The following is a 113,408-nucleotide window of genomic DNA, read 5'->3' on the forward strand; positions in this document are numbered from 1 at the left end:
TCGGCCACGGCCACCCGCGCGGGGCGGATGGTGCGCTCGCCGATGCGGTAACCGGGCTGCAGGATCGCCACGCAGGTCGTCTCGGTGACGTCCGGCGCGTAGCTGTGCATCAGGGCCTCGTGGATGGTCGGGTCGAAGGGCTCGCCCTCCTTGCCGAACTGCTGGAGGCCCAGCTTGGCCGCGACGGTCTCGGTCGACTCGGCCACCGACTTGAAGCCGCCGACCAGTTCGCCGTGTTCCCGCGCGCGGCCGATGTCGTCGAGCACGGGCAGCAGCTCGGTCAGCAGGTTCGCGATGGCGACCTCCTTGACCGTGGCCCGGTCCCGCTCGACCCGGCGGCGGTAGTTCTGGTACTCGGCCTGGAGGCGCTGGAGGTCCGCGGTGCGCTCGTTCAGCGCGGTGCGTACCTGGTCCAGCTGGGCGACCAGACCGGCGTCTGCGTTCGCGTCCCCGGCCGGGGCCGCCCCCTCCTTGGGGGCGGCCTTCGGCTCGGCGTCGTCAGGGGTGGCGCCGGAGGGGACGTCGGGCTTCTCCTCGAAGCCCGGAGTCTCCTCCGTCACGCGGCACCGTCCTTGCGCTCGTCGTCCACGATCTCGGCGTCCACGACGTCGTCGTCGGCCTTGGCCTGGCCGGCACCGGCGTCACCGGCACCCGCGGCCTGCGCGCCCTGGGCGTCGGCGTACATCGCCTGGCCGAGCTTCTGCGAGACGGCCGCGACCTTCTCGGTGGCGGTGCGGATCTCGGCGGTGTCCTCGCCCTTGAGCTTCTCCTTCAGCTCGGCGATGGCGGACTCCACCTCGGTCTTGACCTCGCCGGGGACCTTGTCCTCGTTGTCCTTGAGGAACTTCTCGGTCTGGTAGACGAGCTGCTCGCCCTGGTTGCGGGTCTCGGCGGCCTCGCGGCGCTTGTGGTCCTCCTCCGCGTAGCGCTCGGCCTCCTCGCGCATGCGGTCGACCTCGTCCTTCGGCAGCGAGGAGCCGCCGGTGACGGTCATCTTCTGCTCCTTGCCGGTGCCGAGGTCCTTCGCCGTGACGTGCATGATGCCGTTGGCGTCGATGTCGAAGGAGACCTCGATCTGCGGGACGCCGCGGGGCGCCGGCGGCAGACCGGTCAGCTCGAACATGCCGAGCTTCTTGTTGTAGGCCGCGATCTCGCGCTCGCCCTGGTAGACCTGGATCTGCACGGACGGCTGGTTGTCCTCGGCCGTCGTGAAGATCTCGGAGCGCTTCGTCGGGATCGTCGTGTTGCGCTCGATCAGCTTGGTCATGATGCCGCCCTTGGTCTCGATACCGAGGGACAGCGGGGTGACGTCGAGCAGCAGGACGTCCTTGACCTCGCCCTTGAGGACACCGGCCTGGAGCGAGGCGCCGATGGCGACGACCTCGTCCGGGTTGACGCCCTTGTTGGCCTCCTTGCCGCCGGTCAGCTCCTTGACGAGCTCGGCCACGGCGGGCATACGGGTGGAGCCACCGACGAGGACGACGTGGTCGATCTCGTTGATGGAGATGCCGGCGTCCTTGATGACGTTGTGGAACGGCGTCTTGCAGCGCTCCAGCAGGTCGGCCGTCAGCTGCTGGAACTGGGCGCGGGTGAGCTTCTCGTCCAGGTGCAGCGGGCCCTCGGCGGAGGCCGTGATGTAGGGCAGGTTGATCGAGGTCTCGGTGGACGAGGACAGCTCGATCTTGGCCTTCTCGGCGGCCTCACGCAGGCGCTGGAGGGCCATCTTGTCCTTGGACAGGTCCACGCCGTGGCCGGACTGGAACTGCTTGACCAGGTAGTCGACGACGCGCTGGTCCCAGTCGTCACCACCGAGGTGGTTGTCGCCGTTGGTGGCCTTCACCTCGACGACGCCGTCGCCGATCTCCAGCAGGGACACGTCGAAGGTGCCGCCGCCGAGGTCGAAGACGAGGATCGTCTGGTCGTCCTTGTCGAGGCCGTAGGCCAGCGCGGCGGCCGTCGGCTCGTTGACGATGCGCAGGACGTTCAGGCCCGCGATCTCGCCGGCCTCCTTCGTCGCCTGGCGCTCGGAGTCGTTGAAGTACGCCGGGACGGTGATGACCGCGTCGGTCACCTTCTCGCCCAGGTAGGCCTCGGCGTCCCGCTTCAGCTTCTGCAGGATGAAGGCGGAGATCTGCTGGGGGTTGAAGTCCTTCCCGTCCAGCTGGATCTTCCAGTCGGTGCCCATGTGGCGCTTCACGGACCGGATGGTCCGGTCCACGTTGGTGACGGCCTGCCGCTTGGCGACCTCACCGACGAGCACCTCGCCGTTCTTCGCGAAGGCGACGACGGACGGCGTGGTCCTGGCACCCTCGGCGTTGGTGATGACGGTGGGCTCGCCGCCCTCCAGAACGCTGACGACGGAGTTAGTCGTGCCCAGGTCGATGCCGACCGCACGTGCCATGGTTGATTCCTCCAGCTGACTTGAGTGCAACAGACTCAAGTGTGCACGAGCCGGCCGCCGGGGTCAACAGACCTGAGTCATCTGGACTCAAGTCTTATCCGTTCCTTACACGCAACCGCCCGTTGACCTGCGAAGACGCCATACGACGGGGTCGCTGGACCGGAATCCGCACGGGCGCCCGCAGCAGGACGAGCACCAGGACGGCCGCCCCTCCCGCCACCCACAGCCCGGTGTCCCTCCCCGCCCACCCGGCATGCACCAGCACCCCGGCGAGCACCGCGCCGAACCCGCACACCCCGAGCACTACCACCGCCCCCGGCTGGGTGAGCCCGAACCGTCGCAGCCGGTGCACCAGGTGGTCGGGTCCGCGCCGCAGCAGCGGGCGGCGCCCGAGCAGCCGTACGACGACCACCAGGGCGGCGTCCGCGAGGGCGACGGCGCCGAAGCAGAACAGCACGGCCGTGCTCGGTCCGATCGCGTACCCCGCGCGCGTGAAGACGACCGCGGAGGACAGCAGGAATCCGGTGAACAGCGAGCCGCAGGCGCCGAGTCCGACCCGCGCGGGATGCCAGTTGTGCATCAGGAAGCCGGTGAGGGCGGCGGCGAACACGCTGAGCAGCACGGCGAGCGCGTCCATCACCTCGATGGCGGCGCAGACGCCGGCCCCGAAGGCGGTGATCACCCCGACGGTCCCGGCCAGCCCGTCGGCGTGGTCGAGCCCCCGGAAGGCGAGCGAGACGACGACGATCCCGGCCACGGCGAGCGCGCCCCCGGCCGCCCCCGTCTCGTCGTACGGCACCACGCAGGCCGCGGCCACCGCCGTACCGGCGGCGATCACCCGGCCGCGCAACCGCCAGACGTCGGCGACCAGGCCGAGCAGACCGACCCCCACGGCGGCGAGCAGCAGCCCGCCGACCTCGTCCCCCAGGGGGGCGACATGGGTCCATTCACCCGTCCAGGCGACCAGCGAGGTGACGGTGACGACGGCGAGGCCGCCGAGCAGCGGAAGAGGGCGTGCCCGGCGCCGGTCGACGACCCCGGCCCGCAGGGCGGGCAGCCGGAGCAGCGCCGCGAGGACGGCGGTGAGCAGCAGGGCGGCGGAGGCCGCGGCGATCCCGTAGAGCACGGCTCTAAGGTAGGGGTGAAAGTAGCAAATCGGGATGAATAACACGATCAGATTGCCCTGAGGGTGATCAGCACGCCACCATGGGCGACCCCTCAGCGACCCATATCACCCCGCGCTCCCCTGCATCGCGACGGAAGATAGGGGTAGTCTCAGAGAACCGCATAAGTTACCGCTTAGTAATGTCCGCTCGGTCAATTCGAGGCCGCCCTCAGGAGCCCCAATGCAACTCGCCGCGATCATCGTGTCGCTGGTCCTGATCGTGGTCGGCGTGGCACTGTTCGGCCGCGCCCTCCTCCAGATCTTCCACTTCATGCGCCTCGGCCAGCCGGTGCCGGCCGGGACCAGGACCAACGACCCCGCACAGCGCACCGCCACCGTGGTCAAGGAGTTCCTCGGCCACACCCGGATGAACCGCTGGGGCATCGTCGGCGTGGCGCACTGGTTCGTGGCGGTGGGCTTCTTCTCCCTGCTGCTGACGATCGTCAACGCGATCGGCCAGTTGTTCAAGGCGGACTGGATCCTGCCGGTCATCGGCGACTGGGCGCCGTACAACATGTTCGTCGAGTTCGTCGGCACCATGACCACGCTCGGCATCCTGGTGCTGATCGCGATCCGCCAGCTGAGCAGGCCGGACAAGCCGGGCCGCAAGTCCCGCTTCGCCGGCTCGAACTTCGGCCAGGCGTACTTCGTGGAAGCCGTCATCCTGATCGTCGGCATCTGCATCTTCACGCTGCACGCCCTGGAGGGCGCCCAGCACCACGTCGACGGCTACGAGGCGTCGTTCTTCATCTCGTACCCGGTCGTCGCCTGGTTCAAGGGCATGAGCGTCGACACGCTCCAGAACCTCACCTACTTCTTCGCCGGCCTGAAGATCGCGACCTCTTTCATCTGGATGATCACGGTCGCCCTGAAGACCGACATGGGTGTGGCGTGGCACCGTTTCCTCGCCTTCCCGAACATCTGGTTCAAGCGCAACGCGGACGGCGGGACCTCGCTCGGCGCGCTGCTGCCGATGACCTCGGGCGGCAAGCCGATCGACTTCACCGACCCCGGCGAGGACGACGTCTTCGGCGTCTCCCAGGTCGAGCAGTTCTCCTGGAAGGGCCTGCTGGACTTCTCCACCTGCACCGAGTGCGGCCGCTGCCAGTCGCAGTGCCCCGCCTGGAACACCGGCAAGCCGCTGTCCCCGAAGCTGCTGATCATGTCGCTGCGGGACAACGCGCACGCCAAGGCGCCGTACCTGCTGGCCGGTGGCGGCAAGACGATGGAGGGCGAGGAGAAGGCGTCCGCCGAGGCCCTCAAGGACGTCCCGGCCGCCGCCCTGGCCGAGGCCGAGCGCCCGCTGATCGGCACCGCCGAGGAGAACGGCGTCATCGACCCGGACGTGCTGTGGTCCTGCACCACCTGCGGCGCCTGTGTCGAGCAGTGCCCGGTGGACATCGAGCACGTCGACCACATCGTGGACATGCGCCGCTACCAGGTCATGATCGAGTCGGCCTTCCCCTCCGAGGCGGGCACGATGCTCAAGAACCTGGAGAAGAAGGGCAACCCCTGGGGCCTGGCCAAGAAGCAGCGCCTGGAGTGGACCAAGGAGGTCGACTTCGAGGTCCCGGTCGTCGGCAAGGACATCGAGGACCTCAGCGAGGTCGAGTACCTGTACTGGGTCGGCTGCGCGGGCGCGCTGGAGGACCGCGCCAAGAAGACGACGAAGGCGTTCGCCGAACTCCTGCACATCGCGGGCGTCAAGTTCGCGATCATGGGCGGGGACGAGAAGTGCACCGGTGACTCCGCCCGCCGCCTGGGCAACGAGCCCCTGTTCCAGGAGCTCGGCATGGAGAACGTGATGGCCCTGAACACGGCGTTCGGCGAGGAGCTGGACGACGACGGCAAGGTCACCGCGGAGTCCAGGAAGCCGAAGTCGGCGAAGAAGATCGTCGCCACCTGCCCGCACTGCCTGAACACGCTCGGCAACGAGTACCCGCAGCTCGGCGGCGACTACGAGGTCATCCACCACACCCAGCTGCTCCAGCACCTGGTGGACGAGGGCAAGCTGATCCCGGTCACGCCGGTCGAGGGCATCATCACCTACCACGACCCGTGCTACCTGGGCCGCCACAACAAGATCTACACGCCCCCGCGCGAGATCATCGGCAAGGTCCCCGGCCTGCGCAACGAGGAGATGCACCGCCACAAGGAGCGCGGCTTCTGCTGCGGCGCCGGCGGCGCGCGGATGTGGATGGAGGAGCGGATCGGCAAGCGCATCAACAACGAGCGCGTGGACGAGGCCCTCTCCCTCAACCCGGACATCGTCTCCACGGCATGCCCCTTCTGCCTCGTCATGCTGACCGACTCGGTCAACGGCAAGAAGAACGACGGCAAGGCGAAGGAGTCCATCCAGGTCGTCGACGTCGCCCAGCTCCTGCTGGACTCGGTGCGCACCCCGGTGGACCCGGCGGGCGACGCGGAATCCGCCACCGCCCCGGAACCGGAGCCGGTCAAGTAACGGCCCCTACGGCCCCCCTGAAACCCGCCGACGCCCCCTGCTTCGCACAGGCAGGGGGCGTCGGCGTGCGCGGGGGCCGGGGGAGGTCGGGGGTGGGGGTTGGGGTTGGGGGCGGGGGTTGGGGACAGGGCAGGGGGCAAGGGGTTGCGTCGCGTCGCCGCCGGGAGCCGGGAGGGCCAGAAGGGCGGGCGCAGCGGCCGGGTACGACGACCGCATGCGGGCTGGGGCGGGCAGGTGGGCGGGGCGGGCCGGGACGGCCAGAAGGCCGGGCGGGGCGGCCGGTGCAGGCCGGGGCCGGCACGTGGGCGGGGCGGGCATGTGGCCGGGCGCGGCGGCCGGCGCGGGGCCGCACGTGGACGGGCGTGGCGGCCGGTGCGGGCCGGGGCGGGCACGTGGGGCGGGGCGGGCACGTGGACGGGCGTGCCGGCCGGTGCGGCGGCCGCATGCGGGCTGGGGCGGGCATTGGCCCGGGCGTCCCGGGACGGCCAGAAGGCCGGGCGGGGCGGCCGGTGCGGGCCGGGGCCGGCGTGTGGGCGGGTAATCCGGAGATCAGAGGCCGGAACTGAGGGGCGGCCGGGAGCGGGCCGCGGGCCGATGGCCGGGCGCGAGCCGATAGCCGGGCACAGGCCAATGGTCAGGCCGATAGCAGGGCCGCGTGGGGTCCGAGGTGGGGCCCCGGCCCGCGCGCGTGGCCTCGCCGGCCGATGCCCGGAGCATCCCGGCGCGCGAGTCGATCAGGCCGGTGCCCCGCCACGCGCCGCAACCGCCGTCGCCGTACGAGATCACACCGCAGCCACGGTCGTCGTACGAGGTCAGCTCTGTGGCGCCGTGGGCGACGCGTGCGCCCGCCCCCGCGTGGGGCGCCGTCGTCCCGCCGAGAACGCGGCGCTGGACCTCGTGGCACCGCCGAGGCCCAGCGCCGAGCGGTCACGCGGTCTTCGGGGCCGCCTGCTGCACCACCTCGAAGGACCACAGGGTGGAGCCGGAGGCGGCCGGCTTGGGGCGCTCGCCCCCGGCGCCGCCCTGGTGGGCGGCCTTCATCGGGCCCTCCATCCACGCCTGGAACGAGGCCTCGTCGCGCCAGCGGGTGTAGACGAGGTACTGGTCGGTGCCCTCGACCGGGCGCAGCAGCTCGAACCACTCGAAGCCGTCGGAACTCTCCACCGTGTGCGCCCGCGAGGCGAACCGCTTCTCCAGGACCTCCCGCTGCTCGGCGGGCACGGTCAGCACATTGATCTTCACTACGCTCATGAGTCCATCCTGCGCCACCCGCTCCGCTCCCGCCGCAGGGGCACCCGGTAACTCGCCACGGACCACACACACTTAACGGCCGTCACCGGACTCCCGTACAACTCCCGTACAACCCCTGCCCACCACCGCGCGTCTCCTGATCGCCGACCGCCCGGTGAACCCGGCCTCGACACACGACGAACCCGGATGGACACGGACGGTCCGCACCCAATCGACCGAGGACGCCCGCCCGGCATCCTCCGCACGCAGGAGAACGCATGCACCTGCACCGAAGACTCGCCCTCGCGACGGCCACCGCGGCCGCGCTGACGGGCGGTCTGCTCACCTTCGCCGCCGCCCCGGCCACGGCCGCCGACTCCACCCGTGTCGCCAAGGCCGACTTCAACGGCGACGGCATCGGCGACCTCGCCACCTCCGCCGCCACCGCCTACGTCGGCGGCCACAAGGGCGCCGGCGCGGTCGTCGTCATGTACGGCTCCAAGACCGGCGTCTCGGCCGCCAAGCGCACCCTGCTCACCCAGGACACCGCAGGCGTCCCCGGCAGCGCCGAGGCGGGCGACGAGTTCGGTGGCGACCTGGCGTACGCCGACTTCAACGGCGACGGCTACGACGACCTCGCCGTCAGCTCGCCGCACGAGAAGGTGGGCAACGACACCGACGGCGGCTCCGTCGCCATCCTCTGGGGCTCCAAGAGCGGTCTGACCGGCAAGGGCGTCAATGTCGCCGACCCGGCCCCCACCGCCCACGACTACTGGGGCGAGAGCCTGGCCGCCGGCGACTTCGACGGCGACGGCAAGGCCGACCTGGTCGTCGGCAGCAGCAGCAACACCCTCGACCTCTACCGGGGCGGCTTCACCACCGCCGGCACCCCCCACAGCCGTACGACCGTCAGGACGCCGGTGCGGGCGGGCACGGCCCGCAGCTCCTACGGGCCGCTGGACCTGACCGCGGGCGACGTCAACGGCGACGGCCGTACCGACCTCGTGGTGGACGGCTTCGAGACGAAGACCAAGTACCAGTGGAACACCAACTACTGGCTGCCCGGCTCCTCGACCGGCCTGAACGCCTCCGCCGCCAAGGCCCTCAAGCCCGGCATCGTCACCGCCATCGGCGACGTCAACGGCGACGGCTTCGGCGACATCGTGACCGGCGCCGACTGGGACGCGAAGACCACCGACGGCACCACCGTCCCGGACGCGGCCGACGGCGGCAAGGTCAGCGTCACCTACGGGTCCGCCTCCGGGCCCGCCACCACCACCGCCATCACCCAGAACACCGGCAACGTCCCCGGCTCCTCCGAGAAGGGCGACGCCTTCGGCTGGGACCTGGACCTCGGCGACATCAACGGCGACGGCTACCAGGACCTCGTGATCAGCGCCCCGGAGGAGGACCTGAACGGGGTCACCGACACCGGCATGGTCACCGTCCTGTACGGCTCCAAGGCCGGTGTGAACACCACCTCCGGCGCCCAGTCCTTCGCCCAGAGCACCACGAACGTCCCCGGTCAGGACGAGAAGGACGACCTGTTCGGCACCGACGTCAAGCTCGACGACGTCACCGGCGACGGCAAGGCCGACCTGATGGTGGGCTCGTTCGAGAACGGCGGCGACGGCGCGGTCACCTACCTGCCCTCCGACGGCAAGAGGATCACCGCGATCGGCTCCCGCTCGGTGTCGCCCGCCGCGGTCGGGGTGTCCACGACCGGGGTGCCGCAGTTCGGCTCCGTCTTCGCGGACTGAGACGGTTCAAACCCGGAACCATCCCTGGTGAAAGGGCTGACGGACCCTTAGGGGATGTCACAGGTCGGCCGCAATGCCGGGCCCGGACCGCCGGGCCCGGCACACCACTCTCCGGGACCAGGTACGTTCGATGACGTGGCTGGATTCAGGATCGGACGCGGGGGCGGGGACGACCGCACCCCCCAGGGACAGCAGGCGCCGCAGGGACCGTCGTACGGCCGCCCCGGCCCCTCGGGCAGGCGGCGCGGCCCGTCGCCGTACGGACAGCAGGCCCCGCACGCGCCGGGACAGGGCGCGGGACGGCCGTCGTACGGCTACCCGTCGCCGCAGCCGCCGCAGCCGTCGTACGGGCAGCAGTCGTACGGGCAGCAGTCGTACGGGCAGCCGCCCCACACACCGCAGTCGTACGGGCCGCAGCAGGGCCGGCCGTACGGCCACCAGGGCCCGGCGGACGACGGCCCGGAGTACTTCGACGACGGCTACGGGGGCGGCGCGCCGGACCCGTACGCGGCCAACAATCCGGGCCACACCCAGGCCTTCTCGATCGACGAGGCCGCCGGCTACACCCAGGGCGCGACCTACCAGGCCGGCTCCGCCGCCGCGCCCGCCGCGCCGGTGGGCCCGCCGCTGCCCTGGAAGGAGCTGCTGCGGGGGATCGTCCTCTCCCCCGACCCGACGTTCCTGCGCATGCGGGACTACGCGATGTGGGGCCCGGCCCTGATCGTGTCGTTCCTCTACGGGCTGCTCGCCGTCTTCGGTTTCGACGACGCCCGCAAGGAGGCCATCGGCGCCACGCTGTCCAACGCGGTGCCGATCGTGCTGATCACCGCGGTCGTGATGGTGCTCGGCCTGTTCGTGCTCGGCGTGGTCACCCACACCCTGGCCCGCCAGCTCGGTGGCGACGGTGCCTGGCAGCCCACGGTGGGCCTGTCCATGCTGATCACGGCCCTCACGGACACGCCCCGCCTGATCTTCGCCATGTTCGCCGGCGGTGACGCGGGCTTCGTCCAGATACTCGGCTGGGCCACCTGGCTCGGCGCGGGCGCCCTGCTCACCCTGATGGTGTCCCGCTCCCACGACCTGCCGTGGCCGAGGGCGCTGGGCGCGTCGGCGATCCAGCTGATCGCGCTGCTGTCGATCGTGAAGCTGGGCACGTTCTAGCCCCGGTCATGGGCACGTCCTAGCCCCGGTCATACGGACGGCTGGTCCCGGTCATACGGAAGGGCCCCCGGCGCGGTTTCCACCGCCGGGGCCCTTTTCCGTGTCCGCTGCCGCTCAGGCGTCGAGCACCTGGTCCTCCCGCTGGACGACGGGCGGCTCCACGCTCCACGGGAAGTTGATCCAGTCGTCGGTGCGCTTCCAGACGTACTCGCACTTCACGAGGGAGTGGGACTTCTCGTAGATCACCGCGGAGCGCACCTCGGCGACGGTGTCGAGGCAGAAGTCGCGGACCAGCTTCAGCGTCTTGCCGGTGTCGGCGACGTCGTCGGTGATCAGGACCTTCTTGTCGGAGAAGTCGATCACGTTCGGCACGGGCGCGAGCATGACCGGCATTTCCAGGGTGGTCCCCACGCCGGTGTAGAACTCGACGTTCACCAGGTGGATGTTCTTGCAGTCGAGGGCGTAGGCGAGCCCGCCGGCCACGAACACGCCGCCTCGGGCGATGCTGAGCACGATGTCCGGCTCGTACCCGTCGTCCGCGATGGTCTGCGCCAGCTCGCGGATGGCGCCGCCGAACGCCTCGTAGGTCAGATTCTCCCGCACGTCACTCATGTTCTGGATGCCCTCACACCTGGGTCCGATGGAAATTGACATAGGACCGCGAGGCGGTCGGCCCGCGCTGGCCCTGGTACCGCGAGCCGTAGCGCTCACTGCCGTACGGGAACTCCGCGGGCGAGGACAGCCGGAACAGGCACAGCTGGCCGATCTTCATCCCCGGCCACAGCTTGATGGGCAGGGTGGCGAGGTTCGACAGCTCCAGGGTGACGTGACCGCTGAAGCCGGGGTCGATGAACCCGGCGGTGGAGTGGGTGACCAGACCGAGCCGGCCCAGCGAACTCTTGCCCTCAAGGCGCGAGGCGAGGTCGTCGGGCAGCGAGATGACCTCGTACGTCGACGCGAGCACGAACTCACCGGGGTGCAGGATGAACGGCTCGTCCCCGTCCGGCTCCACGAGCCGCGTCAGGTCGGGCTGCTCGACGGAGGGGTCGATGTGCGGGTACCGGTGGTTCTCGAACACCCGGAAGTAGCGGTCCAGCCGGACATCGACGCTCGAAGGCTGCACCATGGATTCGTCGAAGGGATCGATCCGTACCCGCCCGGCGTCGATCTCGGCCCGGATGTCCTTGTCTGAGAGAAGCACGTAGCGAGGATACGCAAGGCGCGCGGAGCCATGACAATCGTGACGACTCCGCGCGCCGATGGTGACGACGCGGCTACGCCGCGTGCGTCTCTGTGTGTTGCTGTGTGCCGCCGCTACCCCTGCTTCTGCAGGGCGACCGGTACGACGCTGCGGAGCCGCGCGCATCGAGGGCACCGCATGAGCCGACCGGGACCGAGCCGCTCGGCCTGCTGCATCGGGAACGAAGCGGTGCTGAAGACGTGCCCATCGGCACAGCGGACGACGGTGCGTTCCATCAAGTCCCTTAAGTCCCTTCCCCAAGAGCCTCGTCGGGCCGACCAACCCGACGACAAAAGCCACATTACGGGATCAAAGAGACGACTCTCCAGGCGGCACTCCGACCCCGCCCGGGCCCTCCGCCAGACACCCACCGTACGCCCCAACTCCCGCCACCCGCAGCCGGATCCCCGCCCTGAAACCCACTCATCCCTCCGGGCCGCGAGCACCGCGAGTCCGCGATGAGGTACAGTGATCGAGCGTCGGACGGGGCCCTCTCGGGGGCTATGTCCGTACATACGCGGGTGTAGTTTAATGGTAGAACATCAGCTTCCCAAGCTGAGAGCGCGAGTTCGATTCTCGTCACCCGCTCCAGAGAAAAACCCCAGGTCAGCGACCTGGGGTTTGTTTGTTGTCTAGTCCAATTCAAGGCTTGGCATGGACGACGGTGCACACCGGCTCGTTCTCCAGCAGCAACCGCCCCCGGCCGTGGCTGCCGCTTCCAGGGCCTTCGCCAGCAGCGGGTCACCGAGCAACTGCTCGGTCAACCCCGGCTCGACGCGGAGGTGGGAGAAGATCCGCACGACCGGGGCACCGAGGATGCGCGCGGCCTCGATGGCCCGCTCGATCCAGCCCAGGCGGTCCTCGGGCGGGACCTGGGTGGGGAAGCCGAAGGTGTCGACTTTCCCTGGCGTGGCTTCGGGACGGCACCACTTCCACAGCGGTGAGGCAAGCGCCGCCACCTTCAGGCCGCGCTCGTCGGCCAGGGCTCGGATGTGCCGCAGCCGGTCGGCGGGCAGCGTCACGGCGTTGGCGCCCTCGGCCGAGCGGATCTCCAGATGCCCGATGCCCAGCTTCACCGCCAGGTCCATGCCCGGCACCGGGTCGGGGCCGAGTTCGTCGGGGTTGAGCACGAGGGTGTTGGTCGGCGTTCGGTTCACGGCCGTCATCTCCTTTGGTGGCATGGGTGGGGGAGGCCCGGTGCTGGCGTTCTTCCGTCCGGCACCGGGCGCTCAGGGGCTGTCAGTCAGCGGCGACCTCAGTTGCCACCGCCCGGAGGCGGTGGGGCCGGCGGAGACGGAGGAGGGGGTGGTGGAGGGGGCGGGGGCTGCGGCCCCCGAGCGGGAGCTGTCACGACGGCGGCGGGCATCTTCACCTCCAGCGGTGAGAAGGAGGGCCCCTACCATCCCCACGCACCCCTTTGGCGGGACATCCCGCCAACTGCCCCAAAGGGGAGCGCGGCCGTCGCAACACCGCGTACCTCGACGCCGCCGCCTCCCGTAGTGACCTCGTCGCCGTCACCGCCACCCGCAAAGTCGGCGGCATCACCGACACCCCCGACCTGGCCGCCGCCGAGCCCCTGCTCCTGCTCACCCGAGACCCGGCGGGCAACTTCACCACCCGCCTGGACAACACCGCCCGCTACACGATCGGACAGCCGGCCCAGAACCGGTTCCACGCCGGGCAGTGCACTCCGGGTGCCAGGAGGAGAGCGTGACGATCCCGGCGCCTGAAGCCTTGCCCAGGGCACTCAAGAGGACTTGTCGGCCCAGTAGTCTTTCAGCATCTCCCCAGGCCAGGCCGGCTCCCGCACGGGTCCCCGCGGCCCCATCTCCTCGAAGTACGGCGACAGGTCGTAGATCTTCGTGCCGACGACGGCGTCCAGGTCGGTCACATGTAGCTTGAGCCCGTCGACCCTGAGGAGCCGGGGGAAGCTCTGTGCGAGCTGGTTGGGGCGTCGGTGATTGCGGTGCGCGAACGTTCCCGTGGCCGGCCAGTCCGGGTTCCCCCTCGGACTGCGCGCGTGGTACTCGACGTCACTGGGCGATGCCTTGTCGAAGTGCCACACGACCACCAGGTGCGAGAACTCGTCCAGTCCCTGCACTGAGTCGAGAGGGAACTCCGACTCATCGAGCTGGATCACGGACTCGACGCCACCCCAGTAGTCATCCGCCACCTCGGTGCGCCCTTCGACCACCGTTCCGATCGGCCTGATCTCCAGCACCGCCGCACCAACCCTCCGACTCGCCTGTAAACGACGCGCCTGATCAATCTACTTGGGCGAGATACGTGGCCGCGCGGGCGTCGAGAGCACTGACCGCCCGGATCCCGCGCTTGCGGTAGGGCGACAGCAGGTGCCGCATGTCGACCACCGTCTGCCGGGCCCGGCCGGAGTAGATGCCGTCTTCCATCGCGTCCAGGACGCTGGTCCAGGTCGCGCACGCCTCCTCGACGGCACCTTGGGCGATCTGGGTCGCGCCCATGTACCCGAGGGTGACGGCATGGGTACGCCGGAACGCCGCTCCGCGCGTCCGCACAGACCGCCGGAACTCTTTGACCGCACGCTGATGGTCGCCAAGGTCGCGCAGGGTGCAGGCGGTTTCATGGGCCAGAGAAGCCGCGCCGAAGAAGAACGTCCGGTCCGGCTCCCGGATACCGTTGTGCGCGTTCGAGAGATCGTCCTCAGCCCGCAGCAGCGCCTGGGCGGCTTCCTGGCGGCGGTCGTTGGCGGCCAACGTACGGGCGTGCACCACACCGAGGAGGGCTCGCTCGCGCGGGGTGACCGCCGCGTACCGCTGACCGTGCACCGACGCCTGGGCGATCTGAAGGGCTTCGCGCCGGAAACCGAGGTCGAGCGCTTGGTGCGCCATCGCCCGCAGGATGTGCCCGCTCAAGGGAGCGTCGCCGGCCCGCGCCGCCGGTTTCACCGCGGTGTTGAAGCGCTGCAGTGCAACGGCGTGTTCGCTGTTGTCGAAGGCCATCCAGCCCGACACGTAGGTCAGTTCCGCTGCGGCGGAGAACATGGCTCGCCGGCTCTGCTCGTCGGTGAACCGCCCGCGCAGGAAGTCCAGGGCCTCATGACGCAGGTACTCGTCGACCGCCCGTCGCCCGTGGCCGCCACCGCGCCGCTGGTCCATGCGCGAGAATGCGAGAGTCAGCTCCCGAACGGTCTCGACGTCTCCCTGACCGACGCGTCTACCCCCGGCTCTCGCGTCCGCCGGCGGTCGGGACATCGCCTCCCACCACGTCTCGTCCGGGAGGACCAATGCCGCGGCGGAGTAGACCCCGTTCCTCAGCAGCCGACGCCGGTCCGTGTCCAATCCGCTCCCCAAATCCTTCAGCGCGGTCAAAGGGTCGACGTGCCAGTCCAGTGCTCCGTGCGCCGGTGAGGTGGAGGCCGCCAACCCGGCCTCCTGGGGCGTGATCACGCTTCAGGCGACGGGACAGCGCCTCGCACAAGATAGCGGGCGCAATGCCCGACGGGCGCACTCCTCCCACCCACATGCTCACGTGCGAGCGCCCGATCCTGGAGTTCTCCCGTACCTCGCCGTTCAGCGTCTCGGCGGCGACACGGTTGTACGCGGTGGCCGTCTGCGCCCGTGTCCAGCCGGCTTCCAGCAAGAGCGCGGCTAACCGCTCGTTCCTCTCGCGCGCCATCCTCCGCCCCCAGCGTTGACGACTAGGCTGTCCGGCCCGCTCCAGCAGCGGCGAGGCGGGACTAGATACGCGTCCACGGTAGACGTGGGCCTGCCGTTGGGTATGCGTAAGACCGCGGAACGTCACTCAGTGGTGGCTTCGGATGGGCGGGGTCAGCACGAGACGGTCCTCGGTCGCCGTACCGGGATACGGACACCTCCGCGCGTCGTGTCCCGGCCGACATCGGCACTTTCTGCCTGATCCCGTGCCGGTTTCGGGTGGGGGCCGTCTGCAGGGCCCCCGTGGACGATCTTTGACCACGTTGACCATCCCCGACCTCTTGGCCCCATGCCGGGCTCCCGGGTTAAGCGGTTCGCTCTTGTAGAGCCAGCTACTCGAACGAGCGGAGCACCCGCATGCACCTCTCTACTGGCGAACACGGCGCCCAGTCTCCAGCCGAGTTCCAGGTCGCCATGCCCCCGTCTCCGACATGCGCCGGCCAGGCAAGGCGTATCGCCGATGCGCTGATGCGGAAGTGGGCTGTCCCTTCGCTCTTGACCGGCGACGTCCGGCTCGTCGTGTCCGAACTGGTCACCAACGCCTTCCTGCACAGCGGCACCGACGTGATCACCCTGTCCATGGCGGTCCAGGACGGCGTCCTCCGGATCGACGTACATCACCACTCGACCAGGCAACGGCCCGTTCTCCGCAGGCCCCGCGATGACGACGAGCACGGCCGTGGCCTGCTGCTCGTGAAGGCGATCGCGGACAACCGACAGGGGACCTGGGGAGTCAGCTGCGACGGCACCACCACCTGGTGTGAGCTGAATGTGGCGGTAACCCGATGACACACGCCGCTCTACGGGACCAGGCCGGATACCGCTCACCCCGGTTCGCACAGCGCTTCCGCGCGGCAATCACCCAGCTCGTGCACCGGGGCCGACGAGACGAGGCCGGACGAAAGCATCCGGACGTCACCGGGTTGAACGGGCTCGCGCACTGCAATCGGAACGGTTGCCCGCTGACCCGCGGCAGGCACTGGGGTTTCTCCGGCGGCTGGGCGAGGTCACCCTCGAAATGGCCGATCGCCTGGAGAAGGCCGGCAGCGTCACCGGGCTGGTCGAGACGACAGGGCTGATCGAATGATGACCACGACCACGCCGGTGCCTCGCCAGCACGCTGGCAGTCTTCGCTCTTCCGACGCCGTATGACTACGAGCACCACTGGGACCTCGAACCCTGGGATCTGGACGGCGTCGTGGCCGTCACCGCGGAAAACAGGGACTTGGTTACGCCCGGCGGAGACCTTCAGCCATCACCGCCAGCCGGAAGACGCGGTGACAGCGCGGCTATGGGTCCCGGAGCAGGAAGCGGGACCCCCACTCCAACCACCTCAGCAGATCGGAAACTGGACATGACGCAAGAGATCGTGCATACCGTCACTGTCACCGGTGACCACGTCCGCCGTGGTGACGTGATCAGTGTGGGCGGCATCCCTCACGCTGTGGCCGACGTGCGCGAGGTCGGCGGACAGCGCAAGCTGCTTCAGTTCGAGGACGGCAACGTTTACGTCCTGTCCGGGCGGTGATCATCGAGGTCACCCGCGTTTACGTGCCCCGCCGCGCCACCACGGCGGCACAGCGCAAGAGCGCTACTCCCGGCATGGCTGGGACTTCGGTGCAACCTGCCCAGAGGCGTACTTCCTGGAGAAACTTGCGGGGGGACTGAACGCCCTGGCTGGCCTTCACGAGTTGGGGCCAGCCGGTCGTACAACGTTCGAGCGCAACGCTGTTCAACAACCAGTCCGCTGTTGGACGGAGTCACCGCAGCAGAGTGTGGAGCAGACCTACCACAGCCAAACCCACGAGAAGCGCGACTCCGACGGCAGGGTGCAGGAAGGCGATGTACGTACTGGTGGCGCCGGCCAGCAGCAGCACAGCGGTACGGGTGTGCAGACCGTTCATGACGAACTCCAAGGGCGGGCGAGACACGGTCCATCCGTGTCAGGCCGCACCTTGCGACACGCGAGGCTTAGCTCCGCAACTCTCCCGAAAACCCGCATCCATGCGCAGCACACTGCCAGTTCGGGGGGCGTGCCGTCCGGACAGGTCCGAGTTGGGCCCCGGATAATTTGGCCTATGGCGCCGATCAGCTGTCGGTCCCACGCCGGCAGCCCTCAGCGGGCACAGCGCGTACACGGCCGCCCCGCCGCCACAGCACTGGCAAAGTTCGCGTAGGTCACAGCCCTTTTTGTCGCTGACTGCGGGCGGGTTCAGCCTGTTCCGATGAGGACCATCCCGCTGTTCAGCGTCGACGCCGGCGTGAGCAACGCATGAGCGACGGCGCGGCACAGTGCGCCACAAAGCGGCCCCTGTAGCCCGACCCGGCCTCGCCAGGGTCCTTACGTCTGAGCGCTGCGTCTCATACTCAAGGCGGTTCAGTGCGCTTCGCGAATGGTCTCGAACGCCTCGCGCAGCAGCGTCACGAAGTGGTCGGCGGAGCGGCGGTCCGAGGCGTCCGTGTGCTGGGCGGCGTGGGCGATGAGGGCGCTGCGGATGGCGGCCACGCAGACGCGGGCGAGTACCTGGGTGCGCAGGTCGCCGTGATCCGGCAGCCGCTCGGCGAGCGCGTCGGCGATGGCGGCCTCGATGTCCCAGAGCACGCGAGTGCGGCCGGGGCCCGTGGACAGGTCGCGGGGCGGGGCACCGACGAAGAGGATGGCGAGGCCGCCGTCGAGTTCCCCGGCGGCGGCAAGGAGTCCGTTGAGGGCCGCGGTGAGCGGGGTCTCGTCGGCGGGGCGCCGCGGGATCTCCCTGCGCAGCAGCGGGAGGAGGTCCTGGATCTCCGCGAAGACGAGGTCTTCCTTGGAAGGGAAGTAGCGGAAGAACGTGCGTTCCGTCACGCCGGCCGCCGCGGCGATGTCCTTGACCGTCGTGCTCTGGTAGCCGTGCTCGGCGAACATGCGGGCGGCCGCGTGCAGCAGCGCTCCCCGTGTGGCGGCCTTTTTCCGGTCCCGCCGCCCCATCTCGCGTCCACCCTCCTCGTTCATCCGTTCATCCTGACATGCCCTGAACGCGGCCCGGTCGCCAGACCCTCTACAAACTGTCATGACTGACATGTTATGTATCGTGTCAGTCATGACAGTTTTTGGTCGGCTGATATCCCGCGCCGGTGCACGGCGTCGCGTCACCCTCGCCGTGGTGGCCGCGCTCGCCCCGACCGGCACCGTGGGCGTGGCCGAGCTCGTCTGCCGAGGCAAGATCGGCGAGCGGTTCGCTAAGGAGGCAGGGAAACGGCTCGGCAGGACCCCGAGCGTCGACCTGGGTGCCACGCCCGCGCTGTGGCAGCTGGCCCGGGGCTCGTTCCCGGACGTCGAGCTGACGGCGGACGGTGTGACGACCCGCCGGATATCGGGGCTCGGCATCGCTGCCCACTTGCGCAAGGTACGGCAAGGCAGCCGCACCGTGACGGTGCGGTCCAGCACCGTCGACGTCGACGTCCCCGCCGTGTCCCTGGCGGGCGGCACCCTCCAGAGCCTGGGCGGCGTGGTGGCTCTGAGCGCAAAGTCCGGCCAGCTGATCGTCCGTCTCGGCCGCGTGGGCGCGTTCACCGTCCCGATCGCACCCGCCCTGCACGGCGACACGATCCGGACGGCGCCCGGCCGACCGACCTTCAACGGCGCTCTCCCGCCGGGCGCCCTGGCGCACAAGGTCACGGACATGGCCGAGCGCGCCGTCGAACTGACCGGTCTTCCTCTGGCGTTGGAGCCGCGGCGGCTGGCCGTCACCGATGACGGCCTGTGTCTCACCCCGCACGGCGGCCCAGCCGCGTTCCACGCCTGACCATCAGGCCCGTCCCCCTCGCGGGCCCCTCCCCGACCGTGCCGCTCGCCCCTGCACATCCCCCCTCAAGGAGCACCTTTTCCATGGCTACCCTGCTCTACCGGATCGGCCGCGGTGCCTTCAGGCACCGACGGGCGGTGCTGGCCGCCTGGCTGCTGGCACTGACCGCGGTGGTCACCTGTGTGATCACCTTCGGCGGCACGACCAACGACGAGTTCACCGTCCCGGGCTCACCGGCCCAGACCGCGATGGACACCCTCAAGAGCGAGCTGCCCTCGGCGGCCGGCACCAGCGCCCAGATCGTCTTCGTGGCTCCCAAGGGCCACAAGATCACCGAACCGCAGTACGCCAAGGCGGTCAGCGCCACCATGGCGGATGCCGGCAGGGCCCCGCAGGTCGTCGGCGTCACCGACCCGGTGCAGAGCAAGGTCATATCGCCCGACCGCACGGCCGCTCTCGGCCAGGTCCGCTACCAGGTCAGCAGGGCCGACCTGCACGACGACAGCCTCACCTCGCTGGAGAAGACCACCCGGCCGGCGAAGGACGCCGGACTCACCGTCGAGGTCGGCGGGTCCGCCTACGGCGGCAGCAAGAGCACCGGCCACACCAAGGAACTGATGAGCCTGGCCGTCGCCCTCGTCGTGCTGACCATCACGTTCGGCTCACTGTTCGCCGCCGGCATGCCCCTGCTGACGGCGATCACCAGTGTCGGCATCACCCTGCTCGGACTGTCGGCGCTCACCGGCGTTCTGACCATCTCCAGCACCGCGCCCTCCCTGGCCTCGATGCTGGGTCTCGCGGTCGGCATCGACTACGCCCTGTTCATCCTCTCCCGCCACCGCTCCCAGCTCGCCACCGGCATGGACACCGAGGAGTCCGCGGCCCGCGCCACCGCCACCGCCGGAAGCGCGGTCGTCTTCGCCGGCCTCACCGTGATCATCGCGCTGTGCGGCCTGGCCGTCGTCCGCATTCCGTTCCTCACCGTGATGGGTGTGGCCGGGGCCGCCGCCGTATTGATCGCCGTCGGCGTGTCCACGACGCTCCTGCCCGCCCTGATGGGCTTCGCCGGTGAACGGCTGCGGTCGAAGCCGGGCTCACGCACCGCCCGTCGCGAGCAGGCGGCCCACGGCGAAGGACACAGCCGACGCAGGCCGATGGGCGAACGCTGGGGCAGGATCGCCATCTGCCGTCCGCTGCTCACCCTGCTGGCAGTCCTCCTGGGCCTGCTCGCCGTCGCGGTCCCCGCCCGCGACCTCCGACTCGCCCTGCCCGACAACGGATCGGCCCCTGTGGGCAGCAGCCAGCGGCAGGCGTACGACACCGTCGCCGAGAAGTTCGGCCCCGGCTTCAACGGCCCCCTGCTGGTCCTCGCCGACACCTCCCACACCGGCAGCCCGCAGCAGGCCACGGCCACGCTCGCCAAGGACCTGAAGGCAGACGACGGCGTCGCCGCAGTCGGGAAGCCGCAGGTCATCGAACACGGGGACGCGGCGGTCATCCAGGTCGTGCCGAAGACCGGCCCGTCGGACCAGCAGACCAAGGACCTCGTCGAGCACATCCGGAGCGAGGCGGCCGACTGGCACAAGCAGACCGGTGCCGACGTGTCGGTGACCGGTACGACGGCCGTGAACATCGACGTCTCCGACCGGCTCGCGAACTCGCTCGTTCCATTCGCACTGGTGGTCGTCGGCCTGTCCCTGCTGCTGTTGCTCCTCGTCTTCCGGTCGGTGATCGTGCCGGTGAAGGCCAGCCTGGGCTTCCTGCTGTCCGTGGCCGCCACCTTCGGCGCGGTCGTGGCCGTCTTCCAGTGGGGCTGGCTCTCCGGGCCTCTTGGGATCGCCGAGACCGGGCCGATCGTCAGCATCCTGCCCATCCTGGTGATGGCGGTGCTGTTCGGACTCGCCATGGACTACGAGGTGTTCATGGTCAGCCGCATGCGCGAGGCGTACGTCCACGGCGCCAAGCCACGCGATGCCGTCCTGGCCGGCTCCCGGCACGCTTCCCGGGTCGTCACCGCCGCCGCACTGATCATGTTCGCGGTGTTCGCAAGTTTCATCCCCGGCGGCAGCTCCATGCTCAAGCCGATCGCCCTCGCCCTCGCCGTCGGTGTCTTCATCGACGCCTTCCTCGTCCGCATGACCCTCGTCCCGGCGGTCCTCGCCCTGGTCGGGCGCTCAGCCTGGTGGCTCCCGAAGTGGCTGGAGCGGCTGCTGCCCCAGGTCGACATCGAGGGCGAACGGCTGAGCGGCGACCACGGCACCGAGGCAGACGCCCTCGGGCACGGTGAGCCGGTCACCGCGGGCAGCGGCCTCGACGGCCGGACCCTTTAGCCGCGTGCCCCGCCTGAAATGCTGGGCCCGTCGCCGCAGTCCACGCGGTGACGGGCCCAGCCCCGGTCAACGCGCGGCGTCCGCCACGGCCGGGTCCAGCCCCAGGCGCCGGACGTCGTGCTCGGGGCGGATGGCGGCAAGGGCCAGGACGCCCGCGATGAGCATCACCGCGGCGGCGGCGAGGAACGCCCTGGTGTAGCCGGCGGCCGGACCGCTCGCCGCGTCGATCAGGTGCCCTGTCAGGAATGGGGCCACGAGGCCGGGCAGGGTGCCGGCGGCGGCGACGATGCCGAAGACGGCGCCGCGCTGCCCGGCGGGCACGACCTCGGCGGTCGTCATGTAGTGGAGGGGGATGGCGATCGACGTGCCGCCGAAGGCCAGCGCGATCAGGACCAGACGCGGGCCCGACGCGCCGACGAACGGCAACGCGGCCATCGCGCAGCCCGCCACGCACACAGCGATCCCCTGCGCCGCCCCGCTGGACCAACGGCTGCTCACCCCACGGGACTTCAGCGCGTCCACGAACGGGGAGACGGCCAGCAGCAGCACCAGCCCGAAGCCGGAGACGACGCTGATGGTGGTCGCGGCGGACGGTGCCGACATGCTCAGCTCGGTCCTGAGGTAGGCGGGCAGCCACGCCTGGCTGAGGGACAGCGCCCACGCCGCGCCGAAGGCGCTGGAGATGCTGCCGAGCACGGTGCCGGTCAGCAGGATGCGTCGGTACGGCAGCCGGAGCCCGCTGGAACCGGAGGCGCCGCCGCGTGCGCCGTCATACGGGCCGTCGTGGCCGACGCGCCACCACAGCAGCGCCCAGACGGCGCTGACCGCGGCGAGGGCGGCGTAGGCCGATCGCCAGCCGAATCCGGAGATCAGCCAGGTGACGACGGGCGCGGCGATGAGGGTGCCCAGTGCCGCCCCGCCGATCTGGAGGGCCGAGGGCAGGCCGCGCCGTTCGGGCGGGAACCACTTGTACAGGGCGTGCATGGACATCGAGGCCGCCGGGCCCTCGGCTGCGCCCAGCAGGATCCGGCCGGCCATCAGGGTGGGCACCGAGGCCATGGCCAGGACCGGAAGCTGGGCGACGGCCCACAGCACGGTCATGCCGAAGAGCAGAGTGCGGCTGGAGATCCGGGTGGAGAGGAATCCGCCGACGAGTCCGGAGAGGGAGAACAGGAAGAAGAAGGAGCTGGAGATCAGTCCGTAGGTGCTGTTGCTGAGGTGCAGTTCGTCCATGACCGGTACGGCGGCGAGCCCGAGGACGGACTTGTCGGCGTAGTTGACCACCATGAAGGTCACGATCATGGCTGTGATCAGCCAGGCTCTGCGGCGTCCGGGAGAGGGAGCGGCGGTGACGACGTCGCCGAGCCCGGTCGACGGCGCGAAGGGGTGGGGTGCCATGGGCGACTCCTGCGGGTGCGGGCGGGGCAGGGGGCCGTACGAAGAGGGGCGGATCCCCGTGGCCGCAGGCCCCCGGCTGCGGGGGCCTGGGGCGCCGCCCTGGGGCACCAAGGGAGTCGGTCAGATCAGACCCTTGGCGATGGCGTTCTTGTGGATCTCGGTGGTGCCGGTGACGATCCGGAACATCCGCAGACTGCGGAAGATCTGCTCGACCTCGTTGCCACGGGTCAGCCCGGCCTTGCCGTGGATCTGGACGGCCTGGTCGGCGACGCGGAAGCACGCCTCCGAGGCGAACAGCTTGCACATGTTCGCCTCGACGGAGACGTTCTCGCCCCGGTCGGCCTTGGCCGCCGTCGCCAGCACCATCGAGCGGGCGGCGTAGATGTCGGTGGCCATCTCGGCGATCTTGTGGTGGATGGCCTGGTGGGCGAGCAGGGGCTGGCCGAAGACGACGCGGTTCGTCGCGTACTGAAGGGACAGGTCCCAGGCGCGGCGGGCCGCCCCGATCAGGGACGGGCAGTGCAGGAGTCGGTTGAGGGTGATGCGGCCGATGCCGATGCGCAGGCCTTGGCCGATCTCGCCGAGGAGGTTCGCGGCGGGGATCCGGCAGTCGTCGAAGACGAGGTCACCCTCCATCTGCTGCCCCGACATGGGCACTTCGCCGTCCAGGACCGTGCAGCCGGGGGTGTCCAGGTCGACGAGGAAGGCGCTGTACGCCTCCTCGGTGCCGGCCATGCGGGCCACGACGATCGCGAAGTCCGCGAAGGGGGCGGCGGAGCTGAACACCTTCTTGCCGCTCAGGACGTAACTGTCGCCGTCCGGGGTGGCGGTGGTCGTCATCCGGCGTACGTCGGAGCCGGCGTCCTCCTCGGTGATGGAGAAGCAGCAGGCGCGCTCGCCCCGGATGACAGGCATCAGGTAGCGCTCCAGCTGCTGCTCGGTGGCGTACTTGAGGATGGCGCCGGCGCGCAGCGGGCCGCCCATGTCACCGAGCACCGAGTGGAACAGGGCCGCCCCCGAGGCGGTCAACTCCTCCTTTACGGCGCAGAGTTCGGTGAAATTCAGGCCCTGGCCGCCCAGTTCCGGGGGCAGGCTGACGCCATAGAAGCCGAGTTCGCGGCTGCGCTTCCAGACGTGTTCGAGGGTGGAGCGGTCGAGCTTGCTCTCGGCGGTGATGCCGCGCTCGCGCTCGTAGGGGATCAACTCGTCGCGCAGGTAGGTGCGGAGGCGGACGACGAGGTCCTGCAGGCGGGGGTTGTCGTCGTAGGAGGGTTCGAGGGTGAAGGGCATGCGAGGAGGTGTCCTTACGGGGTTTCAGCTGACGCGGCGGGCGGCGCCCTGCCAGTAGCGGTCGCGGATCGCGCGGCGGTCGATCTTGCCGTTGGGGTTGTGGGGCAGCGCGGCGACGAAGTCGACCGAGCGGGGTTTCTTCATGCGGGCCAGGCGGTCGGTGCAGAAGTCGATGAGGGCGGCCTCGGCGAGGGCAGCGCCGTCGCGTGGCACGACGACCGCCTTGACGGCCTCGCCCCACTGCTCGTCGGGGACGCCGACGACGGCGGCCTCGTACACGTCCGGGTGCTGGTGCAGGACGGACTCGACCTCGACGGCGTAGATGTTGAACCCGCCGGAGACGATCATGTCCTTCTTGCGGTCGACGACGAAGACATAGCCGTCCGAGCGGCGGCGGGCCAGGTCGCCGGTGAGGAACCAGCCGTCGCGGAAGGAGGCGGCGGTCAGCTCGGGGGCGCCCAGATAGCCGGGGACGACGTCCGGGCCGCGTACGGCGATCTCACCGATCTCCCCGTCCGGCACCGGGGTTCCGTCGTCGCCGACGACCGCCACCTCGGCCTCCGCGAGCGGGCGCCCGCAGGACAACAGCAGTTCCTCGTCCTCGCCCTCGATGGCACGGCGGTGGTCCTCGGTGGACAGGAACAGGACGCCGGAAGTGGTCTCGCCGCAGCCGTAGCCCTGGGAGAGGACCGGGCCGAAGAACTCCCATGCCTCGCGGATGCGCTGCGGTGACATAGGCGCGGCGCCGTAGATCAGCTGGCGCAGGCTGGAGGTGTCGTAGGCGCGGGCGTTCGCCAGCGCGAGCACCATGTTGACCATCGTCGGGACGACGAACGCGTGCGTGGCCCGCTCCCGCTGGACCGTGGCGAGGAACTCCTCCGCGTCCCAGCGTGGCATGATCACCCCACAGCCGCCCGTGAAGAAGATGCCCATCAGCGGCATGCCCGAGGCGTGGGTGACGGGACCGGCGAGGATCTGCTTGTCACCGAGGCCGACGCGGGTGTCGGCGCTCATCACCATCTTGCGCAGCAGCGCCAGGCGGTTGCCGTACGTCTGGATCGCGGCCTTGAGCGTGCCGGTGGAGCCGGAGGTGAAGTGCAGGACGGCGGCATCGCCCTCGGCGCACTCCACGGCCACAGGCTCCGGCTCATTTCCATACACGGTGTCCAGATATCCAGGACCCAGCTCACTCGGGCCGTCGTAGCCGATGACCGTCTTCAGACCGGTGCCGGACAGGATGTCGCGTACGGCGTCCAGGTGGACGGCGTCGGTGAGCAGCACCCGGGCGTCCGACTCGCGCAGCAGGTGGGCCACCTCGCCGGCGCCGAGCCGTGCGTTGATCGGGACGCGGACCAGACCGGCCTTGTACAGGGCGATCTCGGTCACGACCAGCTCGGCCCGGTTGACAGCCAGGGTCGCCACGCGGTCGCCCTGATGCAGACCCAGGCCGCGCAGGGCGACCGCGAGCCGGTCGCTGTGGTCGTCCAGTTCCGCGTACGTCAGCCGGGTCGCGCCGCAGACCACGGCCTCGGCGGTGGGATGGTGGCCGGCTGTCCGGCGTACATAGCGCCCCAGGTTCATCGCGTACTCCACACTGAGTTCCTGAACGGTCTGTCTGGTATCTAGCTTGGCGTTCGGCAACGTAAGGCCAGCGTTAAGGTCGGGTCAACGGTTCGGACGAGAATCCGGGTCACCGGGCCGGACGAGATGAGGCGAGAGGGAGACACCGTGGAGACGAAGCCCGCCGGGGACCGGCGCGTCCGGCGCACCCGTGCCGCCCTGCGCATGGCGCTGGTCGAGCTGGTCCTTCAGAAGGGGTTCCACGCGATCACGGTCGAGGAGATCGCGGAGCGCGCGGACGTCGGCCGGGCCACCTTCTACGCACACTACCGCGACAAGGAGGACCTGCTCGTCGGGATCGTGCAGGACCTCGCCGAGGACCGCGAACGCCTGCTGCCGGCCGTCGAACAGGCCCGGGAGCGGGGCTTCACCGGGCTGCCGGTGCTCTACATCTTCCAGCACGCCGAACAGGAGCGGCCCGTCTACCGGGTCATCCTGCGCGGCGAGGGCGACGGCCGGGCGCTGCGCGAGTTCACCGAACTGATCCGCGCCCAGGCCGAGAAGGTCTTCCGCACCCGCGCCGAACAGCTCGGCGCCACACCCCGCGTCCCCCTCGACGTCGTCGCCCGCGCCTGGACCGGCGAGCTGATCGGCCTGCTGTCCTGGTGGGTCGAACACGACACCGGCTACAGCGCCGAGGAGATCACCGCCCATCTGCGGGACCTGTCCGTGTACGGGCGGGTGTGGGCGACGGGGCTGACGCCGTTGGACGCACCAGGTGCGTTGGATCTGGTGTAGGTTTCGCTACCCGACGCCGTGTCCGGAAACGGCGAGTCGTCGCTCGGCCAGCTCGGTCAGCAGCGCCGCCTGCCGGTACAGCACCCGGTCGTCGAAGACCGCACGCGGTGAGTGGTTCATCGGCGCCTGCCGCCAGTCGGCGCCTTCAGGTGCGGCGCCCAGCAGGAGCATCGCGCCGGGGACCCGCTGGAGGACGTGGGCGAAGTCCTCGGAGCCGTTGGTGGGTTGGGGCGACTCCCAGACCTCGCGCGGATCGAACAGATCGCGGGCGGTGGCGAGGGCGAATGCGGTCTCGTCGGCGTCGTTGACGGTGACCGGGTAGTTGGTCCGGTAGCCGGCGTCCGCCTCCAGGCCGTGGGCGGCGGCGATGGAGGTGATCAGCCGGGGCAGTCCCTCGGCGAGCCGCTCCTGCGCGCTCTCGGAGTAACTGCGCACGGTGGCATGGAACTCGGCGCTGTCCGGGATGACATTGGCCTGGGTGCCCGCGTGGAAGGAGCCGACGGTGACGACGACCGGATCGAAGATGTCGAACGTCCGTGTCACCCAGGTCTGCACCGCCGTGACCATCTCGCAAGCGACCGGCACCGGATCCTTGGCGGTGGCCGGGTTCGAGCCGTGGCCGCCCTTGCCCCGCACGGTCACGCTCAGCCGGTCGGAGGCGGAGGTGATCGTGCCGGAACGGGTGATGACGACGCCGCCGGGGACCCGGTTGGCCGCCACGTGCAGCGCGTACGCGGCGTCGAGCGGCTTGCCCGCCGCCCCCAGGACGCCCTCCTCGATCATCGTGCCGGCGCCGTTGTGGCCCTCCTCGCCGGGCTGGAACATGAACACCACGTCGCCCTGCAGGTGCGCGCGGCGCTCGGCGAGCAGCGTGGCCGCGCCGACGAGTCCGGCGGTGTGCAGGTCGTGCCCGCAGGCGTGCATCCGGCCGGGCACCTCGGACGCGTACGCCACCCCGCTCTCCTCGGTGACGGGCAGGGCGTCCATGTCGCCGCGCAACAGGACCGCTCCGCCGGGCCTGCCGCCGCGCAGCACAGCCGTGACGGACGTCAGGTCTTTGCCGAGGGTGATCTCCAGAGGAAGCCCGTCGAGGGCCGCCAGCACCTTCTCTTGCGTGCGCGGGAGCCGGAGGCCGAGCTCCGGCTCCCGGTGCAGCGAGCGGCGCAGCCGGGCCAGCTCGGGCTGAAGTTCCTTGGCGCGTTCCACGACCGACATGCCGGATCGACCTCCTGTTGCTGAGTGAGTGACTGGTACGTCCGGGCGTACCGGGTCCAGACTGAAGCTCTGACCGGTCGACGAGCCGAAAGCGCAGGAAACACGCAGGAAGGGACGAGATGCCGCAGCATCCGCGTTATTCTCTCGGCGATGTGGACCAGGCACTCGTGCACGCCCTCCAGGTCGCCCCGCGTGCGAGCTGGGCGCGGATCGGTGCCGCGCTCGGCCTGGACCCCGTGACGGTGGCCCGGCGCTGGCAGCGGCTGGCCGAGGTCGGCGCCGCCTGGATCAGCTGCCACCCCGCCCCCGCGCTGGCCGAGTCCGGGCAGGGCTGTCTGGCCTTCGTGGAGGTCGACTGCGCTCCCGGCCGCCTGCCGGAGGTGGCCCGCGTGCTCACCGCCGTACCGTATGTCGCCGCGCTCTCGCAGGTCAGCGGGGACCGCGACCTGCTGCTGAACGTCATGGCCCGCGACCTGGCCTCCCTCACCCGGTGGACGACCGGAAACCTCGCGGCGCTGGAGGGGGTACGGGCCGTCCGCACCCACCTGGCCGCGCGGGTCCACACCGAGGCCAGCCGGTGGCGGCTGCGGGCCCTGAGCCGGGAACGGGTCGCACTCCTCACCTCGGACGAGCCCCATCGCCGTACAGCCGCCCCCGCCTTCCCCCTCACCGCACTGGACCAGCGGCTGATCACCGCCCTCTCCGTGAACGGCCGGGCCACCTACCGCGCGCTGGCCGCGCTGTGCGACGCGAGCCCGGACACCGTCCGCCGTCACGTGCAGCGGCTCTTCGCCTCGGATCTGCTGCACGCCCGCTGCGAGGTGGCCCGCCCCCTGTCGGACTGGCCGGTCGGGGTCACCCTCTGGGGCCAGGTCCCGGCCGCACGGCTCGACGAGGTCGCGCAGCGGGTCACCGGCATGCGCGAGGTGCGCCTGTGCGCCGGCGTCATCAGCCGCCACAACCTGCACCTCGTCGCCTGGGTGCGCTCCCTCGACGACGCCCAGCGGTTCGAGACCCGCCTCGCCGAACGGGCCCCGGACCTCACCGTCACCGACCGCGCGGTCGCCCTGTGGCCCATAAAACTGAGCGGCCATCTGCTGGACGAGGACGGCTACCGGACCGGTGCGACCCCGCTCGCGCTCTGGGAAGAGAAGACAGGCTCGACCCCCACCTGAGATCGCCGTCCCCGCCCGGACCGCTACCTGTTCATCACCCCAAGCCCAGGCCCAGGCCCAGGTCGTCCGGTCATCTGGTCATCCGGTACGGCCGCCCGTCTACCGCCGTGCTCTTTTCTGGGGAAAACAAATCTGTAGTCGCGGGATAAGAAATCGACGCGGCACACGGTGACTATTCCTGCGTCTCCAGTCGGCGCCGCATTATTTGTCACGCACGGCCCGCATCGACGTGCTACTGTCGTCATCAGTTGCAGGTGTGGTTGCCAGGAGGTTTTTTCCTACGGCAGATCATCACGGCGACACGGAATACGCACAGGGCGTGTTTCTGACACCGTTCCGAAGGAGAAACAAAATGGCTACTGGCACCGTGAAGTGGTTCAACGCGGAAAAGGGCTTCGGCTTCATCGAGCAGGACGGCGGCGGCGCCGACGTCTTCGCCCACTACTCCAACATCGCCACCCAGGGCTTCCGCGAGCTCCTGGAGGGCCAGAAGGTGTCGTTCGACATCGCGCAGGGCCAGAAGGGCCCGACGGCCGAGAACATCGTTCCCGCGTGACGATGCGGCACTGACGCATACTTCGCAGCTGGGTCCCGCACCTTGGGGTGCGGGACCCAGCTCGCTTTTTTTCCCGGGTTATTCCGACCCCAGCCGTTCCGGCTCGTTCTCGCGATTCTCTGCGCCGCTCATTCTGCTGCGGAAATTCCTTGATACGCGCCCGCATCGAGGAAGGTTCCGCATGAACCGCACCCGTTCCACCCGTGCACGTACCGCTCGCACATACGACCGCTTCGGAGGAAATTCCGCGGCGGACCGTTCCCGCGTCCCGCGCTCCCGCTCCCACGGCTACGGAAAACGGCAGTCCGGGCAGGGGGAGTTCGCGCTGCCGAAGACCGACACGCCCGCGTTGCCCGCTGTCGAGTCGTTCGCCGACCTCGCCATGCCGGCGCCTCTGCTGGCCACGCTCGGCCACGAGGGCGTGACCGTGCCGTTCCCGATCCAGGCGGCCACCCTGCCGAACTCGCTGGCCGGTCGCGACGTACTCGGCCGCGGTCGCACCGGGTCGGGCAAGACCCTGGCCTTCGGCCTCGCCGTACTGGCCCGTACGGCGGGCCGGCGCGCAGAGCCGCGCCGGCCGCTCGCCCTGGTCCTGGTGCCCACCCGCGAACTGGCCCAGCAGGTCACGGACGCGCTCACCCCCTACGCCCGCTCGGTGAGGCTGCGGCTCGCCACCGTCGTCGGCGGCATGTCCATCGGCCGGCAGGCCGGTGCCCTGCGCGGTGGCGCGGAAGTGGTGGTCGCGACGCCCGGCCGGCTCAGGGACCTCATCGAACGGGGCGACTGCCGGCTCGACGACGTCGGCGTCACCGTTCTCGACGAGGCCGACCAGATGACCGACATGGGCTTCATGCCCCAGGTCACCGCCCTGCTCGACCTGGTGCGCCCGGACGGCCAGCGCATGCTGTTCTCGGCCACCCTGGACCGCAACGTCGATCTGCTGGTCCGGCGCTACCTGACCGACCCGGTGGTCCACTCCGTCGACCCGTCGGCCGGTGCCGTCACCACGATGGAGCACCACGTGCTCCATGTCCACGACGCCGACAAGCACCGTACGACCACCGAGATCGCGGCCAGGGACGGCCGGGTCATCATGTTCCTGGACACCAAGCACGCCGTGGACCGGCTGACCAAGCACCTGCTGGACAACGGCGTCCGCGCCGCGGCCCTGCACGGCGGCAGGTCCCAGCCGCAGCGCACCCGGACCCTGGCCCAGTTCAAGGACGGACACGTCACCGTCCTGGTGGCCACCAACGTCGCGGCCCGCGGCATCCACATCGACAGCCTCGACCTGGTCGTCAACGTGGATCCGCCGAGCGACCACAAGGACTACCTGCACCGTGGCGGCCGTACCGCGCGGGCGGGCGAGTCCGGCAGCGTCGTCACCCTGGTGACGCCCGGTCAACGCCGCGGCATGACCCGGCTGATGGCGTCGGCCGGCATCACCCCGCGCATCACCCCGGTCCGCTCCGGCGAGGCGGAGCTGAGCCGCATCACGGGCGCGCAGGCGCCCTCCGGTGTTCCGGTGGTCATCACCGCGCCGGTCGTGGAGCGCACCCGCCGTACGTCCGCGCAGTCTCAGCGCCGCCGCGCCGGCCGGGGCCGCGCCGGTCAGGAACGGCCCGTTGACGGGCGGGCGCGGCGCGGGGGCCGGCCGGAGACCGGCAGCGGCTCGGCCGCCTAGACCGACTCCAGCCCCTCGCCTCAGCCCCTGGCAGCCCGACCCGAGGGGAACTCTTCACCTCGGCACGGACGCAGACGCGGTACAGCGGAACCTCGGCTCCGGCGCGGCCGCAGTACCGCGGTCCCAGCCCTGTCCCACTGCCCCTCCCGCCGCTCCCCGTCGTCATGACCGACGACGGGAAGGGCGCGGGCCTCGGCTGTGGGACGACATGACCGTCGAGGTGGCTCTGGCCGTCATGGCGGGTGCTCGGGTCGAGTACCTGACCGTGTGCGACGGGGACGACCAGCGCACGGGTTCGATCACCCGGCGCCGGCTCGCCGTTCTGCCTGACAGTGCCGCGTACACGGACCGCATCCGTCTGCGTCACGTCCTCAGTGGAGCGCTGCCCTCGCACGGCTGACCCGCCGCACCCCGCGTCCGTCACGGGTGAGCCCGTGGACCGCCCGTCCCGCTGAGCCGCGTCCGTACCGCTCGGCGGGACCGGTTCCGCCGCCGCGCCCTTCTTCCCCGGAAAACGCCGGGCCGAAGAGGGGCGCGGCGGCGTCTCACTGGTCGAAGTAGCTGAGATCGCCCACGGTCCAGGCGCTGACGTCCTTGATCGCGACTCGGTACATACCGCCCGTCTCGGGGATCCCGAGGCTGCCTTGCAGGATCCGGGCGAGATGGAAGTGCAGATGCGTGGGCGACTCGCCGCGGCCGGGCCGGTACCCGCGTGGCCCGCGAGCGAAGACGTCGGAGAAGACGCCGAGACGGTCGGAGTCCTTCAGGACCTCCGCCACCCGCTCCCTCCATACCGCCTCGGGAGCCAGCCGGCCGGTGAGAACGGCGCCGCCGACGACCACGGTCAGCGCCATCTGATTGCTTCGCTCGGACTCCACCGCGGCGGAGATGGCGACGAGCAGCTCATCAGGGTTCGACATGCAGCAGAGCTTAGCCACCCGTCCGGCGGCAGGGGGCTGCCGGCCGGATGACGAGAGCCGGCCACCGCCGAGACCCTCCTCCACCCAGAGAGTGAAATCTACAGTCGCCGCTAGACATTTTTTCTCTGGCATGAGTATGCTTCTTGTCGTACGAGAGAGAGTCCAGTGTCGCCGGAGCGGCGACGGAGCAAGGGAGGAACGACGCCATCAGGATCGCCCGGACCGGCATCGCTCGGCCCGGGTACCGCAAGACCCCGGAATGGATGGTGGTCCCCGGTCACGCAGCTGCGATCCCCCGCTCCGCCCTGCAGGGCCGGGTAGCGGAAAAGAGAAGGTCGGCACAGCAGTAGGGCCGACAGATGGTGTTGAATTTCCTTCGGGGCCCTGGTGCCGTACGGCACCAGGGCCCCTCGACGCGTTGCACAGCGAGGTGACATGACATCGGACAACCCACTGAATGATCGTCTGGACGACGACGACTACCCCGCATACACGATGGGGCGGGCAGCCGAGATGCTCGGCACCACCCCGGCCTTCCTCCGGGCCATCGGCGAAGCCCGGTTGATCACCCCTCTCCGCTCGGAGGGAGGACACCGCCGGTATTCCCGCTACCAGCTGCGGATCGCCGCTCGGGCGCGCGAGCTCGTCGACAAGGGGACCCCGATCGAGGCGGCGTGCCGCATCGTCATCCTGGAGGACCAGCTCGAGGAAGCGCAGCGCATCAACGCCGAGTACCGCCGCGCCGCGGGCAGGACAGCGGGCGGCGCCGGCTGAGCACCGGTGGATGCTGGACCCCGGTGGATGCCGAGTCCCGGCGGACGAGGACATCGGCGGATGGGGACGGCGGCGGATGGGGACGGCGGCGGGTCGCGCGGCGACGGGGGTCAGGTCAGCCGGATCTCACGCATCCGGTACACCGGACCGGCGGTGCCGTTCCCGGCGAGTGACGAAACGGGCGGTCGCCCGGCGGCGCCCGGAACGGACCGCAGATGGAACCCAGCAGTACGCCGGCCGACAGGCACACGTACCGCACGCCTCTGCCGCGCGTGGCCCTCACTCCGGACGCCGGCCACGGCCCGCTGGACGGGACCTGGTGGCCCCGCTGCGACGCGCTGGAGCTTGAACTTCCCTTGCTCATCAGCTCATTGGAGCCGGAGACGGCGGTACGGGTCTCCGTGTACCCCGGTGCATGTCCCGACGCCCCGCACGCCGTCATGTCGCCCGGCCGGGAGATCGCCGTGGAGCAGACCGGCACCGGCGGCCAGGCGCATGCCGTCACGGTGGACTGCGGCGCCCTGGGACGCTGGGTGCTCCTCGTCGTACCCCCGGAGGAACCCGTCGGAACGGCCGCCCGGCCGCTGGCCGCCGCCACTGACCCCGACAACTCACCGACCGCCGCGGGACTGCCGGCCCTCGCCGAGACCGGCAACCTGGGGGACACGGCCGAAGCGGCGGAGTGAATCACGCGCCTGCGTCCGCGCGCTGGCGCATGCGCTGCCATGGTCGTGACGGCGGCGCCGGAACAGGTCGGTCACCACGATGCCGTGCGCACCGGGGTGGTGGCGGGGATCGAGGCCGGGTGGGGTACGGTGGCTCGCTTTTTGTCGCGTACCTATGGGGGGTTTGATGCGGCGGATCACAGTGGGCGCGAGCGTCGTCAGCGTACTCGCGCCGTTTCTCCTGGCCGGCGCCTCGGCGGCGTCGGCCGCGGCCGGTGGGTCGCTCACCGTCACGACGCTGGACCGGGCCGGCAAGCCGGTCCACGCTCAGGTGGCGGTCTACAACACGAAGACGAACGACTTCCGCTACATCGACAGCAACAAGGCGACGCCGCTGCCCAACGGCGGCTATGAGCTGGTCACTTCCTTCGGTGACGGCGGGGACGACGGTGCCACGGCCGGCGGCCACAGCGTGACGGTCTCCGGGAGCACGAAGACCATGTTCGACGCCCGGCAGGGCCGCCCGGTGAGCGTCTCGCTCAGCCCGAGTCCGGGTAGCGGGTACGACCACACGGTCAGCGCCTACGTCTGCGCCACCGACAACGGCCCCGCCGACATGGGGATCTCGGCGCCGGCGGGCGACCTGTACGTCATCCCGTCCAGCAGCAGGGCGTACGAGCTGTCCTACGGGACGACGTACCAGCCGACGGCGGCGACCGGCGGTGACTTCTGGCTGGCGTCCGCCACCCACACCGGTGGTGTGCCGTCGGGGGTGTCCGCGACGCTGAAGAAGTCCGGTCTGACCGCCATCAAGGTGTCCGCCCGCTCGGGTCCGGACAACGGCGAGGCGATGTTCCAGTTCGACTACGGGTCGCCGACCGGCACCGACTGCCCGACGCGCACGAACTCGCTCCAGTTCCAGCGGAACCTGCCGAACAGCTTCACCGCCCATCTGCCGCCCGGCTCATGGAGCGTGAGCCAGCAGGGCGACGACTTCGTCTACGGCGGCGAGCACGCCTACGCGGCCGGGAAGACGACCTCGCTGACCCTCGGCCACGCGGTCTGGGGGCCCGGCGGTGACCTGCCGTACACCTCGTACCACCAGCTGTACCTGGGCGCCATCGACCCGTTCGCCGATCCGACCCTGCCCATGGGCGGGACGCTGGCCACCGGCACCCTGAAGCTGACGTACTCGGGCAAGACGCTCTACGCGCACTCCTTCAGCCCGTCGGACGTGCCCGACGCGCATCCGGTGATCCACAGCGCGGGCTGGTACACCTTCAGCGAGGTCGGGCACCGCGGCCTGCCGTCCGGCGCGCTGTCGACCACCTCCAGCCTCACCCAGCGCTTCTACGCGGACCCGGGCAAGAACCAGCAGATCCGGGACTACATCACCCGGTTCTGGCCGGACTCGCTCGACACCAGGAACCAGGCGGCCCCCGGCTCGACGACGACCGTCGTCCTCGGCATGCAGCGCGACAGGCCGCTCGACAACTCGGTGAGCCAGCCGTCGGACGGCGTGAAGTCCGTGCGGGTCTGGTACACCACCGACGGGGGCGGCAGCTGGCACGCCGGCACGGCGAAGCTCTCCGGCGGCCAGTGGACCACCACCGTCCACAACCCGGCGTCCGGCGGTCGTATCGGGCTGCGTTCCACGGTCACCGACACGCACGGGGACACCTCCACGACCACGGTGTACAACGCGTACGCGGTGAGCTGAGCGTCCCCGCCGGACGATCGTCCAAGTGGCCGGTGGCCGGTGGCCGGTCCGTGGTGCTGCGCGCGGCGGGAAATACCTTCCCGCCGCGCGGAGTTGCAGGTCACGGAACCAGCCGTACCGACACGGGAGTTCACGTGGACCGTTCGTTCCTCTTCCTGCTCGCCAGCGCCCGGCCGGGCGGCAACAGCGAACTGCTGGCGCGTGCCGCGGCCGAGCAACTGCCGGCGGCGACCGAGCGGCGCTGGCTGGATCTGACGCGGCTGCCGCTGCCCGACTTCGTGGACACGCGGCACGCCGGGACGCCGCACCCGGAGGAGACCCGAGGGCAGGAGAACAACGAGGAGACGCTGCGGCAGGCGACGCTCGCCGCCACCGACATCGTGATCGTCTCCCCGCTGTACTGGTACTCCCTGTCGTCGTACGCCAAGCGCTACCTCGACTACTGGTCGAAGTGGCTGTACACGCCGGATCCGGGCTTCAAGGCGGCGATGGCGGGGCGCTCCCTGTGGGGCGTGACGGCGATGGCGCACGCCGAGGAGGCCGTGGCCCGGCCGGTCGAACTCACCCTGCACCACTCCGCCGCCTACCTGGGGATGAACTTCGGCGGCGTCCTGCTCGGCAACGGCACCCGGCCGGGGCAGGTGCTCGACGACGAGCGGGCCCTCGTGCGCGCCAAGACGTTCTTCGCCCGCGAGCCCCGGCCGGCCCTGTTCTCGGACGAGGGCTGGTGAGGGGCGCTTACGAGGCGCGGGCGGCGTCGGGTGCCCTGTCCGCCTCCGGTGGTCGTACGGCGGCCGGCGGCCGTACGGCGGCCGGTAGTCGTACGGCGGCCGGCGGGGGCGGCGAGCGGCCGGCGGGGGCGGCTCAGTCGCCGGCCGGCTGACACCGGGGGCACCACACCGTGCCCCGGCCGCCCATGCGCGTCCGACGCAGGGGGGTCCGGCAGCGCGGGCACGCCGGGTCCGGGTCGTCGCGGTGGCCGGTGAGCCAGGAGGCGCGGGGCGGGACGCGGCCCGCGGGGACGGCGGCGCGCAGGGTGCGGCGCATCTCGGTGTAGGCGCGGCGGAGTTCGGCCGGGGTGAGGTCGCGGGCCGGGCGGTCGGGGCGCAGCCCGGCGCGCCACAGGATCTCGTCGGCGAGCAGGTTGCCGAGGCCGGCGAGGACGGACTGGTCGGTGAGGGCGGTCTTGAGCCGGCCGCGGCGGGCGGTGAGCGCGGCCTCGAAGTCGTCGCGGGACACCGTCAGCGCGTCGGGGGCCCTGCCGCGCGAGCAGCCGGTCGAGGCCGGCATCGTCGTGGGCCAGCCACAGGCCGCGGAGTTTGCGCTGGTCGCGGTAGCGGAGCTGGTGGCCGTCGTCCAGCGTGAACAGGACGCGGTCGTGGGCCTCGACCGGGTCGGCCGGGTCGGCGCACCGCAGCAGGCCGGTCATGCCGAAGTGCAGCAGGACGGTGGGGCCGTCGGTGCGGGCGAGCAGCCACTTCCCGTGCCGCTCCGGCGCGGCGAACCGCCGCCCCTCCAGCGCGTCGCGCAGCCCGCGCGCGCCGGTCCCGTGCAGGACACCGGGATCGCGCACGTCGACGCGGCGTACGACCCGCCCCCGCGCGCAGGACTCCAGCACCCGGCGGAATCCCTCGACGTCCGGGAGCTCGGGCACGTCTCCGCCTCCTTTCTCCTCCGCCTCTCCGACGTCTCGTCCGTCTCACCAACGTACGGCGGCACGCGCGACCGGCGTGCGCGGGCGCCGCGCGCGGCCGTGTGCGGGGCGAAAATCTGTGACGACCGGTACACATAGTCGCGGCGGGCGGGGGCGGGTCGTACGCCGTGTGGTCGTACGCGCGGCCGGTGACGGATGCCCGGAGGCGGGCACCGGTCTCCTCGGGGCCTCCCCGTCCCTCCAAAAGCTGGCCGGGCACGATGCGAATACCTGCTCCGGCCAGTGCAGAATTACCCCGCGTGACCGGACGAGAATTGGCCGGGCGGCCGGAAAACTGCACCAGCGCCGCCGAGCAAGGTGTGTTAGCGTGATAGGCGTTGCAGTTTTGGTTGCCAGAGACTTTTCTTTGCAGAGCTTTCCGGATCTTTCCGGAGGGGTGATCACAGCGGCGACTCGGCTTCGCAAGGTGCGAAGTCCGGCACTGCCCCCAAAGGGAGATTCATCATGGCAACTGGCACCGTGAAGTGGTTCAACTCGGAAAAGGGTTTCGGCTTCATCGAGCAGGACGGCGGCGGCGCTGACGTGTTCGCCCACTACTCGAACATCGCCACCTCCGGCTTCCGTGAGCTTCAGGAAGGCCAGAAGGTCAGCTTCGACGTCACGCAGGGCCAGAAGGGCCCGCAGGCCGAGAACATCGTTCCGGTCGCCTGACGCTCACCCGCGTCGTCGCGAGCCGAGCGGCTCGCACATCATGAGGCTGGGGCCCGCGCTCTCGGGGTGCGGGTCCCAGCTCATTGTCTTTTTCCGGGCCCTCGCCTTTTCCTGGGCGACTCCAGTGCCACTGGACGCCTCCAGTGCCAAGAGCGGCCCGGCTCTCCACCATTTTCTTCGGCTCATTCTTGCGAATCCTCGCGCGGTCAACGCCGCCCGGGCGGAATTCCTCGATGCGCCGCATCGAGGAGGGTTCCCCCTGAACCGCACCCGTCGCACCGGCGGCACCACCGGTGACCTCCGCGCGCCCCGCAGGTCCGCGCGCCCCCGTCCGAACACCGGCCGCACCACCGGCCAGAGCGCCCGGCCCGCCGCGCGCCGGCAGGAGTTCGCCCTGCCCGCCACGCTCACCGAGCCGCTGCCCGCGGTCGAGGCGTTCGCCGAGCTCGACATGTCCGAGCGGCTGCTGACCGCGCTGGTCAACGAGGGCATGACCACGCCCTTCCCGATCCAGGCGGCCACGCTGCCGAACGCGCTCGCGGGCCGGGACGTGCTGGGCCGGGGCCGTACTGGCTCGGGCAAGACGCTCGCCTTCGGCCTGCCGGTACTGGCCCGGCTGGAGGGGCAGCGGGCCCAGCCCCGGCAGCCCCTCGCCCTGGTCCTCGTACCGACCCGCGAGCTGGCCACGCAGGTCACCGACTCGCTCGCCCCGTACGCCCGCGCGCTGCACGTGCGGTTCGCCACCGTGGTGGGCGGTGTGTCGATCGGCCGCCAGACGAGCGCGCTGCGCGGTGGCGCGGAGGTCGTGGTCGCCACGCCCGGCCGTCTCAAGGACCTGATCGACCGCGGCGCCTGCCGTCTCGACCACGTCGCCGTCACCGTCCTGGACGAGGCGGACCAGATGGCCGACATGGGCTTCATGCCGCAGGTCACCGCGCTGCTCGACCAGGTTCCGGCGCGTGGGCAGCGGCTGTTGTTCTCGGCCACCCTGGACCGCAACATCGACCTCCTGGTCCGGCGCTACCTGCACGACCCGGTCGTGCACTCGGTGGACCCGTCCGCCGGGGCGGTCACCACGATGGAGCACCACCTGCTGCACGTGCGGGACACCGAGAAGCACACCGCGGTGACCGAGATCGCGGCCCGCGACGGGCGCGTGATCATGTTCCTGGACACCAAGCACGCGGCGGACCGGCTGGCCAAGCACCTGCTGTCCGTCGGGGTGCGGGCCGCGGCCCTGCACGGCGGCAAGTCCCAGCCGCAGCGCGACCGTACGCTGGCGCAGTTCAAGAACGGGCAGGTCACGGCCCTGGTGGCGACCAACGTCGCCGCCCGCGGCATCCATGTCGAGGGCCTGGACCTGGTCGTGAACGTCGATCCCCCGGCCGACCACAAGGACTATCTGCACCGCGGCGGCCGTACCGCGCGGGCGGGCGAGTCCGGCACCGTCGTCACCCTCGTCCTGCCGCAGCAGCGGCGCGCGATGGACCGGCTGATGGCCGACGCCGACATCACCCCGCGCAGCGCGCGGGTGCGCCCCGGCGAGGAGGAGTTCCAGCGCATCACCGGCGCCCGGACGCCCTCCGGCATACCGGTCGTCCTCGCCGCACCGGTGGTCGAGGAGCGGCGCGAGAACGGCACGGGCTCCGGCGGCCGGCGCCGCAGGGGCCGGGGCGGGCGCGGTGGCGCGGGCGGCCAGGGCGCCGGCCGCGGTGGCGCGAACGGGCAGGGCGCGGGCCGGAGCAGGAGCGGTCAGGGTGCCGCCGCCCGTGGTGAGGGCGCGAGCGGCGGCGGCCAGGGCGCGCCCGGCCGCGGCGGGAGCACGCGCGGCGGAGCACCGGCACGCCGGGGCGCCCGGCGGAGCAGCACCGGCAACGCCTGATCCCGGCCGCGTAGCCCGGGGGACCCCGGGTCGCGAATGCCCCGAGCACCCGGACGGGGTAACAGGGGCGGCTCCGCGCGTCGAACGCTCCTGCCGCCCTTCCCGGCGCCGCCTCCTCGCGGTCAGGTCCGGCCGGCGTCGGCCCTGAGGCGGTCGGCGAGGGCGATGACGAGGTCGCGGAGTTCGCCGGGGCGTTCGATCACGAACGGGCGGTCGAGGGCCGCGAGGAGCGGGGGCAGCCAGTCGAGCCGCTCCGCGCGCAGCTCGACACGCAGCCACCCTTCGGCCGTCGCGCCCTGAGCTGCCGTCCGGTCCGGGGCTGTCGTCCGGTCCGGGGCTGTCGCCGGGCCCTGGGCCGTCGCCGGGCCCTGGGCCGTCGCGCGGCCCCGGACTTCCTCCGAGTCCTGGCCGGCCTCCTCGCCCTCGCCCGCCGCCCGGCCCTGAGCCGCCGCCCGGCCCCGGACTTCTGCCAATCCCTGGCCGGCTTCCGGGTCCTCGCCCGCCTCCGGGCCTTGGGCCCCCTCCAGGCCTTGGGCCACCTCCGGGCCCTGGGCCGCCGCCTGGCCCCAAACTTCCTCCAAGCCCCGGCCGGCCTCCAAGCCCCGGCCGGCCCCTGGGTCCTCGCCCGCCGCCGGGCCTTGGGCCGCCGCTGGGCCTTGGGCCCCCTCCCGGCCCTGGGCCACCTCCTGGCCCTGGGCCGGCGTCCGGCTCCGGACTTCCTCCAAGCCCCGGCCGGCCTCCAAGCCCCGGCCGGCCTCCAAGCCCCGGCCGGCCCCTGGGTCCTCGCCCGCCGCCGGGCCCTGAGCCGTCGCCGGGTCCTGGGCCACCTCCGGGCCCTGGACCGCCGCCAGGCCCTGGACCGCCGCCAGGCCTCGGGCCACCTCCGGGCCCCGGGCCGCCTTCGGGTTGCGGATCGTCGTCGGCACCGGGTCGTCGAGGGTCGCGACGGTGGTGGGGAAGTGGGCGCGGATCTCGTCGGCCGTGGCCTGGATCCGCAGGGTGACCCGGTGCCGGTAGTCGGCCGTGGCGAAGCCCGACAGCACGCGCTCGGCCGGATTGGGGCCGGCGGGCGCCGCGAACGTGCCGGGCAGGGTCCGCGCGTCCGTGACGCGGTCGAGGCGGAAGGTACGGTCCCCGGCGCGTCCGGCGTCCTCGCCCGTGACGTACCACCGGTCCGCGTGGACGACGATCCCGTACGGGTGCAGGACGCGCTCGCTCCGCCGGCCCTCGCGGTCGGTGTAGCGGATCGAGACCGGCCGGCGATGGCGCACCGCGTCGGCGAGGGTGAGCAGCACCCCGCTGTCCGGGGTGTCGAGCCCGCCGGTGCCATCCGTGAAGGCGAGAGCTTCCTGGAGCGTGTCGAGTCGGCGGGCGAGGTGCCGGGGCAGCACCCGGCGGATCTTCGCCGCCGCCGTCTCGTTCGCCGTGCGCTCCGCCGTCGTCAGCCCCGCGCGACGGCCGGCGAGCAGGCCGAGCAGTACGGCCAGTGCCTCGTCGTCGCCGAGCATGAGCGGCGGCAGACGGTATCCGGGGGCGAGCCGGTAACCGCCGTAGCGGCCCCGCACCGACTCCACGGGGATGTCCAGGTCGATCAGCTGCTCCACGTACCGCCGCACGGTGCGCCCCTCGACGCCGAGCCGGTCGCCGAGTTCGGCCACGGTGCGGGTGCCGCCCGATTGCAGCAGCTCCAGGAGTGTCAGCACGCGGCCGGTGGGTCTGGTCACGCGCACAAATCTAACGCCGATAGTGGACCGATTCTGTCCTCTATTGCTCCTAGCCTGCGAGACGCGGCAACGCATCCGGCACAGCAAGGGAGATCCCATGGACTTCGTCTCGATCCGCGTCATCACCGACGACGTGGCACGTCTCGTCGGCTTCTACGAACGGGCCCTGGGTACGGCGGCAACGTGGGCCACCGAGGACTTCGCGGAGGTCGGCACCGCGGGCGCGACGCTCGCGATCGCCGGCACCCGCACGGTCCCGCTGTTCGCGCCGGGCTCCGCCCGCCCGGCGGACAACCACAGCGTGATCACGGAGTTCCTCGTCGACGACGTGGACCGCGTCCACCGGGATCTGTCCGGGTTCGTCACCGACTTCGTCGCCGGTCCCACCACCATGCCCTGGGGCAACCGGTCGCTGCTGCTGCGCGACCCCGACGGCAACCTCGTCAACTTCTTCACGCCCGTCACCGCGGCGGCCGTCGAGAAGTTCGCGGGACGGCGGTCCGCGCGGCCGGTCGCGCCCGCCCCCAGCGGCTCGCGATAGCCCCCGGCAGGCCGCTCGCGCCGGACGCGGGCGGCCCGGGTTCGGCACGGACCGGCCGCGCGGGCGATCCGCCGGGCCGGACGGCCAGGAAAGGGGCGGGAGTTGGGCACGGCGACCGGTGCACGGGACGAGGAGCGGATACCGGCCCCGGAGCCCCGGCCGGGCGCCCGGCGCCGGCGGGTGCCGCCGGTGACGGCGGTCTTGTTCCTGGTGACCGTGGCGATGACGGCGGCCCAGTTCGCCTTCCCCGCCGTGCTCCGGGCGCTGCGCCGCGATCCCGGCGCGCTGTGCTCGGGCGAGTGGTGGCGGGCCCTGTCCCCGCTGCTGGTGCAGTCCCCCGGCCGGCAGGCGCTGGTGACCGTGCCCGCGGTCGCGGCCCTCGGCATCCCCGCCGAACGGATCTACGGCGCGTGGGGCACGCTCGCGCTGTACCTGGTGCCCGCGGCCGTCGGCGAGGGGCTCGGCTACGTCCGGCAGCCGCACGGCGCCGGCGACTCCAACGCCGTACTCGGTCCGGCCGGTGGCCTGGTGGCCTGGCTTTTCCTGGCGGCCCAGGACAAGGGCCGGCCGGAGCCGCCGCTCGTCCGGGTCCGTGTCCGGGGCGCCGCGGTGCCGGCCGGCGCGGTCGCGGACGACGCCTTCCGCGACATCCACGGCCTGCCCACCCTCACCGGCGCCTTCATCGGCACGGGCCTCCTGCTGCACCGCCGCAGGGCGTGAGGCGCCGTAAGAGCCGGACACCGAGCGCCGGGGCTTCCTACTGATCGCGGCGGAACGCTCAGGGGCTCACCAGGTGCAGCCGCCCCGGATCCGCCTCCATCCGCAGCGGGGCGCGCACCTCGCGGACCGGGACGCCGTCCACGGCCAACCGGTGGGCGCCCCAGGCCCGTTCGAACCGCAGCCTGCGCACCCGCCGCACCCCGAAGGACTCGCCCCGCACCTCCAGCAGCCCCGTCCCGGTCGTCGCGACGCTGAGGCGCCGACCGTCCGGCATGGTGATCTTCTCGTTGTCGAGGATGAGGCGAATGGGGCCCGGATCGGCGCGCAGGGGTGCCAAGTCTGCCTGGCGCAAAGCGAGTTCGTAGCCGCGACCCGCGAGGTGGATGCCGATGACGTCCCTGCGGCAGGTCCCCGCACCCGACACTCCCGCACCCACCAGCGCGGTGCCCGGTACTCCGCCGCCCATCACCCCGTCGGGCCGGTCGATCAGCAGCGGCAGCCGCCATAACGCCGCCGCCCGCATCGCCTGCTCCGGCCGCACCCCCGGCGTGTGCACCAGCAGGCCCACCGACCGGGGCGGCAGACCATGCTGGGCGCCGCCGCGCTCGCCCGGCTCCGGTGCCGGTCCCAACTCCAGGCAGGGCAGGCCCCGTTCGGTCAGCAGGGCACGCAGCGCGCCCGCGCGTTCGCGGTCCGACGGGTGGCGGCCCCGGACCACGCAGAGGGTGGCGCGCGTCACCGGAAGGGTGCCGGACAGGCGTACGGCGGCGGCCAGCAGCCGGTCGGCGCCCGTGATCTGGCGGGCGGTCGGGGGCGAGGACGAGGGCGGCATGCGGCTCCTTGCGCGCTCGGGTCGGCACGCACGCGGCCGCCTGCACGGCTCGGCCCACGGCGGCACCGGTCGTTCAATCCCTAACGTAGTGCGAGAGCGCGGCCGGTGGGAAGCCGCGCCGAGAGCGGGTGAACGCGGCGCAACTCCCTTGTGACGGAGGGCTTTCCACGGGTTCAGGACGCCGTCTCCGCCACCGCGTCCCCCGCCCGCTCCGCACGCTCGCCGCACTCCCCGCGCGGCGCGACGACGCGGCGCGCCCGGCCCGGTACCAGCAACGGGTGGGCGACGCCCCATGCGGCGCCCTTGCAGATCAACTCCTTGTAGCGGGCGGCGAGTCGGCCGGTCAGGGCCCGGTCGACCGCGCGATCGTCGGCGGTGACGAACTGGATCAGGCCGTCCCCCCGGCCGAGCGAGACGCACTGCTGGTAGTACCGCACCGCCGTCACCGGGACCTTCCCCCCGCTGAGCCGCGCCGCGATCGCGTCGGCCGCCTGCCAGGCCATGGGCACGCCCGAGGCGCACGACATCCGCAGCGGCTTGTCGCCGGGGCCCATGGCGAGCGCCGCGTCGCCGACGGCGTACACGTCCGGGTGGGAGACCGAGCGCATCGACCGGTCGACCACGATCCGGCCACTCTCGCCGGTCTCCAGGGTGGTGGCCCGCGCGATCGGGTGGACGGCGAACCCGGTGGTCCACACGGTGGCCGTGGACGGGATCGAGGTGCCGTCGGCGGTGGTGACGCGGTCGGCGGCCACCGCGTCGACGGCCGTGTGCTCGTGCACGGTGATGCCGAGCCGGTCGCAGACGGCGCGCAGATGGCGGCGGCCCTTGGGCGAGAGCCGCTCGCCGAGGGCGCCGCGCACGGCGAGGGCTACGTCCAGGTCCGGGCGGGCCTCGGCGAGTTCGGTCGCGGCCTCCAGACCGGTGAGACCGCCGCCGACCACGAGCACGGGAGCCCCGGCCACCAGTTCGGCGAGCCGGGCGCGCAGCCGCAGCGCGCCGGGGCGGCTCGCGATGTCGTGGGCGTGCTCGGCGACCCCCGGCACGCCCTGGTCGTGCCGACCGCTGCCGAGGGCGTAGACGAGGGTGTCGTACGGCAGTTCCTCCCGCGCCTCCCGCTCCCCGGTGACGGTCACGGTCCTGCGGTCGGCGTCCACGGCGGTGACCCGCGCGAGCCTCAGGGTGACGCCGGTGCCCGCGAACATCGCGGCGAGCGGCCGGGGCGGAAGGTCCTGTCCGGCGGCGAGCTGGTGCAGCCGGACGCGCTCGACGAAGTAGGGTTCGGCGTTGACGAGGGTGATGGCGACGCCCTCGCGGCGCAGCCGGCGGGCGAGGCGGCCGGCGGCGATGGCTCCGGTGTACCCGGCGCCGAGGACGATGACGCGGTGCTGCATGGCCTGCTCCTGTCGCTCGTGGGAGGGATCCCAAGCGGTTCGCCCCTTGAACCGGGCGGCCCGCCGTTTCCTGACAGGAGCAGGATGTGACCCGCGTCACATACATGAGGGGTGCGGGTCAGAAGACCTTGAGCACGGGCTCGCCGGGCTCGCCGGCCGCCCACCGCCGGGTCGCGCGCTCCAGCTTGTCCGGGTTGACCTGGCTGCGGAAGGCGGCGATGCCCTGCCGGGTGATCTCCAGACAGGTGATGCCGATGACCCGCCCGTCGAGCACCACGACGAGCGCGGGGGCGCCGTTGACCAGGCAGACGTGGAGGTCGGGCGAGCCGCCGACCAGGTTGCGCTTGGCCTTGCCGGGCTTGAACAGGCCCCGCATGAAGGTCGCGACGGCACGGGCGCCCTCGAACGCGCGGGCGCGGGCCGGCACCTTGCCGCCGCCGTCGCCGATCGCGATGGCGTTCTCGGTGAGCAGTCGTACCAGCGGTTCGGTACGGCCGCTGGTGGCGGCGGCGAGGAACTCGTCCACGATCCGCCGCGCCGCCGCCTCGTCGATCTCGGCACGCGCCCGGCCCGCGGCGACGTGCTTCTTCGCGCGGTGGAAGATCTGCTGGCTGGCGGTCTCGGTGAGGTCGAGGATCCGCGCGATCTCCCGGTGCGGGTAGTCGAACGCCTCGCGCAGCACGTACACCGCGCGCTCGTTCGGGGTGAGCCGCTCCATCAGGGTGAGGACGGCGTACGACACCGACTCGCGCTGTTCGGCGGTGTCGGCGGGGCCCAGCATCGGGTCCCCGGCGAGCAGCGGCTCGGGCAGCCAGGCGCCGACGTAGGTCTCGCGGCGGGCGCGGGCGGAGGCGAGCTGGTTGAGGCACAGGTTGGTGAGCACCTTGGTCAGCCAGGCCTCGGGGACCTCGATGCGCCCGGTGTCCGCGCCCTGCCAGCGCAGGTACGTCTCCTGTACGGCGTCCTCCGCCTCGCTCGCCGAGCCGAGCAGGCGATAGGCGATGGCTTCCAGCCGGTGCCTGGACGCCTCGAACCGGTCCACGTCGTCCACGGTCAGGGCCATGGCCGGGATCCTAGCCCCCGGGACCGGCCGACCGCCCCGGATATCGGGGCCGGTGGCCCACTGACGAGCGGTGGCCCACCGGCGATCGGTCAGCCACCGGTCTTTCGCGAGGCGGGCTCGGTCAGCGGGCGGTGCGGGCGTCCAAAGCGGGCAGGTGGGTGCGGTCGGGCCCGGTGCCGGGGCCCGGGCGGCCGGCGGACGCGGTGGTGCCTCCGGCGACCAGCACCGGCGCTTTGACGCCGCTGGGCGAGGCCGCCGGGGGGGGGCGCCGCCCGCCGCCCAGACCGTGGACGTCCAGGCGCTGCTCGCGGCGATCGCGTCGCCGATGGCGATGCGGTTGGCCGGCGGGTAGGAGGGGTTGCCGCCGAAGGTCTCCACGGCCTGGACGCTCGCCGCCTCCTGGCTCAGGCAGGACGACGCCTGGGCGGAGTGGATGTGCGTCGTGCCGGTCGTGCGGCCGGGCGAAGTCACCGAGAAAGGCGGGACGTTGAGGCCGGGTCGGCCCTACCTCTCCTTCGGGATCGTCGGCCGTTCGCTGACGTCAGCCGAGCTGGAACGTCGTCTCGATCGGGTAGTGGTCGCTGGGGGCGTTGGTGTCGGTCTGGCCGGTGGTCCAGCCGGGCTGGGGGTCGAAGTCGACCTTGACCGGGGAGACGGCCGAGGGGACCGGGCGGCCGGGGGCGTTGAGGTAGCCGAGGTAGTCGACGTCGTCGCGGTAGTCCTTGGGGAAGCTCTCGACGCCGGACATGTACTGGCACCAGGCGGAGACCGGGCAGTCCATGGTGCGCAGGGTCTGGGCCGGGCCGGTGGCGGGGGTGCCGAGGACGCCGTTCACCGCGGTCTGGGCGTTGGCGTAGTCGCCGCGGGACTGGCCGCCGTAGTACTCCACGTTCATGTCGCCGCCGATCAGTACCGGGGCGCTGGTACCGGCGATGGAGTCGGCCCAGGAGCGGATCTCACGGAGCTGGGCGAGCCGGGTGGACTGGGTGGTGTCGGTGGAGGTGCCGGACTCGTCGGCCTGGAGGTGGGTGCCGACCACCCAGCTCTGGGTGCCGCCCTTGGCGATGCGGACCAGCGCCGCGCCCTTGTTGGCGTGGTAGTCCCAGGTGCCGGACGTGGAATTGCTGAAGACGTGGGCGTACTGGGCGGTGATCGGGTACTTGGACAGGATCATCGTGCCGCCGTTGATGACGAACGGCGAGTTGGAGCAGTCGCCGCTGATGCCGTTCCAGCCGCCGCCGGAGCAGGTCTGGCCGACCACCGGGGTGTGGTACGGGTACAGGTCCGACAGCTTGCTCACGATGTCGGCGGTCGAGGTGTTGTTGAAGTCCTCGTCCAGCACCACCACGTCCGCGCCGTGCGCCCGGACGATCGACTCGATGACCGGCGTGCGCTGGGCCGCCTTCTCGTTCTGGGTGCTGTCCACGATCGCGGTGCCGAGGTCGACGTTCCAGGCGAACACCGACAGGCTGGTGCCGGTACCCGCCGCACTGGCCGCGGGTGCCGTGTATCCGGCGAACCCGAGGAGCGTGGCGGCCGCCGTGGCGGTGAGGGCGGTAGCGGTACGACGCGAGACCATGCGCTCTCCTGCTGGAAGTGGGCCCCTGACCGGACGCGGGGCGCGTACATGACAGCGGAAACCTAGGGGTGCGCGGGTACGCCCGGAAGAACGCCGGTGGAGCGGACCGTGGCCGGACGGAGAAAACGTGTCCGGACAAGTCGGCGGCGGGAAACCTCAATTTGGCTCGCAGGCAGGCGATTTCTCCCTTTCGGCTGTGCGCAGCGGGGACAGGAAGGCGGGGAGGAAGCCGAGCGTCATACCGGCCGCGGCGACCAGCAGGGCGGCCGGTGCCCCGAAGGCCGTGCCCGCGGCACCGCCCAGCAGACCGCCGAGCGGGAGGACGCCCCAGGAGACGAACCGGGCGGTCGCGTTCATCCGGCCGAGCAGCCCGTCCGGGGTGAGGGACTGCTGGAAGCCGGTCTGGGCGACGACGCGTGCGACCCCGCCGAAGCTCAGCGCCGCCAGCCCCACCGCCGCCACGCCCAGGCCGACTCCGGTACGGGCCAAGGGGATCAGCGCGGTCGGCGGGCAGGTGACCAGCGGGGCGAGCCAGACCACCGTCCCCTGCCCGAACCGCCGCACGAGCCCGGTCACCGACAGCGCGCCCAGCAGAGCGCCGCACCCCATCCCGGAGAGGACCAGCCCGGCACCGGCCGCGCCGAGACCCGACTCCCGTTCCAGAAAGAGCAGGAGCATGGCCTGGTACATGGCCAGGAAGAGGTTGAAGACCGCGTCGCCGAGGATCGTCGCGCGCAGCACCGGGTGGGCGAGCACGAAGCGCAGCCCCTCCCGCACCTCGCGGCGCAGCCGGGGCCGGGTGTCTTGCCGTGCGGGCCTGTCCTCGCGGCGGCGGACGGCGAGCGCGAGAAGCGCGGACAGCGTCATCCCGGCCGCGCTCGCCAGGAGGGTCGTCGCCGGTCCGCAGCCGCCCACCAGCGGGCCCGCCAGCGCCGGGCCGCCGATACTGGTCGCCGAACGGGCCGCGGAGAGCGTGGAGTTGGCTTCCATGAGCCTCGCGCGGCCGACCAGGTGGGGCAGGTAACTGGCGTAGGAGACGTCGAAGAAGACGGTGAGCAGGCCGTGGGCGAGGGCGGTGCCGTAGAGCCACTCGACGGTCAGCAGGCCGGACCAGCGGGCCGCCGGGACCGAGAGCAGCACGGCGGCGCGCGCGAGGTCGGCGCCGATCAGCACCGGGCGCTTGCGCACGCGGTCCACCCAGGCGCCCGCCGGGAGGCCGGCCAGCAGGGAGCCTGCCGTGGTGGCCGCGAGCCGCCAGGCGATGGCCGCGGGGGCGGGGACCCGCACCCGCGTATGGAAGTCCCACGCGCCTGCCCGGCCGCGCTCGGCCACGCTGGTGGCCGGGTGTCCGGGGCTCCCGCGCCGGCGCGCCCGGATCATCGGCAGGCGTTCGCGGGGCGCCCGTACGTACGTCCCCGATCCCGCGCGCCCCTCCAGCAGCCCCTCGGCGATCAGCCGGTCCACGGCCCGCTGGACGACATTGCGGCCGACCCCGTACTCCACCGCGAGCCGCGCCCGTGACGGCAGCCGCCCACCGAGCCGCCACTCCCCCGCGAGAATCCGCGCCCGCAGCGCGTCGGCCACAGCGAGGTAGGGCGCCTCTCGGGACATGCGGCTCTCCGGTCTCACGGCGGTTGCGGACGGAGTCGGAAAGCTACTGCACGGGCGGAAAGCTGATGGAGCAGGAATACGGGGGGTGGGGTCGAGGGGGTGAGCGGCGCGGGGAGCAGCGGAGGGGAAGGGAGGGGGTAGCGGGGGTGGGCTTCGGGGCGGTGGTTCACGGGGCGGCCAGCGGCCGGTGAGGCCGCGTGGCGCGACCACGGTCTACGCGGCGTCCGTCGCCAGGAACTCGACCGCCGCCAGGGCGAACAGCAGGCACAGGGCGATGACGAGGATCACCCAGCCCGTGGGGTACGGCCACAGCAGGCACACCAGCACGGCCGCGGCGACCAGGAGCCAGGTGAACCAGGGGCGGTGCCGGCGTACGAAGGGGCCGACCGGGCCGGTACGCAGGCCCGCGCGGCCGGCGGTGCCGCGGGCCGCCCCGATGCCCTCGGTCCACAGGCCCCGCACCAGAGCGGCCCGCCGCCCGGAGCCGCTCAGCCAGGCGCCCAGCGCGATGACGACGCCGAGCACGATCACCATCCGCACCGCGGTCTCCAGGAAGCGGGTCAGGGTGTCGTAGACCGCGCCGGCCGCGTCCGGGGAGACGTCGGCGGGCAGCCGGTCCAGGTAGAACGCGCGGAAGACGCGCAGCCCGATGCCGAGCAGGGCGGTGGCGAGGGCCGCGCCGAGACAGCCCGCGACGAGGGCGCGGCGGCGGCGCAGCGACAGCAGGACACCCGCGGCGATCAGCAGGACGGCGAGCACCGGCAGCCAGTTGCCGGCGATGCGCAGCAGTCGTACGTACGTCCTCACCTCGGCCACCTGCCGGGACTCCAGAAGGGTGAACTGGGCGTGGACGGCGGGGATATGACTCGCGAAGGTCATCCCCGCGCCGGCCATGCGCTTCTTGACGTCCTCGATGAGCGGGGCGAGGTCGAGGGTCACGGTGTCGTCCGTCAGCCGCACCGCGCCGCCCCCGGTGCCGGTCAGCGCCTTGTCCAGGAAGGCGTGGACCGCGCGGTTGGCGTCGGTCCAGACCGTGGCGAAGGCCGGCGAGGCGGCGGCGGCGCGGGCCTGATCGTGCACGAACCCCCGTACGGCGTTCTCCAGGCCCCCGCCCAGCCCGCCCAGCGCCTTCTCCAGCAGGGGGCGGTCGGAGGGCGCCACGTCGGAGAGCAGCGTGGGCAGGTGGATCCGGTCCATCAGCGCGTCGGTGGCCCGGTTCGCGACGGCGTCCTGCACGGCGGGGTCGGAAGCGAGCGGGGCGACGGTGGCGACATAGCGGTCGGTGTCGCCGACCAGATCGGCGGCCCAGGTGGCGACGACGGCGAGCGGGGCGAGGAGGCAGCCGAGGACGAGGAGGACGGCGGCGAGGGCGGAGACGGGACGGCGCCGGGCCCGTACCGCTCCGCCGTGCCGTGCGCGCCGCTCGGCTTCGAGGGCGGCGAGCCGGGCACGCAGGTCGTCCAGCTCGGAGCGGTCGGGGTGGCTGGGGTCGCCGGGGCTGGCGGTGTGGCTGGGGTCATCGGGGTCGCCGGGGTCGCCGGGGTCGCCGCGACCGCCAGCGCCACCGGGGTCGCCGCGACCGCCAGCGCCACCGGGGAAGCCGGGACCGCCAGGGCCACCGGTACGGCCGGGTCCGCCGAGGTCGCCGGGACGGCCAAGGCCCCCGGGGTCGCCGGGGCGGTCCGGGTCCTGGCGTGGGCGGTCCGGGTCGTGGTCGGGATGGTCGGGGGTCGCGCCGTTCGTCACTGGCACCTCCTCGCCGTACAGGTCACCAGCGCACCGCCCTCCGCGCGCGGGCGCGAGCAGAGCGGGGCCGTTCGGGTCGGGCGGGGGCGGCACGGGCGGGTCGGAGAGGGGCCGGCGCGGGCGGGTCTGACAGGGGCTGGCGCGGGCGGGTCGGCATCTCGCGTCGTCACCTGATATCGTCTACATACTTGTAGACGTTCACCTCGGGGACGTCCGCGCTTCATCCGTACGTCCGATCGGTGCCCGCGCCCGTTCCCCGGCGCCCGCGGCACATGCAGCACGGCCCGGAGACCCACCTGATGACGACTTCCTCCCCGACCACCCAGGCGCTCGACGGCGCGGCGATAGACGGCGGCCTGTACACCGACGTCACCGACTTCGCCCGGCACACGCACTGGCTGAACGAGCCCGCATCGCTGTTCAGCGCCTTCGGCATCGGCCTGTTCGCGGTGTATCTGCTGGTGGCGTGGTGGCGGGCCAGGGGACAGGGCAGCACCGCCATGGCCGCCGTGCTGGCGACGCCGATCGCCGTCCTCCTCGCGTACGCGGTCAACAGCGGGATCAAGGACGTCTTCGACGAGCCCCGCCCGTGCCGCGCGCTCCCCCACGACTTCCTGCTGGAGGCGTGCCCCGCGCCCGACGACTACGCCTTCCCCAGCAACCACACCACCGTCGCCTTCGCCTTCGCGGTGGCCCTCCTCCTGATCAACCGCCGCCTCGGCGCCCTCGCCCTCGTCACCGCGATCGCGATGGGCGCCTCGCGGGTGTACGTCGGCGCGCACTACCCCCACGACGTGGCCGTCGGCGCCCTGGTCGGCAGCGTCGTCTCCCTCGCCACCGTCCTCGTGCTGCGCCGCACCGCCCCGCCACTGGTGGACCGCCTGCGCGCGGGCGCCCTGCGCCCCCTGCTGACGTCACAGCCGTCCTGACCCTCCCGGCGTACCGCACGGGATGGCGGTACGCCCAAAGGGCCTAGTACCCCAGCCGGAACACGGCGGACTCCCGCGCCCGGAAGCCGATCCGCTCGTAGAGCCGGTTCGCGGCGGCACGGTCCGGACGTGAGGTGAGGTCGAGCGTCCGCGCTCCCGCCTCACGGGCGAGCCGCACCGCCTCCTCGATCAGCAGCCCGGCGACCCCCCGGCCGCGCGCCGCGCCGTCGACCACCACGTCCTCGATCCGGCCCCGCAGCCCGGACGGCAGGGGCAGCAGCACCAGGACCAGGGTGCCGACGATCGCCTCGGGGGCACGGGCGACGAGCACCGTGTTCGCGTCGCAGGCCACCAGCCGCTCGATCGCGGCGCGGTCCAGGGGCCGGGCAGTCGCGGACAGCTGCGGCAGCAGTCTCCCGTAGGCCTCGACGAGCTCCTGCGACGACTCCCGTACGACCTCCACGCGGATCTCCATGCGGGGAGGATACCGATCGCCGAACGGGGCCCTTCCCGCGTTTCCCGATACCCCGCGGGGGTACCCTCGCCGAGGCGGACCGCACCACCACGGAGGGAGTGCGCTGCATGCACGCGATCGGGCACGCGCTGTTCATCACCGGATCGATGGCCTGGGAGATCGCCTGGGCGCTGATCCTCGGCTTCACGCTCTCGGCCGTCGTGCAGGCGGTGGTGCGCCGCGAGACGGTCGTACGACTGCTCGGCGACGACCGCCCGCGCACGCTCGCCCTGTCCGCGGGCCTCGGCGCCGCGTCGTCCTCCTGCTCGTACGCCGCCGTCGCCCTCGCCCGCTCCCTGTTCCGCAAGGGCGCGAACTTCACCGCCGCGATGGCCTTCGAGATCGCCTCGACGAACCTCGTCATCGAACTCGGTGTGATCCTGGCCCTGTTGATGGGCTGGCAGTTCACCGCGGCGGAGTTCGCCGGCGGCCCGATCATGATCGTCGTACTGGCGGCACTGTTCCGCGTCCTCCTGCGCGAACGGCTGCTGCGCGGGGCCCGTGAGCAGGCCGAACGGGGCGTCGCCGGGTCGATGGAGGGACACGCGGCGATGGACATGTCGGTCCAGGGCGACGGCGGTTTCCTGCGCCGGCTCCTCTCGCGCGCCGGGTTCACCTCCGTGTCGCACATCTTCGTCATGGAGTGGGCGGCGATCCTGCGCGACCTGGTGGCGGGACTGCTGATCGCCGGGGCCATCGCCGCGTGGGTGCCCGACGACTTCTGGCACACCTTCTTCCTGGCCGGCCACCCCCTCGCCGCCAAGCTGACCGGCCCGCTGATCGGCCCGGTCGTCGCCGTCGCCACGTTCGTCTGCTCGATCGGCAACGTGCCGCTGGCGGTGGTCCTGTGGAAGGGCGGCATCAGCTTCGGCGGCGTCATCGCCTTCATCTACGCCGACCTGCTGATCCTCCCGATCCTCAACATCTACCGGAAGTACTACGGGCCCCGCATGGCCGCGTTCCTGCTCGCCACCTTCTTCACCGCCATCGCGGTGGCCGGCTACGCGGTGGAGTTCCTCTTCGGCGGCCTCGGCCTCATCCCCGGCCACTCCACCGCCAGGCTCCCCGAGGAAGGCATCCGCTGGAACTACACGACCTGGCTCAACCTGGCCTTCCTCCTCCTCGCCGCCACCCTCGTCCTCCGCTTCCTGCGCACGGGCGGGAGGGCGATGCTGCGCACGATGGGCGGGACACCGGAGGGCGCCGGGGGGCACGGGCACGGGGAGCACGCCTCGCACGGTGACCACACCTGAGGCACGCCCACGCGGTGCCGCGTGTGATGCTGGGGTTCGCTGAAGCAAAGTACCGATGGAGGGCGTTCGGCCGCACAGGGGGTAAAAAGTGGTGATCACCGTACCGCGGCACGCGATTCCTTCCGATGAAGCGGCAAGCCGAGCCGAGATGCTGGACGCACGCGCCAGCCGAAGGATCGACGGCCTCGAACAGCGTCCGGAAGACTTCAATTCGGCGTTCGGCGCGTCCCTGCTCGCCGCCCAGTTCCACTGCGCCGCCGACCCGAGGGCCGCGGACCTTCCCACCTGGGAGGCGTGGGTATCCGCCATGCAAGTGGGATCGGCCTTGTTCGCCGCTGCCACCGCCGCCGGGGGAACGGTGTCATGCCGGATCGCCGACAAGACGAGAACTCTCCGGGCAACGGGCCCGCAGCACTACACGGATGCGGGAAACTGGCTGGCCGCGTTCTGGCTTGCCGTCATCTGCCGCGAGCAGGGCCGGATGAATCACCTCGCCGACGTGCCGATTTCTGTGCTGCGTGACTCGGCCGCGGTCTTCGACGACTACATCTACGCCTGGGTGGAGGCTCTGCAATCAGCCTGGCGTCGAGGCGGTGACATCGGCGGCCTGCTGGCCACCGCCATGGACGGCACCGCGCCCGATGCCGTCCATGTGGCGGAAACCGAGACCGTACTGAAGGTCATGTATCCGCCGATCGAACTCTTCCGCCTCTATGCCGACCGGCAGCCGGATCGTTTCAACGAAGCGCTGCTCGACTCACTTCGCTGGCACAAGGACTACTGGGCTCAGGACGAAGAACGAAGCGACAGCAGCCCCGGATTCGTCGCTCTCGGCCCCCTCGCCATCAGTTGTCTCGCTTACGACGCGGGCTTCCCGATCGAGGTCGAATCGGAATACCTGCCCAGCCATCTCCTGCGGGGCAGCTGGCTCAACGAGTTCGAGACCTGACCCGGTCGTCGGCGCCTTGATCACCTTTGGCTTGAAGTGCGTTGCGGTCACGCGTAACAGCCTGCTACTGATGATGACTCTGCTGGCAGCGACTTTACGGTGGTTCTCATGACGGGGTGGGACATCACTCCCGGAGGCGTGCGGTCGGTGGTCTCCAAGGTGAGGGAGGCCGCCGGAGAGATGAATGCCGGGATCACGCTGTACGGGGGGAGCGTGCAGGGCGCGATGGAGGCGGCGGGCACGTTGTCCTTCGGCGGGGAGAGCGGCGGTGGGGCCGGCCAGGCGGGTGGGCTGGTCGCGGTTGCGCTCGGGAAGTTCTTCGAGGGAACGGAGAAGGACGTGGCGTTCCTCCCGCTGCGCGCCAGCGACTCGGCGAACGGTGCGATCGAGGCGACCAATGCCTACCTGGCCGGGGACTTGGAGCAGGCGCGGAACGCCCAACATCACGCGACGCTGCCGCCTGACGTGGCTGCGTTCCTCGAGAAGGCCCGCCGGAAGGCGGACGGCGAACGGTGATCAGCCCGGAGAAGATCCCGACGTTCACCGGTGACCTCGTCCGGCTCCACCAGCAGATCATCTCCCTGCGGCAGGCGGCACAGGCGATCAGCGAACACGGCGGCGCCGTCCACACCCGCTTCCAGCATCTCGGGGCCTTCTACAAGGCGCCTGAGGCCGCGCAACTGTTCGCCACCACGCAGGCGGTGCGGGACACTTCCTCGGATTTCGGCGACAAGCTGAACTCGGTGGCCGGTGCGCTGGAGGCGTACATGGTCGAAGTCGCCGATATCGTCGAGCAGTTGGAGACGTTGCGCGAGCAGGCGCGGGCGTTCGTGGCGTCGGTCAAGGGCCACGACAGCGGCATGGAGACCTGGCGCAAGGACCCGGACAAGGTGGCCGAGTACCAGGCGATCTGGGACGGGGTGAACACGGCGGTCGCCGCCTTCGAGCAAGCCGAGGTGAGCTGCGCCGACAAGATCACCGCGTTGGTGGGCGGCACCCAGTGGCACATCGACAACGGCAAGCCGGACCAGAAGAACGCTTACGGTGTCAGCGCCGCCCAGCTGGCCCATGCTCAGAAGCTGCCGTGGGGCAGCCCGGAGCACGAGGAGATGCTGCCCTTCGGCATCGACTACCACCTCGAGCAGGTGGGGATCGGCATCTGGGACAACGCCAAGGGCTCGGTCACGGGACTGATCGACCTGCTCAGCCCCGGTCGCGAGGGCAGCACCACCCGCGAGGGCCTGGTGCGGGCCATCGTCGGCGCCGAAGGCTACCTCCTCGACCCGGACGGCGACCGGAACAGCCACCTCGGCCCGGCGGCGGACCAGTTCATGGAGGAGAACAAGCCCTACGCCAAGGAGTTCGCCAAATCCCTCGTCGGCTGGGACGACTGGTCCACCAACCCAGGCAAGGCATTCGGCACGGTCGTCTTCAACGCCCTCACCCTGGGCGCGGGCCCCCTTGGCGCCGCCTCCAGGTCGGGCTCGGCGGCGGGCGAGGCGGGCGCCGTGGCACGGGTGGCCGGCACCGTGGCCAAGATCGGCGAGGCGCTGGACCCGATCGGCGCGGCAGCCAAAACGGTCGGCGTCGCAGCCCGCACCCTGCCGAAGGTCTCCGACCTGGTCTCGGGCGTCCGGGCGGCCACGGACGCCGCCACCACCGCGGACAAGGCCCACAGCTTTCTCCGCCTGCCCGATGGCTCCCATCTGCGCATCGAGGACGGCGAGTTCATCCACGGCAGGCACGGCGTGCCCGACCGGACCCCGGTCCCACACGAACCGACGGCTGGCGACCGGGCACCTTCGATCAAGACGGCCCGGCACTACGAACCCGTGGGCGCAGACGTCCGCGCGCCCGAAGCAGCCTCCCACGCCGGCGAGCACCTGCCTGCTCGGGCCGACCACGAAACACCTGATGGCAGCGGCTCGCACGACGGGGCGCCGAGGCAGGGCGGCAGGCCGGGGGGAAACTCCGGTCATACCCGCCACACCACGGGGACCGACCCTCACACCGGGCACGGACACGATGCCGGGGGCCCGGATTCCGGCCACGGCCATTCCGGCGAGCACACGAACGGCACGCACGGCATCGGAGGCGGGGACCCTACAAGGTCCGCGCACAGTGACAGCGGAGCAGGGGAATCTCCCGGTTCAGACGCTTCGGGTCCTCTGGAACTCGGCGGCGAGGCGGAGCACCGATTCCGGGAGGGGCTGCGAGGCATCCCCAGGAACAACATCAAACCCAAGGTGCTGGAGAAGATCGTCAGCAGATTGGCGGAGAGCCCGTCCGGCAGGGAAATCGCCGGCATCATCGGTTCCGGACATCTTTCACACGCACCCGGTTTCAGAGACACAGTCTCCATGCTGGGATCCGGACGAGCCGACCAGTTCTTACGAGCCGTTGACCAGATCCGACTCGGCGATCAGTTTCACAAGAGCGGATTGCACAACATCGAGTTCGAGGTCAAGAACCCGAGCATCAAGGCGGACCTTGACGTGCGAGTGACCGATGATCACGGACATAGCTATGGCTATCAGATGAAGCGGCTGAACAACCCGAAGAACCCATTCGAGCCGATCACCAAGCCGGACAATCTCGGCCAGCTTTCCAAATCGGATGCCGACCACAGGATCATGCTGGTGGATGGCCAGGGAACCGTTGCCGAGTGGCAGGCCAGAGGAATCCCGGAGGAACTTCTCCAAGTGCACCTCGGCGAGCACCCGATCAAGAGTGAAAAGGGGCGTGGCATCCTGTTCGTACTTCGGCTCGACGACGGGACGATTGTGATCCCGCCGGGAGCGCGGGTGGATCCGCGAGGTGTTCTGTGATTACGACGATGCCAGTCGGCAGCTGGTCCTGGGAGACCAAGACGCGGAGGCCGGGCGCCGGCCTTGCCGCAGAGTGCGTGCGGCAGGTGCTCGACGTGTGGGCGATCCTCCGTTCTCTCGGTCTCTGCGAGCGGGACGCCCGAGCCGGCATCACGGTCGAGGCCGAAGAGGGCCTTGTGCTGTTGAGCCGGACGGGAGTGCCCGTCGACGCATCCGTCGCAGCTGCCGAGGACGAACTCCTGCGCATTCTGCAGTCAGTGGACTACCCGCGCGTCGGTGCCATGACGATCGAACTGGCCTGTTCCGGAAGTTGTCTGCGGGAGGGCGAGGCTCACCACGTCCGGAAACTCTTCGTCGTCTCGGTCGACGCATGGCCCAGCGGCGCGACCACGGTGACACTCCGCACTTTCTCCGACGCCTGGATGTCCCATGATCTTCGTGGCCACAAACAGCCCGCGGTGCAAGCGGAGAACGCCCCCCGCCTCAAACGTGCCCTCATTGCCATTACCCGGCTGACCGAAGCCGCCGTCGTTCCTTCGGACCCCACTCCGTACGGCATTCCGACGGAGGACGGTTTCGAAGACCTTCCGGATGAAGATCCGGACCTGCTCGATTCCTGGTACATGTTCGAGGTGCCGCGCCGAACCGAGTGGCTTCGAAGAAACATCTCCCCCGACACGCCTCAGTTCGAGGGGCAGTCCGAATTGCCCGTCGTCTTCGCGGACGTGGCGATGAGCGGTAATGTCCTCGGCTACATCTGGGCCGCCGACGGCGATGACGCGGCAGGATACGAGCCACGTGCAGCTGCCGGTGACGCCGCTCTTGACGCGGCACAGGAGTGGTTGACGCGCCTCAGCCAAGCGAAGCAACGCGGTCTGTCTCCCACCGAGGCACTACACGAGCTCGCGTCGTGGCCGGGAAATGCGGCCTCCGGAACCGTCGTATCCGACTCGCTGCGGGAAGCACGCTCTCTGGAGACCCTCCAGGATCTGTCGGGGCGTGAGTGACGATGGCCTACGGCGTCGGGCCCCGGCAGGAGCCCCGAATCCGGGGGACCCTGTGACACACGACGTCATCGCCCTCACCCCGACCATGCCGGACCCCCGGACCATGCTGGCCGGGCTGTACTCCGGGGGGCCCGCGCTTCGGGTGGACCGTGTTTCCGAGGGGGCCGCCGTTCGGTTGTGTGGGGTTGGTGGGTGGCCCCTGGTGGATGTCGAAGTGCCGGTGCTCGTGCAGGTGCCCGGCGAGGTCGGCCGGTTGCTCGGGGCGGATGTGCGGGGCGAGGCACCGGTGTGGTGGACCGAGGTACGGGCGACCACCGCGGTCGCGGGGGCCGGGCGGCTGGCCGGGGCGGTCGCCGGGCGGCTCGCCGCCGTGCTGGGCGGGGTCACCTGGCCGGCCGAGGCCGCGCACACGGAGGTCGTCCCTCTTCCCCCCGGCATCGAGGGCGGCTCCGATGACAGTGCCCCCGGCGTCGATCTCCTCACCGACCGGGCGGCCGTGCTCATCCAGGACCGTCCCGTCGTCGCCGCGACCACCTGGCTCACCGATCTCCTGCGGACCACCGTCCCCTCCGGACGCGAGCTTCAGATGCTCACCCCGCCCGGCACCCGGCTCACCCTGCCCGCCCGCACCCTGATGACCGGCCTGCCCGTCCGCTGGGTCGTCCGCGACCCCGTCTGTGGCTACTACGACGGGCTCACCGGCGCCGTACTCCACTGGCACGAGGGCCACTTCGCTCCCGTGCAGGCGGCGGACGGCGCGGCGGCGGTGGCCGACGCCTTCGAGGCGCCCGCTGCCGCCCACGGTGAACAGCAGCTCCAGCTGACCATCCGCACCACCCACCCGGCCGACGACAACCTCGTCCTCGGCGGCACCCTGGAGGCCGCGTGGCGGGCCCTCACCGGGGACGCGCCCGCCGGCTGGTCCACCGCCGAGCCCGTCAACCTGCCCTGGTCACCACGGCAGTTGACCGAGCTGGCCCATGCCCGTGCCGAGAAGTCCGCCGGCACCTGGCTGGTCGCCGTCGGGGCCCCGGCTCGCCCGGCGATCGCGACCTGCCGTGTCGTGCGCACCCCGGCCGGCGTGGAGGAGCAGATCACCCTCGCCTTCGGCTTCCGCGGCGGCCAGACGCCCGCGCGCTCTCTCGCCGGGCTGGCCGAGACGCTGGCCACCCACCACCGCCTCACGTCCATGCTCGCCAGCCTGCGCACCGCCCGCGCCGACCTGACCACCCCGCCGTACCGCGAGCCGCCACTCGTGCCGCTCTCCTTCACACTGGGCTGCGAGGCGGTACGTCTCGCGGGTTCCGCGGTGGCCGGAGCGGGCCCGGTTCGGCCTGTCCGGCTCGGCCCCGCGGTGCGGCCCGCCCTCCACTACCCGCTCGGCGACGGCAGCGACTCCGCTTCCTGGCAACGCCTCCAGCTCCTTCGTGATCACCTCGGGGCCGCGCGCTGAGCCGGTTCAGGCGGGGGTGCGGCCGGTGGCACGGTTGATCGCCGTCTCCACGGCGGCCACCCGGTCCGCGAGCAGGGTCAGGGCGGCGACCGCGCGGGTCAGGGGGTTGTCCTCGGGGCCGCCGAGGGTGCGGGTGCGGAGGTGGGCGGATTTGATGGCGGTCCAGCGGGCGGACTGGGCCGGGTCCAGGGTGCCGCGCAGCTCGGTGAGTTTGAGCAGGTTCGCCTCGGCGCCCGTGGTCAGGGTCTGGGCCTCGGCCGTGTAGTGGTCCTGGACGACGGCCTCGCGCTCGGCCGGATTCATGACCGGGCGCAGGCGCTGGGTGATCTTGTTCATGTCGCGGTACGAGCCCTGGAGGCGGAACGGCGGCTCGGTGCGGGCGTCCGCGGACTGGGCGGCGGAGGCGATGTAGGCCGCGTTGACGGTGAGGATCGTGTCGCGGACAGCGAGGAGGTGCCCCAACAGGGCGAGCACAGTGCCGAGTTCGGCCGGAGGAAGGGGGGACGACAGGCGGTCGGCGCGGGCGGTCGGGTCGTTCGCGGCCAGGCGGACCAGCAGGTCCAGGTCGGCGCGGTCGCGGGCGGCGAGGGGTGCCAGGGCCGGGTTGGCGGTCAGGGCGTTCTCCACGAAGCTCAGCGCGAACGCGTCCTCCTTGCCGGTCAGCACGTCGCCCAGGTTCCACACGTCGGCCCGGTTGGCGAGCATGTCGGGGATGCGGAACCGCTCCCCCGACTCCGTGTACGGGTTGCCCGCCATGCACACCGCGAACCGCTTGCCGCGCAGATCGTAGGTGCGCGGCTCGCCGTCCCAGGCGCCGTCCACGCGCCGCGTCGCATCGCACAACGGGATGAATTTCTGGAGGAGTTCGGGCGAGGTGTGCTGGATGTCGTCCAGGTACAGCAGCGTGTTGTTGCCCGCCGCCAGCGCGAAGTTGATCTTCTCGATCTCCCGGCGCGCGGTGGCGTTCGGGGCGTCGGCCGGGTCCAGCGAGGTGACGGTGTGGCCGAGCGCCGGGCCGCTGACCTTGACCAGCATCAGGCCGAGCCGGTCGGCGACGTACTCCATGAGCGTCGTCTTGCCGTAGCCGGGCGGCGAGACCAGCAGGAGCAGACCGCCGGTGTCGGTGCGCTTGGTGGTGCCGGTGGTGCCCAGCTGGCGGGCGAGGCTGTCGCCGATCAGCGGCAGATAGACCTCGTCCACGAGGCGGTTGCGGACGAACGCCGGCATCACGCGCGGGCGGTGGTCGTCCAGGCGCAGCCGTTCGCGCTCGGCGGCCAGCAGGGCGCCCCGGCGGCGCTGGTAGGCCCGGAAGCCGGGCACGTCGTGGGCGGTGTGGCGGGCGGTACGGGCCAGGAACTCGTCCAGCCGCAGCTCCAGCCGCCCGCCCGGTACGCGGGGGTGGGCGCCGAGGAGGCCCTCCACGGTCGTGGCGAGCCGGGCGTCGCCGTCGTAGCGGGGCAGCGCGGGGCACAGTTCGGCGGCGACCGCCTCCGCCAGCTCGCCGGGGGCGGCGTCGCCGCCGCTCGCGCCGGCGTACCCGGTGAGCCACGCCTCGACCACCTGCCGGCGGGCGCGCAGCCCGGTCAGCCCCTCCAGGTCACGGCCGTAACCCGAACCCGCCGACGCCTGGCGGAACTTGTCCAGCAGGGTGCGGGCGGCCGCGCCGAGGACGAAGCCGTCGGGGCCGCCGGTCAGCTCGTCGAAGAGGTATGCGGCGGCGGCCTCGGCACGCGCCCCCAGCACGGCCCCCACTCCTTCTCCCGGCACCCCGGACGAACCGCCGGCGCACTCCCCGGCGCACCCCCCAGCGCACTCCCCGTTCCACCCCCCGATCGCCGCTGCCAGCTCCGCCACCAGGTCCCCCAGCGCCGCCGTCGGGCCGAAGGCGTCGCGGGCGCGGGCCAGGGACACGGCGCGGCGGTGCCAGGCGGCGCGGGCCGGCTCCGTGGTGCCGTGGGTCCAGAAGAGGTGGGCGGCGGCGCGGGCGGCGGGCTCGTGGCGCAGCGGGCCCGCGGCCTCGTACAGGGGGAGGAGCGCGGTCAGGATCAGGGTCGCGTCATGGTCGTGGACACCGCGCTCGTAGCCCTCGTCGTACGACTCCTGCGCCGCCCGGCGGACCAGTCCCGCCAGGTCGTCCGCGGCGGCGAGGGCGGCCGGGCCGTGCTCGGCCAGGAGGCGGGCGGCGAGGTACTCGGCGCGGTAGACCTCGGGCGACTCGGAGGGCAGGTGCCGGTCCCAGTAGGGGCGGGTGAGGGCGAACTCGGGGTCGGTGACCGGGGCGCGGTAGTCGGTGCCGGTGACGGCGAGGGCGAGGCCGTCACCGGCGGGCACGAGGGCGAGGTCGAGCGGCTGGGTGTTGACGGCGAAGCGGTGGCCGCCGAGCAGCAGGGTGCGGCCGTCGTCGGCGTACAGGTCGGTGCGGTCGCGCAGGGCGCGCGCGGCCTCCTGGCGGGCGGCCTTGAGGCGGCCGTCGAGTTCCTCGGCGCGCACGCTGTCACCGAGGTCGCGCAGTTCCCCGGCGGTGCGGACGATCTTGGCGACCAGTGGGTCGGAGGCGAAGTACGCGGTGACCGCGTCGGTGTCGGCGAGGCCGGCCGCCCGCCGGGTCACCGTCTCCAGCATCCGCCCCGCCGAGACGGCGAGTTGCTCGGCCCGGCGGGCCCGGACGTCGGCGAGGGACTGCTTGCGGGCGGTGAACGCCTCGTAGATCTCGGTGCGTTTGGCGGCGAGTTCGGCGAGGAAGTCGTCGAACTCCGCGAACCGGCCGTCCAGGTCCTCCAACCGGGCGAGCACGGTGGCGAGTTGGTCGTCGCACGCCTCGGGGCTGGTGGCACCGGCCAGCGCGGCGGTGACGGCCTGGGCGAGCAGGGCCGTCTCGGCGGCGAACTCGGCGCGCCCCTCCTGGTCCTGGAGGGCACGGCGGCGGGCGTCGAGGGTGGCACGGGCCCGGTTGACGCCGCCCAGGACGTCCGCGATCCGCTCCAGTACGGCCGTGCGCACGGTGGCGTCGGCGATGTCGAGGCCGGTGACCACCTCGGTGACGGTGTGCAGCCCGTCGGCCAGCTCGTCCAGGCGCTCGGTGACCGGTCCGGCGTCCGCGACGGTGCCGATCGCGTCCGCGTCCGCCACCAGCCGCTCCACCTCGGCACGTTGGGCGGTGAAGGCGTCCTCACGGGACAGGAACGTCACCGCGCGCTTGCCGAACGCGGCCAGGTCGGACTCCGCCTCGGCGGCGAGCGCGGCCACCCGGTCCAGGTCCACGTAGCGCAGCTCGCGCAGGGTGAGCGCGTGGCCATGGGCGCGGCGGAGTTCGGTCAGTCCGCGCACCCAGGCGGCGGCCTCGCGCGGAGCCTCGCCGCGCAGCCGGCGCACCACGGCCGCGATCCGCTCCGCGGCCTCCTCCAGCGCCCCGGCGGCGCCTTCGGTCAGCTCGCGTACGGTCTCGAACTCGGCCAGCACCTGCTCGGCGGTCGCGCGCACGTCCGCCAACGGCGCGTGCAAGTCTCCGAGTTCGGGGTCGGAGAGCCAGTGGTGGGTGTCGGCCGCCCGGACGCAGGCGGCGGTCAGCGCGCGGTAGCCCTCACCGGTGGTGATGCCGTCGGCCACCAGCCGGGCCACGGACAGGCAGTCCGCGAGGCCGCGCACGAGGTCGGCGTTGCCGACGCGGGCGAGCGGTCCGGTGCCGGTGCGCAGCGCGGCGGCGTGGGTGTCGGAGACGTAGGGCGAGGTCCACCACTGGAGGGGATGCGTGTGCGCGGGCTCGTCACCCCCGGCGCGCAGCACGGCGAGCGCGCCGTCCTCGAACAGCGCCCAGCCCTGGCAGAGCAGCGGGGTCTCGACCTCCTTGCGCAGCGTGTTGTACGACAGCAGGAGCGTGCCCCCGCCGGAGCGGTCCCGGAAGGCGTACAGCACGTCCTCCCCGTTGGGCGCGCGGATCTCCTGCTCGAACTCCAGCCCGGCGACGTCGAGTTCGTACACCTTGTGGCGGCCGCTCGCCAGGCAGTACCCGCCGGGGAAGACGACGCCCTGCTCCTCGGGGAGCCGCCGGCACGCCTGGCCGAGGCCGTCGAGGCGGACGACCGTCCGGGTCAGGGCGTTGAAGACCAGGTAGCGGTCGGTGTCCTCCTTGTACGGCCGCACGCGCAGCAGCGTGAGAGGGCCGACCCGCGCGTGGGCCACGGCGGCGTCGGCGAGGGACTGGAGGGGTTCCGCGACGGGCTCGGCGTACAGCTCGGCGCCGTCCTCGCCGCGGACGGTGAGGGTGCCGCCGAGGGCGGCGACGCCGAGGCCGCCGGGTACGGCGACGTACGGTTCCCGGCCCAGGACATGGTCCGCGCGGCCGGTGTCGGTCCAGGTCACGTCCTGGGCGGGCGGTACGACGTCGTCGCGGTCGCCGCGGGCGTCCAGGAACTCGGCGCGGCCGTCCTCGGTCAGGGTCCAGCGCAGGGCGCGGATGTCGTCGGCCTTCTCGCCGGTGCGGAACACCGCGAGGAGTCGGCCGTCGGTGCGGCGCAGGCGCAGGAGGTGGGCGTCGCGGTAGTAGCGGGTCAGGGCGGTGAACTCGCGGACGAACGCGGCGTCGGCGAGGAAGTCGTCGTCCTCGGGGAGGCGGTCGCCGTCGCGGTCGTAGAGGGCGAGTACGTCGTCGACGCCGGTGTTCTCGCCGCCGCGGCCGGTGCTGCCGAGGAGGAGCCGGTCACCGACGGCCACGATGTCCTGGCGGAGGCAGGCGTGGGGAGTCTTGAGGGTGGTGGTGGCGGAGAGGGCGAGCCGGGTCGTGCCGAACTCCTTTGCGCGGCGGGTGTTCAGTTCCCCGGCCCGCCGTGCCAGCTCGGCGGCGTGTGCGGCCAGCCGGTCGCGGAGGACGTCGTAGGTGCCGGCGTCGACGGTCTCGGTGGCCATGGTCGCCTTTCGTGGATGGGGGGTGCGGTGCCAGGGCCCGCGAGCCCGGCAGGATCCAAGGAGAGGCCCTAGTTGTGGGCGGTTCCGTTCAGGGAGGTGACCGGTGTGTCCGCCAGGCCCAGTTCCCCGGCCTTCTCCAGCAGCTGGCGGAACTGGGAGGCGTCCGCGCCGCCGCCGTTCATCAGCTTCATCAGCAGGGCGGAGACCGTGAGGTTCTGGATGTCCGCCGTGCCCACGGAACCGAGCACCCGGCCCAGGTCCTCCGTGAAGCTCCCCGACCCGTCCAGCCACGGCTTCGCCAGGGTCTGCGCGGTGCGGGAGCTGGCGACGAAGCCGTCGACCCCCTTGCCGAAGGAGACCGCCGAGACGAGCCGGTCGAAGAAGACGGACTCCCCGCCGACGATGTCGATGTCGGCGTTCTCCAGCCCCGTCGCCAGCACCGTCGCCTGCGCCTGCGCCACCTGCCGCTGCGTCTCCAGCCCGGCCAGCCGGATCTCCTTCTCCGCCTGGAGCCGCAGCCGGTACTCCTCGTGCCCGCGCGACGCCTCGTCCAGCGCGGCCATCGCCGCCGCCTTCTCGGTGAGCCCCGCCGCCTCGGCCCGCAGCTTCTCGCCGATACCGGCGGCCTCCGCGAGCGCCGCCGCCTTCACCCCCTCGGCCTCCGCCAGCGCCTTCGCCCGCGCGCCCTCCGCCTCGGCCCGCAGCCGCGCCTCCGTCGCCGCGGCCGCCGCCTGCGCACCCTCGGCCTCGGCGAGACCCCTGGCCCGCGCCCCCTCGGCCTCCGCCAGCGCCTTCGCCTGGGTGCCCTCGGCCTCGGCCCGCAGCCGCGCCTCGGTGGCCTCCGCCTCCGCGCGCCCGGCCTTGACCGTGACCTCGGCCTCCTTGTCCCGGACCTGCACCGCGGCGAGCCCCTCGGCAGCCGACTCGGCCTGCACGCCCTCGGCGAGCCGCAGCTTGGCCCGCGCGTCGAGGTCGGCGGTCTTCAACCGTGCCTCGGCCAGGGTGAGTTCCTCGGCGGCCCGGTGCGTCGCGGCCTGCTCGGCGGCCTCCGCGGCCTTGATGTCCTTGACCAGCTTCTCCTGCGCCTCCGCCTCCGCGGCGATGACGAGGGCCTGCCGCTCGCGCTCGGCCTCCTCGACCACGCGCAGCTTCTTGATGGACTCCTCCTGCTCGGCGACCGTACGGTCCACCGCGACCCGCTCCCGGATGACCTCGGCGATCTCCCGCTTCTCCGCCTCGACCTCCTTCTCGGCGGAGATCTGGGTCAGCTGAGTCTCCCGCTCGCGGGCGATGACCTCCAGCAGCCGGTCCTTCTCGATGCGCTCGTTCTCGACGGCGATGACCCGCTCGCGGTTCTTCGCGGCGACCGCGATCTCGCGGGCCTGGTTCTCCCGCTGCACGCCCAGCTGTTCCTCGGTGCGCAGGAAGGCGGTCTGCGCGCGCAGCCGTTCCTCCTCCATCACCCGTGCGGTCTCGGCCTCCTCGCGGGCGCGGGACGTCTCGATCTCCCGCTTCTGCTTGATCTCGGCGTCCGCCTGCCGGCGCTCCAGCTCCAGGATGGCCTCGCGGGCGTCGACGTCCTGCCGGGTGATCTCCTTCTGCTCGGTGCGCTTGGCCTCGTTGGTGCGCACGTGCTCGACGGCGGTCAGCTCGGTGATCTTGCGGATTCCCTGCGCGTCGAGGACGTTGGCCGGGTCCAGCTGGGTCAGCGGCGTCTGCTCCAGGTAGTCGATCGCCGCGTCCTCCAGGTGGTAGCCGTTGAGGTCGACACCGATCAACTCGATGATGTGGTACCGCAGTTCCTCGCGCTTGGTGTACAGGTCGGTGAAGTCCATCTGCTTGCCGACGGTCTTCAGCGCCTCGGAGAACTTCGCGTGGAACAGCTCCTGGAGCGTGTCCTGGTGGCTGGCCCGCTCGGTGCCCACGGACTGGGCGACCTTGATGACGTCCTCGACAGTCTTGTTGACCTTGACGAAGAACAGGATCCGGATGTCGGCCCGGATGTTGTCCCGGCAGATCAGCCCGTCCCGCCCGGAGCGGCTGATCTCGATGGTCTTCACCGAGATGTCCATGACCTCGGCCTTGTGCAGGATCGGCAGCACGACCTGTCCGGTGAAGGACACGTCCACGCGCCGCGTCCTGGAGACGATCAGGGCCTGGCTCTGGTCGACCTTGCGGTACAGACGGGAGAACCCGAGCAGCAACAGCAGGGCGAGGATCACGCAGGCGGCGACGAGCACGCCGAGGGCTTCCATGGCATACGTCCTTGCGTCAGACGGTGGGTCGGAGCTCCCCCGAGGCGCCGGTGCCGGGCATCCCCCCGCGATGCCCGGCACCGGAGCCCTCCGTAGTGCTCCCCGCAGAGGATGGTGCGGCCCGGACGGCCGTTCGCGCATTGCCGGTTTCCGGCAGTGTTCACTACTGTCTGCATGCCGGAAATGCGCTAAGAAAGCGTCACCGGCGCGTCAAGATCACGGGGGAACGGGGCAGGGTGAGCGAGCAGGGGATATCGGAGCGCTACCTGGACGGCTTCGCGGGGGTGCTGGCCGAGGTCGCGAGCACCGGCCGGCGGCTGACCAGGGAGGAGCTGAAGACCCGTCGGACGCTGGGCGAACAGGCCGCCGAGGCGGGGCTCGGGCTGCGCGCCCTGATCGTCGCGCACCTGGCCGCCGCCCGTAACGCCTGGCCGGTCGGGCCCGGTTCGACCGAGAGCACCCTGGCCGCGCTGGCCGCCGTGGAGCAGGCCGTCGACGTGTTCGCGGAAGGCTACGAGCGCGCCCAGCGGCTGACCGTGCGCCGGGAGGAGGCGGCCCGCCGGGAGTTCATCGACGACCTGCTCTACGGCCGCAGCGACCTGGGCCGGCTCGCCGAGCGCGCCGAACGCTTCGGGCTGCGGCTCTCGCGCGCGCACGCGGTCGCGGTCGCCGAGGGCCCCCAGTCCTACGGCGAGGGCGGCCCCGTCGCCCGGCGGGTGGAGGCCGCGGTGCTCGCCCGCTTCGACTCCCACAGCATCCTGCTCACCACCAAGAACGGCCGGCTGCTGTGTATCGCGCCCGGCGACACCGACGAGGTCCTCGCCTACTTCGCCCGGCAGGCGACCGCCGCCACCGAGGGCGGCCGGGTGGCGATCGGGCGCCCGCAGACCGGTCCCGGCGGCGTCGTGCAGTCGTACGAGGAGGCGCTGGCGGCGCTGGAGATGGCGGAGCGGCTCGGGCTGCCGGGGCCGGTGCTGCGCTCCGCCGACCTGCTGGTCTACCCGGTGCTCGCACGCGACCGGCAGGCGATGGCCGACCTGGTGCAGCACACGCTGGGCCCGCTGACCGCGGCCCGCGGCGGCGCGGTCCCGCTGCTGGAGACCCTGGTCGCCTACTTCGACTCCGGCTGCGTGGCCGCCGAGGCGGCGCGCCGGCTCTCCCTGAGCGTGCGCGCGCTCACCTACCGTCTGGAGCGCATCCGCCAGCTCACCGCCGCCGACCCGGCCGACCCGGCGCACCGCTACATGCTCCAGACCGCGGTGATCGGCGCCCGCCTGCTGGGCTGGCCCGAGCAGCCGCTGTGACGCGGGGCCGGGCGCCGGTCCGTCAGGCGCCCACGGCCGAGAAGCCGCCGTCCACATGCAGCACCTGGCCCGTGACGGCGCGTGCCGCGTCGCTCAGCAGGAAGGCGACGGGGGTGGCGTCGGAGGCGTCCCGGCCCAGCGGGGCGCGCCGCGGGGAACCTTGGGGCGGGACGCCCCGGTGGTCCACCGACTCGAACGGCGTGTGGAGGAGGTTTCCGCCGAGCGCGTCCTGCGGCGCGGACGCCACGGCGTGCACCACACCGTCCAGCCGGTCCCAGTGGGTGCCGATCCGCTCGGGCAGGGCGCGGCAGCCGGGTGGCGATACGGCTCGTGACGGAGCTGGGCCGGCCCGGCGCGTTGGCGAGGATCACGTCGGCGCTCTGCCGCATCGCCGACTCCGCGACCGTGAATCCCATCGATGTCTCGGTGCGCACGCCGAAGACCAAGACATGACGCTCCTTCAGGTGCGCGCCGTCGGGTGTCGTGAACAACGGCCCCCCGCGCACCCCGCCCTCCCCGGGGGGATGATGGCGCCATGAGCCGCGCCGTCGAGGAGAGCAACCGCCGGATGCTGCGCGCACGGGACACCATGGACCGGGACTACGCGCGGCCGCTGGACGTGCCCGCGCTGGCGCGCGTCGCGCATGTGTCGCCGGCCCACTTCGCGCGCACCTTCCGGGCCACGTTCGGTGAGACACCGCACCGCTATCTGCAACGGCGGCGGGTGGAACGGGCGATGTACCTGCTGCGCGAGACCGGCCGGAGCGTGACGGACATCGCCCGCGAGGTCGGCTTCGCAAGTCCGGGCACCTTCAGCCGCACGTTCCGCGACATCGTCGGCCGCTCCCCGCGCGCCTACCGCAAGGAGGCGGTGGCGGCGGCCGTCCCGACCTGCTTCACCATGGCCTGGACCCGGCCGGGCTGAGCCGAACCCGCGGAGCGGTCGAGCGCGGAAGGCGGGCTCAGTGCGGGAACATCCGGGGCGGTCGCTGGCTGGGGAGTTCCTCGCGGAAGGCGGTGATGGCGGAGCTGATCTGGCGCATCAGAACCGTGTTCTCCAGCCGGCCGAGATAGAGGTTCGCGCGGGCGAGAGCGGGCAGGTCGGCGCAGAAGTAGAGGCTCATCAGCGGGTTGACGAACAGTTCACTGCCACGGGTGCGCTCGGTGAACCGCGCGTCGCCGAACTCCCCGCGTACGGCGGCCGCGACGCTGCCGTGCACGATGCTCGGACGGCTCGCGTGGCAGCGCTGGGCGTGAGCCACCGCGTCGAGGTAGGCGGCACCCTCGGCGCTCTCCCGCGGAAGGGAGAACGCACCCAGATAACCGCCGTCGCGGTCCAGGGCGGCCAGGTTCTCCAGCACCAGCGAGTGGTTCACCCCGTGGTAGGCGTCCACACCGAAGCCCACGCAGGCCACGAGCCGGTGCGTGACCTCCTCCAGCCCGGCGACGGCCGCCAGGCTGGCCATGTCCTCCTCCGGGGTGCCGAGCCCGTGCTCGTCCCCGCGCATCAGGATGTCGGTCCCGCCGTCCACCAGCACGATCGCGTCCACGCCGCCCAGGTGCTCCAGCAGGGCCCGGTAGGCGGCGCGCAGCGGCTGGACGCCCGTGAGCGGGAAGGCGTACACGGTGTCGGGCGACTGCCGCGAGTCGAGCCAGCGGGCGAGTGACCGCTCGGGGAAGTAGTCGCCGCGCACCGGGGTGTCCGAGCGTACGGCGGCGACGTCTTCCGCGATCCAGGAGTCCGGGTCCAGGCCGTACAGGTCGGCGAAGGACAGGTTGGCCAGATGGACCTCGGCGCCGGCCGACCGGAGCGCGAGGGCCAGGGGCAGTCCGGCGTAGACGTCGAAGCCCCCGCCCGCCCCGGCGACGAGGACCCGGCGCGCCTCGCGCAGACGGCTGAACAAGGAGGGTTCGCGGAGGGAGATCACCACCAGACACTAACCGCGAAGTCAGCAGTTTCGGATAAGTCTTCGCCCCCTCCGGCCGCTAGCGTGGACGACATGTTCAACGCGATCACGCAGTCCCAGATATACGTCCTCGACCAGGACGAGGCCCTCGACTTCTACGTCGGCAAGCTCGGTCTGGAGGTCACCGCCGACGTCCCCCTCGGCTTCATGCGCTGGCTGACCGTCGGCGTTCCCGGCCACCCCGAGCGGCAGATCCTCCTGGAGCAGCCGGGCCCCCCGGCGCTGTCCGAGGAGACCGCCGGGCAGGTGCGCGAGCTGGTGGCCAAGGGCGCCATGGGCGGCTGGCTCATCTTCACCACCGACGACTGCCGGGGCACCTACAAGGCGCTGCTGGACAAGGGGGTGGAGTTCACCGAGGAGCCCACCGAGCGTCCGTACGGCATCGACTGCGGTCTGCGCGACCCCTTCGGCAACCGCATCCGCTTCACCCAGCCGAAGGCCTGAAGCACTTCACGGGGCCCGGCCGGACCGGCGCGGCGTCCAGGGCCCCGGCCTCAGCGCGGCGGCTCCGGGCGTGCCCGGCCCGGCTCCTGGGGCTGGTCGCGGACGGCGCGGGCCACGAGGACGTCACCGATGAACAGGTCGTACACCAGGACCCCGATGACACCGCCGACCAGCGGACCCACGATGGGGATCCACCAGTAGTCGCTGAACACCCCGGCCACGCTGCCCGGAAAGGCCAGGCTTCCCCAGCCCTCGGCGTAGGTGAGCAGGCGGGGGCCGAAGTCGCGGGCCGGGTTGATGGCGTAGCCCGCGTTGGCGCCGAAGGACATGCCGATGGCGGCCACGATGAAGCCGGTGATCAGCGGGGCGAGGTTGGACTGCACGGCCTGGTTGCGCAGGTCGATGACGGCCACGACGAACATCACCAGGAACGCCGTACCGACGATCTGGTCGATCAGCGGGCCCCAGATCCCGCCGTGGAAGTACTGGGCGGGGAAGGTCGCGAAGATGGAGAACGTGGCGTTCGTGTGCCCGTTCACCTTGGGTCCGGTGGCGGCGGCGTCGTACGCACCGATCGCCTGGTGGTAGACCAGGTACACCAGCGCCGCGCCGGTGAAGGCGCCGACCACCTGCGCGCACCAGTACGGCAGCACCTTGACCCAGGGGAAGCCCCGGCGCACCGCCATCGCGAGCGTCACGGCGGGGTTGATGTGGGCGCCGCTGACGCCGCCGGCCACGTAGACGCCGAAGGTGACGGCCATCGCCCAGCCCCAGGTGACCAGCAGCCAGTCGCCGGCCGCGAGGAAGATCGTGGTGGGAGTGGCGGCGCGGCCCGAGCCGGGGAGCGCGGCGACGGCCATCGCGACGACGCCGCAGCCGAAGCAGATGAGGACGAACGTCCCGAGGAACTCCGCCAGGCACTCGCCCAGCAGGCCACCTCTGGCCCGCAGTGTGGAGGGTTTGATCAGCGACGGTACTTCGACAGCCATGAAAGGCCCCCTTGGAGAGGAGCAAAACTGCCAACGTCCCCATATTGGCCCACAAAAGCCCCGCACGCAGGGTGAGCCGAAGGGCCGTCATCCCTTCGCGTGATCCGTCACCGGCTGTCGAGGTCGTCCGCGAAGTGCCGGAATCCGTGCCGTTCCCGGTGCATGCCCCACAGCATCTCGGCCAGCACGGCGGGGTCCTTGCGGGCGTGGCCGGGGGTGATGGCGCCGGGCACGACGAGTTGCGCGACGTGGATGCCCTCGGCGGCGAGGCGTTCGTGCAGCAGATGCCCGTAGGCGCTCTGCGCGGCGAACGCGACGGAGGTGCCGGCGCGCTCGACGTGCGGCACGGCGGCGGTGCCCCCGTTCACGAACAGTATGGTTCCGCGCCCCAGCTCCCGCATTCCGGGCAGCACCTGCTGCACGGCGGCCACCGGCCCGTACACCGAGAACTCGAGCGGCCCGGTCAGCTGCCGGGGCCCGGTCTCCAGAACGGGCCGCATGAAGTCACGGTGCGGCGCCGGGCTGTACTGGAGCACCTCGGCGGGGCCCAGCTCCCGCGCGGCGTCGGCGAGGGCGCGGGTGAGCCGGTCCGGTTCGCGGACGTCGGCGGGGAAGGCGCGCGCGCTCACACCGTCCCCGGCCAGCTCCCCGGCCAGCGCCTCCAGCCGGTCGCTGTCGCGGGCGACGAGGGCGATGCCGTACCCTTCGCGCCCGAACCGCCGGGCGACGGCGGCACCGAGACCCGGTCCGGCGCCCACGATGGCGACAACGCTCACGTCCACCATCCGTACCGCACGCCGGGCCCGGGCGCATCCCGCGGGGTCAGGCCATCCAGAAGAAGACGGCCGTCATGCGCTTCTCCTCCAGCGTGGAGCCGGTGTAACCGGTCGCGCTGTGCACGAGGTTGGCGTTGTAGAGCAGCAGGCGGTTGTACTTGTGCGGGACGCGCACGTCCTCCTCGAAGGCGTCCGGGGCGACGAAGCGGGTGCCCAGGGCCTCGACCAGGTTGGTGTGCGGGGCCTGCACGACGTTGCCGCCGAGCCGTCCGCCGGGCAGGTGCTGGCGGTAGAAGCTGGTGCCGCAGTCCTTGGGGACGCTCGGGTTGAGGTACAGCACGGCCGCGTACCGGCACAGCGCGCGCGAGTCGGTGTGCGGGCGCGGCTCGCTCTCGCCCGCGCCGACGACCTGCACGCAGTTGTGGTTGAGCGTGCCGCCGCCGGGCGCCTTCTGCACCCACAGCTCCTTGGCGCCCGTCGCCTTCCTCACCAGCCGCTCGATGACGGCGAGTTCGGCGGGTTCGAGCCCCGGCATGGTGCGCAGCCCCGGCCAGGTCTCGGAGGTGTAGGGGTAGCCCTCGACCCAGTCGTCCTTGGCCAGGCACCGGGCGCGGACGGCGTCCACGTCGGGCAGGACGTCGTCCAGGACCCAGTAGTCGCGGCCCTTGGTGGGCTTGCGGTAGGGCAGCACGGGCAGCGCGCCCGGCGTGCGGGCCGCGGGCATCCTGGGAGGTGGCTGTGGGGGCATGCGGCGAATCTAGGCCCGCGTTCTCCCCGCCATCTCCCGGGGACCGGTCAACGTTTCCCCAACCGTGTGTCATGTACACCAAAGTCCGGCAATGGGACCGGCCCGCGGAAGGCGGCAACGGGGCCGGCCCGCAGGCGGCCGGCCCCGCCGGTCAGCCGAGCCAGACCGTCGTGTCCGGCGGCAGCCGCCCGTCCCCCGGCAGCGGCCCGCTGCTCAGCAGCACCTCGCCGGCCGGCAGCGCCACCGGCTGTGCCCCCGGGTTGGTGACGCACCGCCACCCCGCGCAGCGGCTGAAGTCCAGTACGTCGTCAGGGGAGTTCGCCGTCCAGGTGAGCGATTCACCGTCCAGCAGCTTGCGGCGCAGCCGCAGCGCGGTGCGGTACAGCTCCAGCGTCGAGCCCTCGACCCCGTGCTGCGCCTCGACGGCGTACGCCGCGAAGCCGGACGGCTGCGGCAGCCAGGCACCGCCGGGCCCGAAGCCGTACGACGGCCCGTCCACCGTCCACGGCAGCGGCACCCGGCATCCGTCCCGGCCCTTGCGGACATGCCCGGTCTGCTCCCAGATCGGGTCCTGGAGCACCTCGGTGGGCAGATCGGCGACCTCGGGCAGCCCCAGTTCCTCCCCCTGGTAGAGGTAGGACGCGCCGGGCAGCGCCAGCATCAGCAGGGTGGCGGCCCGCCCCCGGCGCAGCCCGGCCTCCGTGTCGATCCCGGGCGCGCGGCCGCCGGACAGCAGCCAGGCGCCGGGGTCGGTGCCGGGCGGGAGCATCAGCCGGGAGTGGTGGCGCACGACGTCGTGGTTGGACAGCACCCAGGTGGCGGCGGCACCGGCGGCCCGCGCGGTGGCCAGCTCCTCGGTGATCACACGGCGCAGCTCCTCCGCGTCCCACCCGGCCTCCAGGTACTCGAAGTTGAACGCCTGCCCGAGCTCGTCCGGGCGGGCGTACAGGGCGCGGCGGGGACCGGGGACCCAGGCCTCGGCGACGGCGCTGCGCGGCGGCCGGTAGGCGTCGAAGACCTTGCGCCAGTCGCGGTAGATCTCGTGCACCTCGTCGCGGTCCCAGTACGGGTGGTCGCCCGGCGCGACGCGGAGCAGGGCGGTCTCCCCGGTGGCGCCGATGTCGCCGATGTCGCGCAGCGGCTCGGTCAGCTCCTTGGCCAGGCCGTGCGCCACGTCCACGCGGAAGCCGTCCACGCCCCGGTCGGACCAGAACCGCAGGGTGGTGCGGAAGTCGGCGCGCACCTCCTCGTTGTCCCAGTTGAGGTCGGGCTGTTCGGCGGCGAACAGGTGCAGGTACCACTCGCCGTCGGGCACCCGCCGCCAGGCGCTGCCGCCGAAGACGGACTGCCAGTCGGAGGGCGGGAGTTCGCCGTGGGTGCCGCGTCCGGGGCGGAAGACGTACCGCTCGCGGGCGGCGGATCCGGGTCCGGCCCGCAACGCCTCCTGGAACCAGGGGTGCTGGTGCGAGGTGTGGTTGGGCACGAGGTCCACCACGACCTTCAGGCCCAGCCGGTGCGCCTCGGCGACCAGGGCGTCGAAGTCGTCCAGGCTGCCCAGGCGCGGATCGACGTCCCGGTGGTCGGCGACGTCGTAGCCGCCGTCGGCGAGTTCGGACGGATAGAACGGGCTCAGCCACAGGGCGTCCACGCCGAGCGCCGCGAGGTGGTCCAGGCGCCGGGTGATGCCCTTGAGGTCCCCGAGCCCGTCCCCGTCGGCGTCGGCGAAGCTGCGCGGGTACACCTGGTAGATGACGGCCTGCCGCCACCAGTCGGGGTTCCTGGAGGAGAGGTCTGCCATACGGGTTTCCCTTCGGTACGACGGACGAAGCGGACGCGACGGACGCGACGTAGAGAATCTGTCCACATTGCCCGGAAAGCGAACCTTGGAAACCGGGTCCGGCGTCAGGGCCGCCCGACCGTCTCCAGGTACAACCGCGCGTACCGGCGCGCGTCCACGTCCAACGCGACGTCGATCAGGGGCCGTTCGCGCCGCCCGTGATGGATCTCGGCCTCGCCAGGCCTCGGCCGCCGGTCGACGATCGTCTGTCCACGCGCCGGGCCGGGCGCGAGGCTCACCTCGACGGGCAGCGCACGGGTGGTCAGGCCGCCCGGATCGGCGACCGCGCACACCGCCCCCGCGTCCCCGAGCCCGCCCGCCTCCTCCGCCTCGGGCGGCTCGCCCTGGGCGGCCGGTCGGTGGGCGAGCAGTTCCCCGGCCAGCCGCGCCCCGCGGTCCCCGCTCGCCCGCAGCCGCTCCACCTCCCCGGCGGCCACGACCACCTGCCGGAACACGTCCAGGCCGTACATCGTGATCGGCACCCCGGCGGTGAGCAGCACGGCCGCCGCCTCCGGGTCGTGCCAGACGTTGAACTCGGCGACGGGCGTGGCGTTCCCGTTTCCGACCGCGCCGCCCATGAAGACGATCCGCTCGATGTTGCGGGTCACCTCGGGGTGGGTGCGCAGCAGCAGCGCGATGTTGGTCAGCGGTGCGGTGGGGACCAGGGTGACCGGGCGGGGCGCGGCGAGGATCTCGCGGCGCAGCAGGGTGACCGCGTCCACGCCGGCGGGCCGGCGGGCCGGGGCGGGCAGCCCCAGGTCCCCCATGCCGTCCCGGCCGTGCACATGCGTGGCCGGCCGGGCGGGTTCCAGCAGCGGCCGCTCGGCCCCGCGCGCCACGGGGATCTCGGGTGCACCGGCCTGCTCCAGCACGGTCAGCGTGTTCCGCACCACCCCGTCCACATCGGTGTTCCCGGCCACACAGGTCACCGCCCGCAGCTCGATGCCGGGGTGGCGCACGGCGAACAGCAGCGCGAGGGCGTCGTCCACCCCGGTGTCGCAGTCCATGATCACGGGCACGGGGCGGCCGGGCATGGGGGCTCCTTCGGGGCGGGAGGCGCGGCTTGGGGCGCGGGACTCAGACACTAGTTCAGGCCGGCAGGCCCGGTCCCGGCTCGCCCCACAGTTCGGTTCCCTTCGCCGCGACCCGCCCGGCGATCCGGTCCAGCAGCTCCGCCACCGGCAGCTCGCCGGGCCGCCGCCCGTCCCGCAGCCGGACGGCGGCCCGGTCCGCGGCCGCCTCTCGGGCACCGATCACCGCCTGGTACGGCACCAGGCGCGCGGCGCGGACCCTGGCGCCCAGGGTGCCCTGGGCGGGCCCGGCCGGCTCGGCGCGCAGGCCCCGCGCCAGAGCCTCCCGCACGACGGCCGCCGCCCGCTCCTCCTGCTCCTCGCCGACCGGCAGCACCACCAGCTGCACCGGCGCCAGCCAGGCGGGGAGGGCGCCGGCGTGTGCCTCGACCAGATGGGCCACGGCGCGCTCCACGCTGCCGATGACGCTGCGGTGCACCATCACGGGGCGGTGCTTCGCGCCGTCGGGCCCGGTGTAGTACAGGCCGAAGCGGGCGGGCTGGTGGAGGTCGATCTGCACGGTGGAGAGGGTGGACTCGCGTCCCGCCGGGTCGGCGATCTGCACATCGATCTTGGGCCCGTAGAAGGCGGCCTCGCCCGCCGCCTCCTCGTACGCCACGCCCGACGCGTCCAGCACCTCGCGCAGCAGCGCGGTGGCCCGGCGCCACAGCTTCGGATCGGCGACGTACTTGCCGCCCTCGCCGGGCAGGGAGAGCCGGTGGCGTACGGCGCGGATGCCGAGGTCGGCGTAGGCGCGGGCGATCAGTTCCAGGGCCGCGCGGGCCTCCCCGACCGCCTGGTCCAGGGTGCAGAAGACATGGGCGTCGTTGAGCTGGATGGCGCGTACGCGGGTCAGCCCGCCGAGGACGCCGGACAGCTCCGCGCGGTACATGGTGCCCAACTCGGCGATCCGCAGCGGTAGTTCGCGGTAGCTGCGGGAGCGGGAGCGGTAGATCAGGGCGTGATGGGGGCAGAGGCTGGGCCGCAGCACGACCTCCTCCGAGCCCAGCCGCATCGGCGGGTACATGTCGTCGCGGTAGTGGTCCCGGTGCCCGGAGACCTCGTACAGCTCGCGTTTGCCGAGCGCGGGCGAGTACACGTGCCGGTACCCGGCCCGGCGTTCGGCCTCGCGGATGTACTCCTCCAGGGTGTGCCGCACCACCGCGCCGTCCGGCAGCCAGTACGGCAGGCCCGCGCCCATCAGCGGATCGGTGCCGAACAGGCCGAGTTCACGGCCGAGGCGGCGGTGGTCGGGCAGTCGGTCGTCCGAGTGGTCGTCCAGGCGGTCGTTCACCCGATGGTTCAGGGGGTCGTTCACGGGGGCTCCTCCGTGGGAGGGGGCGACACCCCGTGGCACGCCGAAGCTCCGGGGCGTTCGCCCCGGAGCTTCGGACAGGTCGGATGTCAGCGCGCCGGGACGGTCTCCGGCGTCGTCGTGCCGCACGGGCACGGGGCGGGGCACTGCTGGGCGCGCTGCATGGCCGGAAGGCTAGCGCCGCCTCCCCCGCCCGCACGACGGCTTTTCCGGGGCTCCGCCCGCCCCGCCTCCCCTGGACCTCCGCCTCACCCGTCCGGCTCCCCGCGCTGGTGGGGCGGCCGGGGCGGTGGTGCCGTGGGAGGAGGCACCAGGCACGGGAGGCAGCGTGAGGTACGAGGGGATACGCCCGCGCGGACGCCTGCCGAGGTTCCTGACCGGGCTCGGGCTGCTCGGGATCGGGGGGTGCGCGGCGCTGACGCTGAAGCAGCCGGAGACGGCGCGGCAGCCGCTGCCGACGATCGACCGGCCGGCCGCGAGTTCCAGGGCCCCCGTCCGGCCCGACGGCTCCTCGCTCACCGACGCGCAGGCGCAGGCCGCGCTGATCGGCCAGAGTGACCTCGGTGCCGCCTGGACCGCGACGAGCGGCGCGGCGACCTGGCGGGACGGGATGCTGAAGGCGAGCACGTCGGCCGGTGAGTGCCAGAAGCTCCTCGACGCCCTCTACAGCGACCAGCTCCTCGGCGGTCCGGCCCGTGTCGCCGTCGGCCTGGACGACCCCGGCGCCGGCGCCCAGCTCCGCTACCAGATCGGCGCCCGCCGCCCGTCCGACGTGGACGCCACGCTGGACTGGCTGCGCACGCTGCCGGCGGACTGCGCCCGCTTCACGGCCGTCACCCAGCAGGACGCCCAGGAGGACGTCCAGGTCACGGAGCTGGCCCTGCCCGAGGTCGGTGACGCCCGCCAGGGCCTGCACATCACCGTCTCCGCCACCACGAAGGACGACCAGGACGTCCGGCTCACCCTGGACGTCGCCGCGGTCCGCGTCGGCGACGACGCCTTCGCCTTCACCAACGGCGGCCTGGGCGACGCCCCCAACGACGCCACCCAGGCCGCCGTCCAGGTGGGCGCACTACGCCTGGCGGACGTGCGCAGGCAGGGGCGGGCGGAGGTGTAGAGGGGCGGGGCGCCGGTGAGTTGGCGAATGCCCCACCCGCTTCGAACGCACCGAGGAACTCCTCGTGGACGCCCCCCCGGCGGCCCGCACTCGGCGCGCACCCGCCGCAGCCGTCCCCATCCGCCCCGCCTGCTCTTGCCGTGCGTTTCGGAATGCCTCTAAGTTGACTGCGGGTCAACCCGCCTGCTACGCCGCTGTCGTGTTGCGAGGTCGCCGTGTACGGACGTCCATCCGCTGCCTACGGGTACTCCACCGCGCGGAGGGCCGTCGCCGCCGCCGTGGCCGCCGCGGTCTCCCTGATACTCGCGGCCAACGCCGGGCCCGCCCGCGCCACCGCCCCCGCGGTGCCCGACGCCCGGATCACCGCCTCGGCCCCGGCGGCGGCCGGCCGCTGACCCCCGGGCCACAGCGGCGGCGGGTGACGGAGACCACAGGACTCACAGGAAGCACCGGTACCGCGATCCCCACCACCGTCCTAACCTGCCCGCATGATCTCCGCCACCCCCGCCTCCGCCGCCGCCCGCACCGCGCGGGACCTCACCGCCGACCTCCCGCTCACCGGTCTGGAAGACCTCTACCGGGACCTGCACCGGCATCCCGAGCTGTCCCTGCGCGAACACCGCACCGCCCAGAAGCTCGCCGGGCGGCTCAGGGACGCCGGGTTCGAGACGACGGAGGGCGTCGGCGGCACCGGTGTCGTCGGGCGGCTGGCCAACGGCGACGGCCCCACCGTGCTGCTGCGCGCCGACATGGACGCGCTGCCCGTCACCGAGGCGACCGGGCTGCCGTACGCCTCCACCACCGACGGTGTGATGCACGCCTGCGGGCACGACCTGCACGTCACCTGGCTGGCCGGAGCCGCCGCCGCGCTCGCCGCGGGCCGGGACACCTGGCGCGGCACCCTGCTGCTGGTGGGGCAGCCCGCCGAGGAGAGCGGACAGGGCGCCCGCGGGATGCTCGCCGACGGCCTGTACGAGCGCTTCGGACGGCCCGACGCGCTGCTCGGCCAGCACGCCGTACCCGGCCCGGCGGGCGCGTACCCGCACGTGCCGGGACTGATCATGTCCGCGGCGACGGACGTGGACATCGTGGTGTACGGCCGGGGCGGCCACGGCTCGCGCCCCGAGGCGACCGTGGACCCGGTGGTGACCGCCGCCTACCTCGTCACCCGGCTCCAGACCGTGGTCTCGCGCGAGGTCGCCGCGGGCGAGTCCGCGGTCCTCACGGTGGGCCGCATCGAGGCGGGCACCCGGCACAACATCATCCCCGACGAGGCGCGCATCGCCCTGAATCTGCGCCCCCAGTCCGAGGCGGTACGGCAGCGGATGCTGACCGCCATCCGCCGGATCGCGCAGGGCGAGTGCCTGGCCGCCGGCTGCCCCCGCGAGCCCGAGGTGACCATCGCCGCCTCCTTCCCGCTGACTCTGAACGACGCGGCCACCGACACCGCAGTAGCCGCCGTGCACCGCGAACTCTTCGGCGCGGAAACGGTGTTCGACCCCGGCCCGGCGATGGGCAGCGAGGACTTCCCCGAGCTGGCCCTGGACGGCGCCATCCCCTACGCGTACTGGTTCGTCACCACCACGCCCCACGACATCTGGGACAAGGCCCCCGGCGACACCATCCCGGAGAAGCTCGCCGCCGTCCCCAGCAACCACAGCCCCCACTTCGCGCCGGACCTGGCCACCGTCGCCCCCGGCGTGCGCACCCTGGTCTCGGGGGCGCTGGCACTTTTGTCGCAGGCATGACCTAGTCGTCGCGCCCTCGCCACAGTCGTCGCATCCTCGCCCCACAGTGGACAGCGGTCATCGCCGCCACCCGCGCGCGGCGGCGGTTCAGGTCTGCTGGAGCTGACTGAGCTGCCGCCGTACGTCCTCCAGCGCGCCCTGCCGGCGGCCCGGCACGCGGGCGCGCAACCGGGCGAGCGCGGGCCCGAGTTCGCGGGCGTGCGCCGCCTCCTCGATCCGCCCCCACTGGTGGTGCGCCCGGTCCACCGCGGCCTCCACCGCGGGCGCGTCCGCCGGCTGCCCGGCCGCGAGTCGGTGCTCGGCGACCTCCAGCCACCCCCGGCAGCTGCGCACCGGGTCCCCGGCGAACATCGCGAGATCGGCGCGCACCTCGGCCCAGTGCAGGGCGTCCTCGGAGGCCGGCCCGTGCTCGTCCGCGACGGCCTCCTGGTACCGGGCGGCGATCGCGTCCGCCTCCTCGTGCCGCCCGGCCCGCACGGCGGTGCTGATGGCGGCATGAGGGTCGGCGGCGGGGTCCGCGGGGGCGGCGGTTTCGGCGAGGGGGGTCCGGGTGGCGGGGGACGCGAGTTGCGGGGGGATGCTCAGGGGGATGCCCGGTTCCACGACCGCGCCCGGTGCCACGACCGCATCCAATTCCACGACCGCATCCGACTCCGCCACCCCGCCCGGCTCCGCCACCGCACCAGGTTCCACCACCGCGCCCGTGCCGGTGCCCGTGCCGACGGGGCCGCCGTACGTCTGCCGTCCGCCCGTGGCCGGCCCGGTCCCGAGGGTCCCGCCGGGCGCCGGGTGCGGGATCGCCGGGTACGGCTGCGGGGCCTGCACCGGAGCCGGGGCCAGCAGGATGTTGGTCGCGGTCTCCTCCGGGATGCGGGCGAGGGCCTGCTGGTGGAGGTCGTCCAGCGGGGGGCGGTGGCCGCTGCGCAGCAGGGTGGCCACCGTCTTCATGTACGACGGCTCGGCCAGGCCCCGGCGCCCGTGCGGCGGGGCGATCCGGCCGTAGACCGCGGTGGCGCGACCGCAGTCCAGCGGGTGTTCGTGCAGGTGCCGCCAGGCCTCCGGGTCCGCGTGCAGGTCGACCAGCAGGGCCGTCTGTCCGGGGGCGCGCAGCCGCAGCTCCTCGCGGATCCAGTGCCAGGGCAGCGCGGTGTAGCGGACGGTGGCCACGGTGGTGCGGGCCAGCGCCAGATGCGGCAGCCGCTGCCGGCGGTCCAGGTGCAGCTGACCGGTGAGGAACACGGTGAGCGGTCCCGGCGCGGCCGCGGCGGCGCGCAGCCGGGTGAGGACGCCCTGGGGGTCCACCGGGTCCGCGAGTTCCACGACGTTGGCGGTGTCGGTGCCGGACAGCACGGTGGGGGCGACGGCGGCCAGCACCGGCAGCACCGCGGCCGCGTCCACCAGGCGTCCCCGGCCCAGCGGCGAGGCCGCGAGCAGCAGCACGGTTCCGGGCATGGTCCCTCCCCCTGTAGGCGCTGCGGTCCCTGCGGATCCGCTCTCTCCCGTCAGCACCGTAGCCGCTGTGACCCGCGGGCCGCGCCGCAGGCGGCGGATCAACCCCCTTCGGAGGTCTTGCGCACCCCCCACGCGCCCCACCCCCGGCCCCAGCCGGGCAGTCGCTGGGCCTCCGCCGCCGCCGGCAGGAGCGGGAGGCCCGGACACTCCTCGTCCTCCGGGAGGCGGCGGACCGCGAAGGCCGTGGTGTCGTCGGCCAGCTGCCCCCGGCTGTGCCGGAGCACGCCGTCGCGGACCCGGCGGACCAGGCGGCCGGGCTCGGCGCAGGCGGGATCGGCGGCGACCGCCTCGCCGACGTCGCGGACCACGTCGTAGAACTCGCCCTTGCGGTCACGGGCCTCGGTCACCCCGTCGGTGACCAGCAGCAGCGTCTCGTCCGGCCCGAGCGGCACCCGGTGCGTCGGCGGCAGCCCCCCGGTCAGATCGCTCAGGCCGAGCGGCACCCCGTCGCCGCAGGGCAGCTCCCGCACCCCGCCCGGCCCGACCGCGAGCGGCGCCTCGTGCCCGAAGTTGATGATGTCGACCATGCCGGGGGCCTCGCGGGAGAAGGCGGCCAGCACCGCCGTGGCGAACCGCTCCCCGTCCTGGCTGCCGACCACGGCGGTGTGCATGCGGTGCCGGACGATCCGGGTCTCCAGGTGCTCGGCGACGGTCCGCAGGTCCTCCTCGAAGTAGCCGGCCTCCCGGAAGCTGCCGAGCAGCGCGGCCGCCGCCTCCACCGCGCCCAGCCCCTTGCCCTGCACATCGCCGACGAGCACACGGGTGCCGTACGGACCGGGCTGGATGTCGTAGAAGTCGCCCCCGACCTGCGCCTCCACGTCCGCGGCGAGATACACGCCCGCCTGTTCCACACCGGCCCAGCGCCTGGGCAGCGGCCGCAGCACCGCCCGTACCGTGGTCTCCGCGATGTCCTGCATGTGCAGCACCCGCCGCTCCCGCCGGGTGCGCACCACCGCCGCGAACACCGCCAGCACACCGCCGAGGGCGACCAGCAGGAAGTCGGGCAGGCCCGCCCGGTACTGGTCGGGCCAGGCGTTGTCCACGAGGACGTACGTCACCAGGGACAGCACCGCGAAACCGGCCGTCGTCCACACCCCGCAGACCGCGGAGGCGATGCCGGGCACCAGGACGACCCAGGAGACGAACCGGTACTGCGCGCCGGTGTTGAAGTCCAGCAGCGCGATGCCGACGAGCGTCAGCGAGGGCAGCAGCCACGCGTAGCCCCGTCCGCAGATGCGCGGCGGACGCCACCGCTGGTATCTCGTCCCGGTCACGGGGTCCGAGTCTCCAGCTTCCCCGGTAACACACCGGCGCGCGGCATCCATCGGGGGCGCGCCTGCGGGCGCCCGTGGCCCGCAGGCGCCCCGCGGCCGCCCCGGACCCGCCGGAAACGCCGGGACCGCGGGCCCGGCGCGCCGGCCGAGTTGCCGGAGCGTGCGCCCAGGTGTGCATTGGATAGCGGAACGGGGGCGAGGAGGAAGGAGTGCTCCCATGGCTCATGCGGCACCCACATCCGGCGGAATCCCCCGGCGCGCCCCGGTGCCCGAGGTGCGGGCCGGCACCTCCCCGGACCAGCGCCGGACACCCGACGTCCTCGGCGCCCGCACCCATCGCATCGCCCGGATCGCGGTCCCCGTCGTCCTGGCCCTGATCTACGGCTACTGGGTCGCGGCCGTCAACCGTGCGGGCGGCCCCATCACCGGCTGGAACCTGCTGCTCGGCTTCGTCAGCGCCCTCGTCTTCGCCGTGGTGTGCGTCGCCCTGCTGGCGCTGGCCCCCCGGATGATCCGGGAGGTGCACGCACTGCTGTGGACGGCGTTCGTCGGCATCGCCTTCGGCTTCATCTACAGCCAGAGCGACCACTCGATCGTGCGGTCCCTCCTGATGTCCCTGCTGATCGCCGGGGCCACCTTCATCGCCTTCTTCTACCGGTACTACACCCGCGAGGACGCCTTCGGACGGCGGATCCACTGAGGCCGGCGCCCCGCCGCCATCGCCCGAGCGGACGCACTCCGCTCGCGCACCGGCCCCGCGGGCCGTTGCCTGAGAGGGTGCCGCCACGTATGAGGAGCGCCCTGTCGGCCGTACTGATCACCCTGTCCTGCCTGCTCGTGCCGTTCGGCGCGCTGGCACTGTGGGCGACGTACGGACTCACCGACACGGGCCGGTACGTCACCACGATGGCCCCGCTCGCCACCGACCCGGACGTGCGGGAGGCCGTCGCGGACGCCGTCGGCGACAGCCTGCTCCGCGAGGCCGGCCACCGGCTGGACGCCGGACCGCTGCAAGGCCCCGTACGCCCCTTCGTGCACGACGCCGTGCGGTCCTTCACCCAGACCCGTGCCTTCCGGCTCGCCTGGGACGCGGGCAACCGGGTCACCCATGACGCGGTGCTGCGGGCTCTGCGCGACGACCGTGACGAAGCGGCCGCCGAGCCGGTCACCGTGGACTTCGCCCCCGTCACCGCCCAGGTCAAACAGCAGCTCAGCGACGAGCACATACCGCTCGCCACCCGTATCCCGGTGCAGCACACGGCGGTCGCCGTGCTCCCGGCCGACGAACTGTCCTCGCTCCGAAAGGGGTTCCACGTGCTCGAAGTCGCCGGATTCTGGCTGCCGCTCGCGGCCGTGGTCTTCGCCGCCGCGGGGATCGCCCTGGCCGTGCGCCGCCGCCGGGCCATCGCCGCGACCGCGCTGGGCACCGCCCTCGGCGGCGCGCTGCTCGGGCTCGCGGTCGCCGTCGGCCGCACCCTGACCCTCGCCGGTCTGCCCGCCGACGTGCCCCGCGCGGCCGCGGGCGCCGTCTACGACGCGCTGACCGGCACCCTGCGCACCGTCGCATGGCTGCTGCTCGGGCTCGGCCTCACGGTGGCCCTCACCACCTGGCTGACCCGGAACCTGCGCCCCGCCCGTCTCGTGCGACGGCTGCGAGGACCGAAAGAGCCCGCGCCAGCTCCGGCTCAGGAACCGACCCGAGTCCAAGCCTGACCGCGTCCGGCGCCCCGCCGGGCCCCACCGCGAACGCCGTCCCCGGCGTGACGGCGATCCCCCGCTCCCGCGCCGCCGCCGCGAAGGTGTCGGCCCGCCACGGCGCCGGCAGCTGCCACCAGGCGAAGTACGCGGCCGGATCCGACCGTACGGCGAATCCGTCCAGTTCCGCGGTCAGCAGCCGCCGGCGCCGCGCGGCATCGTGCCGCTTGGCCCCCACCAGCCGCTCCACGGTGCCGTCGCCGATCCACCGCACCGCCGCCTCCAGCGCGAATCCGCCGGCGTTCCACCCCCCGGCCCGGATCGCCCGCGCCACGGCCTCGGTCCGGTCCTCGGGTACGACGACGAAGCCGACGGTGAGTCCGGGCGCGACGCGCTTGGAGAGGCCGTCGACCAGGTGGACGCGGTCGGGGGCGAGGGTGGCGAGCGGGGGTGCGCTGGTGCGGCCCGGCGGGTGCAGGAAGGACCAGATCCGGTCCTCGACCACCGGTATCCCCAGCCTGTGGACGACGTCCGCCAGCTCGGCCCGGCGGCCCGCGCTCATGGTCAGCGTGGTCGGGTTGTGCAGGGTGGGCTGGAGGTAGAGGGCGGACAGGGGCGCGGCGCGGTGGGCGGCGGCGAGGGCGTCCGGCCGGGGGCCCTCCTCGTCCGTGCCGATCGGCACCAGGGTGCGGCCGAGCCGGGCGCCGATCTCCTTGACCATCGGATACGTCAGCGGTTCGACGCCGATCCGGCCGCCGGGCCGGACCAGGGAGACGAGCGTGGCGGCGATCGCCTGCCGGGCGTTGCCGGTGAACAGGATCCGCTCCGGCTCGGCGCGCACCCCGCCCCGGGCGAGCAGCCCGGCGACCGCCTCCCGCGCGGCCGGCGTCCCCGCGACCGCGGCGGGCCGCAGCGCGTCCCCGAGCGCGTCGGACCGCGCGAGCGAGGCGAGGACGGGGCTCAGCAGCTCCGACTGTCCAGGAAGGTAGGGGTAGTTGAGCTCCAGGTTCACGGGCTCGGCGCCCGCCGCCTCGGTCAGGGCGCGTCCCGGCTGCCCGTCCGGCGCACCGGCCCGTACGAACGTCCCGCGGCCGACCTCGCCCACCACCAGCCCGCGGCGCACGAGTTCGGCGTACACCCGCCCCGCGGTGGAAGGGGCCAGCCCGTGCCGCCGCGCGAACGCCCGCTGCGGGGGCAGCCGCTGGCCCGGCCGCAGCCGTCCGCTCGCGATGTCGGCGGCTATCCGGTCGGCGATACGCCGGAAGTCGTTCACGAGTCCCCCTGTTGCTCTCGCCCCGGATTGCACCGAGGGCAAAGATCTTATTGCACCGAGGAGTTGGCGGCCCCTAGGGTCACCCGTATGCCCCCTTCCCTCGCTTACACCGACAAAGGCCCCGGAACAACGCACCGGACCCCTCTTCTCCTCCTCCACGGCCACCCCTTCGACCGGACGATGTGGGACCCGCAGGTGGCACGGTTCTCGGCCGAGCGCCGGGTGATCGCCCCCGACCTGCGCGGCTACGGCGCCTCGCCGGTGACGCCGGGCACGGTCCCCTTCGCCCGCCACGCCGACGACCTGGCGGAACTCCTGGACTTCCTGGGCGTGGACGCGTTCGTGGCGGTGGGCCTTTCGATGGGTGGCCAGATCGCGATGGAGTGCTGCGCCCGGTTCGGCGACCGGGTCCGGGGCCTGGTCCTGGCCGACACCTTCGCCACCCCGGAGACGCCCGAGGGGAAGCGGGGCCGGCGTGCGATGGCGGACCGGCTGCTCGCCGAGGGGATGCGGGGGTACGCCGACGAGGTACTGGAGCGGATGGTCGCGCCCTACGCCGACGCGCGGGTGAAGGCCCATGTGCACGGCATGATGACGGCCACGTCACCGGAGGGCGCCGCGGCCTCCCTGCGGGGCCGTGCCGAACGCCCCGACTACCGGCCGGTGTTGGCCCGCGTCTCCGCCCCGGCCCTGGTCCTGGTCGGCGCCGACGACACGTACACGCCGGTCCCGGACACCGAGGCCCTGCACGCCGTGCTGCCGGACTCCGCCCTCGAGGTGGTCGAGGGCGCGGCGCATCTGCCGAATCTGGAACGTCCCGAGGAGTTCAACCGCGCGCTGGCGGCCTTCCTCACTCGCGTGGACGGGGCCGCGTAGGCACGGACGCGGACCGGGCACCGCATCCAGGACCGCTAACCTTACGTGTCCGTCCTGGCCAGCGATTGACGGTGTCACCTCAGCGAAGGGTTGCACACATGGGCATTCTCACTCTCCTGCGGAACGCGTTCGGCCGCTCACGCAAACTCCGGGCCGCCGAGGCAGAGGGTGCGACGCCCCAACCGGCCCCGACCACCCCGGCCCCGGTGATCCCCGAGCCCCGCGAGTCCCCGACCACCGAGGAACACGACCTGGTGGCGGCCGCGTTCGACAAGGTACGGGTGCCGAGGCAGACGGGAGAGCCTGCGAACGAGGCCGGGGCTGCGGCTGCGCCCGGGGCGGACACCGAAGCCAAGGCCGGTGAGAAGGCCGAGGCTGGGGCGCCGGCCGAGGCAGAGGCGGACCCCGAGGCCGGGTCCGAGCGTGCGGCCGAGATGAAGCCTGAGGCCAGCGCCGAGACCGAGGCTGCGGCAACGCCTGCGGTAGGCACCGAAGCCGAGGAGAAGGCCGGGCCTGAGGAGACGGTTGAGGCTGAGGCGAACATCGAGCCCGAGGCCGGGTCCGAGGGGGCGGCAGCCGAGGTCGGCATCGAGCGTGCGGCCGAGAAGAAGCCTGAGGCCAGCGCCGAGACCGAGGCTGCGGCTACGCCTGCGGTAGGCACCGAAGCCGAGGAGAAGGCCGAGCCTGAGGAGACGGTTGGGACTGAGGCGAACATCGAGCCGGAGCCTGAAGCCGAGGGGACGGTGACCGAAGTCGCGCCTGAGCCAGCGCTGGAAACCGAGACCACCACCGAGACGACGGCAGAGGGCGAAGCCGAGACGGACACCGAGACGGAGCCCCAGGCCGAGCCGGCGGCAGCCGAGACCGCGGTGGAGACCGAGACCGGCACCGAGACGGAGCCCCAGGCTGAGCCGGCGGCAGCCGAGGCCGTGGCCGAGGTTGCGGTGGAGACCGAGACCGTCGCCGAGACGAACGCGGAGCCGGAGGCGGACATCGAGCCGCAAGCCGAGAGCGAAGCGGCTCCCGAGGCGGACCTCCAGCCGGAGACTGAGGCTGCGTCCGAGCCGAAGACCGAGGCTGAGGCGGTAGCGGTCGAGGACGAACCCGCGATCGAGAACACTGAGGCGGACCTCCGGCCGGAAACCGACACCGCGGCCGAGCCCACCGCGCAGACGGAGCCGGAGCCGGCGGCAGAGACCGAGTCCGTCTCTCCTGAGCCCACGGCCATGGAGTCGGAGCCCGCAGCGGACCCGGACCCGGAGCCGGTTGCCGACGAGCAGCCGGAAGCAGCCGCCACGCCTACGGACGAGGAGCCCTCGAACCTCCCGGACCCGGACGCGTCCACGGCGACCGCCGAGCCCACGGAACCCGAGCCGGAGGCAACGGCAGCCGCGCCCGTCGCTGAGGGCCCCTCCCCGGAGCCCACCGAAACCGAGCCGCAGGCACCCACCGCCATCACCGAAGCCCCCCATGGCCCGCAGGCCGCCGACGGCGAAGACGCGGACCGCACGGACCGCACCCGTACCCCCGCCACCCCCCTCCCCGCCCTCAAGAAGAACGCCCCCGCCCTCGCCACCGCCTACACCGCCGCCACCGCCCCCCTCGCGAAGACCGACCTCACCGGCACCCGCGCCAAGCTGTACCTCGTGCTGGACCGCTCCGCGAGCATGCGGCCGTACTACAAGGACGGCTCCGCCCAAGCCCTCGCCGACCAGGCCCTCGCCCTCGCCGCGCACCTGGACCCCGAGGCCACGGTCCACACCGTCTTCTTCTCCACCGAAGTGGACGGCACCACCGACCTCACCCTCACCCCGGACCACGCGACGCGGATCGACGACACCCACGCGGGCCTGGGCCGGATGGGCCGTACCAGCTACCACGTCGCCGTGGCAGCCGTACTCGCCCACTACGACGCCAACGTCGCCCCGGGCACCCCCGCCCTCGTCGTCTTCCAGACCGACGGCGCCCCCGACGCCAAGACCCCCGCGACCCAGGCCCTGACCGCCGCCGCGACGTCCCACCCCACGGTGTTCTTCTCCTTCGTCGCGTTCGGTGACACGGACAACAAGGCCTTCGACTACCTCCGCAAGCTGAAGACCCCCAACACCGCCTTCTTCCACGCGGGCCCCACCCCCCGCGAACTGACGGACACGGAACTCTACGAGGGCGTCCTCGCCACCTGGCGCCCGTAACCGCAGGACGTCCCGCCCGGACACCGGCCGCCCCCTTCCCACCCTGTAAAACGGGAAGCGGGCGGCCCACCCGTCTCGGCTACCATTTCAAGGTTCGTAAAACAACCCGACCTGGGAGCAGCCCGCGATGGCTCGACACCTCATCACCAGCGCCCTTCCGTACATCAACGGGATCAAGCACCTGGGCAACATGGTGGGGTCCATGCTCCCGGCCGACGTCTACTCCCGCTACCTCCGCCAGCGCGGCCACGACGTCCTCTACATCTGCGCCACCGACGAGCACGGCACCCCCGCCGAGCTGGCCGCCAAGGAGCAGGGCCTTCCCGTGGACGCGTTCTGCGCGCAGGCGCACGACGCCCAGAAGGCGGTCTACGACGGCTTCGCGCTGGCCTTCGACTACTTCGGCCGCAGCTCCTCCGCCGAGAACCGCGAGATCACCCAGCACTTCGCCCGCAAGCTGAACGAGAACGGCTTCATCGAGGAGCGGGCGATCCGCCAGGTCTACAGCCCCGCCGACGGCCGGTTCCTGCCGGACCGCTACGTCGAGGGCACCTGCCCGCACTGCGGCTACGACAAGGCCCGCGGCGACCAGTGCGAGAACTGCACCCGCGTGCTGGACCCGACCGACCTGATCAACCCGCGCAGCGCGATCTCCGGCTCCACCGACCTGGAGGTCCGCGAGACCAAGCACCTCTTCCTGCTCCAGTCCAAGCTCCAGCACGAGGTCGAGGAGTGGGTCGCCCGGCATGAGGCCGACTGGCCGCAGCTGGCCTCCTCCATCGCCCGCAAGTGGCTGACCGAGGGGCTGCACGACCGGGCGATCACCCGCGACCTGGACTGGGGTGTCCCGGTCCCGGCGGACACCTGGCCCGAGCTGGCGGCTGAGGGCAAGGTCTTCTACGTGTGGTTCGACGCCCCGATCGAGTACATCGGCGCGACGAAGGAATGGGCGGACCAGGACCAGGCCAACCGGGACTGGAAGTCCTGGTGGTACGACGTCGACACCGAAGTCCGCTACACGGAGTTCATGGCCAAGGACAACGTCCCGTTCCACACGGTGATGTTCCCGGCCACGGAACTGGGCGTGCGCGAGCCGTGGAAGAAGGTCGACTACGTCAAGGCCTTCAACTGGCTGACGTACTACGGCGGCAAGTTCTCCACCTCGCAGAAGCGGGGTGTCTTCACCGACCAGGCCCTGTCCATCCTGCCCGCCGACTACTGGCGCTACTTCCTGATCGCCAACGCCCCGGAGTCGGACGACTCGTCCTTCACCTGGGAGCACTTCACCGCCACGGTGAACAAGGATCTGGCCGACACGCTCGGCAACTTCGTCAACCGCGTCCTGTCCTTCTCCCGCAAGCGCTTCGGTGACGACGTCCCGGCCGGCGGCGAGCCGGGCGAGGCGGAGGCGAGGCTCGGCGAGGAGATCGCGAGGCTCCTCGCGGAGTACGAGTCGCAGATGGAGTCCCTCCAGTTCCGCAAGGCGGCGGCGGCCCTGCGCGCGCTGTGGTCGGCCGGCAACTCCTACCTGGAGGAGAAGGCCCCCTGGCTGGAGATCAAGACCGACAAGGACGGCGCGGCCCTCACCCTGCGCACGGCGATGAACCTCATCCACCTCTACGCGGTCGTCTCCGAGCCCCTGATCCCGGCCACGGCAGCGGCCATGCGCGGTGCCTTCGCCCTCGCCTCGGACACCGCCACCTGGGTGAGTGGGGACGAGGCAAAGTCCCTCACCTCGGTGCCGGCCGGCACCCCCTTCACGGTCCCGCCGGTCCTGTTCGCCAAGCTGACGGACGACGATCTGGCCGCCTACAAGGAGCGCTTCGGCGGCGAGGACAAGGCGGAGCCGACCGCCTGAGTCGTCGTACGGCACACCAGGGCCCGGAACGCCATCATGGCTTCCGGGCCCTGTCCGTGTCCTCCGGGCCCGTTTCCTCTGGCAGAGTACGGATGTCGTGAACCTTCCCGAACCCCACCGGCGGCTGATCGCGGACGCCGTCACGGCGGGCGGACCGCACGGTCTGGTCCTCGCCGGCGGATACGCGCTGGAGGCGCACGCGCTCGTGCGGCGCCCGCACGGCGATGTCGACCTCGCCACCGAGAGCGCCGAGGACATGGCGCACATCGCCGGCGCGGTCGCGGCCGCCCTGGAGGCGAGAGGTCGTACCGTCCGGGCCGGGGACGTGACCGCGCGCACCGCACGGCTCACCGTCACCGACCCGCCGACCGGCGAGCCCGGCGTCCTCGCCCTGCACAAGGAGAGCCTGTGGGGGCCACCGGAGCTCACCGCGTACGGGCCCGCGCTGTGCCTGGAGGACGCCGTCGGTACGAAGATCCGCGCGCTCTACGACCGGGGCGCCGCCGTCGACCTGATCGACGCGCGGGCCGCGGCGGGCCGGTTCTCCCTGCCCGACCTGGAGGAACTGGGCCGCCGGCACGCCCATGACGCCTTCGACCTGCCCACCCTCCAGTCCCGGCTGACCGGCACCGACTTCTACCCCGACACCCAGTTCACCCGGTACGGCCTGGACGAGGCGGAGATCGCGGGGCTGCGGGCCTGGGCCCAGCGGTGGTCGGACGACATCGCCGAGCGGCTGCTGGAGGACGGCGCCTCCCCCGACCTGGCCTTCCCCGACCTGGAGGAGAACGGGCGGGAGGAGGGCGAGTGACGCGAAGACGCCCGCGGCCCCAGGGGGCCGCGGGCGTCTCGCGCATGCGGGGGAACTACTTCGGCTGCGGCTTCCTGATGCTCAGGTGCAGCTCGCGCAGCCGGGACTCCTCCAGCTCGGTCGGGGCGCCCATCATCAGGTCCTGGGCGTTGCCGTTGAGCGGGAAGGCGATCGTCTCGCGGATGCTGGGCTCGTCCGCGAGGAGCATGACGATGCGGTCCACGCCGGGGGCGATGCCGCCGTGCGGCGGGGCGCCGAAGCGGAACGCGCGCAGCATGCCGGCGAACTTCTCCTCGACGGTCTCCCGGTCGTAGCCCGCGATCTCGAACGCCTTCAGCATGATCTCCGGCTCGTGGTTCCGGATCGCGCCGGAGGACAGCTCGACGCCGTTGCAGACGATGTCGTACTGCCAGCCCAGGATGTCCAGCGGGTCCTGGGTCTCCAGGGCCTGAAGACCGCCCTGCGGCATCGAGAAGGGGTTGTGCGAGAAGTCGATCTTGCCGGTCTCCTCGTCCTTCTCGTACATCGGGAAGTCGACGATCCAGCAGAAGCGGAAGACGTTCTCCTCGAACTGGCCGGCGCGCTTGGCGGCCTCGACGCGGACCGCGCCCATGATCTTGGAAACCTCGTCGTACTCGCCCGCGCCGAAGAAGATCGCGTGGCCGGGGGCGAGCGAGAGGCGCTTGGTCAGCTCGGCGACGTTCTCCTCGGTGAGGAACTTCGCGATCGGGCCGGTCAGCGTGCCGTCCTCGCCGACGCGGACCCAGGCCAGGCCCTTGGCGCCCAGCGTCACCGCGAAGTCGCCGAGCTGGTCGAAGAACTTGCGCGGCTGGTCCTGCACCGCCGGCACCGGCAGCGCGCGCACGTGCTTGCCCGCGAACGCCTTGAACTCCGAGCCCTCGAAGACATCGGTGATGTCCACCAGCTCCAGCTTGGCGCGCAGGTCCGGCTTGTCGGAGCCGTACTTCAGCATCGCCTCGCGGAACGGGATCCGCGGGAAGGGCGAGGTGACGTGCCGGCCGCCGCCGAACTCCTCGAACAGCTCGGTCATGAGCTTCTCGATCGGCTGGAAGACGTCCTCCTGCTCGACGAAGCTCATCTCGACGTCGAGCTGGTAGAACTCGCCCGGCGAACGGTCGGCGCGGGCGTCCTCGTCGCGGAAGCAGGGCGCGATCTGGAAGTAGCGGTCGAAGCCGGAGATCATCAGCAGCTGCTTGAACTGCTGCGGGGCCTGCGGCAGCGCGTAGAACTTGCCGGGGTTCAGCCGGGAGGGGACGACGAAGTCGCGGGCGCCCTCGGGGGAGGTCGCGGACAGGATCGGCGTCGCCATCTCGTTGAAGCCGAGCGCGGTCATCTTGTGGCGGATCGCGGAGATGACCGCCGTACGCAGCATGATGTTGCGGTGCATGCGCTCGCGGCGCAGGTCGAGGAAGCGGTACTCCAGGCGCCGCTCCTCGTTGACCCCGTCCTCGGCGTTGATGGTGAAGGGCAGCGGCTGGGCCGCGCCGAGCAGCTCGACCTCGGTCACCTCGACCTCGATCTCGCCGGTCGGCAGGTCCGGGTTCACGTTCTCGGTTCCACGTGAAACAACGGAGCCGTCGACGCGGACCGTGGACTCCTTGGAGAGCTTGTCCAAGGCCTCGTAGGCGGGGGTGCCGGGGCGGGCGACCAGCTGCGTGATGCCGTAGTGGTCGCGCAGATCGATGAAGAGGATGCCGCCCAGGTCGCGCCGATTGTGCAGCCAGCCACTGAGCCGGACGTCGGTGCCGACGTCAGAGGCGCGGAGCTGGCCGCAGGTGTGGGACCTGTACCGATGCATCGTCGTTCATCGTCCTTCGTGGGTTTCGAGTGATGATCGCCAAGGTTGCCGACCCTGGCTGGTCCAAGGGTACCGGCCGCCCCAAGATGGGCTCCCCGTGATTCGCGGCCCGGCCCCTTCCCGGCCGTACGGTGGCACGCACCGGTCGCATCTCCTTAAATTAGGGCAATGCGTACAGGTGAGCCGCTCCCGGCCGTCGGAGACGTCCTCGCCGCCCTCGCGACCGGGCTGTGGCACTGGGACACCGCGGACAAGCTGGTCACCGTGGACGCGGAGGCGGCGCGGCTGCTCGGGCTGCCCGCGGCGCCGGCCACCCTCACCGAGGAGCAGACCCGCGCCCGGCTGCATCCGGCCGACTGGAATGAGATCACCGCGGTGGTACAGCGCGCGGTCGCCGAGGGCACGCTCGCCGAGGTGCGGGTGCGGATCATGGACGAGGAGGGCACCGTCCTGCGCGTCGTCCGCAGCCGCTCGAAGCCGTCGTACGACGCCGGGCGGCGCGCCTATGTCCTGACCGGCACCCTCCAGGAGGTCGCCGAGCCGGGTCCGGACGGCCCCGACCCGGTGGGCGGCCGCACCGCGGTCACGGGGCCCTGGCGGCGCTCGCGGGAGGCGTTCCTGCTGGACGCGGGCCGGGCGCTGGCCGAGGCGCGGTCCACCGCGGAGGTGCTGCGGGTCGCGGCGGGCCTGTCGATGCCGGGGTTCTCGCCGAACGGCCTGGTGGTGTTCGGGGTGGAGGGCGACCGGCTGACGATGATCGGCCACCACGGGCACGAGTCCGAGGAGATGGGCCCGTTCACCAGCATGCCGCTGGCCCTGGACTATCCGGCGGCCGAGGTGGTGCGCACCGGGCGGGCGGTGTACCTCTCCTCGCCGGAGGAGTACCGGGAGCGCTACCCGGTGACCTGGCCGCTGGCCCGGCCCTTCGGGCGCAGTTCGTGGGCGTTCCTGCCGCTGACCGTGGGCGGGCGCACCATGGGCGCCTGGATGGCGGGCTTCGCCTATCCGGTGGCGTTCACCCCGGACGAGCGGGCGGTGCTGACGACGGTGGCCCGGATGCTCGCGCAGGCGCTGTCCCGTGCGGAGACCGCCGAGTCGGAGCGGGAGCTGACCGAGGGCCTCCAGCGCTCGATGCTGCCCTCGCTGGGCCCGGAGGTGCCGGGGGTGCGGATCGCCGCCCGCTACATCCCGACCGGCGGCGGGCTCCAGGTGGGCGGCGACTGGTACGACATGATCCCGCTGCCGGCCGGCCGGTTCGCGCTGGTCATCGGGGATGTGCAGGGCCACGATGTGCGGGCGGCCGGGCTGATGGGGCAGCTGCGGATCGCGCTGCGCGCCTACGCCTCCGAGGGGCACCGCCCGGACGCCGTGCTCTCGCGCGCCTCCCGCTTCCTGCACGGGATGTCGCAGGGCGCGGAGATCTCCGACCCGCGCTTCGCGACCTGCCTGTACGTGGCGGTCGACCCGCTGAGCGGGCGGCTGGAGATCGCCCGCGCGGGCCATCCGGACCCGGTGATCCGGATGGCGGACGGCACGGTGATGCTGCGGCCGACGGCGGGCGGGCTGCCGCTGGGCATCGACCCGGACGCGGACTATCCGACGACCCGGTTCGCGCTCCAGCCCGGAGAGACGCTGATGCTGTGCACCGACGGGCTGATCGAGACCGGCGGGCACGACCTGGACAGCGGCTGGCAGCGGCTGCGGGCGATCCTGGAGCAGCACGAGGGCGACCTGGAGGCGCTGGCCGACGCGCTGGTGCAGGGGGTGCACGGGCCGTCCTCGCACCACACGACGGGGCCGCTGGCCGACCGCCGCGAGGACGACATCGCGCTGCTGCTCCTGTGCCGTCCGGGGCCGGGCTGCGGACGCGACGACACCGTGACGGCACGGCCGCGGATGCGGCGCATGCTGCTGTCGGTGGGCCAGGACGAGCCCGAGCGGATCGCGGTGGCACGCCGGCATGTGCGCGATGTGCTGCACGACTGGGCCTGCCCCGACCAGGTCGACTCGGCGGAGCTGCTGGTCTCGGAGATGGTCACCAACGTGCTGGTGCACACCGACGCGGACGCGCTGCTGCTGGTGGAGGTCTCCCGGGAGAACGGCCGGCGGCGGCTGCGGGTGGAGGTCTTCGACAGCGGCGACGACCTGCCGCACAAGCGCCGGCCCGGCGAACTGGCGTCCTCCGGGCGCGGGTTGCTGCTGATCGGACTCCTGGCGCAGGCCTGGGGGGTGGACCCGCAGGGCGAGGGCAAGAGCATCTGGTTCGAGCTCTACGAGGGGTCGGGGGAGCCGGACGGCGGGGCGTCCCCGGCGGGTGCGGGCGGGTAGCGGTCGCGCAGTTCCTGTACGACGCCGAAGGCGGCCGCGGTCAGCGGGACGGCCAGGAGCATGCCGAGGATGCCGGCCACGGAGGCGCCGGCCGTGATGGTGACCATGACCACCGCGGGGTGCATCTGCACGGTACGGCTCTGGATCACCGGCTGGAGCACGTGCCCCTCCAGCACCTGCACGGCGAGCACCACCCCGAGCGTCCACAGCGCGATGACGAAGCCCCGGTCGGCGAGGGCGACGAGCACCGAGACCGCGCCGGAGATGAACGCGCCGAGGTAGGGGATGTAGGCGCCGACGAAGACCAGCGCCCCGAGCCCGAGGGCGCCGGGCACCCGGAGGACCAGCAGGCCGACGGTGATGCAGGCGGCGTCGATCAGGGCGATCAGGGTGGTGCCGCGCATGAATCCCTCGACCGCCTGGTAGGCGCGCCGCGCGACGGCCTCCATGGTGTCGGCGGCGCCCTGCGGCGCGAGGGAGCGCAGGGCGCCGGTCACCAGGTGGGAGTCGCGCAGGAAGAAGAAGACCAGGACGAGGGCGAGGACGGCCAGGGCGATGCTCTCGCCGACGACGCTCACCCCGCTGATCACGTTGGACACGGCGGTGCCGCCGAAACGGCGCAGCAGTTCCCCGGAGTTGGTGGTGAGGTCGTCCAGGCCGGTTCCGGCGGCCCCGAAGTGCCGGGAGACGCTCTTGGCGGCGTTGCGCAGGGAGGTCATGATCTCGTCGCCGCTGTCCACGAGGGCGGCGACGACGATGTACACGGCGCCGCCGACGACGGCCACCACCGCCGCGCAGGTCAGCCCGGCCGACACCGAGCGCTGGACGCCGGCCCGCACCAGGCGGCGGTGGAGCGGGGCGAGCAGGGCGGTGCCGAGGAGGGCGAGCAGCACCGCGGTGACGGCCGTACGGAACTCCCCGCACAGCCGCACCGCGACCCATCCGACCCCGGCGGCCAGCAGCAGCACGGCGCACCACGCGGCGAACCGCCTGACGGGCTCGGGCAACAGAGGCACGCCTCCAGCCGATCACGCCGGCCGCCGGGTGTCCCGCCCCGCGGGTCCGGGCGGGTGAGTGCCGTCCGGCCTCAGGGGCGCCCCCGCGGGCTTCGCCTGCCACAAGGGCACCCCGTTCCGGGCGGGTCAGGCCTCGGGACCCTCGTCGGTCATGCCGTGGACGGCCGGGACGGTGCCCAGGCGGCCCTTCTGGAAGTCCTCGAATGCCTGCATCAGTTCGTCCTTGGTGTTCATGACGAACGGGCCGTAGTGGGCCATCGGCTCGCGGATCGGACGGCCGCCGAGGAGGACGACCTCCAGGTCCGGCGTGTTGCCGTCCTGCCGCTCGTCCGCGCGCACGGTCAGCGAGGACCCGGCGCCGAAGACGGCCGTCTGGCCCGTGTGGACGGGCCGGCGCTCGGCACCGGCGCTGCCGCGGCCGGCCAGCACGTACGCGAGCCCGTTGAAGTCCTCCCGCCAGGGCAGCGTGATCTCGGCGCCCGGCGCGAGCGTCGCGTGGACCATGGTGATCGGGGTGTGCGTGATGCCGGGGCCCTCGTGTCCGTCCAGCTCGCCGGCGATCACCCGCAGCAGCGCGCCACCGTCCGGCGAGGTCAGCAGCTGGACACTGCGGGCCCGGATGTCCTGGTAGCGCGGGGCCATCATCTTGTCCCTGGCCGGGAGGTTCACCCACAGCTGGAGCCCGTGGAAGAGGCCGCCCGAGACGACGAGGTGCTCCGGCGGCGCCTCGATGTGCAGCAGCCCGGCGCCCGCGGTCATCCACTGGGTGTCGCCGTCGGTGATGGTGCCGCCGCCGCCGTGGCTGTCCTGGTGGTCGAAGATCCCGTCGATGATGTAGGTGACGGTCTCGAAGCCGCGGTGCGGATGCCAGGGGGTGCCCTTGGGCTCGCCCGGCGCGTACTCCACCTCGCCCATCTGGTCCATCATGATGAACGGGTCGAGATGGCGGTAATTGATCCCCGCGAACGCCCGGCGCACCGGGAAGCCCTCACCCTCGTAGCCGCTCGGCGCGGTGGTGACGGTGAGGACCTTGCGCGCCACCGCGTCGGCGGGGGCGGTCACACGGGGCAGCGTCAACGGGTTCTCGACGGTCACTGCGGGCATGGTGGCCTCCTTCGGACGCTCACTTTAGTTGAGCGTTGAACTTCTTGCCACCCACAACAGAGCGGGCCCGGAAGGAATTCCCTCCGGGCCCGCGCAACGGCATCTCTCGGCCGATCAGCCGTACATGCGGCGCATCGCGTAATCGACCATCTGCTCGACCGCCTTCGCGTCGAACACCATCCGGTGCTCGCCCTCCATGTCCAGGACGAAGCCGTAGCCGGTCGGCAGCAGGTCGATCACCTCCGCGCCGGTGATCACGAAGTACTTGGACTCCTTGCCCGCGTACCGCCGCAGCTCCTTGAGCGAGGTGAACATCGGGATCACCGGCTGCTGGGTGTTGTGCAGGGCGAGGAAGCCGGGGGTGTCACCGCGCGGGCAGTACACCTTCGACGTGGCGAAGATCTGCTGGAAGTCCTCGGGGGACATCTGACCGGTGGTGAACGCGCGCACGGCGTCCGCGAGCGAGGGCGGGGACGGCTCCGGATAGAGCGGCGGCTGCTGGCCGTATCCGCCGGCCCCGCCCGCCATCTGCTGCTGCCCCGACGTGTACTGCTGCTGCGCGGCGCCGCCGTCCATGGGCTGGCCGTATCCGTACATGGGCGCAAGCGTACCGAGATCCGCGCCGCCGCAGGGATGGACCCGAACGGCCTACCGGAGTAGACCCATCTCACACTTGGCCGGACTGGGGTTGCGTCTTATTACCGGCGGGTAGCATCATCGTAGCTACTTATTGGTACGTGAAACAGCTGCGAGGAGTCAGTGCCTCGCCGATCCCTCAACGGAGCCGTCGCCATGGGGCACTACAAGTCGAATCTCCGCGACATCGAGTTCAACCTCTTCGAAGTACTCGGGCGCGACAAGGTGTACGGCACCGGCCCGTTCGAGGAGATGGACGTCGAGACCGCCAAGAGCATCCTGGAGGAGATGACCCGCCTCTCGGAGAACGAGCTGGCCGAGTCCTTCGCCGACGCCGACCGCAACCCGCCGGTCTTCGACCCGGAGACCAACACCGCGCCGGTCCCGGCCTCCTTCAAGAAGAGCTACCAGGCCTTCATGGAGTCCGAGTACTGGCGCCTCGGCCTGCCCGAGGAGATCGGCGGCACCACCTCGCCGCGCTCCCTGATCTGGGCCTACGCCGAGCTGATCCTGGGCGCCAACCCGGCCGTGTGGATGTACTCCTCCGGCCCGGCGTTCGCCGGCATCCTCTTCGAGGAGGGCAACGAGGTCCAGAAGCACATCGCCTCGATCGCCGTGGAGAAGCAGTGGGGCTCCACGATGGTGCTCACCGAGCCCGACGCGGGCTCCGACGTGGGCGCCGGCCGCACCAAGGCGGTCCAGCAGGAGGACGGCTCCTGGCACATCGAGGGCGTGAAGCGCTTCATCACCTCCGGTGAGCACGACATGTCGGAGAACATCCTCCACTACGTGCTCGCGCGTCCCGAGGGCGCCGGTCCCGGCACCAAGGGCCTGTCCCTCTTCCTGGTGCCGAAGTACCTGTTCGACTTCGAGACCGGCGAGCTGGGCGAGCGCAACGGCGTCTACGCCACCAACGTCGAGCACAAGATGGGCCTGAAGGCCTCCAACACCTGCGAGATGACCTTCGGCGACCGGCACCCCGCCAAGGGCTGGCTGATCGGTGACAAGCACGACGGCATCCGCCAGATGTTCCGCATCATCGAGTTCGCCCGCATGATGGTCGGCACGAAGGCGATCTCCACGCTGTCCACCGGCTACCTGAACGCCCTGGAGTACGCCAAGGAGCGCGTCCAGGGTCCGGACCTGGCCAACTTCATGGACAAGGCCGCGCCCAAGGTCACCATCACCCACCACCCCGACGTGCGCCGCTCGCTGATGACGCAGAAGGCGTACGCGGAGGGCATGCGCGCCCTGGTGATGTACACCGCCTCGATCCAGGACGCGATCCAGATCAAGGAGGCGAACGGCGAGGACGCCTCCACCGAGCACGCCCTCAACGACCTGCTGCTGCCCGTCGTCAAGGGCTACGGCTCCGAGAAGGCCTACGAGCAGCTGGCCCAGTCGCTCCAGACCTTCGGCGGCTCCGGCTTCCTCCAGGAGTACCCGATCGAGCAGTACATCCGGGACTCCAAGATCGACACCCTCTACGAGGGCACCACCGCGATCCAGGGCCAGGACTTCTTCTTCCGCAAGATCGTCCGCAACCAGGGCGCCGCGCTGAACTCGCTCGCCGAGGACATCAAGAAGTTCCTGGCGCTCGGCACCGGCGGCGAGGAGCTGGCCGGCGCCCGCGAGCACCTGGCCAAGGCCGCCGTGGAGCTGGAGGCGATCGTCGGCCTGATGCTGACCGATCTGGCCGCCACCCAGGACGACGCCAAGAACATCTACAAGGTCGGCCTGAACACCACCCGCCTGCTGCTCGCCTCCGGCGACGTCATCGTCGGCTACCTGCTGCTCAAGGGTGCCGCCATCGCCGCCGAGAAGCTCGCCACGGCCTCCGCGAAGGACAAGGCGTTCTACACCGGCAAGATCGCCGCGGCGAGGTTCTTCGCGGCGAACGTCCTGCCGGGCGTCACCCTCGCCCGCAAGGTCGCCTCGGGCGTCGAGCTGGACCTGATGGAGCTGGACGAGGCCGCGTTCTAGGACCCGGACCGGCGCCGTCGCGCGGCGCCGCTCCCGGACGTTCCGGACGTCCCCGCCGTTTCCGTGCACGGGCCCGCTCCCCTTACCGGGAGTGGGCCCGTGCCCGTCGTTAAGGTGAATCCCATGAGCGCACCCGTCCGCTTCGACCGCGGCCACACCGACGACCTGATGACCTTCCTGGCGGCCGGCCCGTCGCCGTACCACGCCGTGACGAACGTCGCCGAGCGGCTGGAGAAGGCCGGATTCAGGCAGGTCGCCGAGACGGACGCCTGGGACGGCACCAGCGGCGGCCGGTACGTACTGCGCGGCGGCGCGATCATCGCCTGGTACGTCCCCGAGGGCGCCGCGCCGCACACGCCGTTCCACATCATCGGCGCGCACACCGACTCCCCGAACCTGCGGATCAAGCCGCGCCCGGACAGCGGAGCGCACGGCTGGCGACAGGTCGCCGTGGAGGTCTACGGCGGCCCGCTGATGAACTCCTGGCTCGACCGCGACCTGGGCCTGGCCGGCCGGCTGACCCTGCGCGACGGCTCCAGCGTCCTGGTCGACGTGGACCGGCCGCTGCTGCGGGTGCCGCAGCTCGCCATCCACCTGGACCGCTCGGTCAGCAGCGAGGGCCTCAAGCTGGACAAACAGCGCCACCTCCAGCCCGTGTGGGGCCTCGGCGACGAGGTGCTCGACGGCGATCTGATCTCCTTCCTGGAGCAGGAGGCCGGCCTGGAGCCGCACTCGGTGGCCGGCTGGGACCTGATGACCCACCCGGTGGAACCGCCGGCCTACCTCGGCCGGGACCGCGAACTGGTCGCCGGGCCGCGCATGGACAACCTGCTGTCCGTGCACGCGGGCGCCGCCGCGCTGGCCGCCGCCGTGACGTCCGGCGCCCCGCTCACCCGCATCCCGGTGCTGGCCGCCTTCGACCACGAGGAGAACGGCTCGCAGTCCGACACCGGCGCGGACGGCCCGCTGCTCGGCTCCGTCCTGGAGCGCTCGGTGTTCGCCCGCGGCGGCACCTACGAGGACCGCGCCCGCGCCCTCGCCGGCAGTGTGTGCCTCTCCTCCGACACCGGTCACGCCGTGCACCCCAACTACGCGGAACGGCACGACCCGACGCACCACCCGCGGGTCAACGGCGGACCGATCCTCAAGGTGAACGTCAACAACCGCTACGCCACGGACGGTTCGGGCCGCACGGTGTTCACCGCCGCCTGCGAGAAGGCCGGTGTCCCCTTCCAGTCGTTCGTCTCCCACAACTCCATGCCCTGCGGCACCACCATCGGCCCGATCACCGCGGCCCGGCACGGCATCCGCACGGTCGACATCGGCGTGGCGATCCTCTCCATGCACAGCGCCCGCGAACTGTGCGGCGCCGACGACCCGTTCCTCCTCGCCAACGCCCTGACGGCCTTCCTGGAGGGTTAGTCCCCCCGATCCCGGTGCCGATCCCGCGAGAGGCCGGTCGCGAACGGCCTCTCGCGGGGGCGCCTTTCGGACGGCCGCCTCGCGCAGGGCTATGCGGGGCGGCGCAGGGTACCCGGACGTGACCGGAGATTCCGGAACCGAAAGGGGAGGCGAAGCCTCATGGGGCTCGGCGGATGCATCATCCTCATCGCCGTGGGGGCCATACTCACGTTCGCGACCGACTGGCACATGCACGGCGTCAATCTCACGGTCGTCGGCCTGATCCTGATGGCCGTCGGACTGATCGGCGTCGCCACGTTCAGCGGTATCGCCCGGCGCAGGCGGGTCGTCGTACCGCCGGCGACGCCGATCGTGGAGGAGGAACCCCACCACCATCACCACCACACCACTGACGGCTACACCGACGGCTACGGCGTCTGAGACCCGTTCTCCTGCTCGTCCATGCCCGCCAGGACGAGCGGCAGACGGTCCGTCGCCCCCTCGGCAAGGCGGACCGGGACACCCCAGTCCTGCTGGTGGACGTGGCACGCGGGGTACTGGTTGGCCGGGTCGTCGTCGCAGGAGGCGGCCATCGCGGATATGTGCAACACCCCTTCCCGAACGGCCGCGTCAAGCTCCAGCTCGCGGCTCAGGTCGGAACCCGCGCCCTCGCCCTCGAGCAGCAGCTCGGGCGGGGTCGAGGAGACCAGCAGACGGGTGGAGGGGCCGTACCGGGTGTCCAGCTTCTGGCCGGGCGGGGCCTGGAAGATGACGTCCAGCCGCAGCCGACCGGGGGCGACCTCGGTGGCCGCGCGCTGGGTGCGGTGGGCCACCGCCGCCACGCGCACCGCCTCCTCCGGCAGCCGCAGCCGGGTCAGCCGGTGCCGGGCCGACTCCACCACCACGATGTCCTCACCGACCAGCACCGCGTCGCTGGGCTCGCGCAGATCCGTGGCGAGCGTGGTCACCTCGCCGGTCGCGGGATCGTACCTGCGCAGCGCGTGGTTGTAGGTGTCGGCGACCGCGACCGAGCCGTCCGGCAGCGCGGTGACACCCAACGGGTGCTGGAACAGGGCCTGTTCCGCCGCGCCGTCCCGGTGCCCGAAGTCGAACAGACCGGTGCCGACCGCGGTGTGCACCGCCCCGTCGGGGTCCACCCAGCGCAGGGCGCTGGTCTCGGAGTCGGCGAGCCACAGCCGGTCGTCGGTGGCCGCGAGCCCGGAGGGCTGGGCGAACCACGCCTCGGCGGCGGGGCCGTCGACCAAACCCTCGTTGGTGGTGCCGGCCGCGACGGCGACGGTGCCGTCCTCGGGGTCGTACGTCCACAGCTGGTGGACGCCCGCCATGGCGATCCACACCCTGCCCCGCCACCAGGCGACGTCCCAGGGGGAGGAGAGGTCCACCTCGCGGGCCGGTCCGGAGGTGGCGGCGCCCTGCATCCACTGGTGCCCGGTGCCCGCGAGGGTCGTGGTGCGGCCCGTGACCGGGTCGAAGCGGCGCAGGGCGTGATTGACGGTGTCCGCCACCACCACGGTGCCGTCGGGCAGCAGGGCGAGCCCCTGCGGCTCCTGGAACCGGGCGCGGCCCTCCGGTCCGTCGGTCGCTCCGCGGCTGCCCTGGCCGATGCGCCGTACGACCGTTTCCCCGTCCGGCGCGAGCTCCACCAGCTGGTGCCGGGTGGTGTCGCTGACCAGCAGATTCCCGGAGGGCAGCGCCAATGCCTTGCCCGGGAAGCGCAGCGTCGTCGGCTCGGGCTCCGGCGGGACATACGGGCCGTCACCGCGGCGCAGGGTGCCCTTCGCCGCGTGCTCGGCCTCCAGGTCCGTCACCAGCCGCTCGATCGCGTGCACATGGCCCTCGCCCGCGTGCTGGGCGACGACATATCCCTCCGGGTCGATCACCACGAGCGTGGGCCAGGCGCGCACCGCGTACTGCTTCCAGGTGGCCAGCTCGGGGTCGTCCAGCACCGGGTGTTCGACGCCGTACCGCTCCACCGCGTCCACGACCGCGGTGTGGTCCGCCTCGTGCGCGAACTTGGGGGAGTGCACGCCGATCACCACCACCGTGTCCGGGTGCCGGTGCTCCAGCTCCCGCAGCTCGTCCAGGACGTGCAGGCAGTTGATGCAGCAGAAGGTCCAGAAGTCCAGGACGACGATGCGGCCGCGCAGGTCGGCCAGGGTGTACTGGCGGTCGCCCGTGTTCAGCCAGCCGCCCTTGCCGATCAGCTCGGGAGCACGGACGCGGGGGCGTCGGGGTGGTGCGAAATCGGTCATGGCCCAAGAGTGCCACCGGCCCCCGGCATCCCGCTCGGCCTGTGGATAACCCTGGACGACCCGCCCGTTACGCCTGTGGAAAAGCGGTCCGCGCACGGCGGATCCTCCCGCGCCCGCCGTGATGAAATCCCCGGAACTGGGAAAGGCTCAGGGCATGAGATTCCTGGTACGCGACCGGCTCCTCGGCATCGGCGAAGACTATTGGATCGAGGACGAGCACGGCCGCAAGGTGTTCCTGGTCGACGGCAAGGCCATGCGGCTGCGGGACACCTTCGAGCTCAAGGACGCCCAGGGCCGGGTCCTGATCGACATCCACCAGAAGATGTTCGCCCTGCGCGACACGATGGTGATCGAACGGGACGGCGAGGGCCTGGCCACCATCCGGCGCAAGCGGCTGTCCCTGCTGCGCAACCACTACCGCGTGGCACTCGCCGAGGGCTCCGAACTGGACGTCAGCGGCAAGATCCTCGACCGCGAGTTCGTGGTCGAGTACGACGGCGAGGTGCTGGCCGTGATCTCCCGGCGCTGGATGCACCTGCGGGAGACCTACGGCGTGGACATCGTCCGCGAGGACGCGGACCCGGCACTGCTCATCGCGGTCGCCGTGTGCGTGATCCATCTCGCGGAGAAGGAGCGGGAGGGGGACTGAGGGCGGGAGCGGGCGTACGGGGGCGGCTGAGGTGCCGGGGCGCGGGCGGCCCGCGGCGCGTGGGCGGTCGGCGACATGTCCCGTACGTCCGGGTGCGCGGTCGTCGGCCGTGCGCGGCTTCCGCTAGCGACGGGGTGGGGCCAGTCCCAGGACGCGGTCCTTCAGCGCGGGGAACTGCTCGCGCGTCGCCGCCACCTTCGCCGGGTCGAAGTCGACCGTGAGGACCTCCTCGCCGGCGCCGGCCTCGGCCAGCACCTCGCCCCAGGGGTCCACCACGATCGAGTGACCCGCCTGGGGAACTCCCGCGTGCGTCCCGGCCGTTCCGCAGGCGAGCACGAACGCCTGGTTCTCCACCGCCCGCGCCTGTGCCAGCAGCGTCCAGTGCGCGCGCCGCCGTTCGGGCCAGCCGGCCGGGAGCACCAGCACCTCGGCGCCGGCGTCGACCAGGGCACGGAAGAGTTCCGGGAAGCGCAGGTCGTAGCAGGTGCCGAGGCCGAGCGTGGTGCCGGGCAGCGGGACCGTCACCGGCTCCCGCCCCGCGCCCATCAGCACGGCCTCGCCCTGATCGAAGCCGAAGCGGTGGATCTTGCGGTAGGCGGCGGCCAGTTCACCGGAGGGGGAGAAGACGAGGGAGGTGTTGTAGAGGGTCCCGTCGTCCGGCCCGGTGCTGTCGGCGGACGCCGCGCGCTCGGGGATCGACCCGGCGTGCAGCCACACGCCCGCGTCGGCCGCCGCCTTGGCCATCGTCTCGCAGGTCGGCCCGTCGAGCGGCTCCGCCTCGCGGCCGAAGTCCTCGTAGGCGAATGCGCCGGTGGTCCACAGCTCGGGCAGCACCACCAGATCGGCCCCGGCCTGGGCCCGGACCAGCGCGGCCGCGCGCTGTCTGCGCGAGGCGGGCGATTCGCCCTCGTCGACGGCGATCTGGATCAGAGAGGCGCGCACACTACCACCGTCCTGGCATTCGAGTCGTCCATACGGGCCTACGATCGTCACGCGAAAGCACTGCCGGGGTGCCTGCCAGCAGCGTAACTTAGCTTCCCAGACACCCGCCGACGTGCAGCCGCCGCCCGCTGGCACCGCCGCCGCAACCTGCCCGTGTACCGACCGCCGAGGGGTCCCGTTCCGTGAGTCTGCATCCCACCCTCCAGCCCTACGCCGACGCCTGGACGCACTCCGTCGACGCGATATCCGAGATGGTGCAGCCACTGGCCGAGTCCGAGTGGAACCGGCGGACACCGTGCCCCGGATGGTCGGTACGCGATGTCGTCTCGCACGTCATCGGCCTGGACTGCGAGCTGCTGGGCGACCCGCGCCCCATCCACTCCCTGCCGCGCGACCTCTTCCACGTCACCAACGAGCACCAGCGCTACATGGAGATGCAGGTCGACGTCCGCCGCCACCACACCGCGCCGGAGATGACGGCCGAACTGGAGTACACCGTCATCCGCCGCAATCGCCAGATGCGCAACGAGAACCGCGGGCCGGAGCACATGGTGCGTGGGCCGCTGGGCACCGAGATCACCCTCGAACACGCCTACCGGATGCGGGCCTTCGACGTCTGGGTGCACGAGCAGGATCTGCGCACGGCCCTCGGCCGCCCCGGCAACCTCGACTCGCCCGGCGCGTACGTCACGCGGGACCTCCTGCTGGAGGCGCTGCCGAGGATCGTCGCGAAGAACGCGGACGCACCGCGCAGTTCGGCCGTCGTCTTCGATGTGCACGGCCCCGTGGAGTTCCTGCGCACCATCCGCGTCGACATCCAGGGCCGCGGCACCCTGGAGACCGCACCGGCGCTCGGCCCGGTGGCCTCCCTCGCCCTCGACTGGGAGACCTACGTCCGGCTGGCCTGCGGCCGGGTGACCCCCGAGGCGGTGGCCGACCGCGTCAAGACGGACGGCGACCAGGACCTGGCGGCGGCCATCCTGCGCAACTTCGCGGTGACGCCGTGACGTCGTGACGCCATGACGTCACGGCCCTGTGGCGCCGTGACGCCCTGATGATGCCGTCGAACCTGTGATGCCGTACCGCCCTTTCCCCCGAGGGGAATTCAGGGCACCGGCAATTCGGTGGTCGCGGCCGGGGCGACCTTCTAGCGTTGCCCGACATGACCGCCGACCTGCCCCGGCTCACCCGGCTCACCTTCCACGGCCCCCTCTCCGAAGCCCGCGTGACCGCCATGGTCCGGCGGCTCGCGGCGAACCGCCCCCGCGCCGTGCTGGACATCGGCTGCGGCTGGGCCGAGTTGCTGCTCCGGGTGCTGGACGCCGTACCCGACGCCACGGGAACCGGCGTCGACCTGAACGCCCAGGATCTCGCCCGCGCCCGGAGGAACGCCGAGGAACGCGGGCTCGGCCACCGGGTGGAGTTCGCCGAGGAGTCCGCCGTGGGCACCGAGCGGGGCCCGGCCGACCTGGTGCTCTGTCTCGGCGCGACCCAGGCCCTCAGCGAGGCCGAGCCGCCGATCGCCGAGGCCCTGCGCGCGCTGCGGCGCCTGGTGACCGACCGGGGCCGGGTGCTGGTCGGCGAGGGTTTCTGGCAGCGGCCGCCCACGGAGGCCGAGCTGTCCGGCATGTGGCCGGGCGCCGCCCCCGACGACCACGACGACCTCGGTACGCTGCTCGACCTCGCGGTCGGGGCCGGCTTCCGCCCGGAGTGGACCGAGACGGCGAGCGCCGAGGAGTGGGAGGAGTTCGAGTCGGGCTACCAGGCGGACCTGGAGGTCTGGCTCGCCGGCAACCCGGACCACCCGCTGGCACCCGAGACCCGCGCGCGTCTGGACCGGCACCGCGCCCAGTGGATGAGCTACCGGGGTGTCCTCGGCATCGCGTACCTCACCCTCGTACCGGACCTGCGCTGAGACGGGCGGCCGGGCTCACGCCGGTACGTGCACCGTTTCCACCCGGCTGGCCACCAGCCGTTCCCGTTCGCGGCGGGCGGCGCGGGCGCGCAGGCGCAGGATCTGGCTGAGGCCGAGCGCCTGGAGAACGAACACCGCGCTGAACGCCACCTGGTAGTCGTCGCCCGTCGCGTCCAGCAGCACGCCGATCGCGAGCAGTGTGGTCATCGAGGCGATGAAACCACCCATGTTGGTGATGCCGGAGGCGGTGCCCTGACGCTCGGGCGGGTTGGCCGGGCGGGCGAAGTCGAACCCGATCATCGAGGCGGGTCCGCAGGCGCCGAGCACCGCGCACAGGAAGATCAGCAGCCACATCGGCGCGTGCGGGGCGGGGTAGGCCAGCGTCGCCGCCCACAGCAGCGCGGTCGCCGCCACCGTGCACAGCGCGAGCGGCAGCCGCGCGGCGTGGTGCCGGGCGATGACCTGACCGTAGACCAGTCCCACCACCATGTTGGACAGCACCACGAGGGTCAGCAGCTCACCGGCCGTGGCCCGGCTGAGCCCCTCCGCCTCGACCAGGAACGGCAGGCCCCACAGCAGCAGGAAGACCATCGCCGGGAACTGGGTGGTGAAGTGCACCCACATGCCGAGCCGGGTGCCGGGCTCCCGCCACGCCTCGGCGATCTGCCGGCGAACGGAGGCGGAACCCGGGTGCCGGGACGGCGCGGGCTCGTGCCCTTCGGGGTGGTCCTTCAGGAACAGCAGGGTCAGTACGAGGACGACCCCGCCGGCCAGCGCGCTGCCGGCGAACGCCTGCGTCCAGCCGATGCTGTGCAGCAGCCGGGCCAGGACGAGGGTGGAGACGAGGTTGCCCGCCATGCCGACCAGGGCCGCGAGCTGCGCGACCATCGGTCCGCGCCGGGCCGGGAACCAGCGGGTGCCCAGCCGCAGCACGCTGATGAACGTCATCGCGTCACCGCAGCCCAGCAGCGCCCGCGAGGCGAGCGCGGTGCCGTAGGACGGCGAGAAGGCGAAGCCCAGCTGCCCGATCGTGAACAGGACGGCGCCCAGGGTCAGCACCTTCTTGGTACCGAGGCGGTCGACCATCAGGCCGACGGGTATCTGCATGCCGGCGTAGACCAGCAGCTGGAGTATGGAGAAGGTGGACAGCGCCGAGGCGTTCACATGGAAGCGGTCGGCCGCGTCGAGGCCCGCCACGCCCAGCGAGGTACGGAAGATGACGGCGACGAAGTAGACCGCGACGCCTATGGACCACACGCCGACGGCCCGGGCGCCGCCCGGCGGGTCACCCGGAAGGGTGAGCTTGCTCATCGGACCTCACCTCGCGCGAGAAGCGAGACCCGGCTCACATGCCGGTGCACGACCCCGACGGCCGCCTCCGCGTCCCCGGCCCGCAGCGCCTGGAGGATCTCCTCGTGCTCGGCGAGCGTCGTGGCCACCCGGTCGGGGTGGGAGTACATGACGGCGACGCCCATCCGCAGCTGGCGGTCGCGCAGCTGGTCGTAGAGGCGCGCCAGGATCTCGTTGCCCCCGCTGCGGACGATCTCGGCGTGGAAGCAGCGGTCGGTCACCGCGGCCTCGGCCAGCTCCCCGGCGGCGACCTGCGCCTTCTGCCGCTCCAGCAGCTCGGCCAGCCGCTCCACCAGGCCCGGCGGGGCGGGTACGGCCTTGCGCGCGGCGTGCTCCTCCACCAGCAGCCGGGTCTCCACCACGTCGGAGATCTCCTGCGCGGAGACGGGCAGGACCAGGGCGCCCTTCTTGGGATAGAGCCGGATCAGACCCTCGACCTCCAGCCGCAGCAGGGCTTCCCGCACGGGTGTGCGCGACACCCCCACGGCCTCGGCCAGCTCGCCTTCGGTGAGCAGGGTGCCGCCCTCGTAGCTCCGGTCGAGAACGCTCTGTTTGACGTGGGCGTACACGCGGTCGGCGGCGGGCGGCTGCTTGGCGGGCGGGGCGGAATGCGGGACGGCCGTCTTCATGCCTACAGGATAGATACAACAGGTACGCAACGCGCTCCGGCGTCCAACATGCGGACACGGCACCCCCTCCCTCGAATGGCCGCACAACCTTCTGTGCTACCTACGTGTCTGACAGATGCGGCCTTTCTCTCTTGAGCACCTCAACTCGGCCGCATCCAGGGGCATTCCAGACAATCGGGGAATTCACTTTGATTACCGGCATCATGGGCATCCGCCTCCGCCGAGCCACCGCCGTGGCGATCACCTCCGGTGCGCTGATCGCCACCGGCGCCCTCACCGCGGCGCCCGCACAGGCCGTCACCGCGCCCTCGATCGTGGCCAAGGGCGGCTACGTGATGAACAACGCGACCGGCTCGACGCTCTACACCAAGGCCGCGGACACCAAGCGGTCCACCGGTTCCACGACCAAGATCATGACGGCCAAGGTCGTGCTGGCGCAGAAGAACCTGAACCTCAACTCCACGGTGACGATCCAGAAGGCGTACAGCGACTACGTCGTCAAGAACAACGCCTCCCAGGCTCACCTGATCGTGGGCGACAAGGTGACCGTCCGTCAGCTGCTGTACGGCCTGATGCTGCCGTCCGGCTGCGACGCCGCCTACGCCCTCGCGGACAAGTACGGCTCCGGCTCCACGCGCGCCGCCCGCGTGTCGAATTTCATCGGCAAGATGAACAGCGCCGCCAAGAGCCTCGGCCTGAAGAGCACGCACTTCGATTCCTTCGACGGCATCGGCAACGGCAAGAACTACTCGACGCCGCGCGACCTGACGAAGATCGCCAGCAGCGCGATGAAGAACGCCACGTTCCGCACCATCGTCAAGACCAAGTCGTACACGGCCAAGACGAAGACCAAGTCCGGCGGCACCCGCACGATGGCTCCCTGGACCAACACCAACGGGCTCCTCAAGAGCTACAGCGGCACCATCGGCGTGAAGACCGGCTCCGGTCCCGAGGCCGGCTACTGCCTGGTCTTCGCCGCCACCCGGCACGGCAAGACCGTGATCGGCACCGTCCTGTCCTCCACCTCCATCCCCAATCGCGAGTCGGACGCCACGAAGCTCCTCAACTACGGCTTCGCCAAGCTCGGCTGACGACTGACGCCGGCTCGCCGGCACCCCACTGCGCGAACCGGGCCCGTCGCACCCAGCGGCGGGCCCGCTCCGCTGTACGGGGCCGGAAGCCCTGCGGAGCCGGTGGAGCCCCGCAGCCGGTGGGCCCGGCGGGGTGCCGCGATGAAGTTAATGGTGCTAGATTCATTAGCACCATGTTGCTGCGTCTGGACACCACCGACACCCGCCCCCTGCACGAGCAGGTCGCGGCGGCGGTCCGGCGGGCCATCGCCGAGGGCGAATGCCGTGCGGGCGAGCGCCTGCCCTCGGCCCGCGATATCTCCGCCGCCCTGGACCTCAACGTCAACACCGTCCTGCGCGGCCTGCGCGAACTGCGCGACGAGGGCCTGCTGGAGTTCCGCCGGGGCCGGGGCATCACCGTCGCCGAGGGCGCCGCCGCCCCCCGCTCGGGCCTCCGGATCAAGGTGCGGGAGCTGGTGGCTGAGGCATCCCGGCTGGGATACAGCCGGACCGATCTCATCGACATGATCCGGGAGTCGTCATGACGGACGGGCACGACGGAGGACGCGGCCGGCGCCGTGCCGCGCGCTGCGCAGGCGTGGTCGCCACCGTGGCCGTAGCGGCGCTGATCGCCGGGCTCCCCTGGCTCCAGCGGGACCGGCTCCCCGACCGGCTCGCCACCCACTGGAGCGGTGGCACGGCACCCGACGGCTCGCTGCCGCTGTGGGCGGCCTGTCTGCTGCCGGCCGGGATCTGGCTGGTACTCGCCCTCGTCCTGAGCGTGCGCCGGCGCCGCTCCTGGTCCGGGTCCCGCTCCTGGCTGCCGATCGTCCTCGTACCCACGGGTGTCGTCCTCCTCGGCACCCAGTTGTCGGTCGTCCGGGCGAACCTCGACCGCGCCGACTGGCACCAGGCCCGCCAGCCGCTCTGGTGGATCGCCGTCACCCTGGCCCTCGCCGCGGCGGCCGGGGCGCTCGCCTGGCGGCTGGCCGTCCGGGCCACCGCCACCGTTGCCACGCCCGAGGCCGGGACCCCAGAGCTGGAGCTGGAGCGGGACGAGCGCCTGGTCTGGTTCTCCCGCACGGCCAACCCCTGGCTTCAGGCGCTGTCGGCGGTGGCCGGACTCGTCGCCGCCGGCGCGGCGCTGGGGCTTTTGCTGGGCCTGGCGCCCACCGCGACGCTCTGGCCGGTGTGTGCGGGCGGTACCGCCGTCGCTCTCGCGGGCGGCGTCTCCTGCTCGGTCCGGGCGAAGGTCTCCGAGGCGGGCCTGGAGGTCTCCTTCGGGCCCCTCGGCTGGCCCGTCCGCCGCTGGTCCCCGGACGCCCTCGAATCCGCCCGTGCCGAGCGGCGCCTGCCCTCCCAGGTCGGCGGCTGGGGTTACCGCCTCAGCGGCCTCGGCACCACGGTCATGCTCCGCGCCGGCGACTGTCTGGTCGTACGCCCTCGGGGCCGGCGTTCCGACTTCGCGGTGAGCGTGGACGACGCGGAACGGGGTGCGGCCCTGCTGAACGCCCTCCGCGCGCGCCGGACCGAGCCCGGCCGGTGAGTCGCGTTCCGGTGCGCTGGTCCTGCTACCGCGTCGGTATTCGGGACAGTTGGTCGTAGGTCTTGAAGGTGTACGACGCGTCGTACGTCATCAGGTTCCCTCCGGCCGCCGGCAGGCCCAGGCGGTGGTTGACGAGGGGGGTGAGCGGTCCGCAGTGCTCGGCGGCGGGGGCGGTGAAGGTGTCGTCGTAAGCCGAGAACTCGATCAGCGGCGGGTCCTGGGAGACCCACGTGGAGGGGCCCGAGCGCTTCATCCGGAAGTCGACGGGGGCGGTGGCGCCGATGGTGCAGCCGGGCGCGAGCAGGGGGTCGAGGAGCCGGAAGCGGAGGCTGAACGTGCCGGTGTAGGCGTCGGACCGGCCGCCGTACTCGGGCTGTATCGCGAGGCCCCGGACCCCGGGGACGGTCGCCGGCGTGCTGTGCATCGCGCCCCACACCTGCCCGTTGCCGCCGTCCGGCATGGGGCCCTCGGCGTGGGTCATGGTGATGGGGGCGAATCGCACCGTCACCTTGCCCATGGTCAACACCGTTGCCGCCGTGTGTACTTCGCATCTCCAGCGGCCGGGGTCCACTCCGCCGGGCAGCGGCGGGCAGTCGCGGAAGTCGGTCGCGGGAACAGGAGACGCGGCGGCCCTCGGCGCGGAGTAGGCGACGCCCGGCGCGCACACCGCCGCCGTACCGGCGAGGACAGCCGCACCCGCGAGGGCGGCGGCGCGACGTGCGTCGGACACGCGCCGCAGGAAGGGGAAGCGGCGGGCAGGACCCGGACCGGGCCCGGTGGCAGTGGATTTCGTCATGCCATCAGCGTGCCGCCCGCCACCGGGCGCTCACCATCCGTGACACCCCTGGCGAGACCCTGAACCATCCCTGACTTGCCGTCAGGGTCCGTGCGCGGACCGGATCAGGGATCAGCGCAGCCCCGGCAGCCGGCGGAGCTCGGGGATGCGCAGGGCGCGGGCCAGGGCCAGGAAGACCAGGGCCATGGCGAGGGTGCCCGCGACGACGGTGAGGGTCGTGGCGGCCGTACCGCCGTCGCCCGCCACGCGGGCGCACCCGCGCGCGGCCGCCCAGCCCGCCGCCGCCGCGCCCGCCCCCGCACCCAGCAAGCGCGTGTACGTCGAGCGCAGGGCCCCGTCGTCGAGCCTGCCGCCGGTGCGGCGGGCCAGCAGTCGGGCGGTGAGGGCGCATCCCACGAGGTAGGAGAGCGCGTAGGCGCCGGCCATGCCCGTCACCGCCCACCGCGCGGGCAGCAGCAGATGGCAGGCGGTGGCCAGCGCGATGTTCACCAGGCCGATCCACACGGCCATGTAGAAGGGCGTACGGGTGTCCCCGAAGGCGTAGAAGCCGCGGAGCAGCAAGTACTGCGCGGAGAACGGGATCAGCCCCGGTCCGAACGCCTGGAGCATGTGTCCGAG

At 72.1% G+C, this 113,408-nt stretch carries 98 protein-coding genes, 1 tRNA gene and 2 pseudogenes (2 of these 101 only partly in view); 53 read left to right on the top strand and 48 right to left on the bottom strand.

Annotation, left to right across the window (positions count from 1 at the left end; translation table 11 throughout):
* The 3 genes from grpE to ACE4Q9_RS15825 all read right to left on the bottom strand — a co-directional run.
* A protein-coding gene (gene grpE, locus ACE4Q9_RS15815; protein WP_397984874.1) for a nucleotide exchange factor GrpE crosses the window boundary here: on the bottom strand, positions 1-560 show its 5' portion. The gene continues 115 nt to the left of window position 1, outside the view; only the first 560 of its 675 coding nucleotides appear in the window; its start codon is at positions 558-560; the stop codon falls past the left edge of the window.
* The gene (gene dnaK / locus ACE4Q9_RS15820) at positions 557-2,401 is read right to left on the bottom strand and encodes a molecular chaperone DnaK (protein WP_397984875.1); all 1,845 of its coding nucleotides are present in this window, start codon (positions 2,399-2,401) and stop codon (positions 557-559) included. The genes grpE and dnaK overlap by 4 nt, the downstream gene beginning before the upstream one ends.
* 94 nt (positions 2,402-2,495) lie before the next feature.
* On the bottom strand, positions 2,496-3,527 hold the full coding sequence (locus ACE4Q9_RS15825; RefSeq protein WP_397984876.1) for an undecaprenyl/decaprenyl-phosphate alpha-N-acetylglucosaminyl 1-phosphate transferase: 1,032 nt from the start codon (positions 3,525-3,527) through the stop codon (positions 2,496-2,498).
* Between the two features lie 220 nt (positions 3,528-3,747).
* Between ACE4Q9_RS15825 and ACE4Q9_RS15830 the strand changes: the two genes are divergently transcribed.
* Positions 3,748-6,030 carry a (Fe-S)-binding protein gene (locus ACE4Q9_RS15830; protein ID WP_397984877.1) on the top strand — a complete coding sequence of 761 codons (2,283 nt, stop codon included), beginning with the start codon at positions 3,748-3,750 and terminating at the stop codon, positions 6,028-6,030.
* Positions 6,031-6,957: 927 nt separating this feature from the next.
* Here ACE4Q9_RS15830 and ACE4Q9_RS15835 read toward each other — a convergent pair.
* On the bottom strand, positions 6,958-7,281 hold the full coding sequence (locus ACE4Q9_RS15835) for an antibiotic biosynthesis monooxygenase family protein (protein WP_397984878.1): 324 nt from the start codon (positions 7,279-7,281) through the stop codon (positions 6,958-6,960).
* Positions 7,282-7,538: 257 nt separating this feature from the next.
* On the opposite strand from ACE4Q9_RS15835, the gene ACE4Q9_RS15840 reads away from it, so the two are divergent.
* Positions 7,539-9,020, top strand: coding sequence for an FG-GAP and VCBS repeat-containing protein (locus tag ACE4Q9_RS15840; protein ID WP_397984879.1), 1,482 nt, complete (start codon positions 7,539-7,541; stop codon positions 9,018-9,020).
* A gap of 54 nt (positions 9,021-9,074) precedes the next feature.
* On the top strand, positions 9,075-10,181 hold the full coding sequence (locus ACE4Q9_RS15845; RefSeq protein ID WP_397984880.1) for a YIP1 family protein: 1,107 nt from the start codon (positions 9,075-9,077) through the stop codon (positions 10,179-10,181).
* 114 nt (positions 10,182-10,295) lie between these two features.
* Here ACE4Q9_RS15845 and ACE4Q9_RS15850 read toward each other — a convergent pair whose 3' ends face one another.
* Both ACE4Q9_RS15850 and dcd read right to left on the bottom strand, forming a co-directional pair.
* Positions 10,296-10,793: a phosphoribosyltransferase gene (locus ACE4Q9_RS15850; protein WP_397984881.1), complete on the bottom strand. Its 498-nt coding sequence runs from the start codon at positions 10,791-10,793 to the stop codon at positions 10,296-10,298.
* Positions 10,794-10,806: 13 nt separating this feature from the next.
* Positions 10,807-11,382 (bottom strand): dCTP deaminase, encoded by a 576-nt coding sequence (dcd, locus tag ACE4Q9_RS15855; protein ID WP_285556852.1) that lies wholly within the window; start codon positions 11,380-11,382, stop codon positions 10,807-10,809.
* Positions 11,383-11,938: 556 nt separating this feature from the next.
* Between dcd and ACE4Q9_RS15860 the strand changes: the two genes are divergently transcribed.
* Positions 11,939-12,012, top strand: a tRNA-Gly gene (locus tag ACE4Q9_RS15860).
* Between the two features lie 41 nt (positions 12,013-12,053).
* Here the strand turns inward: ACE4Q9_RS15860 and ACE4Q9_RS15865 are convergent.
* Positions 12,054-12,578: a sugar phosphate isomerase/epimerase family protein gene (locus ACE4Q9_RS15865; RefSeq protein ID WP_397984882.1), complete on the bottom strand. Its 525-nt coding sequence runs from the start codon at positions 12,576-12,578 to the stop codon at positions 12,054-12,056.
* A gap of 260 nt (positions 12,579-12,838) precedes the next feature.
* Between ACE4Q9_RS15865 and ACE4Q9_RS15870 the strand changes: the two genes are divergently transcribed.
* Positions 12,839-13,135 carry a hypothetical protein gene (locus tag ACE4Q9_RS15870; protein ID WP_397984883.1) on the top strand — a complete coding sequence of 99 codons (297 nt, stop codon included), beginning with the start codon at positions 12,839-12,841 and terminating at the stop codon, positions 13,133-13,135.
* A 33-nt stretch (positions 13,136-13,168) separates the two neighbouring features.
* Here the strand turns inward: ACE4Q9_RS15870 and ACE4Q9_RS15875 are convergent, their stop codons facing one another.
* Positions 13,169-13,642 carry a TrmO family methyltransferase gene (locus ACE4Q9_RS15875; RefSeq protein ID WP_397984884.1) on the bottom strand — a complete coding sequence of 158 codons (474 nt, stop codon included), beginning with the start codon at positions 13,640-13,642 and terminating at the stop codon, positions 13,169-13,171.
* 43 nt (positions 13,643-13,685) lie between these two features.
* Positions 13,686-14,555 (bottom strand): Tat pathway signal protein, encoded by an 870-nt coding sequence (locus ACE4Q9_RS15880; protein ID WP_397984885.1) that lies wholly within the window; start codon positions 14,553-14,555, stop codon positions 13,686-13,688.
* Positions 14,556-15,527: 972 nt separating this feature from the next.
* Between ACE4Q9_RS15880 and ACE4Q9_RS15885 the strand changes: the two genes are divergently transcribed.
* From ACE4Q9_RS15885 to ACE4Q9_RS15895, 3 genes are all read left to right on the top strand, one after another.
* On the top strand, positions 15,528-15,902 hold the full coding sequence (locus ACE4Q9_RS15885; protein WP_397987232.1) for an ATP-binding protein: 375 nt from the start codon (positions 15,528-15,530) through the stop codon (positions 15,900-15,902).
* A 166-nt stretch (positions 15,903-16,068) separates the two neighbouring features.
* Positions 16,069-16,200 (top strand): hypothetical protein, encoded by a 132-nt coding sequence (locus ACE4Q9_RS15890; RefSeq protein ID WP_397984886.1) that lies wholly within the window; start codon positions 16,069-16,071, stop codon positions 16,198-16,200.
* Positions 16,201-16,467: 267 nt separating this feature from the next.
* Positions 16,468-16,641, top strand: a complete 174-nt coding sequence (locus ACE4Q9_RS15895) for a hypothetical protein (protein ID WP_397984887.1) — start codon at positions 16,468-16,470, stop codon at positions 16,639-16,641.
* Positions 16,642-16,873: 232 nt separating this feature from the next.
* Here the strand turns inward: ACE4Q9_RS15895 and ACE4Q9_RS15900 are convergent, their stop codons facing one another.
* Together ACE4Q9_RS15900 and ACE4Q9_RS15905 are read right to left on the bottom strand one after the other, a co-directional pair.
* Positions 16,874-17,044 (bottom strand): hypothetical protein, encoded by a 171-nt coding sequence (locus tag ACE4Q9_RS15900; RefSeq protein ID WP_397984888.1) that lies wholly within the window; start codon positions 17,042-17,044, stop codon positions 16,874-16,876.
* A gap of 446 nt (positions 17,045-17,490) precedes the next feature.
* Positions 17,491-18,102 (bottom strand): TetR family transcriptional regulator, encoded by a 612-nt coding sequence (locus ACE4Q9_RS15905; RefSeq protein ID WP_397984889.1) that lies wholly within the window; start codon positions 18,100-18,102, stop codon positions 17,491-17,493.
* Between the two features lie 88 nt (positions 18,103-18,190).
* On the opposite strand from ACE4Q9_RS15905, the gene ACE4Q9_RS15910 reads away from it, so the two are divergent.
* Both ACE4Q9_RS15910 and ACE4Q9_RS15915 read left to right on the top strand, forming a co-directional pair.
* A complete protein-coding gene (locus ACE4Q9_RS15910) occupies positions 18,191-18,895 on the top strand; it encodes a DUF2993 domain-containing protein (RefSeq protein WP_397984890.1) in 705 nt (234 codons plus the stop codon).
* Between the two features lie 83 nt (positions 18,896-18,978).
* Positions 18,979-21,225, top strand: coding sequence for an MMPL family transporter (locus ACE4Q9_RS15915; RefSeq protein ID WP_397984891.1), 2,247 nt, complete (start codon positions 18,979-18,981; stop codon positions 21,223-21,225).
* A gap of 66 nt (positions 21,226-21,291) precedes the next feature.
* Here the strand turns inward: ACE4Q9_RS15915 and ACE4Q9_RS15920 are convergent, their stop codons facing one another.
* The 3 genes from ACE4Q9_RS15920 to ACE4Q9_RS15930 form a co-directional block, all read right to left on the bottom strand.
* Entirely contained in the window at positions 21,292-22,623 is a 1,332-nt protein-coding gene (locus ACE4Q9_RS15920; protein WP_397984892.1) for an MFS transporter, read from the bottom strand.
* A 120-nt stretch (positions 22,624-22,743) separates the two neighbouring features.
* Positions 22,744-23,913 (bottom strand): acyl-CoA dehydrogenase family protein, encoded by a 1,170-nt coding sequence (locus ACE4Q9_RS15925; RefSeq protein ID WP_397984893.1) that lies wholly within the window; start codon positions 23,911-23,913, stop codon positions 22,744-22,746.
* Between the two features lie 24 nt (positions 23,914-23,937).
* Entirely contained in the window at positions 23,938-25,506 is a 1,569-nt protein-coding gene (locus ACE4Q9_RS15930; protein WP_397984894.1) for a long-chain fatty acid--CoA ligase, read from the bottom strand.
* 192 nt (positions 25,507-25,698) lie between these two features.
* On the opposite strand from ACE4Q9_RS15930, the gene ACE4Q9_RS15935 reads away from it, so the two are divergent.
* Positions 25,699-26,271 (top strand): TetR/AcrR family transcriptional regulator, encoded by a 573-nt coding sequence (locus tag ACE4Q9_RS15935; RefSeq protein WP_397987233.1) that lies wholly within the window; start codon positions 25,699-25,701, stop codon positions 26,269-26,271.
* Between the two features lie 6 nt (positions 26,272-26,277).
* Here the strand turns inward: ACE4Q9_RS15935 and ACE4Q9_RS15940 are convergent, their stop codons facing one another.
* Positions 26,278-27,486, bottom strand: coding sequence for a M20 family metallopeptidase (locus ACE4Q9_RS15940; protein WP_397984895.1), 1,209 nt, complete (start codon positions 27,484-27,486; stop codon positions 26,278-26,280).
* A 152-nt stretch (positions 27,487-27,638) separates the two neighbouring features.
* Here ACE4Q9_RS15940 and ACE4Q9_RS15945 point away from each other — a divergent pair, with 152 nt between their 5' ends.
* The 4 genes from ACE4Q9_RS15945 to ACE4Q9_RS15960 all read left to right on the top strand — a co-directional run bounded on the left by ACE4Q9_RS15945 (position 27,639) and on the right by ACE4Q9_RS15960 (position 31,301).
* Positions 27,639-28,661, top strand: coding sequence for an Lrp/AsnC family transcriptional regulator (locus ACE4Q9_RS15945; RefSeq protein WP_397984896.1), 1,023 nt, complete (start codon positions 27,639-27,641; stop codon positions 28,659-28,661).
* Between the two features lie 352 nt (positions 28,662-29,013).
* Positions 29,014-29,217: a cold-shock protein gene (locus ACE4Q9_RS15950; protein ID WP_028799214.1), complete on the top strand. Its 204-nt coding sequence runs from the start codon at positions 29,014-29,016 to the stop codon at positions 29,215-29,217.
* Positions 29,218-29,398: 181 nt separating this feature from the next.
* On the top strand, positions 29,399-30,901 hold the full coding sequence (locus tag ACE4Q9_RS15955; RefSeq protein ID WP_397984897.1) for a DEAD/DEAH box helicase: 1,503 nt from the start codon (positions 29,399-29,401) through the stop codon (positions 30,899-30,901).
* Positions 30,902-31,109: 208 nt separating this feature from the next.
* On the top strand, positions 31,110-31,301 hold the full coding sequence (locus tag ACE4Q9_RS15960; protein ID WP_397984898.1) for a hypothetical protein: 192 nt from the start codon (positions 31,110-31,112) through the stop codon (positions 31,299-31,301).
* Positions 31,302-31,446: 145 nt separating this feature from the next.
* Here ACE4Q9_RS15960 and ACE4Q9_RS15965 read toward each other — a convergent pair whose 3' ends face one another.
* Positions 31,447-31,821, bottom strand: a complete 375-nt coding sequence (locus ACE4Q9_RS15965) for a hypothetical protein (protein ID WP_397984899.1) — start codon at positions 31,819-31,821, stop codon at positions 31,447-31,449.
* A 435-nt stretch (positions 31,822-32,256) separates the two neighbouring features.
* On the opposite strand from ACE4Q9_RS15965, the gene ACE4Q9_RS15970 reads away from it, so the two are divergent.
* The 4 genes from ACE4Q9_RS15970 to ACE4Q9_RS15985 all read left to right on the top strand — a co-directional run bounded on the left by ACE4Q9_RS15970 (position 32,257) and on the right by ACE4Q9_RS15985 (position 35,711).
* Complete coding sequence (locus ACE4Q9_RS15970; RefSeq protein WP_397984900.1) at positions 32,257-32,595, top strand: MerR family transcriptional regulator; 339 nt, start codon at positions 32,257-32,259, stop codon at positions 32,593-32,595.
* 215 nt (positions 32,596-32,810) lie between these two features.
* On the top strand, positions 32,811-33,281 hold the full coding sequence (locus ACE4Q9_RS15975; protein WP_397984901.1) for a DUF5994 family protein: 471 nt from the start codon (positions 32,811-32,813) through the stop codon (positions 33,279-33,281).
* Positions 33,282-33,447: 166 nt separating this feature from the next.
* Positions 33,448-34,980, top strand: a complete 1,533-nt coding sequence (locus tag ACE4Q9_RS15980) for a hypothetical protein (protein WP_397984902.1) — start codon at positions 33,448-33,450, stop codon at positions 34,978-34,980.
* A gap of 134 nt (positions 34,981-35,114) precedes the next feature.
* Positions 35,115-35,711, top strand: a complete 597-nt coding sequence (locus ACE4Q9_RS15985; RefSeq protein WP_397984903.1) for a flavodoxin family protein — start codon at positions 35,115-35,117, stop codon at positions 35,709-35,711.
* Between the two features lie 133 nt (positions 35,712-35,844).
* Here ACE4Q9_RS15985 and ACE4Q9_RS15990 read toward each other — a convergent pair.
* Positions 35,845-36,634, bottom strand: a pseudogene (locus ACE4Q9_RS15990) (Fpg/Nei family DNA glycosylase).
* A gap of 504 nt (positions 36,635-37,138) precedes the next feature.
* On the opposite strand from ACE4Q9_RS15990, the gene ACE4Q9_RS15995 reads away from it, so the two are divergent.
* Positions 37,139-37,345, top strand: coding sequence for a cold-shock protein (locus ACE4Q9_RS15995; RefSeq protein ID WP_111583233.1), 207 nt, complete (start codon positions 37,139-37,141; stop codon positions 37,343-37,345).
* Positions 37,346-37,604: 259 nt separating this feature from the next.
* Positions 37,605-39,227 (top strand): DEAD/DEAH box helicase, encoded by a 1,623-nt coding sequence (locus ACE4Q9_RS16000; RefSeq protein WP_397987234.1) that lies wholly within the window; start codon positions 37,605-37,607, stop codon positions 39,225-39,227.
* A 929-nt stretch (positions 39,228-40,156) separates the two neighbouring features.
* Here ACE4Q9_RS16000 and ACE4Q9_RS16005 read toward each other — a convergent pair.
* Positions 40,157-40,951, bottom strand: a pseudogene (locus ACE4Q9_RS16005) (helix-turn-helix transcriptional regulator); the annotation flags it as partial.
* A gap of 97 nt (positions 40,952-41,048) precedes the next feature.
* On the opposite strand from ACE4Q9_RS16005, the gene ACE4Q9_RS16010 reads away from it, so the two are divergent.
* On the top strand, positions 41,049-41,492 hold the full coding sequence (locus ACE4Q9_RS16010; RefSeq protein WP_397984904.1) for a VOC family protein: 444 nt from the start codon (positions 41,049-41,051) through the stop codon (positions 41,490-41,492).
* A 102-nt stretch (positions 41,493-41,594) separates the two neighbouring features.
* Entirely contained in the window at positions 41,595-42,212 is a 618-nt protein-coding gene (locus ACE4Q9_RS16015) for a rhomboid family intramembrane serine protease (RefSeq protein ID WP_397984905.1), read from the top strand.
* Positions 42,213-42,270: 58 nt separating this feature from the next.
* Here ACE4Q9_RS16015 and ACE4Q9_RS16020 read toward each other — a convergent pair whose 3' ends face one another.
* The 6 genes from ACE4Q9_RS16020 to ACE4Q9_RS16045 form a co-directional block, all read right to left on the bottom strand.
* A complete protein-coding gene (locus ACE4Q9_RS16020; RefSeq protein WP_397984906.1) occupies positions 42,271-43,044 on the bottom strand; it encodes a hypothetical protein in 774 nt (257 codons plus the stop codon).
* 173 nt (positions 43,045-43,217) lie between these two features.
* A complete protein-coding gene (locus tag ACE4Q9_RS16025; RefSeq protein WP_397984907.1) occupies positions 43,218-44,438 on the bottom strand; it encodes an NAD(P)/FAD-dependent oxidoreductase in 1,221 nt (406 codons plus the stop codon).
* A gap of 118 nt (positions 44,439-44,556) precedes the next feature.
* Entirely contained in the window at positions 44,557-45,501 is a 945-nt protein-coding gene (gene sigJ / locus ACE4Q9_RS16030; RefSeq protein ID WP_397984908.1) for an RNA polymerase sigma factor SigJ, read from the bottom strand.
* Between the two features lie 541 nt (positions 45,502-46,042).
* Positions 46,043-47,080: a sphingomyelin phosphodiesterase gene (locus ACE4Q9_RS16035; RefSeq protein ID WP_397984909.1), complete on the bottom strand. Its 1,038-nt coding sequence runs from the start codon at positions 47,078-47,080 to the stop codon at positions 46,043-46,045.
* 156 nt (positions 47,081-47,236) lie between these two features.
* Positions 47,237-48,691, bottom strand: coding sequence for an MFS transporter (locus ACE4Q9_RS16040; protein ID WP_397984910.1), 1,455 nt, complete (start codon positions 48,689-48,691; stop codon positions 47,237-47,239).
* A 213-nt stretch (positions 48,692-48,904) separates the two neighbouring features.
* Positions 48,905-50,155, bottom strand: a complete 1,251-nt coding sequence (locus ACE4Q9_RS16045; protein ID WP_397987235.1) for a hypothetical protein — start codon at positions 50,153-50,155, stop codon at positions 48,905-48,907.
* Positions 50,156-50,736: 581 nt separating this feature from the next.
* Between ACE4Q9_RS16045 and ACE4Q9_RS16050 the strand changes: the two genes are divergently transcribed.
* Complete coding sequence (locus ACE4Q9_RS16050; RefSeq protein ID WP_397984911.1) at positions 50,737-51,366, top strand: phosphatase PAP2 family protein; 630 nt, start codon at positions 50,737-50,739, stop codon at positions 51,364-51,366.
* Between the two features lie 43 nt (positions 51,367-51,409).
* Here the strand turns inward: ACE4Q9_RS16050 and ACE4Q9_RS16055 are convergent, their stop codons facing one another.
* Positions 51,410-51,841, bottom strand: coding sequence for a GNAT family N-acetyltransferase (locus tag ACE4Q9_RS16055; protein WP_397984912.1), 432 nt, complete (start codon positions 51,839-51,841; stop codon positions 51,410-51,412).
* A 107-nt stretch (positions 51,842-51,948) separates the two neighbouring features.
* On the opposite strand from ACE4Q9_RS16055, the gene ACE4Q9_RS16060 reads away from it, so the two are divergent.
* The 6 genes from ACE4Q9_RS16060 to ACE4Q9_RS16085 all read left to right on the top strand — a co-directional run bounded on the left by ACE4Q9_RS16060 (position 51,949) and on the right by ACE4Q9_RS16085 (position 59,370).
* Complete coding sequence (locus ACE4Q9_RS16060) at positions 51,949-53,133, top strand: permease (protein ID WP_397984913.1); 1,185 nt, start codon at positions 51,949-51,951, stop codon at positions 53,131-53,133.
* Between the two features lie 88 nt (positions 53,134-53,221).
* Complete coding sequence (locus ACE4Q9_RS16065; protein ID WP_397984914.1) at positions 53,222-54,082, top strand: immunity 49 family protein; 861 nt, start codon at positions 53,222-53,224, stop codon at positions 54,080-54,082.
* Positions 54,083-54,190: 108 nt separating this feature from the next.
* On the top strand, positions 54,191-54,598 hold the full coding sequence (locus ACE4Q9_RS16070) for a DUF6507 family protein (RefSeq protein ID WP_397984915.1): 408 nt from the start codon (positions 54,191-54,193) through the stop codon (positions 54,596-54,598).
* Entirely contained in the window at positions 54,595-56,910 is a 2,316-nt protein-coding gene (locus tag ACE4Q9_RS16075; RefSeq protein ID WP_397984916.1) for a hypothetical protein, read from the top strand. Before ACE4Q9_RS16070 ends, ACE4Q9_RS16075 begins: the two co-directional genes overlap by 4 nt.
* 8 nt (positions 56,911-56,918) lie before the next feature.
* Positions 56,919-57,917, top strand: a complete 999-nt coding sequence (locus ACE4Q9_RS16080) for a hypothetical protein (RefSeq protein WP_397984917.1) — start codon at positions 56,919-56,921, stop codon at positions 57,915-57,917.
* A 202-nt stretch (positions 57,918-58,119) separates the two neighbouring features.
* The gene (locus ACE4Q9_RS16085) at positions 58,120-59,370 is read left to right on the top strand and encodes a DUF6177 family protein (protein WP_397984918.1); all 1,251 of its coding nucleotides are present in this window, start codon (positions 58,120-58,122) and stop codon (positions 59,368-59,370) included.
* A gap of 6 nt (positions 59,371-59,376) precedes the next feature.
* Here ACE4Q9_RS16085 and ACE4Q9_RS16090 read toward each other — a convergent pair whose 3' ends face one another.
* Positions 59,377-64,272 (bottom strand): DNA repair ATPase, encoded by a 4,896-nt coding sequence (locus ACE4Q9_RS16090; RefSeq protein WP_397984919.1) that lies wholly within the window; start codon positions 64,270-64,272, stop codon positions 59,377-59,379.
* Between the two features lie 68 nt (positions 64,273-64,340).
* Entirely contained in the window at positions 64,341-66,527 is a 2,187-nt protein-coding gene (locus ACE4Q9_RS16095; RefSeq protein WP_397984920.1) for a flotillin family protein, read from the bottom strand.
* Between the two features lie 236 nt (positions 66,528-66,763).
* Here ACE4Q9_RS16095 and ACE4Q9_RS16100 point away from each other — a divergent pair, with 236 nt between their 5' ends.
* The gene (locus ACE4Q9_RS16100) at positions 66,764-67,831 is read left to right on the top strand and encodes a PucR family transcriptional regulator (RefSeq protein WP_397984921.1); all 1,068 of its coding nucleotides are present in this window, start codon (positions 66,764-66,766) and stop codon (positions 67,829-67,831) included.
* A 22-nt stretch (positions 67,832-67,853) separates the two neighbouring features.
* Here ACE4Q9_RS16100 and ACE4Q9_RS16105 read toward each other — a convergent pair whose 3' ends face one another.
* Positions 67,854-68,078, bottom strand: coding sequence for an SDR family oxidoreductase (locus ACE4Q9_RS16105; protein ID WP_397984922.1), 225 nt, complete (start codon positions 68,076-68,078; stop codon positions 67,854-67,856).
* 83 nt (positions 68,079-68,161) lie between these two features.
* Here ACE4Q9_RS16105 and ACE4Q9_RS16110 point away from each other — a divergent pair, with 83 nt between their 5' ends.
* Together ACE4Q9_RS16110 and ACE4Q9_RS16115 are read left to right on the top strand one after the other, a co-directional pair.
* Positions 68,162-68,284 carry a hypothetical protein gene (locus tag ACE4Q9_RS16110; protein WP_397984923.1) on the top strand — a complete coding sequence of 41 codons (123 nt, stop codon included), beginning with the start codon at positions 68,162-68,164 and terminating at the stop codon, positions 68,282-68,284.
* Between the two features lie 82 nt (positions 68,285-68,366).
* A complete protein-coding gene (locus ACE4Q9_RS16115; protein WP_397984924.1) occupies positions 68,367-68,756 on the top strand; it encodes a helix-turn-helix domain-containing protein in 390 nt (129 codons plus the stop codon).
* A 37-nt stretch (positions 68,757-68,793) separates the two neighbouring features.
* Here the strand turns inward: ACE4Q9_RS16115 and ACE4Q9_RS16120 are convergent, their stop codons facing one another.
* Entirely contained in the window at positions 68,794-69,759 is a 966-nt protein-coding gene (locus ACE4Q9_RS16120; RefSeq protein WP_397984925.1) for a DUF1152 domain-containing protein, read from the bottom strand.
* A 72-nt stretch (positions 69,760-69,831) separates the two neighbouring features.
* Here ACE4Q9_RS16120 and ACE4Q9_RS16125 point away from each other — a divergent pair, with 72 nt between their 5' ends.
* Positions 69,832-70,242 (top strand): VOC family protein, encoded by a 411-nt coding sequence (locus tag ACE4Q9_RS16125; protein ID WP_397984926.1) that lies wholly within the window; start codon positions 69,832-69,834, stop codon positions 70,240-70,242.
* Between the two features lie 50 nt (positions 70,243-70,292).
* Here ACE4Q9_RS16125 and ACE4Q9_RS16130 read toward each other — a convergent pair whose 3' ends face one another.
* The 6 genes from ACE4Q9_RS16130 to thrS all read right to left on the bottom strand — a co-directional run bounded on the left by ACE4Q9_RS16130 (position 70,293) and on the right by thrS (position 76,920).
* Positions 70,293-71,231, bottom strand: coding sequence for an MIP/aquaporin family protein (locus tag ACE4Q9_RS16130; RefSeq protein WP_397984927.1), 939 nt, complete (start codon positions 71,229-71,231; stop codon positions 70,293-70,295).
* Positions 71,232-71,338: 107 nt separating this feature from the next.
* Entirely contained in the window at positions 71,339-72,016 is a 678-nt protein-coding gene (locus tag ACE4Q9_RS16135; RefSeq protein WP_397984928.1) for an SDR family NAD(P)-dependent oxidoreductase, read from the bottom strand.
* Between the two features lie 37 nt (positions 72,017-72,053).
* Positions 72,054-72,755: a DUF6445 family protein gene (locus ACE4Q9_RS16140; protein WP_397984929.1), complete on the bottom strand. Its 702-nt coding sequence runs from the start codon at positions 72,753-72,755 to the stop codon at positions 72,054-72,056.
* Positions 72,756-72,906: 151 nt separating this feature from the next.
* Positions 72,907-74,553: a glycoside hydrolase family 13 protein gene (locus ACE4Q9_RS16145; RefSeq protein ID WP_397984930.1), complete on the bottom strand. Its 1,647-nt coding sequence runs from the start codon at positions 74,551-74,553 to the stop codon at positions 72,907-72,909.
* A 104-nt stretch (positions 74,554-74,657) separates the two neighbouring features.
* Complete coding sequence (locus ACE4Q9_RS16150; protein WP_397984931.1) at positions 74,658-75,626, bottom strand: nucleoside hydrolase; 969 nt, start codon at positions 75,624-75,626, stop codon at positions 74,658-74,660.
* Between the two features lie 55 nt (positions 75,627-75,681).
* Complete coding sequence (gene thrS, locus ACE4Q9_RS16155) at positions 75,682-76,920, bottom strand: threonine--tRNA ligase (protein WP_397987236.1); 1,239 nt, start codon at positions 76,918-76,920, stop codon at positions 75,682-75,684.
* 385 nt (positions 76,921-77,305) lie between these two features.
* On the opposite strand from thrS, the gene ACE4Q9_RS16160 reads away from it, so the two are divergent.
* The 3 genes from ACE4Q9_RS16160 (at position 77,306) to ACE4Q9_RS16170 (ending at position 79,842) form a co-directional block, all read left to right on the top strand.
* On the top strand, positions 77,306-78,094 hold the full coding sequence (locus ACE4Q9_RS16160; protein ID WP_397984932.1) for a hypothetical protein: 789 nt from the start codon (positions 77,306-77,308) through the stop codon (positions 78,092-78,094).
* A 215-nt stretch (positions 78,095-78,309) separates the two neighbouring features.
* Positions 78,310-78,489 carry a hypothetical protein gene (locus ACE4Q9_RS16165; protein WP_397984933.1) on the top strand — a complete coding sequence of 60 codons (180 nt, stop codon included), beginning with the start codon at positions 78,310-78,312 and terminating at the stop codon, positions 78,487-78,489.
* A 93-nt stretch (positions 78,490-78,582) separates the two neighbouring features.
* Complete coding sequence (locus tag ACE4Q9_RS16170; protein WP_397984934.1) at positions 78,583-79,842, top strand: amidohydrolase; 1,260 nt, start codon at positions 78,583-78,585, stop codon at positions 79,840-79,842.
* A gap of 87 nt (positions 79,843-79,929) precedes the next feature.
* Here ACE4Q9_RS16170 and ACE4Q9_RS16175 read toward each other — a convergent pair whose 3' ends face one another.
* Positions 79,930-81,294, bottom strand: coding sequence for a hypothetical protein (locus ACE4Q9_RS16175; protein ID WP_397984935.1), 1,365 nt, complete (start codon positions 81,292-81,294; stop codon positions 79,930-79,932).
* A 98-nt stretch (positions 81,295-81,392) separates the two neighbouring features.
* Positions 81,393-82,679: a PP2C family protein-serine/threonine phosphatase gene (locus ACE4Q9_RS16180; protein WP_397984936.1), complete on the bottom strand. Its 1,287-nt coding sequence runs from the start codon at positions 82,677-82,679 to the stop codon at positions 81,393-81,395.
* Between the two features lie 166 nt (positions 82,680-82,845).
* Between ACE4Q9_RS16180 and ACE4Q9_RS16185 the strand changes: the two genes are divergently transcribed.
* On the top strand, positions 82,846-83,328 hold the full coding sequence (locus tag ACE4Q9_RS16185; RefSeq protein WP_397984937.1) for a hypothetical protein: 483 nt from the start codon (positions 82,846-82,848) through the stop codon (positions 83,326-83,328).
* 77 nt (positions 83,329-83,405) lie between these two features.
* Positions 83,406-84,341 carry a hypothetical protein gene (locus ACE4Q9_RS16190; protein WP_397984938.1) on the top strand — a complete coding sequence of 312 codons (936 nt, stop codon included), beginning with the start codon at positions 83,406-83,408 and terminating at the stop codon, positions 84,339-84,341.
* On the opposite strand, the gene ACE4Q9_RS16195 is transcribed toward ACE4Q9_RS16190, so the two are convergent.
* Positions 84,229-85,596 (bottom strand): PLP-dependent aminotransferase family protein, encoded by a 1,368-nt coding sequence (locus ACE4Q9_RS16195; protein ID WP_397984939.1) that lies wholly within the window; start codon positions 85,594-85,596, stop codon positions 84,229-84,231. The two genes, ACE4Q9_RS16190 and ACE4Q9_RS16195, sit on opposite strands and share 113 nt — an antisense overlap.
* A gap of 87 nt (positions 85,597-85,683) precedes the next feature.
* On the opposite strand from ACE4Q9_RS16195, the gene ACE4Q9_RS16200 reads away from it, so the two are divergent.
* From ACE4Q9_RS16200 to ACE4Q9_RS16215, 4 genes are all read left to right on the top strand, one after another.
* Complete coding sequence (locus ACE4Q9_RS16200; protein ID WP_397984940.1) at positions 85,684-86,472, top strand: alpha/beta fold hydrolase; 789 nt, start codon at positions 85,684-85,686, stop codon at positions 86,470-86,472.
* 98 nt (positions 86,473-86,570) lie between these two features.
* Entirely contained in the window at positions 86,571-88,664 is a 2,094-nt protein-coding gene (locus ACE4Q9_RS16205; protein ID WP_397984941.1) for a VWA domain-containing protein, read from the top strand.
* Positions 88,665-88,791: 127 nt separating this feature from the next.
* Complete coding sequence (gene metG / locus ACE4Q9_RS16210; RefSeq protein WP_397984942.1) at positions 88,792-90,522, top strand: methionine--tRNA ligase; 1,731 nt, start codon at positions 88,792-88,794, stop codon at positions 90,520-90,522.
* Between the two features lie 97 nt (positions 90,523-90,619).
* Positions 90,620-91,333, top strand: a complete 714-nt coding sequence (locus ACE4Q9_RS16215; protein ID WP_397984943.1) for a hypothetical protein — start codon at positions 90,620-90,622, stop codon at positions 91,331-91,333.
* A 55-nt stretch (positions 91,334-91,388) separates the two neighbouring features.
* On the opposite strand, the gene aspS is transcribed toward ACE4Q9_RS16215, so the two are convergent.
* On the bottom strand, positions 91,389-93,152 hold the full coding sequence (aspS, locus tag ACE4Q9_RS16220) for an aspartate--tRNA ligase (protein ID WP_397984944.1): 1,764 nt from the start codon (positions 93,150-93,152) through the stop codon (positions 91,389-91,391).
* Between the two features lie 168 nt (positions 93,153-93,320).
* Between aspS and ACE4Q9_RS16225 the strand changes: the two genes are divergently transcribed.
* Positions 93,321-95,480, top strand: coding sequence for a SpoIIE family protein phosphatase (locus ACE4Q9_RS16225; RefSeq protein ID WP_397984945.1), 2,160 nt, complete (start codon positions 93,321-93,323; stop codon positions 95,478-95,480).
* On the opposite strand, the gene ACE4Q9_RS16230 is transcribed toward ACE4Q9_RS16225, so the two are convergent.
* The 3 genes from ACE4Q9_RS16230 to ACE4Q9_RS16240 form a co-directional block, all read right to left on the bottom strand.
* On the bottom strand, positions 95,423-96,496 hold the full coding sequence (locus tag ACE4Q9_RS16230; RefSeq protein WP_397984946.1) for an AI-2E family transporter: 1,074 nt from the start codon (positions 96,494-96,496) through the stop codon (positions 95,423-95,425). The genes ACE4Q9_RS16225 and ACE4Q9_RS16230 overlap by 58 nt on opposite strands.
* A 126-nt stretch (positions 96,497-96,622) precedes the next feature.
* Positions 96,623-97,600, bottom strand: a complete 978-nt coding sequence (locus ACE4Q9_RS16235) for a pirin family protein (RefSeq protein WP_397984947.1) — start codon at positions 97,598-97,600, stop codon at positions 96,623-96,625.
* Between the two features lie 114 nt (positions 97,601-97,714).
* Complete coding sequence (locus tag ACE4Q9_RS16240) at positions 97,715-98,197, bottom strand: SseB family protein (protein ID WP_071828465.1); 483 nt, start codon at positions 98,195-98,197, stop codon at positions 97,715-97,717.
* 195 nt (positions 98,198-98,392) lie between these two features.
* Between ACE4Q9_RS16240 and ACE4Q9_RS16245 the strand changes: the two genes are divergently transcribed.
* The 3 genes from ACE4Q9_RS16245 to ACE4Q9_RS16255 all read left to right on the top strand — a co-directional run bounded on the left by ACE4Q9_RS16245 (position 98,393) and on the right by ACE4Q9_RS16255 (position 102,061).
* Positions 98,393-100,219, top strand: a complete 1,827-nt coding sequence (locus ACE4Q9_RS16245; protein WP_397987237.1) for an acyl-CoA dehydrogenase — start codon at positions 98,393-98,395, stop codon at positions 100,217-100,219.
* Between the two features lie 123 nt (positions 100,220-100,342).
* A complete protein-coding gene (locus ACE4Q9_RS16250) occupies positions 100,343-101,641 on the top strand; it encodes a M18 family aminopeptidase (RefSeq protein WP_397984948.1) in 1,299 nt (432 codons plus the stop codon).
* 159 nt (positions 101,642-101,800) lie between these two features.
* Entirely contained in the window at positions 101,801-102,061 is a 261-nt protein-coding gene (locus ACE4Q9_RS16255; RefSeq protein ID WP_397984949.1) for a DUF6458 family protein, read from the top strand.
* On the opposite strand, the gene ACE4Q9_RS16260 is transcribed toward ACE4Q9_RS16255, so the two are convergent.
* A complete protein-coding gene (locus ACE4Q9_RS16260) occupies positions 102,049-103,893 on the bottom strand; it encodes an NHL domain-containing thioredoxin family protein (protein ID WP_397984950.1) in 1,845 nt (614 codons plus the stop codon). The two genes, ACE4Q9_RS16255 and ACE4Q9_RS16260, sit on opposite strands and share 13 nt — an antisense overlap.
* A 154-nt stretch (positions 103,894-104,047) precedes the next feature.
* Here ACE4Q9_RS16260 and ACE4Q9_RS16265 point away from each other — a divergent pair, with 154 nt between their 5' ends.
* Positions 104,048-104,542 (top strand): LURP-one-related/scramblase family protein, encoded by a 495-nt coding sequence (locus tag ACE4Q9_RS16265; protein ID WP_397984951.1) that lies wholly within the window; start codon positions 104,048-104,050, stop codon positions 104,540-104,542.
* Between the two features lie 123 nt (positions 104,543-104,665).
* Here ACE4Q9_RS16265 and ACE4Q9_RS16270 read toward each other — a convergent pair whose 3' ends face one another.
* Positions 104,666-105,484 (bottom strand): carbon-nitrogen family hydrolase, encoded by an 819-nt coding sequence (locus tag ACE4Q9_RS16270; protein ID WP_397984952.1) that lies wholly within the window; start codon positions 105,482-105,484, stop codon positions 104,666-104,668.
* 182 nt (positions 105,485-105,666) lie between these two features.
* On the opposite strand from ACE4Q9_RS16270, the gene ACE4Q9_RS16275 reads away from it, so the two are divergent.
* Both ACE4Q9_RS16275 and ACE4Q9_RS16280 read left to right on the top strand, forming a co-directional pair.
* Positions 105,667-106,491, top strand: coding sequence for a maleylpyruvate isomerase family mycothiol-dependent enzyme (locus ACE4Q9_RS16275; protein WP_397984953.1), 825 nt, complete (start codon positions 105,667-105,669; stop codon positions 106,489-106,491).
* 155 nt (positions 106,492-106,646) lie between these two features.
* A complete protein-coding gene (locus ACE4Q9_RS16280; RefSeq protein WP_397984954.1) occupies positions 106,647-107,399 on the top strand; it encodes an SAM-dependent methyltransferase in 753 nt (250 codons plus the stop codon).
* A 15-nt stretch (positions 107,400-107,414) separates the two neighbouring features.
* On the opposite strand, the gene ACE4Q9_RS16285 is transcribed toward ACE4Q9_RS16280, so the two are convergent.
* Together ACE4Q9_RS16285 and ACE4Q9_RS16290 are read right to left on the bottom strand one after the other, a co-directional pair.
* On the bottom strand, positions 107,415-108,710 hold the full coding sequence (locus ACE4Q9_RS16285; protein ID WP_397984955.1) for a nitrate/nitrite transporter: 1,296 nt from the start codon (positions 108,708-108,710) through the stop codon (positions 107,415-107,417).
* Positions 108,707-109,378 (bottom strand): GntR family transcriptional regulator, encoded by a 672-nt coding sequence (locus ACE4Q9_RS16290; RefSeq protein WP_128790917.1) that lies wholly within the window; start codon positions 109,376-109,378, stop codon positions 108,707-108,709. Before ACE4Q9_RS16290 ends, ACE4Q9_RS16285 begins: the two co-directional genes overlap by 4 nt.
* Before the next feature lie 188 nt (positions 109,379-109,566).
* Here ACE4Q9_RS16290 and ACE4Q9_RS16295 point away from each other — a divergent pair, with 188 nt between their 5' ends.
* The 3 genes from ACE4Q9_RS16295 (at position 109,567) to ACE4Q9_RS16305 (ending at position 111,994) form a co-directional block, all read left to right on the top strand.
* Positions 109,567-110,469 carry a D-alanyl-D-alanine carboxypeptidase family protein gene (locus ACE4Q9_RS16295; protein WP_397984956.1) on the top strand — a complete coding sequence of 301 codons (903 nt, stop codon included), beginning with the start codon at positions 109,567-109,569 and terminating at the stop codon, positions 110,467-110,469.
* A 173-nt stretch (positions 110,470-110,642) separates the two neighbouring features.
* On the top strand, positions 110,643-110,993 hold the full coding sequence (locus ACE4Q9_RS16300) for a GntR family transcriptional regulator (protein WP_397984957.1): 351 nt from the start codon (positions 110,643-110,645) through the stop codon (positions 110,991-110,993).
* Positions 110,990-111,994 carry a DUF1648 domain-containing protein gene (locus tag ACE4Q9_RS16305; RefSeq protein ID WP_397984958.1) on the top strand — a complete coding sequence of 335 codons (1,005 nt, stop codon included), beginning with the start codon at positions 110,990-110,992 and terminating at the stop codon, positions 111,992-111,994. Before ACE4Q9_RS16300 ends, ACE4Q9_RS16305 begins: the two co-directional genes overlap by 4 nt.
* A gap of 25 nt (positions 111,995-112,019) precedes the next feature.
* Here ACE4Q9_RS16305 and ACE4Q9_RS16310 read toward each other — a convergent pair whose 3' ends face one another.
* The gene (locus tag ACE4Q9_RS16310) at positions 112,020-112,790 is read right to left on the bottom strand and encodes a hypothetical protein (protein ID WP_397984959.1); all 771 of its coding nucleotides are present in this window, start codon (positions 112,788-112,790) and stop codon (positions 112,020-112,022) included.
* Between the two features lie 111 nt (positions 112,791-112,901).
* Positions 112,902-113,408, bottom strand: partial view of a murein biosynthesis integral membrane protein MurJ gene (gene murJ / locus ACE4Q9_RS16315; RefSeq protein ID WP_397984960.1) — the end only. Its footprint extends 1,149 nt past the window's final position; 507 of the gene's 1,656 nt are visible here — the last part of the coding sequence; its start codon lies beyond the right edge, outside the window; its stop codon occupies positions 112,902-112,904.

The organism is Streptomyces sp. AM6-12 (assembly GCF_044327085.1).
Taxonomy (GTDB): domain Bacteria; phylum Actinomycetota; class Actinomycetes; order Streptomycetales; family Streptomycetaceae; genus Streptomyces.

What these genes read in the sequence shown, in the direction of transcription:
- ACE4Q9_RS16140 (WP_397984929.1), bottom strand. Translation starts at nt 72,755, where the DNA reads ATGCCCCCACAGCCACCTCCCAGGATGCCCGCGGCCCGCACGCCGGGC.
- ACE4Q9_RS15970 (WP_397984900.1), top strand. Translation starts at nt 32,257, where the DNA reads ATGACATCGGACAACCCACTGAATGATCGTCTGGACGACGACGACTAC.
- ACE4Q9_RS16310 (WP_397984959.1), bottom strand. Translation starts at nt 112,790, where the DNA reads ATGACGAAATCCACTGCCACCGGGCCCGGTCCGGGTCCTGCCCGCCGC.
- ACE4Q9_RS16150 (WP_397984931.1), bottom strand. Translation starts at nt 75,626, where the DNA reads ATGCCCGGCCGCCCCGTGCCCGTGATCATGGACTGCGACACCGGGGTG.
- ACE4Q9_RS16135 (WP_397984928.1), bottom strand. Translation starts at nt 72,016, where the DNA reads ATGGTGGACGTGAGCGTTGTCGCCATCGTGGGCGCCGGACCGGGTCTC.
- ACE4Q9_RS15925 (WP_397984893.1), bottom strand. Translation starts at nt 23,913, where the DNA reads ATGCCCTTCACCCTCGAACCCTCCTACGACGACAACCCCCGCCTGCAG.
- ACE4Q9_RS16200 (WP_397984940.1), top strand. Translation starts at nt 85,684, where the DNA reads ATGCCCCCTTCCCTCGCTTACACCGACAAAGGCCCCGGAACAACGCAC.
- ACE4Q9_RS16225 (WP_397984945.1), top strand. Translation starts at nt 93,321, where the DNA reads ATGCGTACAGGTGAGCCGCTCCCGGCCGTCGGAGACGTCCTCGCCGCC.
- ACE4Q9_RS16265 (WP_397984951.1), top strand. Translation starts at nt 104,048, where the DNA reads ATGAGATTCCTGGTACGCGACCGGCTCCTCGGCATCGGCGAAGACTAT.
- ACE4Q9_RS16280 (WP_397984954.1), top strand. Translation starts at nt 106,647, where the DNA reads ATGACCGCCGACCTGCCCCGGCTCACCCGGCTCACCTTCCACGGCCCC.
- ACE4Q9_RS15835 (WP_397984878.1), bottom strand. Translation starts at nt 7,281, where the DNA reads ATGAGCGTAGTGAAGATCAATGTGCTGACCGTGCCCGCCGAGCAGCGG.
- ACE4Q9_RS16235 (WP_397984947.1), bottom strand. Translation starts at nt 97,600, where the DNA reads ATGCCCGCAGTGACCGTCGAGAACCCGTTGACGCTGCCCCGTGTGACC.
- ACE4Q9_RS16250 (WP_397984948.1), top strand. Translation starts at nt 100,343, where the DNA reads ATGAGCGCACCCGTCCGCTTCGACCGCGGCCACACCGACGACCTGATG.
- ACE4Q9_RS16130 (WP_397984927.1), bottom strand. Translation starts at nt 71,231, where the DNA reads ATGGCTGTCGAAGTACCGTCGCTGATCAAACCCTCCACACTGCGGGCC.
- sigJ (WP_397984908.1), bottom strand. Translation starts at nt 45,501, where the DNA reads ATGGCCCTGACCGTGGACGACGTGGACCGGTTCGAGGCGTCCAGGCAC.
- ACE4Q9_RS16245 (WP_397987237.1), top strand. Translation starts at nt 98,393, where the DNA reads ATGGGGCACTACAAGTCGAATCTCCGCGACATCGAGTTCAACCTCTTC.
- ACE4Q9_RS15910 (WP_397984890.1), top strand. Translation starts at nt 18,191, where the DNA reads ATGACAGTTTTTGGTCGGCTGATATCCCGCGCCGGTGCACGGCGTCGC.
- ACE4Q9_RS15950 (WP_028799214.1), top strand. Translation starts at nt 29,014, where the DNA reads ATGGCTACTGGCACCGTGAAGTGGTTCAACGCGGAAAAGGGCTTCGGC.
- ACE4Q9_RS15885 (WP_397987232.1), top strand. Translation starts at nt 15,528, where the DNA reads ATGCCCCCGTCTCCGACATGCGCCGGCCAGGCAAGGCGTATCGCCGAT.
- ACE4Q9_RS15975 (WP_397984901.1), top strand. Translation starts at nt 32,811, where the DNA reads ATGGAACCCAGCAGTACGCCGGCCGACAGGCACACGTACCGCACGCCT.
- ACE4Q9_RS15840 (WP_397984879.1), top strand. Translation starts at nt 7,539, where the DNA reads ATGCACCTGCACCGAAGACTCGCCCTCGCGACGGCCACCGCGGCCGCG.
- ACE4Q9_RS15880 (WP_397984885.1), bottom strand. Translation starts at nt 14,555, where the DNA reads ATGGACCAGCGGCGCGGTGGCGGCCACGGGCGACGGGCGGTCGACGAG.
- ACE4Q9_RS15905 (WP_397984889.1), bottom strand. Translation starts at nt 18,102, where the DNA reads ATGAACGAGGAGGGTGGACGCGAGATGGGGCGGCGGGACCGGAAAAAG.
- ACE4Q9_RS16055 (WP_397984912.1), bottom strand. Translation starts at nt 51,841, where the DNA reads ATGGAGATCCGCGTGGAGGTCGTACGGGAGTCGTCGCAGGAGCTCGTC.
- metG (WP_397984942.1), top strand. Translation starts at nt 88,792, where the DNA reads ATGGCTCGACACCTCATCACCAGCGCCCTTCCGTACATCAACGGGATC.
- ACE4Q9_RS16070 (WP_397984915.1), top strand. Translation starts at nt 54,191, where the DNA reads ATGACGGGGTGGGACATCACTCCCGGAGGCGTGCGGTCGGTGGTCTCC.
- ACE4Q9_RS16180 (WP_397984936.1), bottom strand. Translation starts at nt 82,679, where the DNA reads ATGGATGCCGCGCGCCGGTGTGTTACCGGGGAAGCTGGAGACTCGGAC.
- ACE4Q9_RS16115 (WP_397984924.1), top strand. Translation starts at nt 68,367, where the DNA reads ATGAGCCGCGCCGTCGAGGAGAGCAACCGCCGGATGCTGCGCGCACGG.
- ACE4Q9_RS16290 (WP_128790917.1), bottom strand. Translation starts at nt 109,378, where the DNA reads ATGAAGACGGCCGTCCCGCATTCCGCCCCGCCCGCCAAGCAGCCGCCC.
- ACE4Q9_RS15830 (WP_397984877.1), top strand. Translation starts at nt 3,748, where the DNA reads ATGCAACTCGCCGCGATCATCGTGTCGCTGGTCCTGATCGTGGTCGGC.
- ACE4Q9_RS16050 (WP_397984911.1), top strand. Translation starts at nt 50,737, where the DNA reads ATGACGACTTCCTCCCCGACCACCCAGGCGCTCGACGGCGCGGCGATA.
- ACE4Q9_RS15955 (WP_397984897.1), top strand. Translation starts at nt 29,399, where the DNA reads ATGAACCGCACCCGTTCCACCCGTGCACGTACCGCTCGCACATACGAC.
- ACE4Q9_RS15935 (WP_397987233.1), top strand. Translation starts at nt 25,699, where the DNA reads ATGGCGCTGGTCGAGCTGGTCCTTCAGAAGGGGTTCCACGCGATCACG.
- ACE4Q9_RS16025 (WP_397984907.1), bottom strand. Translation starts at nt 44,438, where the DNA reads ATGCAGCACCGCGTCATCGTCCTCGGCGCCGGGTACACCGGAGCCATC.
- ACE4Q9_RS16125 (WP_397984926.1), top strand. Translation starts at nt 69,832, where the DNA reads ATGTTCAACGCGATCACGCAGTCCCAGATATACGTCCTCGACCAGGAC.
- ACE4Q9_RS16205 (WP_397984941.1), top strand. Translation starts at nt 86,571, where the DNA reads ATGGGCATTCTCACTCTCCTGCGGAACGCGTTCGGCCGCTCACGCAAA.
- ACE4Q9_RS16170 (WP_397984934.1), top strand. Translation starts at nt 78,583, where the DNA reads ATGATCTCCGCCACCCCCGCCTCCGCCGCCGCCCGCACCGCGCGGGAC.
- ACE4Q9_RS16185 (WP_397984937.1), top strand. Translation starts at nt 82,846, where the DNA reads ATGGCTCATGCGGCACCCACATCCGGCGGAATCCCCCGGCGCGCCCCG.
- ACE4Q9_RS15940 (WP_397984895.1), bottom strand. Translation starts at nt 27,486, where the DNA reads ATGTCGGTCGTGGAACGCGCCAAGGAACTTCAGCCCGAGCTGGCCCGG.
- ACE4Q9_RS16040 (WP_397984910.1), bottom strand. Translation starts at nt 48,691, where the DNA reads ATGTCCCGAGAGGCGCCCTACCTCGCTGTGGCCGACGCGCTGCGGGCG.
- ACE4Q9_RS15995 (WP_111583233.1), top strand. Translation starts at nt 37,139, where the DNA reads ATGGCAACTGGCACCGTGAAGTGGTTCAACTCGGAAAAGGGTTTCGGC.
- ACE4Q9_RS16285 (WP_397984955.1), bottom strand. Translation starts at nt 108,710, where the DNA reads ATGAGCAAGCTCACCCTTCCGGGTGACCCGCCGGGCGGCGCCCGGGCC.
- aspS (WP_397984944.1), bottom strand. Translation starts at nt 93,152, where the DNA reads ATGCATCGGTACAGGTCCCACACCTGCGGCCAGCTCCGCGCCTCTGAC.
- ACE4Q9_RS15960 (WP_397984898.1), top strand. Translation starts at nt 31,110, where the DNA reads ATGACCGTCGAGGTGGCTCTGGCCGTCATGGCGGGTGCTCGGGTCGAG.
- ACE4Q9_RS15850 (WP_397984881.1), bottom strand. Translation starts at nt 10,793, where the DNA reads ATGAGTGACGTGCGGGAGAATCTGACCTACGAGGCGTTCGGCGGCGCC.
- ACE4Q9_RS16090 (WP_397984919.1), bottom strand. Translation starts at nt 64,272, where the DNA reads ATGGCCACCGAGACCGTCGACGCCGGCACCTACGACGTCCTCCGCGAC.
- ACE4Q9_RS16305 (WP_397984958.1), top strand. Translation starts at nt 110,990, where the DNA reads ATGACGGACGGGCACGACGGAGGACGCGGCCGGCGCCGTGCCGCGCGC.
- ACE4Q9_RS15980 (WP_397984902.1), top strand. Translation starts at nt 33,448, where the DNA reads ATGCGGCGGATCACAGTGGGCGCGAGCGTCGTCAGCGTACTCGCGCCG.
- ACE4Q9_RS15920 (WP_397984892.1), bottom strand. Translation starts at nt 22,623, where the DNA reads ATGGCACCCCACCCCTTCGCGCCGTCGACCGGGCTCGGCGACGTCGTC.
- ACE4Q9_RS16240 (WP_071828465.1), bottom strand. Translation starts at nt 98,197, where the DNA reads ATGTACGGATACGGCCAGCCCATGGACGGCGGCGCCGCGCAGCAGCAG.
- ACE4Q9_RS16020 (WP_397984906.1), bottom strand. Translation starts at nt 43,044, where the DNA reads ATGCCGCCCTCGTCCTCGCCCCCGACCGCCCGCCAGATCACGGGCGCC.
- ACE4Q9_RS16145 (WP_397984930.1), bottom strand. Translation starts at nt 74,553, where the DNA reads ATGGCAGACCTCTCCTCCAGGAACCCCGACTGGTGGCGGCAGGCCGTC.
- ACE4Q9_RS16255 (WP_397984949.1), top strand. Translation starts at nt 101,801, where the DNA reads ATGGGGCTCGGCGGATGCATCATCCTCATCGCCGTGGGGGCCATACTC.
- dnaK (WP_397984875.1), bottom strand. Translation starts at nt 2,401, where the DNA reads ATGGCACGTGCGGTCGGCATCGACCTGGGCACGACTAACTCCGTCGTC.
- ACE4Q9_RS16035 (WP_397984909.1), bottom strand. Translation starts at nt 47,080, where the DNA reads ATGGTCTCGCGTCGTACCGCTACCGCCCTCACCGCCACGGCGGCCGCC.
- ACE4Q9_RS15915 (WP_397984891.1), top strand. Translation starts at nt 18,979, where the DNA reads ATGGCTACCCTGCTCTACCGGATCGGCCGCGGTGCCTTCAGGCACCGA.
- ACE4Q9_RS16060 (WP_397984913.1), top strand. Translation starts at nt 51,949, where the DNA reads ATGCACGCGATCGGGCACGCGCTGTTCATCACCGGATCGATGGCCTGG.
- ACE4Q9_RS15845 (WP_397984880.1), top strand. Translation starts at nt 9,075, where the DNA reads ATGTCACAGGTCGGCCGCAATGCCGGGCCCGGACCGCCGGGCCCGGCA.
- ACE4Q9_RS15965 (WP_397984899.1), bottom strand. Translation starts at nt 31,821, where the DNA reads ATGTCGAACCCTGATGAGCTGCTCGTCGCCATCTCCGCCGCGGTGGAG.
- ACE4Q9_RS15895 (WP_397984887.1), top strand. Translation starts at nt 16,468, where the DNA reads ATGACGCAAGAGATCGTGCATACCGTCACTGTCACCGGTGACCACGTC.
- ACE4Q9_RS16010 (WP_397984904.1), top strand. Translation starts at nt 41,049, where the DNA reads ATGGACTTCGTCTCGATCCGCGTCATCACCGACGACGTGGCACGTCTC.
- ACE4Q9_RS16260 (WP_397984950.1), bottom strand. Translation starts at nt 103,893, where the DNA reads ATGACCGATTTCGCACCACCCCGACGCCCCCGCGTCCGTGCTCCCGAG.
- ACE4Q9_RS16080 (WP_397984917.1), top strand. Translation starts at nt 56,919, where the DNA reads ATGCCAGTCGGCAGCTGGTCCTGGGAGACCAAGACGCGGAGGCCGGGC.
- ACE4Q9_RS16095 (WP_397984920.1), bottom strand. Translation starts at nt 66,527, where the DNA reads ATGGAAGCCCTCGGCGTGCTCGTCGCCGCCTGCGTGATCCTCGCCCTG.
- ACE4Q9_RS16300 (WP_397984957.1), top strand. Translation starts at nt 110,643, where the DNA reads ATGTTGCTGCGTCTGGACACCACCGACACCCGCCCCCTGCACGAGCAG.
- ACE4Q9_RS16175 (WP_397984935.1), bottom strand. Translation starts at nt 81,294, where the DNA reads ATGCCCGGAACCGTGCTGCTGCTCGCGGCCTCGCCGCTGGGCCGGGGA.